Raw genomic sequence first — 112,663 nt, 5'->3', positions numbered from 1 at the left:
AGGATCTGAAAAACGCCATCATCTTCTGCAACCGCAAGACCGAGGTCGATATCGTCGCCAAGTCGCTGAAAGCGCATGGTTTTGATGCAGCCCCGATTCACGGCGATCTGGACCAGTCGCAGCGGATGCGCACGCTGGACGCCTTCCGCGATGGCTCGCTGCGCTTCCTGGTCGCTTCGGACGTGGCGGCGCGCGGTCTGGACATTCCGGCCGTCAGCCATGTCTTCAACTTCGACCTGCCCAGCCATGCCGAGGATTACGTGCACCGCATCGGCCGCACCGGCCGCGCCGGTCGTCAGGGTACGGCCTATTCCATCGCCACCCCAGCGGATGAGAAATACCTGACCGCCATCGAACATCTGGTGAAACACGCCCTGCCCCGCGCTCAGGCCCCCGAGGGCTTCGCCCTGTCAGATGCCGCGACCCAGGCCCCGCGCCCGCGCCGTGACGAGGGCCGCAACGGCAAGGGCTCGCGCAGCCGTTCGCGCCGGGGCGAGCGCCGCGACGACACCCCCCGCAGCGCCGAGCCTCAGGAGGCCGTCGAGACCGTGCAAGAAGAGACCCGCGCCGAGGCACCGCGCCGTGATGACAGACGTGAGGATCGGCGAGATGGCCGCCGTGACGAACGCCGCGATGAACCGCGCGGCGACCGACGCGATGATCGGCGCTCCGAATCGCGCCAGGACGACCGCCGCGATCACGGCAATGACCGCCGCCGTTCCGACCGCCGCGATCACGGCAGCGCGGTCCGCGGGATGGGCGATCATGTGCCGGAATTCATGAAGCAAAGCTTCGCCGCCGCGCTCGCCGCCACCGAAGAAGCGATCGTGCGCGCCGAGGCAGAGCCGGCCGTTCAGGCAGCACCCGAGCCCGCCGCTGCTGCAGCAGAAGCCAAGCCTGCCCGTTCGCGTTCGCGCGGCCGCAGCCGCCGCAATGGCGCGGCCGATGCCAAAACCGATGCATCTGCGGAAGCAGTGACCGAAATCGCCATCGAGGTCGCAGCCGAACCCGCTCCGGCCGCAGAACCCGCAGAACCCGCGCCGGAAACCGAGGCAGAGGCGAAGCCGAAGCCGCGGGCACGGCGCAGCCGCAAATCCACCGCGGCGGCAGAAGCTCCCGCCAGCGAAGCGCCGTCGGAAGCAGCCGCCGACGCAGCAGCGGATGCCCCGGCCGAAGCCAAGCCTGCGCCGAAAAAGCGCAGCCCGCGCAGCCGCAAAGTCGCAGCGACACCGGAGGCCGAACCCGTCGCGGAACCGACCGAGGCCACGCCCGAAGCGTCTGCCGACGCTTCTGCTGATGCCCCGACCAAACCCGCCCCGCGCAAGCGCAGCCCCCGCAAGACAGCGGCCAAGGCCAAAGCTGCGGAAAGCCCCGCCGAAAGCGCGCAGGAAAGCGCCTCGGGCGCGGCCGAAGGCTGACGCGCCACCGATGACCGCCGCCGCCACTTCGCGCCCGCTGCGACGCCGCCGGGTGGCGCTTGGCCTGATCGGGGATGTTGCGGTTGGCGCGCTTGCAGCGCTTGGACAGGCCCCGTGGGGATTATGGCCGGTGACGGTCATCGCGCTCGCCGTGATCCTGTGGCGTATCGGTCGCGCCGCGAATGGTCGCGCCGGGTTCTGGCGTGCAGGCGCAGCCGGCACCGGCTATTTCGCCCTTGCGATGAGCTGGATCGTCGAGCCGTTTCTGGTCGAGCCAGAGATCTATGGCTGGATGGCCCCATTCGCCTTGATCCTGATGGCGGCGGGTGGCGGTGTCTTCTGGGCGCTGCCCGGCTGGATCGCCGGACGCTTCGCACCGGGATGGCAGGCCCGCGCTCTGGCCTTCGGTGCTGCTCTGGTCCTTTCAGACTGGCTGCGCGGCTGGATCTTTACCGGCCTGCCCTGGGCGCAGTTGGGGCATGTCTGGATTGACACGCCAGTCGCCCAATCCGCCGCCTATATCGGCGCCATCGGCCTTTCGGCAATCACAGTGGTGGCCGCAGCATTGCCGCTGACCTTCTGGCGCGGTTCACCCTTCCGTCCGCGTGGTGCCTACACCGGCGGGATCCTGTCGATTCTGCTGATTGCCGCGCTTTGGGCCGCCGGCCTCAGCCGGCTGGACCGGCCGGTCGTGCAGCGCGACATTACCCTGCGTCTCGTGCAGCCCAATGCCGATCAGGCCCTGAAATGGGATCCGGAATGGGCGCAGATCTTCTGGCAGCGCCTGCTGGAGGAAAGCGCTGCCCCCACCAGCGGGTCGCCCCCCGATGCGGTAATCTGGCCGGAGACCGCTGTCAGCTTCCTGCTGAACCAGGCCGACGAGGCGCTGCCCATCCTCAGCGAGGCGGCAGGCGCAACTGTCCTGATGGGCATTCAGCGCGCAGAGGGCCCGCGCTATTACAATTCTCTGGTCGAGGTCGCCCCGGGCGGTACCGTCGCCCAGATCTATGACAAATTCCACCTTGTCCCCTTTGGCGAATATGTGCCCTGGGGCAACGTGCTGGCGCGGTTCGGCATCGGCGCATTCGCCGCACAGCAGGGCTTTGGCTATTCCCCCGGCCCCGGCCCCATGGTGATGACCCCGGATGGCCTGCCGCCCATGCAGGCGCTGATCTGCTACGAGGCGATATTTCCCCAGCACCTGCGCAGCGTCCAGGGCGCAGAATGGCTGTTGCAGGTCACCAATGACGCTTGGTTCGGCACCATCTCAGGCCCATATCAGCATCTGGCGCAAGCGCGGCTGCGGGCAATTGAATCGGGCCTGCCGTTGATGCGCGCCGCAAATACTGGCGTCACCGCCGCCATCGACCCGCTGGGCAGGATCACCGCCGAACTGCCCCTTGGCGCGACCGGCCATATCGACACCGCACTGCCCGCGCCGCTGCCGGAAACCCTGTGGCTGCGGATCGGGAACTTGCCAGTTCTTCTGGCCGCGTTTGCGGCACTGTTGGCCGCGACCCTGCGCAAACGGTTCCGGGCATAGGCGCCGCCTGCCTCCGGCGGGGATATTTGGTCCAGAATGAAGGTTCACTCTGGTTCAAATATCCATTCGGCGATCCAGCAGGCACGCCGCCGCAGACATGAAAAAACCGCGCCGGGGCGCGGTTCATTCAGTCCGAAAGAGGGCGCGATCTTACTTGATCTTGCCTTCCTTGTATTCGACATGCTTGCGCACAACCGGGTCGTATTTGTTGACCGTCATTTTTTCGGTCATGGTGCGGGCGTTCTTCTTGGTGACATAGAAGTGCCCGGTCCCGGCCGTCGAGTTCAGACGGATCTTGATCGTCGTCGGCTTCGCCATTGTTCTTGCTCCTGCTGCGGCGGCGCCCGAGGGGCCACCGCGAAATGTCTTGGAAGCCGCCTTTTAGCGTTCCGGCCCGCCGTGTCAACTGGAAAACAACGCCTGAAACTGCCTTTCTCCATCCGGTGTAAAGCGGATCACCCGGCTGCCTTCGGCGCGCCGCGCCCAGCCAAGCGCGATCATCCGCGCCAGCATCGCCCGGCCCAATCGGCCAGCCAGATGAGAGCGCCGGTCGCTCCAATCCAGGCATTCGCGGCAAAGGGGCGCGCGGGACCGGGTTTGCGTCTCGGGGCCAAGGAAGTCGCGGGTGAAATCACTGCCGGGCTCGGTCAGCACGATCTCGTCTTCCCGACGGAACAGGTGGCCGCGCGCCAGCATGGTGTCGAACATCTGCGTTCCCATCTCTCCGGCCAGATGGTCATAGCAGACCCGCGCCCGCCGCAGCTGGGCATCGCGCGGGCCGGGGCGGCGGCGCAGATGGCCGCTGGTGGTGGCAAGGCCCATCAACGCCTCCAGCACGCCGGCAACCTCGGGCGAGGCCAGTTCGGCATAGCGGTGGCGGCCCTGCTTGCGTTGGCGGATCAGCCCGCCTTGGCCAAGCCGCGCCAGGTGTGCGCTTGCGGTCTGTGGGGTGACGCCGGCGATCTGGGAAAGTTCGGTCGCGGTCAACGCGCGCCCATCCATCAGCGCCGTCAGCATATTGGCGCGGGCGGGATCGCCGATAAGCGCGGCGATGCGGGCAATGTCGGGACCGTCTTTCATGCTTCGACGCTAACCGAAACATATCGAACACACAATCGGCGATGATGATGGCCGAAACGAAGGAGTTCTCATGCTGACCTGCATCATCCGCTATCACATCGACCCCACGAAACGCGCCGCCTTTGCCGAATATGCCCGCAACTGGGGACAGGCCATTCCGCGCTGCGGCGCCGATCTGGTCGGCTATTTCGCGCCGCATGAGGGGTCTTCGACGCTGGCCTATGGCATCTATCACATCGACAGCCTTGCGGGGTACGAGGCCTATCGCGCCCGTCTTGCCGAAGACCCACTGGGCCGGCAGAATTACGCCTTCGCGCAGCGCGAGAAATTCCTGCTGCGCGAGGACCGGACCTTCCTCAAGCTGGTCTCGACCCCGCACGGAGCGCGCCCATGATCGCCGTCATCTTCGAACTGACCCCTGCCCGGCCCGCGCGCTATTTCGACCTTGCTGCCGAACTGAAACCCGAACTGGAACGGATCCCCGGCTTCATCTCGGTCGAGCGGTTCGAGAGCCTGGCCACGCCTGGCAAATACCTCTCGCTGTCCTTCTGGAGGGATGAGGCCGCCGTTCAGGCCTGGCGCAACACGGCCGAGCATCGCGCCGCCCAGACCGAAGCCCGCGCCGGTGTTCTGGCCGATTACCGGCTGCGGGTTGCGGGCGTGATCCGCGATTATGGCATGGCCCCACGCAACGAAGCACCGCCCGACAGCCGCAGCCGCCACGGCTGAAGGTTGGAGCGGCGGGCGACTGATGCCGGGCATTGCGGTCGAATCGGCAAATCCCCGCTTCAGGTGTGAATTCACCATCACCGGAAAAGAGAAGTGCGCGGACGGCCTGTAAGCCGGATTTTGTCCAAGGGTTGCCCCTCTGGATGACCATTCCTCTGCGCAGGGCATTGCTGCCTGCGTCAAGCCGCCAACCCGGATCCCTGGCGCAAGGTGGCGCTGCCGCAGGCGGCGCGGGATCCCTATTCGGCGTTGCTCCCGGTGGGGCTTGCCATGCGGGCCGTGTTGCCATGGCCCCGGTGGGCTCTTACCCCACCGTTTCACCCTTACCTGTGCAGGCACAGGCGGTCTGTTCTCTGTGGCGCTTTCCCTGGGGTTGCCCCCGCCGGGCGTTACCCGGCACCGTCACCTTATGGAGTCCGGACTTTCCTCGACTTTCGCCGCGGTCATCCGGCCATCCGCACAAGGGGGGATATGCGGTCAAGCGGGCGCGCGGTCAAGAAGCGATCGCGGTCATTCGTTGCGCACCAGCAGCACCACACCCGCCGGGTCCGAGGTCCAGTGCCCGGTGACGCCGTCCAGCGGCTCCAATTCATCACGCTGGGGGCTGGCCAGATGGGCCATGGCGGCATCGGGATCGTCGCTGAAAAGTTCCAGCCAGACATCGACCTGACTTTGCCGTTCCACCCGATCGATCCACAGGGTCATGTCGCCGAAGACGAAGCCGGTGCTTTCCTTCAGCTCTTTCGCGATCGGCAGGCCGACCTTGTCGCGGTAATAGGCGACCGTTTCGGCCCATTTGTGCAGCGGCACCTTGATGGCGATGTTCTTGCCCGGTCTGATGTTCATGTCACTCCTCCCGTAATCGGGCGCAGGTTAGGGACCGTGCGGCCCAGCAGCAAGCGCGGCGCGCAGGGCGGCAAAATCCCCCCCAGATGTCTTTCCCCTTTACGCGGCGTCGCCCAGGGTGGACAAATCAGTCATTTGAGGATGGAGGGGATTATGTCAGAGAAATCGGGCTATCTGTATGACGGGATGAAGCTGCCCTTCATCCTGTTGGTCACCTGCTTCGCCGCCTGGGGGATCGCGGCGAACATGACGGATCCGCTGGTAAAGGTCTTTTCGAAGATCTTTTCGATGAGCACGCTTCAGGCGTCTTTCGTACAGTTTTCCTATTATGGGGCGTATTTCTGCCTGGCGCTGCCGGCGGCTTTCATCAACCGGCGCTTTTCCTACAAGACCGGAGTGCTGGTGGGGCTGGGCTGTGCGATTCTTGGTGCTTTCCTGTTTTACCCCGCGTCACAGGCCATGACGTTCGGCTTCTTCCTGCTGGCCCTGTTCATGCTGGCCGGTGGACTGTCGATTCTGGAAACCTCGGCCAATCCTTTCGTGATCGCCATGGGGCCGGAACATAATGCCACTCGGCGGCTGAATTTCGCCCAGGCCTTCAACCCGGTCGGCACGAATATCGGCGTGTTTCTGGCGGCGACCCTGATCCTGCCGCGCCTGAACCCCGCGACCGAGGCCGAACGTGCTGCCATGCCCGCCGACGCCCTGCGCGCGATTCAGATGGATGAACTCAGCGCGGTCATGGTCCCCTATGTCGGCTTTGCCTTCGTGCTGGTGGCGATCTGGATTGCCATTGCGGTGATCCCGATGCCCACCAAGCGCGAACTGACCACCGAGGGCCACGAGATCAACTTCGCCGCCACCCTGCGCCGGTTGCTACGGAATCGCCACTATCGCTTTGGCGTCATTGCGCAATTTTTCAACGTTGCCGCCCAGACCTGCGTCTGGACCTTCACCATCCAATACGTGATGGAGGCGATCGGCGGCACCGAAGCCGATGCCGGCTGGTATCTGCAAGCCAGCCTGCTGGTCTTCCTCGTCTCGCGTTTCGTGATGGTCTGGCTGATGGGCTATCTGCGCCCGGCCATGCTGCTGACGCTGATGGCGGTGGCCGGAACGGCGCTGTGCTTCTTCGCCATGAGCAGCCCGAACGCTGCCGGAGTCTGGGCAGTGGTGCTGATTTCCACCTGCCTTTCGCTGATGTTCCCGACCATCTACGGGATCGCGCTGCACGGGCTGGGTGACGATACCAAGTTCGGCGCGGCCGGGCTGGTCATGGCCATCCTTGGCGGCGCGCTGATGCCGCTGGTGCATGGTGCGGTGATGGACGCGCGGGGGGCGGCGTTTTCATACATCGTGCCGGGCCTGTGCTTTCTGGTCGTCGCCGCCTATGGTCTGTTCGACTTGAGAACCGGGACAAAACGCCTTGCGCATAGTGCATAGGCAGGCTGATCAAACCATACGCTGCATTGCAGCATATGCAATGCGGCTTTGACCACTTGGCGGTTGTGACATTCCCGCCGATGCCCATATCCTTTCTGCAACAGCTGGCAGAAAGGAGACCGCGATGCTTGGCTATTTTGCAATCTATGGCGGCCAGTATTCCGATCTGGTCCGCAGTCAGAAAAGAACCCGCCGCTGGTGGCAGGTCTGGCTGCCGCATCAGATCGATGCGCTGAACTGATCGCCGAAAGGCTGAAACGTGAAAGCCGGGCCCCTGCCCGGCTTTGATGTTTTCGGGACGCCTACAACTCGTCCCGCCAGCGGTTGACCAGCGGATAGCGCCGGTCCAGCCAGAAGGCCTTGGTCGAGATGCGCGGCCCGGGTGCTGCCTGATAACGCTTCCATTCGCTGTTCAGCAGAAGCTGTTCGACCTTCTTCACCGTGGCCGCGTCGAAGCCGCGCGCCACCAGATCCTTCAGCGACAGGTCTTCTTCCACCAGTCCGAACAGGATCTGGTCCAGCACGTCATAGGGCGGCAGCGAATCGCTGTCCTTCTGATCGGGGCGCAGCTCGGCGCTTGGCGGCTTGGTGATGATCTGGGGTGGGACCACCTCGCCCTTCTTGCCCATCATCCAGCCGCGATGATTGGCATTGCGCCAGCGGCAGGTTTCAAACACGCGGGTCTTGTACAGGTCCTTGATCGGGTTATAGCCGCCCGCCATGTCGCCGTAGATGGTGGCGTAACCCACCGCGACCTCGGACTTGTTGCCGGTGGTCAGCAGCATCTCGCCATGCTTGTTCGACAGCGCCATCAGCATCAGCCCACGCAGGCGGGACTGGATGTTTTCCTCGGTCACGTCGGGCTTCGTGCCCTCCATCAGATGCGCCAGCGCGTCTGACACCGCATCGCGCGCGCCGTCGATCTTGACCGTGTCCAGCCGCACGCCCAGACGCCCCGCCGCGTCGGCGGCATCGTCCAGCGATGCCTGCGAGGTATATTCCGAGGGCAGCATGACGCAGCGCACATTCTCCGGCCCGATCGCATCGGCCGCAATGGTCGCCACCAGCGCCGAATCGATGCCGCCCGACATGCCCAGAACGACCTTTCTGAAACCCGACTTGTGCAGATAGTCGCGCAGGCCCGTCATCATCGCCCGGTAATCCTGTTCCCATTCGTCGGGCTGGTCGTCCATCCGGCCGGGCTTGGCACGCCAGCCCTTGTCGGTGCGGATGAAATCGACATGCTCGACCACCTCGTCGAAGGGCGGGAACTGCACGACCTTTTCCGCGCCGCCATGCGCCCCCGGATTCAGCACAAAGCTGGCCCCGTCATAGATCTGGTCATCCTGCCCACCGACAGAGTTCAGATAGGCCAGCGGCAGCCGGTTCTCGACCACGCGGGCGACCATATGGCCCATGCGCAGATCCAGCTTGTTCCGGTGATAGGGGCTGCCATTCGGAACGATGAGGATCTCGGCACCCGATTCCTCCAGCGTTTCGGCGACCTCGGGCCACCATGCATCCTCGCAGATCGGGCTGCCGATGCGCACGCCGTTGATGCTGTAAGGGCCGGAAATCGGCCCCTCGTCGAACAGCCGCATCTCGTCGAACAGTTGTTTATGGGGCAAATCATGCTTCAGGACGCGAGCGATGATCTTGCCGCCCTGACAGACGAAAAAGGCGTTATACAGCTTGCCCTCGAATCGCCAGGGCGTGCCGATGCCAAGCGCCGGGCCATCGGCGCATTCGCGCGCCAATGCCTCGACCTGGCTGACGGCGTGGTCGACAAAACCCTTTTTCAGCACCAGATCCTGCGTCTGATAGCCGGTGATGAACATTTCCGGCAGCACGACGAAATCGGCCCCTGCAGCCTTGCCCTTTTCCCAGGCGGATCGCGCCTTCGAGGCATTGCCTTCCAGATCCCCCAGCGTTGGGTTCAGCTGGGCCAGGGTGATGCGGATGCTGTCGGTCATGTTCGGTCCCTCGTTATCCTGCCGCAAGCCATAGCGCAGGCCGCAGCGAAGTGGAACGGCAGGCTTTGCGCTGCGGTTCCTTCTCGGCTAAACGGGGTGGCAAAGAACGGAGGCGGGCATGAAGGCAGCACTCGCGGCAGCCATCCTGGCGATGGCAGCGCCGGCACTGGCGCAGGACAACAGCGCCCCGACCGGGGCGGCACCGGGCAATGTCGTGACCAAGCCCTATGACGATGGCGGGGTCTATACAGGCACATTCCGCGGCGGTTTGCAGCACGGGCGCGGCAAATACACCCTGCCCTCGGGCTATGAATACGAAGGCGACTGGGTCGAGGGCGAGATCCTCGGGCAAGGTCGGGCGAAATTCCCCAATGGCTCGGTCTATGAGGGTACGTTCGCAAAAGGCAAGCCGAACGGGCGAGGCAAGATCACCTATGCCGATGGCGGCACCTATGAAGGCGATTGGGTCGAGGGCCAGATCACCGGACAGGGCGTGGCCCAATACGCCAATGGCGCCAGCTATGAGGGCGGTTTCCAGAACGCCATGCATCACGGCAAGGGCGTGCTGACCCAGCCCAACGGCTACCGCTATGATGGCGATTGGATCAACGGCGCCAAGGAAGGCCAGGGCCGCATCACCTATCCCGACGGCGCGGTTTACGAAGGCCAGATGCTGGCCGGGCAGCGCGCCGGGCGCGGCAAGCTGACCATGCCCGACGGCCTGATATATGATGGCGTGTGGGAGGCCGGGCAGATGTCGGGCCGGGGCGAGCTGGTCCAGCAGTCGGGCGACCGCTACGAAGGCGAGATGCGCGCCGGCAAGCGTCAGGGCGAAGGCCGCGCCACCTATGCCAATGGCGATGTCTATGCGGGCCAGTTTCAGGACGACAAGCGCCACGGCACCGGCACCTTCACCGGCACTGACGGCTATATCTATACCGGCGCCTGGGTTGCCGGACAGATGCAGGGCGCGGGCAAGATCACCTATCCCGATGGTTCGGTCTATGAGGGCCAGATGGCCGCCGATCAGCCCGACGGTCAGGGCAAGATCACCTATCCCGATGGTGCCACCTATGAAGGCGACTGGATCGCCGGGGTGATTCAGGGCCAGGGCCGCGCGGCCTATGCCAATGGTATGGTCTATGAAGGCGGCTTCAAGGATGCCCGGATCGAGGGCCAGGGCCGGATGACCTATCCCGACGGCTATGTCTATAACGGCGAATGGAAGGCCGGACAGCGCGATGGCGGCGGTCAGGCGACCTATCCCGATGGCACCGTCTATACCGGTCAATTCGTCGCCGGCCTGCGCGAGGGTCAGGGCAAGCTGACCACCACCGACGGTTTCATCTATGAAGGCGGCTGGAAAGGTGGCGAGATCGACGGCGAAGGCGTCGCCACCTATGCGACCGGCGACACCTATACCGGCAATTTCGTCGCCGGAAAGCGGCAGGGCCAGGGCGTCATGCGCTATGCCACCGGGCAGATCGCATCCGGCGAATGGGACCAGAACCGGCTAAGCCAGCCCGGCCCGGTCGCCACCGAAGGCCCCGGCCCGGCCGACGGATCCACCGCCCCCGCAGCCGCGCCACAAGCAGATGATGCGGCGACCGAGACCCCGGACCTGCCCGCCGAAAGCGGCGCCACCACTGCCCCGGCCGCCGACCCGGCCCTGCCTGCTGATACCGAAACGGAGCCCGCCCAATGATCGTTCTCGCCTGCATGATTCTGGGCTTCGTGCTTGGCTGGTTCCGCGCCGGGCGCGTGGGCGGCAACACCAAGGACCGGCTGCAATGGGCGCTTGCGCATATGCTGGCGCTGATGCTGGCGGGGCTGATCGTGACGCTGATCCTCGCCCGTTCCGCCGTGGCCTGATGTTTCGCCCCTTCCTCGACAGCCTGCGCCGTCAGGGCGTGCCGGTCAGCCTCCGGGAATATCTGGATCTGCTGGGCGGGCTGTCGGCCGGGGTGACGGGCGAAAACGTCGACGATTTTTATCACTTCGCCCGCACCGCGCTGGTGAAGGACGAACGCCATATTGACCGCTTTGACCGCGCCTTCGCCGAAAGCTTCGCCGGCGTCGAACAGATCCCGGTCGAGGCGCTTGTCGACCAGATCGACCTGCCCCGTGAATGGCTGGAAAGACTGGCCGAAAAGCTGCTGACCGATGCCGAAAAGGCCGAGATCGAGGCCACCGGCAGCTTCGAGGCGCTGATGGACAAGCTGCGCCAGCGACTTGCCGAACAGCAGGGACGCCATCAGGGCGGCAGCAAATGGGTGGGCACGGCCGGCACCTCGCCCTTCGGGGCTTACGGCTTTAACCCCGAAGGCGTGCGGATCGGGCAGGATGCCAGCCGCCACCGCAAGGCCACGAAAGTCTGGGACAAGCGCGAGTTCCGCGATTTCGACGACAGTGTCGAGCTGGGCACCCGCAACATCAAGGTGGCACTGAAACGCCTGCGCCAATGGGCACGCCACGGCGCGGCCGAAGAGCTGGACCTGCCCGCCACCATTCGCGCCAGTGCCGATCACGGCTATATCGACGTCCAGACCCGGCCCGAGCGGCGCAACGCCGTCAAGGTGCTGCTGTTTCTGGACGTGGGCGGCTCGATGGACGACCATATCCGCGTCGTGGACGAACTGTTTTCGGCCGCCCGCGCCGAGTTCAAGCATATGGAGCACTTCTTCTTCCACAACTGCCTGTATGAGGCCGTCTGGAAGGATTCGCACCGCCGCTGGACCGAAACGACACCCACCTGGGACATCCTGAACCGCTATGGCCGCGACTATAAATGCATCTTCGTCGGCGATGCCTCGATGTCACCCTATGAAATCGCCGTGCCGGGCGGCGCCAACGAACATTGGAACGCCGAACCGGGCGAGCTGTGGCTGAAGCGTGCGCTGGAAACCTGGCCCGATCACGTCTGGCTGAACCCGGTCCCGCAGAAACACTGGCGCTATACCCAGTCGATCCGCATGATCGACGAAATCACCGGCCATCGGATGATGCCGCTGACGCTGGAGGGGCTGACACGGGCGATGCGCGTCTTGGGCTGACCGCCCGCGCCTTTCCCCTTGATCCGCGCCCGCCGCTGGCCCACATCTGGCAGATGCTCAGGTTCCTGCCGCTTCTGCTGATCCTCGCCTACGCGCTTGCCATGTGGTTCTTTTCCGTCTGGCGGTTGAAGCGCGAGTTGAACGAGCGTTCGACACCGCTGAACGATCCCCAACTGAACCCGCTGCTGGACCGGCTGGGCGCAGCGATGGACCTGCCGCGCATCCGCGCACATGTCTATGAAATCCCCGCTATCAACGGGCTTGCCGCCCCGGACGGGCGCATCTTCATCACCCGCGGTTTTCTTGACCGGATGCACAAGGGCGAGGTCACACCCGAGGAAATCTCGGGCGTGATCGCGCATGAGCTGGGCCATGTCGCCCATGGCCACAGCAAGCGGCGGATGATCGACTTTGCCGGCCAGAACGTCATCCGCTCGGTTCTGTTGATGACCATTGGCCGCTTCCTGCCCTTCATCGGGCCATGGCTGATCGGACTGGCGCTGCGCGCCGTCGCCGCACGTCTGTCGCAGGAAGACGAATTCGAGGCTGACCGCTTTGCCACCGCCTTGCTGGTCAAATCCGGGATCGGGGCCGAGCCGCAGGTGTCACTGTTTCGCAAGCTGGAACGGCTGACAGGCGGTCGACGCAGCGCCGCGCCCGCATGGCTGCTGTCCCATCCCCATCTGGAAAAACGCATCGCCGCGATCGAGGTTAACCGGCAGCGCTGGCAATAGATCAGTTGATCAGCCCGCCATCCTCATCGTCGCCGCTTTCGGCCAGCAGCAGCTCGTAATCGACCAGCACCACACCACGCTTGCCACGCAATTCTATCAGATTGTCGCGCTTCAGCGCCGACATCTGCCTGCTGACCGTTTCCAGCGTCAGCCCCAGGTAATCGGCCATCGCCTCGCGTGTCAGCGGCAGGGTCAGGTCGATCGCACCACCGGGACGCTGCCGCTTCAGCGCCGCCTCTCGCCGGGCGAGAATGGCCAGGAACGAGGCGATCTTTTCGCGCGCGGATTTTCGGCCCAGTAGCATCAGCCATTCGCGGGCTGCGTCCAACTCGTCCAGGGTCATTTCCAGCAGCCGTGCCGGAATGCGCGGATTATGCGCCATCATCGCCTCGAAGGGCTTGCGGCGAAAGCAGCACAAGGTCACGTCGGTGACTGCGGTAACTGTATAGCTGGCCCTATCGCGACCGGGGCGGCCCAGAAAATCGCTGGGCAGCAACAGGCCGACCATCTGCGTACGCCCATCTTCCAGCGTCTGCGTCAGGCTGGCGACGCCGCCGATCAGCGAGGCCACGAAGTCCATCCGCTCACCCGCCCAGGCGATCACCTGCCCAGCCTGATAGCTACGGTCATATTTCGCCGCTTCGAGCCGCTCGAGATCGCCGGCTTCGCAATTCGCGCAGACCGCCCGGTAACGGATCGGGCAATCATCGCAACTGACCAGTGCCTGGCTTGGGGGCCTTTCGGCCGTGTTCAGCTTGACTTGCATCAATGAATTATCCTGTGCGCAAGTTATTGCTACGCCCATGACACATGAATCGCAACTCTCGCGGCTGGGACTGTTTGACGCACGCGTGCCGCGCTATACCTCTTATCCGCCGGCCACGCAGTTCAAACCTGCGATCGGGCCGGCCGATGCCGCCGCCTGGCAGGCCGCCATTCCGGCAGGCTCGGCGATCTCGCTGTACATGCATGTGCCGTTCTGTCGCCGGCTGTGCTGGTTCTGCGCCTGCCGCACGCAGGGCACGCAATCGGACGACCCGGTGCGCGCCTATGCCGATGTGCTGCTCGCAGAGCTGGAACTGCTGAAGGCCAATCTCGCCCCCGGCATCCGGCTGTCGCGGCTGCATTGGGGCGGCGGGACGCCCACGCTGATGCCGCCCGACATGATGCGCCGTGTGGCTGGTGCAGTGTTTGATGCCTTCCCGCTGGCCGACGGCGCCGAATTCTCGGTCGAGATCGACCCGAACGAGATCGACGACGCCCGCATGGATGCGCTGGCAGAGGCCGGGCTGACCCGCGCCAGCATCGGCGTGCAGGATTTCGACCCCGAGATCCAGAAAACCATCGGCCGCGACCAGAGTTTCGAGATCACCGCCGAGGCGGTCGAGATTATTCGCGCCCGCGGCATCGCCAGCGTCAACGCCGATATCCTGTATGGTCTGCCGCATCAGGACCGTCGCCGGGTCGCAGATTCGGTGCAAAAGCTGCTGGCGCTGTCGCCCGACCGGGTGGCGCTGTATGGATATGCCCATGTGCCCTGGATGGCCAAGCGGCAGGTGATGATCCCCTCCGACGCCCTGCCCTCGCCCGAGGCACGGCTGGATCTGTTCAACACCGCGCAGGAGCTTTTCCTGGCCGACGGCTATGTCCAGATCGGCATCGACCATTTCGCCCGCCCCGATGACGGGCTGGCGACGGCGCAGAAGGCTGGCAAGCTGAGGCGGAATTTTCAGGGCTACACCGACGATCAGGCAGAGGCGCTGGTGGGGCTCGGGGCGTCGTCCATCTCGCATTATCCGCAGGGTTTCGCGCAGAACGCCCCGGCGACCGCCGCGCATACCAAGGCGATCCGCGCGGGCCGGCTGTCCGTCTCGCGCGGGCATGCCTTCACGGCCGAAGACAAATGGCGCGCCCGTATGATCGAGGCGCTGATGTGCGATTTCCGCATCGACGCGGCAGAGATGGGCGCGCAGTTCGGGCTGGACCGGACGGCGCTGGCGCAGCTTTTCGCACCGATTGCCGCCCATTTCGGCAACATGGTCCAGATTGAACCTGATGGCAGCCTGAACATCCCCCCCGAAGGCCGTCCCCTGACCCGGATGATCGCGCGCCGGCTGGACGCCTATGACATGGCCGCCAGCGGGCATTCGACGGCGATCTGATCCGTTACCAAGCAGAAAGGCTCGCGCCACCGACGCGAGCCTTTTGCATCCGCATCAATTGATTGCGGCCTATTGCTGACCTAAAGAAACCGGCTGGGCGTCGGCGGCATCGCCCTGAATCAGGTCCGGATCGGCAGAGGCCATGGCGACCATTTTCTTCAGATCCTCGTCCTTCGACAGGTCGGCAAAGACATATTTCGCGGTCAGACTGGCAGGCGACAGCTCGACATTCTTGACCACCTGCGCGCCTGGTGCGGCGGGGCCATAGGTGCGGCCATTCACCGCGAAATAGATCGCGCCCGAATTGCCGGCCCGCAGAACGGGCGGCGATTCCAGTTTGGGCAGGGCAAAGCGTTCACCGGCATCCATGGTCTTTTCCAGCAGCACCGTGCCGTCGGCCGAGGTGACGCGCACCCATGCCGGACGCACCGCCAGCAGCTCCAATTCCGGCGCATCCATCGCAACCGTGCGCACCGCCATTTCGTCGGCGGGCAATTGTGGGCCGTAATCGGTGGCCCTGGCCAGCACTCGGCCAGCCGCTTCGACCGCAACCGCAGGAACCGTGCCGACCTGAGCATCCTGCGCCGCGGCAGCTGATGCAAGCTCGGTCGGGCTCGGCAGTTCGGGGTCGATCGAGGCGATCGGGCCGTCGCGCGCGGTCAGCACCGGCACCTCAAGCACCTGCGGGCGATAGATGCGGTCGATACCTTCAGGCTGAGGCAGGTTGACGGCCAGGTCTTCGCCGTCTTCCAACACCGGCTGGGTCGTGGTTTCGGCCGGATCCAGCGCGGCGGTCACGCCCGGCACCTGATCGCCCGGCGTCAGGTTCACCTTCTGCAGTTCCTGCAAGACCGACCAGCCACCATAACCAAGCCCGGTTACCAGCGCGATCAGCACCACCAGCGAACCGATGGCGCGCGGCTCGACCGAGGACCAGAAGGATTCGGGCTGGGGGATGAACAGCGCACGCGGATTCGCCAGCGCCTCTGCCGGGTCGGAGGGACGGCGCTGCGGCTTCGGGCCCGACGCCGCGGGGGCCATGCCATGGGTGGGCGAGAAGCCCGATTCGGCACAAAAGCGGCGGAACACCCAATCGGGGTCCATCTTCAGATAGCGCGCATAAGACCGCACATAGCCAGAGATGAAGCTGGGCGCGTCAAAGGCCTTGATGTCGCAATTCTCGATCGCGGCAATATAGCTGGCCCGGATTCGCAGCTCTCGCTGCACATCCAGCAGCGACTTGCCCAGCGTCGCCCGTTCCCCCCGCATGATATCGCCCAGAGGCGAATCCATGCCTTCATCCTGAGCTTCGGTGTCGAAGCCCTGCTGTGACGACGATTTTGCCGGCAGCCCGATCATTAACGCCTGTCCTATACTCTCTGCCCCATGCATGTCGCGCGAATCGCAACTTTGCACAACTTAGTTAAGACAAGGTTATCACAGACGCGAGAGGGGTTCACCCCGTCAGCGTGGTCACGCCACGGCAGCCGAGCGATTCAGTTTGCACTGTGCCCAGAGCGCATCCATCCCCCGCACCAGCGTATCGATCTGATCGGGGGTGTGGACCGGCGAGGGCGTGAAGCGCAGCCGTTCTGTACCGCGCGGCACGGTCGGGAAGTTGATCGGCTGCACATAGATGCCAAAATCGTTCAACAGCATGTCGGACAGCGCCTTGCAATGCACCGGATGGCCGACATGGACCGGCACGATATGGCTGCCATGATCGATGATCGGCATGCCAAGGCTTTTCAGGCGCATTTTCAGGATGCGGGCGTGCAATTGCTGGGCATCGCGCAGCTTCTGCCCCGCTTCCGTCTTCAGGAAAGCAATCGAGGCGGCGGCACCTGCGGCCACGGCCGGCGGCAGCGAAGTGGTAAAGATGAAGCCCGGAGCATAAGAGCGGATGGCGTCGACCATCTTGGCCGAAGCGGCGATATAGCCGCCGAAAACGCCGAAAGCCTTGCCCAGCGTGCCGTTGAAAATGTCGATGCGCCCCGTCAGCCCGTCGCGTTCGGCGACGCCGCCACCGCGGGGGCCATACATGCCGACGGCGTGAACCTCGTCCAGATAGGTCAGCGCGTTGAATTCATCGGCGAGGTCGCAAATCGCCTCGATCGGGCCGAAATCGCCATCCATCGAATAGATCGATTCGAAGGCGATCAGTTTCGGCGCCTCGGGATCGTCTGCCTCCAGCAACTCGCGCAGATGGGCCACGTCATTGTGGCGGAAGATCCGCTTGGCGCCGTCGAAACGCTTGATCCCCTCGATCATCGAGGCGTGGTTCAGCGCGTCGGAATAGATGATCAGACCGGGAAACAGCTTGCGCAGCGTCGAAAGCGTCGCGTCATTGGCGATATAGGCGCTGGAAAAGACAAGCGCGGCTTCCTTGCTGTGCAGGTCGGCCAGTTCGGCTTCCAGCTTCTTGTGATAGACCGTCGTCCCCGAGATGTTGCGCGTCCCGCCAGAGCCTGCACCGGTGGCATCCAGCGCCTCGTGCATGGCCGCCAGAACCGCCGGGTGTTGACCCATGCCCAGATAATCATTGCCGCACCAGACCGTGATCTGCTGTTCGGTCCCATCGGGGCGGGTCCAGATCGCATGCGGAAAAGCACCCTTGCGACGTTCGATATCGATAAAGGTACGGTAGCGGCCTTCATCATGCAGCTTGCCAATAGCCTGGTCGAGAGCGGCGTTATAATCCATCGCGGGGTCCCTTGCCTTGCTTGCTGGGGGCGATCATGTCAAATCGTGCGGACCCCACATTGATAAGTGTCAAATGCCGCAAGGAACAGGGCAAATTTCTGAATATTCGCCAATCGTTTCCACGCGTTTATCCACAGCAAAACAGTCAGGAATACCATGGCAGACCAAAAGCTCGACGAAGTTCTGAACCGGCTGGACGCCGATCTGCCCCAGGCAATCGAGCGGCTGATGGGCTTTCTGCGCATCCCCTCGATCTCGACCGACCCCGCCCATGACAGCGATGTTTTCGACGCTGCGACCTGGCTGGTGAACGAGCTGCGCGTTCTCGGCTTCGCTGCCGAAATCCGCGAGACAGAGGGCCATCCCATGGTTGTCGCATCCACCCCGCAAGGCACTGAAAGAACTATTCTTTTCTATGGCCACTACGATGTGCAGCCGGTCGATCCGCTGAACCTTTGGAACCGCCCGCCCTTCGACCCCGCCATCGAGGAAACCGACGAGGGTCCGGTCATCCGGGGGCGCGGCGCATCTGACGACAAGGGCCAGCTGATGACCTTCGTCGAGGCCTGCCGGGCATGGAAGGATGTGCATGGCGCGCTGCCCTCGGGGCTGACCTTGTTGTTCGAGGGCGAGGAGGAATCCGGCTCGCCATCCTTGATCCCGTTTCTTGAAGCCAACCGTGACGAGTTGTCGCAGTCGCTGGCGCTGATCTGCGATACCGCACGGGCCGCAGATGGCCGCCCGGCGATTTCCAGCCAGTTGCGCGGCTTGGTGGGCGAGGAGATCATCGTCCACGCCGCCAATCAGGATCTGCATTCGGGCAGCTTCGGCGGACTGGCCGCGAACCCGATTCAGATCCTGTGCAACGCGCTGGCGGCACTCAAGGACGAAAACGGCCGCGTCACCCTGCCCGGCTTCTATGACGGCGTCGAGGAACTGTCGGACGATCTTCGCCGCGACTGGGAGGCGCTGAATTTCGACGCCGAGGAATTCCTGTCCCGTGTCGGACTGAAACACCCCGTGGGCGAAAAGGGCCGGATGCCGCTGGAAATGGTCTGGAACCAGCCGACGGCGGAAATCAACGGCATCACTGGCGGTTATACCGGCGACGGCTTCAAGACCGTGTTGCCAGCCGAAGCCCGCGCCAAGGTCAGCTTCCGCCTGACCGGTACCCAAGACCCCGACAAGATCCGCAGCGCCTTCCGCGCCCATGTCGAAAGCTATATCCCCGCCGATTGCCGCGTTGAATTCCACGAACATGGCGGATCGCCCGCAGCGGTGATGGACCTGTCGGACCCGGCTTTTGAAACGGCAAAACAGGCACTGAGCGAGGAATGGGGCCGCGAGGCAGTCTTTATCGGCATGGGCGGGTCGATCCCCATCGCCGGCGACTTCAAGCGCATCCTGAACATGGACACGATGCTGATCGGCTTTGCCAAGGAATCCGACCGCATCCATTCCCCGAATGAAAAATACGACGTCGAAAGCTTTGCCAAGGGCGCGCGCAGCTGGGCGCGCATCCTTGCAGCACTTCGCTGATGGAAAGGGGCGCAACGGCGCCCCTTTTCGTTACCGGCAGTATGATTGCTTGCTGGTCCAGCCGGCGATCGCTGCCCGCTTGGAATTGTTGCGCAGCGGCATCCAGTCGCGCGCAACCCCGCGCCAGCCACCATTGCCCCGCGCAATGGCGTTGTCCCGCCCGACCTGGTTCGCTGCGATCCTGACCGCACAGGCCATGTTCGCCCTGCCGTCCAGCATCGAGCCACCGCAGCCGAAATTCCGCGCCGTCGCGGTCGAGATCTGCATCAGCCCCTGATAGCGGCCACTGCCGCCCTTGGCGCGCGGATTGTGGCTGCTTTCGTATTTCGCCACGGCCGACAACAGGCCGGCCCAGAAAGCCTTGCGGTTCTCTGGGCTTTGGCTGGCATAGGCGGGGCAGAACTCCATCACGTCCGACGGCACCCGCGACATCAGCACCGCGCCTTCGGCATCCAGCGCCGCAAGCGTCGCATCGGTCCATTCGGCGCTGCTGTCGCGCCCGTCCCAGTTCATCGAGGGCAACGGCTCTGCCCCCGGCAGCTTCGACAGCGCCCGCCGGGTCAGGCCGGGTTGGCCCGCATTCAGCGTCGGCGCATCCACGGCCGATTTGCCGATACTGGCACTGTCGCAGCCTGCGACGGCAATGCCTGTGGCCAGAATGGCCAGTTTAACGAGTTTACGCATTATCCACGCTTGCGGTTATTGGTTCTCTGCCGCCGGCTAGACGATCATGCGGCGCGTGAATAGCCGTCGCTGGTAAAGAATCCGGGAAGATCGCCATTTTGGTGATCCACGGTGTCATTCGTGCCATAGGCCCCTGACAGGACGCGGCCAGCCTCTGCGGCCCTCGGCCCTTGCCCGCGCGGGCTGCCCGGCATAGAAACCGGGGCGACAAGACAGGATAGACGCCATGCTCGACCATCTCGAATTCACCACGCCTGAACCCAAGCGCATTGCCGGTGCCAAATCGGACTGGGAGCTGGTGATCGGGCTGGAGGTGCATGCGCAGGTCAGCAGCAATGCCAAGCTGTTTTCCGGTGCCTCGACCACCTTCGGGGCCGAGCCCAACAGCAACGTCGCCTTCGTTGACGCGGCCATGCCGGGCATGCTGCCGGTCATCAACGAATTCTGCGTCGAACAGGCGGTCAAGACAGGGCTGGGGCTGAACGCCGCGATCAACCTGACCTCGGCCTTCGATCGCAAGAACTATTTCTATCCCGACCTGCCGCAGGGTTATCAGATCAGCCAGCTTTACCACCCCATCGTGGGCGAGGGCGAAATCATCGTCGATATGGGCCCCGGTGTCGCGCGCCGCGTCCGTGTCGAACGCATCCACCTGGAACAGGATGCGGGCAAGTCGATCCATGACATGGACCCGAACATGTCCTTCGTCGATTTCAACCGCACGGGCGTGGCGCTGATGGAAATCGTCAGCCGTCCCGACATCCGCGGGCCGGAAGAAGCCGCCGCCTATGTCAGCAAGCTGCGCCAGATCATGCGCTATCTGGGCACCTGCGACGGCAATATGCAGAACGGCAACCTGCGCGCCGACGTGAATGTCAGCGTCTGCAAGCCCGGCGATTACGAACGCTTCATGGAAACCGGCGATTTCGGCGTGCTGGGCACGCGCTGCGAAATCAAGAACATGAACTCGCTGCGCTTCATTCAGGCCGCCATCGAATACGAAGCCCGCCGCCAGATCGCCATCATCGAAGACGGCGGCAAGATCGTTCAGGAAACCCGCCTGTATGACCCGGACAAGGGCGAAACCCGGTCGATGCGATCGAAGGAGGAAGCGCACGATTATCGCTATTTCCCCGATCCCGACCTTCTGCCGCTGGAAATCGAACAGGCCTGGGTCGACGACATCAAGGCCGCGCTGCCCGAACTGCCGGGCGCCAAGATGGCGCGCTTCGTCACAGTGCTGGGGCTTTCGGAATATGACGCAAGCGTCCTGACCGCCGAGGTCGAGAATGCCGATTATTTCGAGGCCGTGGCCGCAGGCCGCGATGGCAAGATGGCCGCGAACTGGGTCATCAACGAGCTGTTTGGCCGCCTGAACAAGGAAGGCCTGACGGTCGAAACCTCTCCCGTCAGCTCCGCTCAGCTTGGCGGGATCATCGACCTGATCAGCAAGGGCGACATTTCAGGCAAGATCGCCAAGGACCTGTTCGAGATCGTCTGGACCGAAGGCGGCGACCCGGCCGAGATCGTGGAATCGCGCGGCATGAAGCAGGTCACCGATCTGGGCGCAATCGAGGCAGCAGTCGATGCGATCATCGCCGAGAACCCGGCACAGGTCGAAAAAGCCAAGGCCAACCCCAAGCTGGCAGGCTGGTTCGTCGGTCAGGTGCTGAAAGCCACCGGCGGCAAGGCCAACCCGGCCGCCGTCAATGAACTGGTGGCGCAGAAGCTGGGCCTGTGACCACCGCGACCGGACAAGCGGGCAAGTGGCGTCTGGCGGGCCTGTTCCTGCTGATCGCCCTGCCCGGCCTGCTTCTGGTCTGGTGGTTCGCGATCTTCAACGCCGCACTTCCGCAGACGGCCGGCGGTATCGTCTTCACCGCCGTGCCGGTGCTGGCCGCCGCCATTGTCGGCGCCTTGTGGCGCGGCACCCTGCCCGCGCAGCCCGACTGGGCCACGCGCCGCCCCTATAGCCGGCTTATGGCCTATCTTCTGTTTGCCGCCGCCACCTTCGTACTGCCCTTTGCAATGGCCGCAATCGCGCTGAAGGCCGAAGGCCACGCACTGATTGATGCCTGGCCCGCCATCCTTGGCCTTGCCGGCGCAACACTGCCCCGCGCCCTGCCAGCGCTGTTTCTGTCGATCACCTTCAACTTCCTGATCTGCCTGATCCAGACCGAGATCGGCCTGTCGCTGGGGGTCTGGATCCGCAGCTGGGCAATGCGCGCATCCGCCAATCGGGCATGACGGGACTGGCCAAGGCCTGCGCTTCTGCCCTATGAAATCGGCAACCACACAGGGAAAAGCAGCATGAGCTCGTTCGAATATACCGCCATTCCCGCGCCGATCCGCAGCGAGAAGGCCAAGGCCGCGAAAACGCCGGCCGAGCGTTACGCCCTGACGCTGACCGATGAAATCAACCGCATGGCCAGCGAGGGCTGGGAATATCTGCGCGCCGAAACGCTGCCTTCGGAAGAACGCAGCGGGCTGACCGGGCGCACGACGCTGTTTCACAACCTGCTGATCTTTCGCCGCCCGAAAGCAGCCGCGACAATGCCGCGTGCGTTGACCGCAGCCGAGGTGAAGCCTGCCGCACCAGCCAACCCGCCCGCGCCGCCCGCCGCGCCCGCGCCCGCGCCGGCTGCCACCGCCAAACCGGCCGAGCAGCCGCGCCCCGAACCCGTCGTAACACCCGCCGCAGAACCTGCTGTCGGGGCCGAGACGACAACCGGCGTCAGCACCACTGCCTCGCCGATCTTCTCGGAACCGATGCGGGTGACGGAAAAGCCCTTGGGCGACAATCCGAAGGGCTAGGACGCGGTCCGGCTTTGCACGGGCTGCTGCTCAGTGCGGGCCAGAACCGGAAAACAGGTTGATGACAACCACGCCGGACGCGATCAGCGCGATCCCGGCGACCGCCGCGCGGTCCAGATGCTGGCCCAGAAAGATCGCGCCGATCAGTGAAATCAGCGCAATGCCGACACCGGACCAGATCGCATAGACCGCGCCCATCGGCATGCTTTGAACCACCACCGACAGCGCATAGAAGGCCAGCCCGTAACAGGCCGCCATGACGATGGTGGGCAGCGGTCGGGTGAATTGCGCGGATTGCTGCAGTGCGGTGGTCCCGACCACCTCCAGGATGATCGCCCCGCTCAGCCAGACCCAGCCTGGCATCAAAGCAGCTTTCCTGCCAGCGAATTGGCGGCCGAATGGGTGATCTCGACCTCGATCAGATCGCCGATGCGGGCGTCAGGGGCCTCGACAAAGACCGAATGCAGATAGTCGGACTTGCCGACCATCTGGCCCTCGATCCGGCCGGTTTTTTCGAACAGCACACCAACGCGGCGACCAACCATGGATTCCTGCGCGGCCTTCTGCTGGCGGGTCAGCAGCGCCTGCATTTCCTGCAAGCGCGCATCCGCCACATCGTCCGGCACGCATTCGCGCCCGGCAGCGGGCGTGCCCGGACGCGGCGAGTATTTAAAGCTGAAGGCGGTGCCATAGCCGACATCCTCGATCAGTTTCAGCGTGTCGCGGTGGTCCTGATCGGTCTCGCCCGGGAAGCCCGCAATGAAATCCGAGGTCAGCATGATATCGGGGCGCGCGGCACGGATACGCTCGATCAGGCGCAGATATTCGGCCGCTGTATGCTTGCGGTTCATTGCCTTCAGAACCCTGTCCGAACCCGACTGCACCGGCAGATGCAGATAGGGCATCAGCTTGGGCTCATCCCCATGCGCCTCGATCAGGTCGTCGGTCATGTCGTTGGGGTGGCTGGTGGTATAGCGGATCCGGTCCAGCCCGTCGATTTCGGCAATGGCCCGGATCAGCCGCCCGAAATGCCATTCGTGCCCGTCCGCCCCCGCCCCGTGCCAGCCATTGACGTTCTGGCCCAGCAGGGTGATTTCGCGGACCCCGCGTTCGACCAGATCGCGCGCCTCGGCCAGAATACGTTCAACCGGGCGGCTGACCTCGGCCCCGCGGGTATAGGGGACGACGCAGAAGGCACAGAACTTGTCGCAGCCTTCCTGCACGGTCAGGAAGGCTGTGGGTGCGCGGCGGGTCGCACGCTTTGGCAGGTGATCGAACTTGTCCTCGGCCGGGAATTCGGTCAGCACACGCGGGCCTTCGCCACGCGCCATCGCCGGCAGCTTGTGATAGCTTTGCGGGCCGACGACCAGATCGACCAGAGGCATCCGGTTCACGATCTCTTCGCCCTCGGCCTGGGCGACGCAGCCGGCCACGGCGATCTTCAGATCGGGCTTTTCAGCCTTCATCGGCTTGAGCCGGCCAAGGTCAGAATACAGCTTTTCCGCCGCCTTTTCGCGAATATGGCAGGTGTTCAGCAGAACCATATCGGCCTCGGCCTGATCCTCGGTCAGGACATAGCCATCCGCGCTCATGGCTTCCGCCATGCGCGAGCTGTCATAGACGTTCATCTGACAGCCATAGGTCTTGATGAAAAGCTTCTTGGGTTCGGCCATGTCGCGTTCCTTTGCAAGCGCGCCTCATACCCGAAAGCAGCAGCAAAGCAAAGCCGCGCTTACAGATAGCCGCGCCAGACCAGCACCCAGATGATCGCGATACCCAGCATCAGCAGCCCGAACACCACCGAGGCGGCGAAGTTGGCCGCCCTCTGCTGCACCCGCGTGATACGCCCGAAAGGCTTCAGATAGGCGACCAGATCGGCATGGGCCTGCGCGGCGGCGCTGAAATCGGTCTGGCGCGCGATCTTGGGGGCATTGGTGATCTGTTCGGCATCCCGCAATATCCGGGCCTTTTTCAGCAGGTTGCGCGGCAGCGCCCCACCCCGGCGCCGGATCATGCCATCCAGCGTCACCATCTCGCCCCGGCGGGCGCCGCCAAGGCGGGTTGCCATCAGCACGGCGACCTCCTCGGCCCAGCTTCGCACGTTCAGCGGTGTCATCGCGTCCCCTTCTGTTGCCCCGCATCATAGACAGGCTGGCGGGGGCGTGCCAGTGCGGCTAAGCTGCGGCCATGATGCTGAATACGATCACATCCGGCCCCACGGTCGAGGATTCGGGCCTGCCGCCGTTGCTGCTGGTCCATGGGCTTTTCGGGTCGGCCAAGAACCTTGGCGGGCTGGCGCGCAGGCTGGACCCTGTGCGCAAGGTCATCTCGGTCGATATGCGCAACCATGGCGATTCCCCGCACGACGCTGATCATTCCTATCCCGCGCTTGCGGACGATCTGGCAAAGGTGATTGCGGATCATGGCGGGTTGGTCGATATCGTTGGCCATTCCATGGGCGGCAAGACGGCAATGACACTGGCGCTGACACGGCCGGAGCTGCTGCGCCGGATGGTGGTGCTGGACATCGCCCCCATCGCCTACGGTCACAGCCAGCAGCGCTATGTCGACGCGATGCAGGGCCTGGATCTGGCAGGCGTCAAGCTGCGGTCTGAGGCCGACCGCAGGCTGGCCGAGACGGTGGAGGAGCCGGGCGTGCGCGCCTTTCTGCTGCAAAGCCTTGATCTGAAGGCAGACCCGCCGCAGTGGAAGCTGAACCTGCCCGTTCTGTCCGATCAGATGCAGGTGCTGACCGGCTGGCCCGAGGGGCTGCCCAAGGCCAGCTTCACCGGCCCGGCGCTGTTTCTGGCTGGCGGCGCGTCGGATTATGCGGCCCCCGGCGCGGCGGCGGATGAGATCCTTGAATATTTCCCGCAGGCCGACCTGCGCTATCTGCCCAATTCCGGCCATTGGCTGCATGCCGAGGAGCCAAAGGCCGTCGCCGAAGCGGTGGCGGATTTTCTGAGCTGACCGCGCTATTTTGCCACTTGGACAGTTCAGATAGGTTACTATCTTGATGCTCTGGGCAAGCAGCCCGACCATAGCGATGGGAGTGACTTTGATGAAGAACCCCTGGATGAGCGCGTGGCTTTCGGCGATGAACAGCGTTGCGGGCGCCTCTCGTGGACGGATGCTGGCCGAAATGCACAAGGCCCAAAGCGAGATGATGCAGGAATGGCAGCGCGTCTGGGTCGAGGCGTGGCTGGCGATGTGGTTTCCCGACATGTCCGGCAGCCGCAAGCGGCGGAAATAGCGGCCGCTGCACGCTTTGTTAACCGGTGCCGGCACATGATGTGCCATGCCGCGCTATCTTCGCCCACGCCTGCCCGGCGTTCCGGTCTTTTTCACCGTCGCCCTCGCGCGGCGGGGCGGTCGATTGCTTGTCGATCATATCGGCCTTCTGCGCGAGGCGGTGCGACTGACCCGTGCCGAGCGTCCTTTCCATATCGACGCATGGGTGGTGCTGCCGGATCACCTGCATTGCATCTGGCGCTTGCCCGAAGGGGATTGCGATTATTCGACGCGCTGGCGTTTGATAAAATCACGCTTTTCGCGCGGTCTACCAATCGGCCCCCTGCGTTACAGCCATATCGCGCGGCAAGAACGCGGCATCTGGCAGCGACGATTTTGGGAGCATCATATCCGCGATGACGCGGATTTCGCGGCGCATATGCATTATTGCTGGTGGAACCCGGTGAAGCATGGCTTTGTCACGCAGCCCGAGGATTGGCCGTATTCGTCCCATCACCGAGACAAAGCCGCCGGAAAGGCGTACGGTGCGTGTTTACACGCACCGTTTGGCGGGACTTGGGCGGGAATGGTGCGTGCGAGCACGCACCCTACGCTTACTGTGCAATTCAAGTATTTGCTTGGTAAAAGTTATTTGCAGTTAACGGCAGGGCACTAACTCGCACACGATTTGAGTCTAAGCGCGCCCAAAGAGATTTGCTCAGAACTTCACAGCCTTCAAGTTAAGAGCGCCGCCAGAATAGACGCTGAAACTCCCACCGTAAGTCCCCACAGCGTTGCTACGACGAATGCTGCGACAGGGTGACGCTCGGCGAAATCAACTGCGCTCCAATACAAGCTTTTTCTGATATTGTAATAGATTTCCGACGATGCAATTTCTAGTGTACGCTGCTGAACTCCTCTACTGCGCAATCTGGCTTGACACTCGTCGCAGATTATTGGTCTATCGCATGACACCGCAATATCGTCCTTGTGCGGCGTCATGTCAAATAGACAGCCGCGTGTATCGGCGTGCGCGTACCGCGTCCAGTCGCCATCTGGTGACAGCAGGCTCTCACCTTTACAAAGGTACATTAAAGAGACAGAGTAACAATATCGAGCCACTAAATTAGAAAACCTGATGCGGTCTCTTTTAAGAATTGAGTTAACCTCAAATGACGTTAAAATTATTCGGGAATCGCCAACCCTCTTAAGTATATAATTCTCCTCTATCGGAAATCCCGCAACTAAGATCAGAATATCCTCATCGTCGCGACCCGGCGCAAAGTGAGAAATGGCTCGTGCAGAATATCCCCATTCTTCATCGGGAAGACAGCTAAATTGATGAGTTTCGATGGTCGGCCAAAAATCGATAATACTACTTTTTATCTTTATGACTTCGTCAAGACCGTCAAAGTGCTTCTTATCCCCGAGAGTTGCAATCTTGATGCTGACTTTCTTCATCACCCATCCATCTTCAACGCCTGAATAAACGCCGTCTGCGGGATCTCGACTTTCCCGAACTGGCGCATCTTCTTTTTACCGGCCTTCTGCTTCTCCAGCAGCTTTTTCTTCCGCGTCGCGTCGCCACCGTAACACTTGGCGGTCACGTCCTTGCGCATGGCGCTCAGCGTTTCGCGGGCGATCACGCGGGCGCCGATGGCGGCCTGGATCGGGATCTTGAACATGTGGCGGGGGATCAGCTCTTTCAGCTTTTCGACCATGACGCGGCCGCGGGCCTCTGCCCGGTCGCGGTGGACCATGATGGACAGCGCATCGACGGGTTCATCGTTCACCAGGATCGACATTTTCACAAGGAAATCCTCGCGATAGCCGCTGATCTGATAGTCGAAGCTGGCATAGCCCTTGGTCACGGATTTCAGGCGGTCATAGAAGTCAAAGACCACCTCGGCCAGTGGCAGGTCATACACCACCATGGCGCGGCTGCCGGCATAGGTCAGGTCAAGCTGGATGCCGCGACGGTCCTGGCACAGCTTCAGCACATCGCCCAGATATTCGTCGGGGACCATGATCGTGGCCTTGATGCGCGGCTCTTCGATATGGTCAACATAGGTCAGGTCGGGCATGTCGGCGGGGTTGTGCAGGTCGCGGACCTCGCCGTCCTTCATGTGCAGCTTGAACACGACCGAGGGCGCGGTGGTGATCAGGTCCAGATCGTATTCGCGTTCCAGACGGTCGCGGATGACCTCCAGATGCAGCAGCCCGAGGAAGCCGCAGCGGAAGCCGAAGCCGAGCGCGGCCGAGGTTTCCATCTCATAACTGAAGCTGGCATCGTTCAGGGCAAGTTTTTCGATGGCATCGCGCAGCGCCTCGAAATCATTGGCATCGACCGGGAACAACCCGCAGAACACCACCGGCTGCGCGGGTTTGAAGCCCGGAAGCGGCGTGGCAGTTGGCTTTTTCTCATGCGTGATGGTGTCGCCGACGCGGGTGTCGCGCACCTGCTTGATGGAGGCGGTGAAGACGCCGATCTCGCCCGGACCAAGTTCCGCAATATCCTTCATCGCCGGGGTCAGCACGGCCAGCTTATCCAGACGATAGGTGGCGCCGGTCTGCATCATCTTGACCTGATCGCCCTTCTTGATGACCCCGTCCATGACGCGGATCATCACCACGACGCCCAGATAGGCGTCATACCAGCTGTCGACCAGCATCGCCTTCAGGGGCGCGTCGCGGTCGCCATTGGGTGCGGGCAGACGGGTGACGATGGCCTCCAACACATCGGGGATACCAAGGCCGGTCTTGGCCGAAATCGGCACGGCGTCGGATGCGTCGATGCCGATCACATCCTCGATGTTTTCCTTGACCCGGTCGGGCTCGGCCGCGGGCAGGTCGATCTTGTTCAGGACCGGGACGATCTCATGATTTGCGTCGATGGCCTGATAGACATTGGCCAGCGTCTGCGCCTCGACCCCCTGACTGGCATCCACCACCAGCAGGCTGCCTTCGACGGCGCGCATCGACCGGCTGACCTCATAGGCGAAGTCGACATGGCCGGGGGTGTCGATCAGGTTCAGGACATAGGTCTTGCCGTCCTTCGCCGGATAGGAAATCCGCACCGTGTTAGCCTTGATGGTGATGCCGCGCTCGCGCTCGATATCCATGCTGTCGAGCAGTTGCTCTTTCATGTCGCGCTCTGCCACCGTCCCGGTCATCTCGATGAGCCGGTCGGCAAGCGTGGATTTGCCGTGGTCGATATGGGCCACGATCGAGAAATTGCGGATGAGATCAAGGTCGGTCATGCGCCGCATATACAGGGCCAGAGGGGACGCTGGAAGAGGGCGCGTGCGACCGCCGCGGATGATTTTTCCGCACAGGCGCAAGGCCCGGCCGAAGGTGCCGGCAGGTTTGGCACCGGCAGGCACGGGTCTGGCCGCACCTGCCCACGGTCACGGGGACAGCTGGTTGTATTCCAGCAGCATGTAACGGGCCGGTTCGTTCTTCTTCGGGTTCCCCTCATCCGACATGATCAGCAGGCGCGGCTCGCCGTGAATGGTGATCGAATCGATGGATTCGACATTGTTGAGGTTGATGATCTCGGGCAGGGCCACCGGTTCCGGCAGGGCGCCGCGCTGACCCGACCAACGCCAAAGCTGTGACATCGGATCGCCGGTATGGGAATCGATCTCGTTCACGATGAGGAAGCTGGACAGAACCGGATCATAGCTGAGCGCACGGATCCCGCCGCCCTGCAGATCCAGAAGGGTCGGTTCGCCGAATTTCGGGCTGGCGCCGTCAAACATCTGATCCGGATTTTCGATGGGCACGATCAGCGACAACCCGGCAACGCGCGGTTCGCGCAGGCCCAGCATCAACTGCCCGCCACTGCGATAGAAGGCCAGGCCCTCGATATTGAGCTTGCTGAAATCGGCAGGTTCACCGGCGGCATCGGCAACAGCCTTCTGCAAGCCTTCATCACGCAGGAGTGCGTCCCGAAGAATGGTGACGCTGGCGATATCGCCGATCTGGCTGCCCCGGACGCGGAACCGAACCAGTTGTTCGCGATCCGGCTGGCGCTTTCCCTTACCGGTCAGCGAATGCGACGTGATGGCATAGACATTCTCGCGTGTATCGATTGACAGCCCCTCCAGATCGTTCAGCTGCCGACCGAAAGCGCGGGTATATTTCTGGTCTGCCGCCGCGTTTTCGATCAATCGACCGTCATCGCCCATGCGCATGACCGAGATCGCCCGCGACGCCTCATCCTCGACCACGATGATCCGGCCATCGGGCAACTGCTGCACGGCGGATGGCTCATAAATATCTTCGAACTCATTGATGCCCAGATTGGTCAGCCGCACCACGCCCTGCCCCGACAGCGCCGGGAACAGGCCGAACAGAGATTTCATTCCGAAGAAGCTGATGACCGAGGCCACCAATCCCCAGCGGAAGATACGGTAAGAGATATCCAGCATGCGGAACTTGCGGCTGGCCATCTGGCCCAGCCAATACAGCTGATCGGCCATTTTGAAATAGACTTGATCGCGGTCCCGCAAAAGCTCTTGCATGCGGATCCAGTACTCGGCCGGGTCCAGCCTGACGCGATCCTCATAGATCAGCAGGTTCAGCCCTTCATACCCGGTCGTTTCCTGTCGCGACGCGTCGATGTAATGGCGCAGTTCATTCCACCGCGCCTTCCGACGGACGAAATCGCGCAACCAGCGTGAAAGTCCGGCAATCGCATCGGCGCGTTCCGGCGAGGCCGCGAGCAAGGCGAAAAAGATGGATCCGGCGGCGGTCAGCATGAAGACCATGGCAGGCAGGATGAAGACCTGCGTCGAGGCGAAAATAAACGCCCCCGAAATCATCAGCGCCGAGATGATAAGGCCGTTCAGCGAGATCATGATATTGGCCTTCATCGCGGCCAGGTTGATGATGTCCAGCTCGGCCCGGATGGCATTGCGAAACAGCGTGTCGACGGCCTTGCCGGAACCCAGCTGTTCGGGCCGGTCACTTTCGACCTTTCCCGATTTCTTCGCCTTCTTCTTGGACTTCGCTTTTTTTCCGACCGCCCCGTCTGAAGACGCAGCCACATCGGCATTCGCCCCGTCGGGGTCCTTACCCGAAATTTCCTCTGACATTACCCCCCCGACACTCTGAAAAATGATCTTACCCCGTTCTGACAGACATTCGCTGCATTAAAGCGCCGCGGCTCGCTTGTTTTGGCGGTCAGGCAACTATTCGCCGCTTGAAACGCGGCAACGACCACTCTACCCGGCCGAGTTCCCGCGGGTCACAGCAGCAAGGGGGGGCTTTACGTCGCCCCAACCCTGCCCGATCATCGCTGCAAAAAAGGAGCGGCATATGTCCATCGAAGACCGCATCGCCCAAGGGCGGGGCGAGCAGCCGGCAGATCTGGTGCTGAAGGGGGGGACCGTCTGGTGCATGGTGACGGGCGCGCGGATCACCGGCGACGTTGCCATCTGCGGCGACAGGATCGTGGGCATCGGGGCAGAGTATCACGGTCGGGCAGAGATCGACGTAACCGGTGAAACGCTTGTTCCCGGCTTTATCGACACGCACCTGCATGTGGAAAGTTCCTGCGTGACGCCGTCCGAATTCGACCGCTGCGTGACACCGCGCGGCGTGACCACCGCGATCTGCGATCCACATGAAATCGCCAATGTGATCGGCGCCGACGGCATCCGCTATTTCCTCGACGCGTCGCGCCACACCCTGATGGATCTGCGGGTGAACCTGTCGTCCTGCGTGCCGTCTTCGCCGATGGAGACATCTGGCGCGGCACTGGATACGGCGGCGCTGCTGACGCTCGCCGATGATCCAGCGGTGATCGGGCTTGCGGAATTCATGAACTACCCCGGCGTCCTGGCCCGCGATCCGGTCTGCATGGACAAGCTGCACGCCTTTGAGGACGGCCATATCGATGGCCACGCGCCGCTTTTGTCGGGACGTGACCTGAACGGCTATATCGCCGCCGGGATCCGTACCGAACACGAGGCAACGACCGCCGCCGAGGCCATCGAGAAGCTGCAAAAGGGCATGCGCATCCTGATCCGCGAGGGCTCGGTTTCAAAGGATCTGGATGCACTTGCACCGGTTCTGACGCCACTGACAGCGCCCTACATGTGTCTTTGCACCGATGACCGGAACCCGTTGGACATTGCCGAAGAAGGGCATCTTGACGCAATGATCCGCCGGCTGATCGGGCATGGCTGCGATCCGCTGGCGGTCTATCGCGCGGCATCGCTGTCGGCGGCAGAGGCGTTCGGCCTGAAAGATCGCGGCCAGATCGCACCGGGCAAACGCGCCGATATCGTGATGCTGTCGAATGTGGAAAATTGTACCGTCAGCCGCGTGATCTGCGGCGGAATCGAGGCGGATGCGGCAGCCTTCGCCGGCCGCGGCCGGCGCGAACCCGTCGGGCTGAACTCGGTCCACCTGCCGCCGCTTGACGCTGACAGCTTTCGCATGCCCGGCACCGGCCCGACGCCCGTTATCGGCATTCAACCCGGCCGCATCCTGACAGATCACCTGATCGAAGACATAAGCCGGATCGACGGCGACCAACGCCCCGACGCCGCCCGCGACCTCGCCCGGATTTCAGTGATTGAACGACATGGCAAGAATGGCAATATCGCCAATGGCTTCGTGCGCGGTTTCGGGATGAAGACCGGTGCCATCGGCTCGACTGTCTGTCACGATCATCACAATATCGCACTGGTCGGGATGGATTACGGGGACATGGCCCTTGCCGCCCGGCGCCTTGCCGAAATCGGCGGCGGCTTCGTCGTGGCGCGGGATGGCGACATCAAGGCCGAGCTGGCCCTGCCCATCGGCGGCTTGATGAGCGAGTGGGGTTTTGAGCAGGTCCACGAGGCCCTTGTTGCCTTGCGCGCCGCCGCCCGAGATCTGGGCGTGGTCCTGCACGAGCCCTTCCTGCAACTGGCCTTTCTGGCCCTGCCGGTCATCCCGCATCTGAAGATCACAGATCGTGGCATGGTCGACGTGGATCGTTTCGCGCTGATCTGAAAACCTTGCCGAACGCGCGGCTGTGGATCATCCTTCATCCGCAATCAGGGAGACAGGGATGAAACTCAGCGTACCGGACATGAGCTGCGCCCATTGCAAGGCCGCCATCGAGAAAGCTGTAAGCGATGCAGGCGGCTCAGCCACCGTCGATCTGGAGCGGCACGAGGTGATCGTCGATGGCCTGGACCCTGCGGATGCCCAGAACGTGATTCGCCAGGCGGGCTATGACCCGCGCCTGGCCTGACACCACATATGGCAGGTTCCCGCCGATGGTGCGCGATCTCTGCGCCCAGCGAAAGATTGAGCGAAACCGGATTTCTTGCTAGATTTTCTGGACAGGGTGCCGGTCGAGGCCGCCCCCAACAAGCCGACAAGGCATCAGGCAGACCCGAGGAGACAGAGATGAATCGTATGCTCATTGCCGCGGCCGCGGTAATCCTGACCACGCCGCTGGCCGTGGCTGGCCCGATCGACAGCGCCTGCGTCCGATCCGACCGCGGCGCACGCCAGCCGACGCTGTGCAAATGCGTCCAGCAGGTGGCCAACCAGACGCTGTCGCGCTCGGATCAGCGCATGGCAGCGTCCTTCTTTCGCGACCCGCATAAGGCGCAGGTTGTTCGTATGTCCAAACGCGACGCAGACAACGCCTTCTGGGCCCGCTACAAGGCTTTCGCCGGCGCGGCCGAGGCCTATTGCCGCTGAATGCGCATCGTCGTCCTGACCGGGGCAGGTATCTCTGCGGAAAGCGGGTTACGCACCTTTCGTGCCGCTGACGGGCTATGGGAAGATCACCGCATCGAGGATGTGGCCACACCCGAAGCCTTTGCCCGTGACCCTGCCCTCGTCCACCGTTTCTACAATGCCCGCAGGTCGGCAGCTGCACAGGCAAAGCCCAACCTCGCGCATCACGCGCTAGCGGATCTCGCAAAGCGGCATGATCTGACGCTGGTCACGCAAAACGTCGATGATCTGCATGAGCGCGGCGGCTCAACGAATGTCATTCATATGCATGGGGAACTGGCAAGCGCGCTTTGCGCGGCCTGCGGGCATCGCTGGCCCAGCCCGGCAGAGACCGATGTGAAAACCCCCTGCCCCGCATGCAGTGCCGCAGCCGCGCGCCCGGACATCGTCTGGTTCGGCGAGATGCCCTATCACATGGAACGGATCTGGCAAGCGATCGAACGGGCCGAAATCTTCGCCGCTGTCGGCACCTCGGGGCAGGTCTATCCGGCTGCGGGATTCGGACAGCATGCGCGCCGCACCGGCGCGCATTGCGTGGAATTGAACCTGGATCAGTCCGCCGTCAGCCGGGATTTTCACGAACAGCTGATTGGCCCGGCGACGCACATCGTGCCGAAATGGGTGGCGGGCCTGGGTTAGGCGCCGCCCTCCTCCATTTCGGTGACTTCGATCAGGTGATCCATCGCAAAGGCGGGATCGGTGCAACCGGCATCGCCGACGATATGGGCGGGAACCCCGGCGACCGTCTTGCAGGGCGGAACATCGCTGAGCACCACGGACCCCGCTGCGATGCGACTGCAACGCCCGACGGTGATATTGCCCAACACCTTGGCGCCAGCACCGATCAACACGCCGTTGCCTATTTTCGGGTGCCGATCGCCATCTGCCTTGCCCGTTCCGCCGAGCGTGACCGAATGCAGCATCGACACGTTATCGCCGACCACCGCCGTCTCGCCGATGACGATGGAATGGGCGTGATCCATCATGATTCCCCGACCGACACGCGCGGCGGGGTGAATGTCGACGCCAAACGCTTCGGAACAGCGCATCTGCACGAAATACGCCATGTCACGCCGCCCCTCGGTCCACAGCCAATGACCGATCCGATAGGCCTGAAGCGCCTGAAAGCCCTTGAAAAAAAGCAACGGCTGCAACAGGCGATGCGTCGCCGGATCACGCTCATAAACCGCCCGCAAATCGGCCTCGGCGGCGGCGATCAGCTCCGGTCGCGCGGCATAGGCTGCATCCGCGATCTCGCGCAGCAGCTGCCCCGACATCTCGCCCGACGACAGTTTCATCGCAAAGCGATAGGCAAGGGCGGATTGCAGGTTCTCGTGATGCAGCAGGCCAGCATGAATCAAGGCCCCCAGCAGGGGTTCGGTCTTGATCGCGTCGCGTGCCTCGGCACAGATCTGCTGCCAAAGCGCTGCGCCGCCCAGGGGCGCCGCAGCGGTGACAATTGGTGTCGCGGGGCTGTTCATGGCCACCTCCTTTCCGCAGAAACTAGCGCAAAGGCGTGGCGCAGGAAACCCATCAGCGCGGCATGGTCAGCTCCATCCAATGCGCGGCGATCCGCAGTCTGCCCGAAGCAAACTGCCCGCCCGTGGCCGAAAGGATGATGGGCGTCGGGCTCCAATAGGTGAAGGGCTGCGACAACATGCCCCGCGCCCAGGAGCCCTGCTGGATTCCCAACCCCGAACCAAAGCGATCGAAGGCACCGTCCGTTCCCATCCGCCAACTGGTCAGCGTGCCGTCGATGGTCTCGGTAACGCGCGCCGTGGCACCGATCACCATTGCCGAATTCGGGATATAAAGATCGGTCGTGAAACTGTCGCCGGCTGTCAGCGTCACCTCGACTTCAGCCGTACGCGCGACCAGTGCAGAGCCAAAGCTGCCCAAAGTCAAAGCGCCCTCGACCCAGATATCACCGTCAAACACGGCACTGACGCCAATGTCGGTAACAAAGGCTTTCATCCCGATCTGCGCTTCGGCAAAGACCCAACCGCCATTGCTGGCAATGGCGATATGCCCATCCTTTCCAGCCCAGGCATCTGTGGCACCGGGCGGAACCGCGAAGCAGGCCCCATCGACAACCGTCGCCGGAGGCGTGCTGCGATAGAGGCTACCCAACACCAGATTCACCAGCCCATCCAGCCTTGCGAGCGATTCGTTGACTGTCACGTGTTTTTGGGCCTGCGCCGCCTGAACCAGAGGCAACGCCAGGCGAGAGGTGGTTTGATCGGTCATCAGAAGCTCCTGGTAATTGAAGGACCCGGACCATATTCGTCCGAGATTTGGGCGACAGAGATGGTCAGCCCGCCCTGTCCGGCATGGACCAGAAGGTCCTGCGGCAGGGTCAGTTCGGGTCGCACCGTTTCAAATTCACGCGTGACATCGGCCGCCGTGGCGCGCACCAGATAACCCTCACGCGTCTCGGCCAACGGAACCTCGCGCAGATCCCAGCGGTCGCCCGACAAACGTGTGCGCCGTATCCAGCTCAACCTGCTACCGGACAGCCTGAGATGACAGGGCGACAACGGCCGCAGGCCGGCGCCTTTGGTCAAGGAAGTCCGCAACCGATAGCTGGGATCATCCACGGCCCGCAACGCCGGTCCGATGCGCCAATAACGCTGCTGACCCAGCATCACAGGGTCCAAGGCCAGTTGCTTCAGCGCGTCGTCCAGCACCACCACCTTGGATCCTGCCGGCCACTCCTCTGGGATGACCGCGTCGGTGCCGAACTGACCTCGCAAGCGGTCATGCAGCACCCAAATGCGGGAAGACAACTGCTCGGCCCGGGCGAACTGAAAAATCTCCCAGTTTGTCGCCGAACCGTCGCCAATGGCCACCAGGTTCGCCCCTTGCAACAACCGATGCATCGAGGCGCTCGCCAGGGCCCCCGTACCGAACTTGACCCGCAGTCCCGGGCCCCGGTCGATCAACCCCGCCCGCGCCGGCGCAAGCACGGTTTCCGTCACCCCGATCATCGCGCCACGCGGCACCGTCGTATTCAGCGTGAAGCCGCTGTCCTCGCTGCCCGAACCGTAAACTGCGACCGAGCCCGGCCAGGGATTGGCCGCAGCCGCAAGATGCGGGGCGTGTGGGATCTCGTTGCCACGTATCAGCGGCAAGTCCATGATCAGCGACCAGACCGGCATCGGTGGCCGATAACGTGGCACACTGATCCCTCCCTCCAGGAAATCGGCGGGACGATAAATGCCGGGTTCGGTCATCACGGCGTCAACGGTCACGGCCCCTGCCCGCTCGACCCGTTCGATGCGCCAACGCTTGGGCGCACTGTCGCCGCGTCGAGTCAGTGCCACGACGTCTCCCGGCCCAAGCCTGCCCAGAGAGGGCGGCAAGCGGAAGCGGATCGTATCGCGTGCCAGCCGCGATTCGGCCAACCAACGCTCGGCTGTCGCACGCGCCTCGGGAACGGTCATCAGCAATGGCATCTCGCTGTCCGATACAGCCGCCGAGGGATCATTCGGCAAAGCCGCCTCGACCGTCGAGGTTGTATAGGCATCACCGATTGCGACATGGGTCAGGCGCAGACGCCCGGTCATCTCAGCCTCGGCCAGGCGCACGGTCTCATGCGCGCCTGTCTCCTGCTCTGCCAATTCCGGCTCGTCTATGGTGGCGCTGATGCGACCGTCCCGCATGGTGAAGCGCAGTTTGCCGTCGCGTTCCACAGCATCGAAGCCGTATGCAAGCATCAGCGGCTGCAGCGTCTGGCGCGGCGTCTCGCCGGCACTGGCGACATAGCCGCGCACCACGCCCGACAGCCCCGACACATCGAACGAGGTCACGCCCGCGGCCGCGCAGATATCTGCCACGACCGATGCAAGCGGTGCCGCCCCTGCCCGCCCGTTCAGCCAATGCCCACGATCCCAGGCCGGGCCGTCCGACCACAGATCCGTGCGCCCCGGAAAGGCCGGGAAAGGCCGAGCGTCCCAGCACCAGACATGGGCGCGCGACATGTCAATCATACGCCCGCCATAGCGACCGATCGGGTTATTCTCCGCGTCGCCCCAATAACGCGTCATTGCACGGATATAGGCAGCCTGCATGGCATCGTCCCGTCGCCCGGACGAGTAATGCGGCAACTGCGATTCCGAGCTTAGCGCATCAAGGAACTTGTTGGGCTGATTGGTCCCTTTGTCCAAGGCCGCGCAGCCCATTTCGGTGAACCAGATCGGCTTTGATCGCGGAACCCAGGGCGATGGATCTTCCGCACGCACCCCACCCGGACGATCATGATGCGGCTTACCCCACCAGTTGGCCAGATCCTTATAGCGCCAGATCCATGGCTCGTCATAAGCGCCGTCAGTGATCGGCGTTCGGATCTGCGCTTCACGATGGGCTGGATCTGCATAATACCAATCATACCCCTCCCCACCCGCAACCTGCGATTCCAGATAGCCATGGGCATCGATCCGGCGCCACTCCGCGTCCAGATGGGTCTCTCCGTCGCGCCAATCCGACAGGGGCATGTAGTTGTCGATGCCGATGAAGTCGATATTGGGATCGGCCCAAAGCGGGTCGAGATGGAAGAAAGCCTCGCCTCCGCCGGGATGATAGCCAAAATACTCTGACCAGTCCGCGGCATAGCTGAGCTTCACTTCTGGGCCGAGGATCGCCCGCACATCGGCCGCCAGACGCCGCAGTTCCTCAACCGCCGGAAAGCTGTTCTGCGGACCGCGCAGCTGCGTCAGCCCGACCATCTCGGATCCGATCAGAAACGTGTCGATCCCACCCGCGACACCGCAGAGATGTGCGTAGTGCAGGATAAAGCGGCGATACCCCCATTCGTCGGGACCACGATAGACGACCTTGCCGTCTTCAACGGCGAAATCGCTGCGGGTGGCATTGCCAAAGAACTTCTTTACGTCCTGAACATTCGCCGCCGAGCCGTCCGGGCTGCCGTCACGACCGGGCGCGATTTCGGCGGTAATCCGGCCACGCCAGGGCATGACGGGCTGATGTGCGGCCCCGGACCAGGGATCGCTGCGACCGTTGTCGCCAAGCTGCTCCATCAGAATAAAGGGATAGAACACGGCCTTGCGGCCCGATTGGGCGATGCCGCGCAATGCCTCGATAACCGAATCGTCTGCCGGTGTACCGCCATAGATCGGACGGTCATCCTTGCGGGCAACCTGCTGCGCGGCCGAACGGTCTATCCCACCCGCGCGCCACGCCATCTGCGCGCCGTCGCGACTTGCATCCTCGACCTTCGGGCGCAGCGTGCAGCGCCCCACCCGCAGATCGTCGCCAAACCACGAAACCACCAGCGAGACCGAACCGACGCGCGGCAACTCGCGCCCCAGAATGTCCATGGAGGCGGAAAAGTCGGTCGGCGCCATCACAGTCGCGCTATTGGCCGGTACGGCCTCGCCAAAGCCAAGATCATAGCTGACCGCCGTCGTGGCCAACGAGTATTCGCCGGTGCCCGGAATCATCGCCACCGCGCGCACCTGATCGCACAGAGCCTCGCCCGAACGCGCCGCGCGGGTAACCTCAAAGCTCAGCTGCGGCATCCGGTTGCCCCAGGGCTCCAGGTTCAATTCCTCCATCACCACATAGGCCGTGCCCCGATAGGCCGGTGCGTCATCGCCTTCATGCGCGGCGATGCAAGGGTCGGGCAACTGATCGCCTGCGCCGGTATAGACACGCATGTTCAGATCCGCAGGCGACACTTCCTCGCCATCGGCCCAGACCCGACCCACACCCAGGATCGGCCCTTCGCAAAGCGCCATCGCAAAACTCAGGCGATAGGAAATATTGGTGACCTTCGGGCCGGTGCCTTTCCCGCCACCGCCACGGCGCGAGGTGACCTCGGTCAATGGCGCTGCCCAGATCACATGACCGGGCATGCGCATTTGCCCCCAAAGGCGCGGGATCGAAACCCCCTCGCCCGTGGTCTGCAGTCGCAACCTGTCAATGCGGCCGGTTTCCACCGCCTGCGCGCCCGCGCCCAACAGGCGCTGATCGATCACCCGGCCAACAGTGGCACCGATTGCACGGCCGATGACGGCGCCGCCAAGGCCCATGACGGTTCCGCCGAAACCGGCGCCGATCGATGCGCCAACGGCTGACAAGACGATGGTGGCCATGAAATACTCCTCTCAATCAGGGGAAGCGGAAACGCGCGGCAATCCGCTGTCGCCAGGGCATCGAAAGCGGGCTCTCGATGACGCCGTGATGGTCATAGGCATGGATGAAGGCGGCCGCGTCACCGATCGCCGAAACGACCCCCAAGTGTTTCGCGACCGCACCCGAGCGCATGCGAAACAGCAGCACCTGCCCGATACGCTCGACGCCATCGTCGGGAATCAAGTGCCGCTGCGCGCCAGCCAGCAGAAGCTCGTCGCGGCCATATTCGCCCCAATCGGGCGTATAAGCTGGGGCTTCCTCGGGCTCGGCACCGTACAGCTCGCGCCAGATCCCCCGGATCAGGCCCAGGCAATCCGTGCCGACCTTGGCTGAGGCGCCTTGGTGGAAATAGGGCGTCCCGATCCAACGGCGCGCGATGCCCAGAACCTCGGGTCCGCGATCAGTCATTGTTGCCTTGCCCGCCCGACGGTTTGAAATCGCCAGAGCGTGGGTTGTCCTTCCCGGGCGCCATCAGCCAATCCTCCTGCGGAAGATGCGGAAATCCGCGAAAATTCAGGAAATTCCCGAACTTCGCCCGACAACATCCCGCCGACTTGTCACAACCCGCATAAAGCCGCACGCGGTCACCCACCGCCGGCATGATCCCGGTCTGGGTCCACAGATCGACCTCGCGCCCGCCATTGGGCGTCGCGCGATCATTCTTGATGTGCCCGCCGACATCCTTGGCTTCGCCAGAAATGACCACCAGCCGCCCGCGTTCGAACCAGCGGTCATCAAACCCGGCGAACCCTGCCAGCTGGAAGCTGCCACCGGTGATCGAAACGATCTTACCCTCGCCCGACAGCCCAGGTTGCGACATATCAACGCCGCAGGCCGCATCGCCAAGGACAGCACTGCAACGCGGATGGAAGACGCGACCGACTGGCTGATTCAGCGGCTCGGAAAGACCGCGAAGTTCGGCCTTGAACGCGCCACCCGCGCGGGTCACCTCGCCAAGATGGCCGCGAAAGACCAGACGGTGCTCGGCAGGGTTAGTCCAGTCGACTTCCCATTGGCGCAGCTCCGCGCCGTCCCAACGGCCGGCAATGATGTCGCGTTCTTCGATGGCCCCATTCGACAAGGCGCCGATCGCCTCGGTATTATCGACGGACAGGCCAGCTCCTTGTACGACCGCCTGCGCGGTCAGCCCGGCATCAGGATGAAACCGGATACCGGCAAAACTCAGCTCTCCGTCATGGTCGGTAAAGCCCAGTTCCAACCCATCCCGCCGGGTGATCGCCCAGGCGCGTGCAATCTGCGTAGTTGTCATTCCCGCACCTCGATCACTGGAATTTGCGGCATTTCGCCGGCGTTGAACGATGCCACCGAAACCGCGATCCGGTCTGTGGCAAAGCGCACTGGCACGTCGAACTCAAAACCCGCCGTAATCTCGGCTCCGTGTCCGGGGGCAGAGGCGAAGGTGATGATCCCGGTGGTGTAATCGACCGCGAACTCCTGGCCCTCGCGCTGTTCTTCGCCACCCAAGCCCACAAGCACCGATCCTCGCACCGGCTTGCGGATTGGCCGCAAATAGCGTGCCGCACCCGATGCATAGGCCTTGACCAGCTGAAAACTCGTCGCCTCACCATCGGCTTGAGCCAGCAACTGGTCGCGATATTCCGGCGCGCGACTTGGGACGCAACTCTTGTGGTCAGCCCAGTCCTTCCAGCGAAAGCCATGAAGCTGTCCGCCACGCGCTTCAAAAAACGCGACCAGGGCCTCGATATCATCAAGCCCCGTCAGGCCGAGTCCGGCATCATAGTGACGCCGCGAATGCGCCCAGGGCGCGTTGCGCTCTTCATGACCATTGGTCAAGGTGACGATCTCAGTCCGGCGTTCGGGGCCGCCGACCGAGCCAAACGAAAGGTTTGCGGGAAATCGGATCTCGTGGAACATGCCGCCTCACAGGTTGCGTTGGCCGCGGGCCAGGATACGGCCCATCTGGGCGGCGATCTGGCTCTGGCTGCGGGCGAAACCCGCAACATCCGGCGTATTGACGGTGATATTGACGCTGACCGGGCGCCCGCCCGATCCCGATGCTGCGACGCCCAGGCGTCCATCAGCGCCTCGGGTCAGCGGCATGATCGCCTCGGGGCCCGCCTCGCCCATCAGGCCGGTGCCGCCGCGCATGGGAAAATGCGTGGGCTGGCTGACAACGCCGCCCTTGGCAAAGGCGGTCACACGACCTTGCGAAAGCGCACCGCCCTTGGCGAACGGGATCGGTTCGCCCCCGCCGATGCTTTGCGCGATGACGTTCGACACCGCATCCTTGATCGGCTTCATCGCAATCGAATAGGCCGTGTCGGTCATGCCGCGGGCGATCCCCTTCAACGCCTCATTCAGCTTCATCCCGTCGAAGATCAGCCCGTCGAAGGCTCTTTTCAGGCCGTTGCCGACACCATTGGCAAAGGTGTCGGCCTCGCGGCTGGTCAGCAGCATGGATTGCTGCATCCGGCCCAGTTCGGCCGAAAAGGAAGCCGTCATCTGCGCCGATTTGTCGAATTGCCGTTCCAACTCGTCGCCGTCGCGATCAAGTCCGTTCTTGTCCGCCATCTTCCATCTCCTTTACCGGGGGGCGATCCGGCCAGGCACGCGACATCGCGGCCAGCCGGGATCGCGTCATTGGGGCGGCTGCGGGATCTACGCCCAGCATCAGCGCCAACTCGGCCGGGGTCAGCGACCAGAACTGATCGGGCGTCAGGCGCAGCCCGGTCATCCCCGCCCGCATCAGGCCCGGCCAATCCAGGCCGTTCATGCCGCCACGACACCGAAGGCACGGGCCAGAAGCTGTGCGGCCGCCTGCGCCGCCGCCACCGGCCCGCCTTCGATATCGGCCGACAGCAGATCATCTCTGCCCCCGCGCCAGCCGCCGCCGCGCAATCCCGCCACGACGACCGCCACCACGTCCGAGGCCGAGAAGCGCCCCTCCTCAAACCTCGCCGCCATTTCGACCATCGAGCCGGTCTGCAAGGCCGCCTCCAGTTCTGCCAGCGCGCCCAGGGTCAGGCGCGCGGCGTGGGGGATGCCGTCCAGCGTGATCTCGACCTCACCGCGCAACGGGTTCACCATCACAGCGCCACGAAGTTCAGCGCGCCGGCACTGGCCATCGCGATCTCATAGGTCGCCTCGCCGTTATGGCTGCCCGAATATTCCAGCGAGGTGATCTGGAACGGGCCCTCGACGATGCCGAAATCGGGGATGATGATCTGGCATCGCGGCACCTCGCCGTCGAAGAAGACCTGCCGTGCACGGCCATCGGTCGCAGCGTCACGAAACACCCCGGAACCGGAAATCGATGCCGAACGCACACCAGCGCCGCCCAGCAGCTCGCGCCAGCGGCCTTCGCTTTCCAGGCTGGTCACATCGACCGTTTCGGCGTTGAACCCGATGCGCGTGGCGCGAAGCCCGGCCACCGTCTCGAATTCGCCCGCCCCGGTCATGTCCATCTTGATCAGCAGATCACGTCCGTTTTGAACCGCCATCCTGTCGTCTCCTCAAGCCAGATCCATCAGCGCCCGAAAGGTCAGATCGACCCGCCGCTCGGCGCCGTTCACCACCCGCTTGGCGCGGGCACGCAGAAACCACAGCCCGGCAATCCGGCCTGCGTCGGTAACTAGGTCGGCGCCTTCCAGCGCCGCGCTGACGGCAACCGCCGCCTCTTTGACGGCACGAAAGCCGGCGGCTTCATCCGTCCCGGCCAGAACCGAAACAACGAAGTCGTGCCGTGCCGCCGCCCCGCCGCTGTCGGACAGATCGACCACCTCCTCGGGGCCGAGCGAGACATATACCCCGCTGGGGGCCGCAATCGGCATTGCGTCATAAACCGCATCGCCGATCAGCGCGGACAGCGCCGGATCGGTGCGCAGCGCCAGATAGACCGCGCCCTGCAGCGCGGCCGATGCCTGATAGCTCATGCGGATTCCTCCTGTGCGAAGATGCGCAGATGGCGGCCCAGCGGGTCCGCTTCGGCGACTGCGTCGATGCGGAAGACCCGCGCCCCCATCCGCAGCCGTTGCCCTGCCACCGGGCGGCGCGGATCGCCGGGGGGGAAGCCCCGCACCGTGATGGTCCAGCCGACGACGCTTTCCGGGCCGGTCTCGGCGCCGCGCTGGCGGCCGCTGCCGCTGTCCATATGCGCATGGACCACCCCCAGCGCCCGCCAGTTCGTGCGATGGCCACCCATGCCGTCGGCCTGACGCTCGCGCGTCTCCAGCACCAGCGGTACGGTCAGTCTGGGCGCCGCCATCAGCGCGCCCCCCGACCGGCCAGGACCCGGACCGCACGCCAGCGCTCGATCAGCGCACTGACCCCCATCGGCAGGGCGTGGCGGGCGCCGTCATCGCTGCGGTCCTCATAGTAGCGGGCCGCCAGCATCAGCACCGCCTGTGCCAGATCCGCCGGAACGCCCGGCCAGCTTTTGGCGAAACCTGCGTCGAACCGTACCACCGCACTGCCCCCTTCCGGCACCGCCGGCAATGCGCCGCCGCGCGGACGGATCAGCGGCCGCATGCTGTCTGCCATCAGCACCCAACGCCCTGCCGGAACCGCGCGAATGGTGCCATCGGCGGCCTCGATCTCGACTGCGGTGACGGCGCTGACCGGCGCCATGGGCAGGGCCTGGCCCTGATCGTCGCGCCAATCCTCCAGCACCATGCGATAGCTGCGGCGCAGCAGCACCTTTCCGGTGCGCCCCTCGATCGTGGCCATGGCGGCACGCAGAAAGCCCGACAAGGCGCGGTCTTCCTCGACGCTGGCAGGCAGTTCAAACCCAGAGCCGAGCCGCAGATGCGCCCGCAATTCAGCCACCGGCAGCGCCGCTTCCGCCGGTGTCGTCTCCTCGACAAGTATCATCCCGAACCTCCCGTCCGAGCCGGGCCAATCTGGCCGGATGTTCACAGGGAAAGCCGCGCCGGCACGCGCCATGGGCATGCGCGGACAGTTGCTGAGCCGGCATGACACGGCCGGCGCGGCCCTCGAACGCCTGAAATCAGGCGCCGAACTTTAGGGCCTTCAGCGCGCGGCCATCTACCAGCCCACCGCCGACGCGCTTGGTCGCATAGAACAGCACATGCGGCTTGGCCGAGAACGGATCGCGCAGTACGCGCAGCTCGGGACGCTCGACAATCGTGTAGGCGGCCTTGAAATCGCCAAACAGGATCGCCCGCGCATCGGTGGCAATTTCCGGCATCTCCTCGGCCAGCATCACCGGATAGCCCAGCAGACGCGCAGGCTCGCCGGCAGCCAGGCTGTCAGCCCAGATAAAGCGGCCATCCGCATCCTTCAGCTTGCGCACGGTCGCCGCGGTCTTCGACGACATGACGAACGCCGCGTTCGCGCGATGCGCGGCCGGCAGCGCGTAGACCAGATCAATCAGCTTGTCGGCCGCGTTGCTCGCCCCGAACGCGCCCGCGACCCCGGTCTTCAACTCGCCAATGGTCGAGATCGACCCCTTGCCGGTCACATCGAACTCGCTGTTCAACACGCCCGAGGGCTTGTCGACGCCGTCGCCCCGCAGGAAAGCGTGGGCCTCGGCGCGGGTGAACTTGTCCGCAACGCGCTCGGCCAGCCAGGTTTCGACATCGAAGGCGGCATCGTCCAGCAGACGCTGGCTGGCCTTCGGCATGGCGGACAGCTCGTGCAGCGCGATCGAAATTCGCTCAACGCCCGAGGTGGTCGATACCGTCGCATCGGTTTCGTTGGCCCAGCCGGTGGTCATCTCGTCGCGGTCGACCAGCACGTCATAGGCACCCGCCTCGACCTGGACCACATTTGCCAGCGCCCGCAGCGAAACTGCGTTCGACAGCGAATTCTGCACCGTCTGTGCCACCTGCGGCGCGGCGAGGAAACCGCCATCACTGGCCGAGGTCATGCCCTTTTCCTCGATTGCCAGCCCGCGCAGGCCGGAATCGTCGCCATTACGCAGATAGGCGTTGAACGCCTTCTGATGGGGCACCTCGGGGGCGGCCTCCGTCGACAGCGGGCTGCGGGTGCGGAAGGCGTTCTTGCGTTCGAACATGCTCATGCGTTCATCCTGTGCATCGAGTTTCTTCTGGATATCCTGGCGGTAGCTCTTGAGTTCTTCGACGAACCCAAGCAGCGCACCCTTCAGCTCGCCTGGGGCATTGGCTGCCCCGGCCTTGACCTCGCTCATCAGCGTCTCCTCATCGGTGATCGGGGTCGTCCCCCTGTTGTACGGGCAGGCATATCGGCCCGCCCGAACCCTTAGGCGCCGCGGGGATCAGTCCCGCAGCGCCTTCGTCGCGGCGATCAAGGCCGCGGCGAAATCTCTTGTGTCGTCGGCATTCTTCTGCCCCAGCTTGGCTTCGGGCAGCATCGGAAAGGTGACCAGCGACACCTCCCACAGCTCGACCTCGCTCAGCACCCGGCGGCCCTTCTGATCCTTTTCGGCGCGGATCGTACGGTAGCCGATCGACAGACCGTCAATCGCTCCGGCCTCGATCAGCGTCGCAGCCTCGCGCGCCAGCGTCACGTCGGGCAGCAATCGGCCCTTCACCCACAGCCCGGTCTCGTCCTCACGGATCTCGTCCCAGACGCCGATGGGCTTGGTGGGATCGTGCTGCCACAGCATCCGCACCTTGTCCCCCTTGGCGGCAAGCCGGCCCAGCGAGGCCGCAAACGCGCCCCTCGCCACGATGTCCCCGCCCTGATCGGGCAGGCCAAAGCGGCTTGCATAGCCTTCAATGACCGACGCTTCGGTCATCACCGGCTTGCCGCCGGCGAATTTCAACTCCAGACCGCTCTCCATCGGTCAGCCTCCTTTTGGTGCGAATTCCAGGATCGACTGCACGGCCTGTGTCAGGATCACCCCGACGACGCCGTAAACGGTCATCCACAGCCGTTTCTCTAGCCCCTCGATCAACGCTTCGATCCGTTCCAGCCGCTTGTCGACGGCCCCGAATTGCAGGGCCATGACCCGCTCCTGTGCTTCAAAACGGTGGTGATGCGGATCGAAGCTTTCGGTAAAGCGCGACCCCTCCATGTCATTCCTCCGGCGCGGGCAACGGCGGCAGACCCAGCGCCGCGCGTTTTTCGGCGTCAGTGAGGAAACTCGCTGCGCCGACCCGCGTCCAATGCTGGTCGCGCTCTTCGGCAAGCGCCGGGATCTGGTCGAGGTCGGGTTTCAGATCGACCTCGGCGCCCAGATGCTCCGACAGGAACCACGCGACCGAGGCCGCGACCCGCGTCACCAGCGGCAATACCGTCAGCCGATAGAACGCCCGATGCGCCTCGGCGTAATTGGCATAGGTCGCATCGCCCGGAATACCGATCAGCATCGGTGGCACCCCAAAGGCCTGCGCAATCTCGCGCGCAGCACCCTGCTTGGTCTCGTGGAACTCCATGTCCGAAGGCGAGAACCCCATCGGCTTCCAGTCAAGCCCGCCTTCCAGCAGCATCGGCCGCCCGGCATTGCGCGCGCCTTGGTGATGGGTCTCCATCTCGATCAGCAGGCGGTCATACTGCTCCGCCGACAGGTTCCCATGCCCGTCTGGCCCCCTGTAGACAATCGCACCCGAGGGCCGCGCCGCATTGTCCAGCAGCGCCTTGGACCAGGCCGAGGCGCTGTTATGGACATCCACCGCCACCGCCGCCGCCTGCAAGGGCGACAGGCCGTAATGGTCATCGCTGGGATGGAAACTCTTGATATGACAAATCGGATCGGGGCTGCCGGTCATGTCGAAACGATGCTTGCGGCCCCCCACCGCATATTCAAACGCCACCGGCCAACCATCTTGCCCCGGCACCACATTCATCCGGTCAGACCGCAATACATGCAGCTCAGCCGGCAGGCCCGCCTCGACCACACCGACGGCTTCCAGATAGCCGTTCCCGCTCAGCAGCAACTGCCCGAACAGCGCCTCGAACAGCTCGGCCCGTCCCTGCCCCGGATTGGGCCGGCGCAGCAGTTCCACCACCGGATGGGTGTCATAACGCCGCTCGTGATCCTGACAGATCAGCGGCACGGCCGCCGCCGCCTCGGCGATCAGCCGGACCGCACGGAAGCCGACCGGATTGCCGATGAACCCGCCGCGTGTCAGCGTGCCGGCGTCACGTGCCGACCAGACCACCCGCCCCGCCCCTGCCGCCAGGGCCGCAACCCGCCCGGTGGCGCTCGCCTTCCTCTCGATCACCGCTGCCGTATCCTGCGGCCGCGAAAACAAACGAAACGCCATGCCTCGCCTCCTTGTCTGTGGATGCAAAAAGGGCCGCCCCCTTGGGCAGCCCTTTCATTCTGGTTCAAGTATCCCGGGGGTTCCGGGGGCTGGCCCCCGGCCGGCCTCACAATGTCCGCATCATTGGCTGCCGGAACCCCGCCGCGGGCTCGATCATCAACTCGTGGATCGCCCAGACCAAGGCGTCCAGCCGGTCAGGCGAGCCCTTCCCCTCATAGCCCCGCAAGGTCATGCGGCACATCTGATCTTCCAGCGCCCCCAGCGAAGGCCCACGCAGATGCTTGACGCGGCCCTGTTCATACAGCGCCGCCACCGGCTCTGCCCGGATTGCCTTGCCGCGCGCCGCGCGCAAACCCCGGAACGGGACCAGCGGGTCGATCTGGCGCACGACACTTTCGATCAGGTCGCCGCCCTGATTGACCTCTGCGACCAACCGCTCGGCCTTGTGCCGGTCCATCGCCGCGATCGCCGCCCGCGCCCATTCGGTCGGGCCGCCCCGGACGCTGGCATCTTCCAGCACATAGGCGCGCCAATCCTTCGGCGCGCCCTGGGCAACCACACCCGCAACCACGATCCCGCATTCGTCCGAGGCCGCGCCTCCGGTCACTGCCGGATCGACGGCCACCACCACCCGGTCCAGCTGCGGCATGCGGTCGACACGGGCCGCCTCGACCATGGCCGTGCTCCACAACGCGCCCTCGACATCATCCAGCAGCACGCCCTCCAGCTCCTGCCGACCCATTCGGGTTCCGCCGTAGCGGGTCTCGACCTCGGCCAGGAAGCTTTCCGCCAGATAGGCGCGGTTCGCATCCGTCGGCGCATGCGTCGTCACGGTCGAGGCGCTTTGCAGGATCCGCTTCAGCACCTCGACATTGCGCGGCGTTGTCGTCACCACCTGCTGGGGATGACTGCCCAGCCGCAGCGCGAATTGCAGCATGTCCCAAGTGTCTTCCGCCTTCTTCCACTTCGCCAGTTCGTCCACCCATGCCGCGTCGAATTGCGGCCCGCGCAGCGCCTCGGGTTCATGGGCCGAATATACCGTGGCCGTCGCCCCGTTGGGCCAGACCAACCGCCGGCGCGACGCCTCCCATTGCGGGCGGCGATCGGGTGGCGAACAGGCCAGGATCCCGCTATCGCCAAAGACCATCACCTCGCGGGTCTGGTCGAAGGTCTCGCCGATCAGCGCCACACGGGAACATTCCCCCGGTGCCTCCGGCGTCGCACCCTCGACCTTGCGGCGCACCCATTCCGACCCGGCGCGGGTCTTCCCCGCACCGCGCCCGCCCATGATGACCCAACTTTTCCAGTCGCCGCGGGGCGGCAACTGGTGCGGCAGCGCCCAGAACTCGAATATCCACGGCAGGCTCGCCAGCGCATTGTCGCTGAGACCTGACAGGAATTCGTCAACCTCCTCCGGCGCGGCGGAGGCAAGCCAGGCGGCGCCCGATTTCATCTCTGGCCGCGTCGAGGTCGAAACAGCCGTCCCCGACGCTCCCGGCAATTTCCTTGCGAAGCTTGTCAACCTTGTTCCTTTCCTCGAGCATCTGCTGCGTCGCATTGCGCAGGCTGCGCGCCATGGCGGCCGCGTCCTTCAGCTCGCCCATATCGCCGGCCCGCAGCTTGCGCCGCAGTCGTTCCATGTCCTCAGCGGCATCCCGAAAGACGCCGCTGGCGATGTCGATGGTTTCCAATGCGGTCTGGGGCAGAAACGGCCCCTCCGCCTGTTCCGACCCCGGATCGAAAGTTAGTGTCATCCAGCCATGCCCCGCCCTCGTGGTCTGTCCGCACGAGCCGAGAAACAAAAAAGCCGCCCAAGGTCAGTGACCCGGCGGCTTGCCCATTTCTCCCAGCATGTAAAATTTCTACTTTAGAGCGTTCGGTAAGTCAATACCTAAACCTCAGGATGCAAATGAACCGAAATTTTAATAAGCGATAACAAAGGATTAGAGTACGCAACGCCCGTTGCGAACGCTGACGCAACAGGGCAACAAAAGGCCGCAATTCGCTGTGCCAAAAACAGAATCGCGCGCCCAAAGGCGCGCGACCAGGTCGTCACGTTGCGGCGCGTCAGGCCGTTTTCGAAGCCTCGGCCTTGGCGCGTGCCTCATTGGCAGAGGCCACGGCCTTCGCGGCCTCGTCCTGTACCTGCTGCGCATATGCGACCATATTCGCGGCATAGGCCTCGTACCAGTCGGCTGTATCCTCGGTGGCCATGGTCTCCGCCTTCTTGCGGACCTCCTCGCCCTTGGCCTTCAGCTTGGCGACCTCACCATCCCATTCGGTCTTGGCCGTCGCCCATTGCGCTTTGACCTGTTCACTGGCGTCGTTGAAGTAATCCTTCACCTGCGCCTTCAGATCATCATCGCGTTTTTGCGCATCCGCGATCCAGGCCTTTGCGCTCTGCACCATTTCCTCGCTGCGATTTCCAAGGTCTTCCTGCCATTTGGCCGCGCGCTTTTCGAATTCCTGCGCGTTGCGGGAAAGGCTGGCAAACATATCGGAAAGTTTCATTTCAAGTCTCCTCGGTGACGATCGACAACGTCGGAATCTGTTGAGGCATAACAGAAAACCCCGCGCGGAAGTTCCGCGCGGGGTCATAATTCCTGGCCTTTGGCCCGTGGCGTTCAGCCGCCGCTGCCGGCGCCCTGTTGCTGCTGGGCCTCGATCTCGCGCCAGCGGGCGACGGCGGCGTTATGTTCCTCCAGCGTGCGCGAGAACTGGTGCCCGCCGGTGCCGTCCGCCACGAAGAAGATGAAATCGGTCTCGGCGGGGTTCAGCGCCGCCTCGATCGCTGCCCTGCCTGGGTTGGCGATGGGCGTCTTCGGCAGACCGTCGATCTGATAGGTGTTCCAGTCGGTCCTGCGCTGCAATTCCGACCGCCGCAGCCCTCGGTTCAGCACGCCGCGGCCCTCGGTCACGCCGTAAATGACCGTCGGGTCGGTTTCCAGCCGCATCCCTGATTCCAATCGGTTGACGAAGACGCTGGCAACCTGCCCGCGCTCGTCCGGCACGCCGGTTTCCTTTTCAACGATCGAGGCCATGATCAGCGCCTCCTCGGGCGACTGATAGGGCAGACCGAAGGGGCGGGCGTCCCATGCCGCCTGAAGGATCGCCGCCTGACGCGTCTCCATCTCGGCCAGCAGCGTGGCGCGGTCGGCACCCTTGGCGACCTCATAGCTGTCGGGCGCCAGCGTGCCTTCGGCGGGGACATCGTTGACATCGCCCGCCAGGAAATCGGCGCGTTTCAGCGCCTCGACCACCTGCCAGCTGGTCACGCCTTCCGCCACGGCCACGCGCAAACGCGCATCGGGCTGTTCCTCTGCCTGGGCGATGGCATCGGGCCGGTCCTCGGTGGCGGGGTCGTATTTCACCCGCTCCTCATAGGCGCCGGTCTCGGGATTGATGTCACGCAGCACCACCGAATCGGCGCGCACGCCGACGCGGTAAATCACCTCGGTCCCGCAGGTGGACGGGCCGCCCGCGGTGATGACGCCGACAATGTCCGACATGCTGGCCCCCGGCGGCACCAGATAGGACCCGAATTTCAGGTCCCGCGACTTGCCCGCCGCATCGGCCCCGGCGCGGAAGATATAGGCGCTGGAAATCGCGCCCTGTTCTTCCAGCGTCTTGCTGACGGCAGACAGGCTGGCCCCACGCGCGACCTGCACGCATTGTGCCACCTGCGCCGGCCCCGCACTGTTATATTGTGACTTGCCCCAGGCCACGACGACGGCCACGGCGATCAGCAGAAAGATCGCCAGGGTCAGGAAGGTCGAGGCAATATTCTTCCACATCAGTCGCGCACCTTGCCGACGATCAGGCTGGCATTGGTGCCGCCAAAGCCGAAGCTGTTGGACAGCGCCACGTCAATCTTGCGGCGCACGGCCGCATTCGCCGCCAGATCCAGCTTCGGCTGGACCGCCGGATTGTCGAGGTTGATCGTCGGCGGCGCAATCTGGTCACGCAGCGCGAGGATGCAGAAAATCGCCTCGACCGCGCCGGCCGCGCCCAACAAATGCCCGATACTGGATTTCGTCGAAGACATGGTCACATCCTTGGCATGATCGCCCATCAGGCGCTCTACCGCGCCCAGCTCGATCGTATCTGCCATGGTCGAGGTGCCATGTGCGTTCACATAGTCGATATCGGCGGGTTCCAGCCCGGCATTCCGCAGCGCATTCTGCATGGCGCGGAAACCGCCATCGCCGTCTTCGGACGGTGCGGTGATGTGATACGCATCGCCCGACAGCCCGTAACCCAGCACCTCGGCATAGATCTTTGCGCCGCGCGCCTTGGCGTGTTCGTATTCCTCCAGCACGACGACGCCCGCGCCCTCGCCCATCACGAAACCGTCGCGGTCGTCGTCATAGGGGCGGCTTGCGGCCTTGGGATCATCGCCGCGTTTGGTCGAAAGCGCCTTGCAGGCGTTGAAACCGGCAATGCCGATCTCGCTGATCGGGCTTTCGGCCCCGCCGGCCACCATGATATCGGCATCCCCCAGCATGATCAGCCGCGCGGCATCGCCGATGGCATGCGCACCCGTCGAACAGGCCGTCACCACCGCATGGTTCGGCCCCTTGAAGCCGAACCGGATCGACACCTGACCCGAGATCAGGTTGATAAGCGAGCCGGGAATGAAGAAGGGCGAAACCCGCTTCGGCCCCTTTTCCTTGATCAGAACCGCGGTTTCCGCGATCGTGGTCAGCCCCCCGATGCCCGAACCGATCATCACGCCGGCGCGCAGCTTTTCGTCGTCAGACAAATCTTCGACGCCCGCATCGCGCACGGCCTGCACGGCGGCGGCCATGCCGTAAAGGATGAAGTCATCGACCTTGCGGCGGTCCTTCGGCTCCATCCAGTCATCGGGGTTGAAGCTGCCATCGCTGCCATCGCCAAACGGGATCTCGCAGGCATATTTCGTCACCACGTCCGAGGCATCGAACCGCGTGATCGGCCCCGCGCCGGACTGACCGGCCAACAGCCGTTCCCAGGTCTCATTGACCCCCGAGGCCAGCGGTGTAACCATCCCCAGACCAGTGACGACAACTCTGCGCATCGGCATTTCCCTCGCTCTGCACGAAATTTCAGCCCTGATACACGCGGGGTGCGCTGCGCGCAACGCCACGATGCCAGCCCCCAACGGTCGCCCGAATTTCGACCACCTGCAACAGCCGAACGCGAAACCAGGGCAATCACCGGCCGGGGTTAAATTCGCCCTGCCCCAGCCCGCGCGCCGCGATCAGCCCGCCACCAACCTCGGCGGGCGGCTATTGCTGCCAGCGCGGTTTGCGCTTTTCAAAGAAGGCCGCGATGCCTTCGGGGGCCTCGTCACCTTCCCACATGGCAATCAGCCGGTCGATGCTGTGTTCGATGACACTGGCGTCGATGCGGGGACCAAGCGCGCGGGCCAGCCGCTTCGCCTCGGCCACGGCACCCGGCGCGCACAGAAGATATGGCGCGACTTCCTCCTCGACATAGGCGTCCAGATCGTCGGGATCGGCCAGCCGCGCGACGAGGTTCAGCACCACCGCCTCCTCGGCATCGAACAGGCGCGCGGACATGAAGACGCGACGCGCCTTGTCCTCACCCATCCGCGCCAGCACATAGGGGCCGATGGTCGCGGGGATCAGCCCCAGCTTTGTTTCTGTCAGCCCAAAGCGCGCCGGCCGCGCCGCCACAACCACGTCACAGACCGCCATCATGCCCACGCCACCGCCAAAGGCATTGCCGTGAACGCGCCCGATCAGCGGTTTCGACAGCGTGTTCATCGTCATCAGCATATTGGCCAGTTGGCGCGCACCGGCGCGGCGGGTCTCGGCATCGGCGGTGATCTGTTCGCGCATCCAGGCCAGATCGCCGCCTGCGCAGAAGGTCGGCCCTTCGGCCGCGAGGATCACCACCCGGACAGTGTCATCATGGCTCAGCAGGTTCGCGGCCTCTGTCAGCTCGTCCAGCATCTGCGCCGACAGCGCGTTGTGCTTGTCGGCGCGGGCCAGCCACAGCGTGGCCACGCCGCGCGCGTCGCGTTCGATCCGAATGGTCTGGAAATCCGTGCTCATGCCGCTGCCCCCGTGCTGCGCAACGTGCGGGCAAAAGCCGCCGCGCGTTCGATCTGTTCCATATCAAGCCCAGTGTTGAAGCCCTGCGCCGCCAGATGCGCCGCGACCCTTTCCGTGGCCACATTCCCCTTTGCACCCGGCGCATAGGGGCATCCGCCAAGCCCGCCGACGGCGGCATCGAACACCCGCAATCCACGCGCCAGCGATGCGTCGATATTCAGCAGCGCCCGGCCCGCCGTGTCATGGTAATGCCCGGCCAGCCGATTGGCCGGCATCTCGTCCAGAACCACGGCCAGCATCGCGTCGATCTTTTCCGGCGTCGCCTGCCCGATCGTGTCGCCAAGGCTGACTTCATAACAGCCCATGTCGCGCAGGGCCGCCACCACGCGGGCCACATCGCCGGGCGGCACGTCGCCTTCGAACGGGCTGTCGGTCACCATGCTGACATAGCCGCGCACCGGCACGCCATCCTCCGCCGCGGCCTGCGCCACCGGCCGGAAGCGTTCCAGCGATTCCGCAATCGTCGCATTCAGATTGGCCTTGCTGAACCCTTCCGAGGCCGAGCCGAAGATCGCCACCTCGCTGGCTTTCGCGGCCCGCGCGCCCTCATAACCCTTCATGTTCGGGGTCAGCACCGCATAGCTGATGCCCGGGCGGCGCTGAATGCCGGCCATCACCTGCGCGGCATCGGCCAGTTGCGGCACCCATTTGGGGCTGACAAAACTGGTCACCTCGATCCGCCGAAAGCCTGCACCCGACAGCATGTCAACCAGTGCAATCTTGTCTTCCGTCGCGATCATCGCCTTTTCGTTCTGAAGCCCGTCTCGTGGGCCCATCTCGAAGATCTCGACACGGCCGGTCATGCCGCCTCCTCCTGCTCTTCCAGACGGATCAGCGGGGCGCCGGCCTCGACCTGATCGCCGCCGGCCGCCAGCACTTCGGCCACGATGCCATCGCGCGCGGCGGTCAGGGTATGTTCCATCTTCATCGCTTCCAGCACCGCCAGCCGGTCGCCCGCGGCCACGGCGTCCCCCGGTTTCACGAATACCGCCTTCACCAGCCCAGGCATCGGCGACAGCGTCAGCCCGCCGCCGGCTTCCTCGCCTGCGCGGTCAAGGGGATCCTGCGGCTTCAGCGTGACCGTGCGGCCGCCAAATACGCTGGTCCCGGCGGCATGGTTGACGATGCGATTGCGACGCAGATCGCCATCGACCCACCAGCGATCACCCTGCCAGCGGACCTCGTGCGCGGTGCCGTCAATGGTGACGCGGGCAGCGCCTGGCCCCTCGACCTCCAGCACCGCGTCGCCGCCATCCCAGGCGATGGTGCGGCGCAAGGGCTGCCACAGGGTCATGCCGCCCCGGACCTGCGGATCGGCCAGCCCCGACAGACCGACCACACCCAGCGCAATCGCGCGCGGGTCGGGTTCAGCGGCAGAGATCAGCGCGTCAAGATCGCGTTCGATAAGGCCGGTATCGACCTCGCCCTTGCGAAAGCCGGCATGCCGGGTCAGCGCGATCAGGAAGTCGACATTGGTGACCGACCCCGCGACCTCGGTATCGACAAGCGCGCGTTCCAGCGCCCGCAGCGCAATGGCGCGGGTCGGGCCCCAGGTCACCACCTTGGCGATCATCGGGTCATACCACGGGCTGATCTGGTCGCCGGGGCGTACGCCGGTTTCGATGCGCGCCTGATCGGGGAATTGCAGATGCGCCAGCGTACCGGTCGCGGGCAGAAAGCCTGCAGGGACATCCTCGGCGTAAAGGCGCGCTTCGAAGGCGTGGCCCTGGATGTGCAGATCCTCCTGCTTCGCGGGCAGCGGTTCGCCACTGGCGACGCGCAGCTGCCATTCGACCAGATCGACCCCGGTGATCAACTCGGTCACGGGGTGTTCGACCTGAAGGCGAGTGTTCATTTCCATGAACCAGAACCCGTCCTCGCGCAGCCCGTCCGAGCCGTCGACGATAAATTCGATCGTGCCGGCACCCTTGTAATTGATCGCCTCGGCGGCGCGGGTGGCGGCGGCGCCCATGATCTTGCGGACCTCGGGCGGCATGTCGGGGGCCGGCGCTTCCTCGATCACCTTCTGGTGGCGGCGTTGCAGCGAGCAGTCGCGTTCGAACAGGTGGACGGCGCGGACGCCGTCGCCAAAGACCTGCACCTCGATATGGCGGGGGCGGAGGATGTATTTCTCGATCAGCACATCGGGGTTGCCGAAGGCGTTCTGCGCCTCGGACCGGGCGGAGGCGAGGGCGGCGTCGAAATCCTTCGGATCGTCAACCCGGCGCATCCCCTTTCCGCCGCCACCCGCGACCGCCTTGATGAGTACAGGATAACCGATATTGCCAGCCTGTTCGGCCAGATGGGCGGGGTCCTGATTGGCGCCGTGATAACCCGGCACGACCGGCACGCCCGCCTTTTCCATCAGCGCCTTGGCCGCGTCCTTCAGCCCCATCGCCCGGATCGCCTTGGCCGAGGGGCCGATGAAGACCAAACCCGCCGCTTCCACCGCATCGACGAAATCGGGGTTTTCGCTGAGGAAGCCATAGCCCGGATGGATGGCCTCTGCGCCGGTATCGCGCGCGGCCTGAATGATCGCATCGCCGCGCAGATAGCTATCGGCGGGGGCCGGACCGCCGAGGTAAACCGCCTCATCGGCCATGGCGACATGGCGCGCACCGCGGTCGGCGTCGGAATAGACCGCAACCGTTGCCACGCCCAGCTTTCGGCAAGTGTCGATGACGCGGCAGGCGATTTCGCCGCGATTGGCGATCAGGATTTTATGGAACATGTCGGCTCCTTGCTGCTGGCGGGGCCGACCGGGGGCTGCGCGCCCCCGGACCCCGGCGGGATATTTGGGCCAGAATGAAATCTCACGACAGCACCTCGACCAGCCGGAAGCGTTCGCAGACGAGTTCCATATCGGGGTCGAAGCCGCCGTTGCGGGCGAAGTAGCCGGTATGGCCGCGCGTCCATTCCTCGAAGCTGCCTTCGCCTTCGGCGAGCGCGAAGTCCTCGGGGACGTCGCGGAAGCGGTGGATGGAGACCTCGGTGGTTTCGATCAGCAGCACGGGATTGCCGTCCCAGTCCAGGACGGTGTCGCGCCGGCCCAAGACCGGCATCGCTTCGCCCGCGTCGAAATCGCGCAGCGCGCCGCAGCTGGCCGTCTTGACGCCCGCGCGGACGAGCGCCGTCAGGCGATCGGACAATTCGCGGCTGTCGCCGAAGGTGAAGCTGACCGGCGTCATGTCACATCCGGAAGACGCCGAAGCGCGTGGGTTCGATCGGCGCGTTCAGGCTGGCACGCAGGGAAAGCGACAGGACCTCGCGGGTCTTGCGCGGGTCGACGATCCCGTCATCCCACAGCCGCGCCGAGGCGTAGAGGGGATGCGACTGGCGGTCGAACATCTCGATTGTGGGGCGCTTGAATTCGGTTTCTTCTTCGGCCGACCAGGTGCCGCCCTTGCGCTCGATCCCGTCGCGCCGAACGGTTGCCAGAACGCCTGCAGCCTGTTCGCCGCCCATGACGCTGATGCGGCTGTTGGGCCATGTCCACAGGAATCGCGGCGAATAGGCGCGGCCGGCCATGCCGTAATTCCCGGCGCCGAAGCTGCCGCCGACCAGCATGGTGATTTTCGGCACGTTGGTCGTTGCGACCGCCGTCACCATCTTGGCGCCGTGGCGCGCAATGCCTTCGTTTTCGTATTTCCGCCCGACCATGAATCCGGTGATATTCTGCAGGAAGATCAGCGGGATGTTGCGCTGGCTGCACAGCTCGATGAAATGCGCGCCCTTGATGGCGGATTCGCTGAACAGCACGCCGTTATTGGCGACGATGCCGACCGGGCAGCCCTCGATATGGGCGAAACCGGTGACCAGAGTTTCACCGTAACGCGCCTTGAATTCGTCGAAGCGGCTGCCATCGACCACGCGGGCGATGACCTCGCGGATATCGTAAGGTGTCTTCAGATCGCCGGGGACGACGCCGAGGATGTCCTCGGGGTCATAGGCGGGTGCTTCGGGCGATTGCCAGACCACCGATTGCGGCACCCGGCGGTTCAACTGCTGGACCGCGCGGCGCGCCAGCGCCAGCGCATGGGCGTCATCCTCGGCCAGATAATCTGCCACGCCCGAAAGCCGGGTATGTACATCGCCACCGCCGAGGTCTTCGGCGCTGACGACCTCGCCCGTCGCGGCGCGCACCAAAGGCGGACCGGCAAGGAAGATCGTGCCCTGATTGCGCACGATGATGGACACATCCGACATGGCCGGCACATAAGCCCCGCCCGCGGTCGAGGAACCCATGACCACCGCAATCTGCGGAATGCCCTTGGCCGACATATTGGCCTGATTATAGAAGATGCGCCCGAAATGTTCGCGGTCGGGGAAAACCTCGTCCTGATTGGGAAGGTTCGCGCCGCCCGAATCCACCAGATAGATGCAGGGCAGATTGCACTGTTCGGCGATTTCCTGTGCCCGCAGGTGCTTCTTCACCGTCATCGGGTAATAGGTGCCGCCCTTGACCGTCGCATCATTGGCCACGACCATCACGTCCAGCCCGTGAACGCGACCCACACCGGCGATCACGCCCGCGCCGGGTGCCGCGCCATCATACATGCCATGCGCCGCGGTTGCCCCGATTTCCAGAAACGGGCTGCCCGGATCCAGCAGGTTTGCCACCCTTTCGCGCGGCGGCATCTTCCCGCGCGAGGTGTGGCGTTCCATCGCCCTTTCACCGCCTCCCGCCAGCACGGCATCGGCAGCCGCCTGTGCGGTGGCCAGCAGATCCAGATGCGCCGCGCGATTGGCGCGGAAAGCGTCAGAGGACGGGATGGCAGCAGATTTCAGTTTCATTCCTTGTCCCTTTCAACTTGGCGAGGCAGCAGACCCTGCGCATCAGCAACGCAGCGAGATTGGATAGGCGCAGCACTGGCAGCCGGGCCCGTCGCCGCCCCGGCCCGCGCAAGGCTGCGCCATGTTGACGCAGAAGGCCGCAACCCCTGCCCCGGTTGATGCAGATCAATGCCCATCACCCCCGAAACGCGTGAGTGCTGTGCAAATGTAACGAAGAAAGGATAGCTATGACACGCCATCTGCTGATTGCCTGCGCGATGATCGCTTCGGGGCTGGGCTTTGCTTCGCCCGCGCTGGCGCAGTCGCAAGGCGACTGGACGCTGGGCTTCGGGATTGCCAACGTGAACCCCAAATCGGATAACGGCGACCTTGCCGGCGGCACGGTGCCGACCGATATCGACGACAGCACCCGCCCCACCCTCACCTTCGAATATTTCATCCGCGACAATCTCGGGATCGAGGTGCTTGCCGCGCTGCCCTTCAAGCATTCCATCGAATCCAACGGGGCCGAGATCGGCACCGTCAAGCAGCTGCCGCCGGTCATCTCGTTGCAATACCACTTTGACGCCACGCCGCAGCTGAAGCCTTTCATCGGCGTCGGCGTGAACTTCGCCGGTTTCTGGGATGCCGACGCCAAGGGACCGCTGGACGGCAATGAGCTGCGCGTGAAGAACAGCTGGGGTCTGGCTGCGCATCTGGGCGCCGACTACTGGATCAACGACAATTCGGCCATCCGCGCCGACCTGCGCTGGATCGACATCAATTCCGATGTCGAACTGAACGGCGTCGATATTGGCGAGGTCGATGTCGACCCGACCGTTATTGGGGTTTCCTATATCCGCAGGTTCTAAGCGGTTCGACCTGACCAAAGGCCGGGCGCCAAGGCGGCCGGCCAGCCCCCCGGCGCAGACCTGACGGCTGGCCGAAACGGGCATCGCCTGCGATCCCTCGCCGGTCTTTTTCATATCGCGGCCACGGACAGGACAATCGGACCGGGCATCCTGCCATCCCCGGATACCGGGCTGAAACGGCGAAGGTGATGCATTGTCCACCTGCACCTCCGCCTTAATACTTCTGATCGGCATAAGCCTTCAGCCGCAGCGCTTGCCGGGCCGTCAGCTCCATCGCGCAGGCGGTTGCAGCAGGGCCTGCGCCGCTGCCGCCGCCCCAGCGAGAGGCCTCATAGACGCAGGCCGCGTCGCGAAAGGCAATCCAGGCCCGCTGCATCTCTCGCAGCGCGGGGGTCTGGGGATCGGCTGCGCTGCCCAGCTTTTTCATCTCGGCATCGCCCTGCTCGGCATCCGCCAACACCGCCTCATAGGCCTGATTGAGGATCGAGTCCCATTGCGCGTTTTCGCCCGCAAGACAGGAAACAGTTCCCACGGTCGTGCTGCCGCCCTCTCCTTCCATGCAGGCCCTGGCTGCCGTGCCGATGCAGCGGTCTGGCTTGTCGGCATTCGCCTGCAGGCAATTGGTCAGCAACGCCGGGTCATAGCTGAAATCCTGAGCTGCGGCAGGTGCCGCAACCAGAAGAAGAAGGGCAAGCGCGCGCATCACGCCCCGGCCATCAATTCACGCCCGATCAGCATCCGGCGAATCTCGCTGGTGCCGGCGCCGATCTCCATCAGCTTGGCATCGCGGAACAAGCGGCTGACGACGCTGTCATTCAGGAAGCCCGCGCCGCCAAGCGCCTGCACCGCCTGATGGGCCTGAACCATCGCCTGCTCGGATGCATAAAGCACCGCACCCGCCGCATCCTGCCGCGTGACCTTGCCCGCGTCGCAGGCCTTTGCGACCTCGTAGACATAGGCCTTGGCGGTGTTCATCGCGACATACATATCGGCGATCTTGGCCTGCATAAGCTGGAAATCCCCGATGGGCTTGCCGAATTGCTTGCGTTCCTTGCTGTAGGGCACGACCTCATCCAGACAAGCGGCCATGATGCCCGTCCCGATCCCCGATAGCACGAGGCGTTCGTAATCGAGGCCCGACATCAGAACGCGCACGCCCTTGCCTTCCTGACCCAGCACATTCTCGAACGGGACTTCGCAATTGTCGAAGATCAGCTCGCCCGTGTTCGAACCGCGCATCCCGACCTTGTCGAAATGCGGGCCTTGGGTGAATCCGGTCATGCCCTTTTCAACGATGAAAGCGGTGATGCCCTTCGATCCCGCCTCGGGATCGGTCTTGGCATAGACAACCAGCGTATCGGCATCCGGCCCGTTGGTGATCCAGTATTTCGCACCGTTCAACACATAATAGCCGTTGCGTTTTTCCGCCTTCAGCTTCATGCCGACAACGTCGGAACCGGCGCCTTCCTCGGACATGGCCAAAGCGCCGATATGTTCGCCCGAGCACAGTTTCGGCAGGTATTTCTGCTTCTGCTCCTCCGTGGCGTTCAGCTTCAGCTGGTTCACGCACAGGTTCGAATGTGCGCCATAGGACAAGCTGATCGAGGCCGACGCCCGCGCGATTTCCTCGGTCGCGATGGTGTGGGCCAGATAGCCCATGCCAGAGCCGCCATATTCCTCGGATACGGTGATCCCGAGCAGGCCCAATTCGCCAAATTCCTGCCAAAGCTCATTCGGGAAGGCGTTCTTGCTGTCCGTCTCAGCCGCGAGAGGCTTGATGCGTTCCTGCGCAAAGCGATGCACCATCTCGCGCAACGCGCCGATATCCTCGCCCAGATCAAATTCCATCGCCTGCGTGAACATTGTCCCTCCCCGTATTTGAACAAGCGTTCAGATACGGCATATATGCGCCACACCCACCGCCTGCGTCAAGAAAAGACTGCGCCGGGATGCGGAATGCGTCAATGACGCTTTGCCGAAGGATCAGGACCAAACAGCACAAGACTGAATCATGGACGGGAACGGCGATTGAATGCCTGAACGATTTCGGCAAGCATGGCCTGCCCGAAATAACTGCGAGCTTTGCCATGCCCGACCGTAAACATCCCAGCGGAGCGTTGCTTGCCGAATTCCTCGTCGCCTTCGCCGCCGGTTGTATTATCAGCTATGGGATCGCTGCACTTGCCTTTATCTCGCTTTTCGACATGGATGGCGCGCTATTCCTGCCCGCCACGATTGTCGCCGCAGCGCCACTTGCAGGCTTGACGATGTTCCGGCTGATATTTGGCAGAACCGGTTACTGGAACGGGCCGGGCTTTTGGCTGATAGGAATACCTGCAGCCTATGCCACGCTGATCTTCACATTCTGGCTGATAACAGCAAACGGGCGGCTGGCGTTGCCTTCTGTCCTCATCTCAGCGACCGGGCTTCTGATCTTCTCGTTATGTGCGATCTGGAAGACGACGAAAGAAGACTGATGCAAACCCGCTGAACGCGACTGCATCAGTGAATCGCGGCGCGGTTCGCAGCACCCGGCGCGCAGAGCCCAGGTTACTATGCTGTCAGGCGGCATGGTGGGCGGTGAGGGACTCGAACCCCCGACATCTTCGGTGTAAACGAAGCGCTCTACCAACTGAGCTAACCGCCCGCCAAGGCCACCGCGCCGGATTAGCCCGGCGCGGCGTCATCGGCAAGTGGATTTACGCTTATTTGACGCCCGGCGTGCCGTCGAATTTTTTGTCCAGGCTGTCCCAGCAATCCACGTAGTCATCCTGAAGCGGTGCTTCGTTCGCGGCGAACTCTGTCAGTTGCTGCGGGAATCTCGTCTCGAACATAAATTGCATGGTGTTGTCCTGCTTGGCAGGCACCATCGGCTCGGTCGAGCCGTGTTCGAAGGCGTCGCGGTCGGGGCCATGGGGCAGCATCATGTTGTGCAGGCTGGTGCCGCCGGGCACAAAGCCCTGCGGCTTTGCGTCGTAGATGCCATAAATATTGCCCATCATCTCTGACATGATGTTCTTGTGGTACCAAGGCGGGCGGAAGCTGTGCTCGGCCACCAGCCAGCGTTCACGGAACAGGACGAAGTCGATATTCGCCGTCCCTTCCTGGCCCGAAGGGGCCGTCAGAACCGTGAAGATCGACGGATCCGGGTGATCGAACAGAATCGCCCCGACCGGCGAATATGTCCGCAAATCATACTTGTAGGCGCAATAGTTCCCGTGCCACGCAACCACATCCAGAGGGCTGTGGTCGATGAAGCTTTCGTGGAACTGGCCACACCACTTGATGACCACGCGCGACCGCGCCTCGCGGTCCTCGAAGGCGGCGACGGGGCATTTGAAATCGCGCGGATTGGCCAGACAGTTCGCCCCGATCGGGCCGCGACCGGGCAGATCGAATTTCTGGCCGTAATTCTCGCAGACAAAGCCGCGCGCCGGTCCTTCCAGCACTTCGACGCGGTAGACGAGGCCGCGCGGGATGATGGCGATCTCTTTCGGTTCAAGGTCGATCACACCCAACTCGGTGCAGAAGCGCAGACGCCCTTCCTGAGGAACCACAAGCAATTCACTGTCGGCACTGAAGAAATATTCATCCTTCATCGATTCGGTGACCAGATAGATATGGGCGGCCATGCCGACCTGCGTGTTGACGTCGCCGGCCGTGGTCATGGTGCGCATGCCGGTCAGCCAGGTCAGCGCCTCGCCTTCCTTATGCGGCACCGGGTCCCAGCGATACTGGCCAAGGCTGATGACATCGGGCAGCACATTCGGCGCCGACTTCCAATATGGCAGGTCGATCTTCTGGAAACGGCCGACATGCTTGACGCTGGGACGGATGCGATAACACCAGGTCCGCTCATTCTGGCCGCGGGGGGCGGTGAAGGCGGTGCCAGAAAGCTGCTCGGCATACAGACCATAGGCGCATTTCTGCGGGCTGTTCTGGCCCTGCGGCAGCGCGCCCGGCAGCGCTTCGGTTTCGAAGTCATTGCCGAAGCCGGGCATATAGCCTTCATGCACGGCGGTGCCGTTCACGGTCGCGGCGCGGATCATGCCCTGCGGCAGCGCGTCGATTGTCATCTTCTCCCCCTCTCTAGGTCGAGGGAGAGAATAAGTTGCAATTGCAACCAAGTCAATCGCCGTGCGTGGCCTCAGGTATTATCGCCGTCGCCGTCACCATCCGTGTCCGAGGGCAGTTCGCCGGTCGAATAGACGCTGGGCAACGGCTTGTCCTTGGGCTTGGCCTCGACCTGCTTGGGGGCTTCATCGCCCTTTTCCTCAAGCTTTTCAGGCGCATTGGACGGTGCGGCAAACAGCGTCTCGGGGTTGCGCAGCCACAGGTCGCGTTGCGCGAACGGTATCTCGATCCCCTCGGCGGAAAAGCGCGCGGCGATCTGGTGCCGGATTTCCGAACTCACCCCCATGCCGCCATTGATGTCGGACAGCATTGCGCGAATCTCGAAATCCAGGCTGTCGGCCCCGAAATTGACCAGCAGCACGGCAGGCGGCGGATCGATCAGGATGGTGGGCTGATCCTCGGCAATTTCGCGCAGGATGCGCTCGACCTTGCGGGTGTCGCTGCCATAGGCCACGCCGACCTGCACGATGATCCGCCCGGTCAGATTCGCGCGCGTCCAGTTCGTCACCTGCTGGGTGATGAGGTCAGAGTTGGGGACGATCACCTCGGTGCGGTCGAAGGTCTGGATCTGGGTCGCGCGCACGGCCATCTTCTTGACGATGCCCTGCTTGCCGCCGACTTCGATCCAGTCGCCGACAGCCACGGGACGCTCGATCAGCAGGATGATGCCGGAGACAAAGTTCGACACCACCTGTTGCAGGCCGAAACCGATCCCGACCGACAGCGCACCGGCCACAACCGCCAGCGACGTCAGGTCGATCCCCGAGGCCGTGATCGCCAGCATCGCCGCCAGCCCGATCCCGATATAGCCGATGATAGAGATCACCGCGCTTTGACCGCCCGCGTCCATCTTCGTCTTGGGCAGGATCGAGGTCCGGAACGCCCCCTGGACAAAACGGGTCAGCATGTACCCGAGGCCAAGGACCACCAGGAACCCCAGGATGCCCATCGGCGACAGGGTAATCCCGCCGAATGTGAAGCCGCGCTGGATCCTGACCCAGGCCTCGGCAAGGTCAGCGCCCCGCGCGCCCCAGATCATGGCGAAGAACGGAAGCGAAAGCAGCACGAGGACAAAGCCGACAACGCCGGGGACAAGTGCTTCGCGGGCAGAATCGCCACCGCCAACGGCAAAACCGTACAGATCGCCGATGAAGTCCTGCAATACGACCAGAAGGCCAACCAGCGCGAGGGTCAGCACCATCGACCACATCACGGCATTGGCCGCAGTAACATAACCAAGCACCGCAGCGATGGGTGCGCCGATCGCCACCAGCCTGCCAACCCGGGCCAGCAGCGACATGATTGATACACGGTAAGGCGTATGCGAGCCTTCAAGCCCCTTCATGCGCCGCAGGATGTTGCACAGGCCGAACAGGTAGAAGGCGCCGAACAGCATGATCGCCAGATGCCAGACCCCGGCCGAGGCGTCCGTCAGCCGCTCCGGCACCGTCCCGACATCGATATCGCCCTCGGGGTGAAAACCCGACAATGGCAGAACCGTGCGTCCGAACAGCTGATGACAAGCCAGGGCGGTCGCCAACATCACCGCCCGGAACCGCGCCTGCGCGCGCTTCTTTTCGGTCAGTGGCAGCGGCGGGGTGACAATCGACCCATCTGCGGGAAACAGGCGCCGCGCCAGCCAGACCCAGGAAAAAAACGACAGGCTTGCGGCCGGTATCGAAAACAGCAGCGGCTTGGTCCACGGGCCGGCCACCCCGATAGAGAAAAGCGCCGCCGTACCCAGCAGCACGCCGATAAAAGGAATCGCGATCTGCCCCAGCGACACCGCGAAAAGCAGCGCCGCCCGCGACCTGTCGCTGACCCTGTGCGATAATCTTTCGGGCAGCGAATCCACCCAACGCCGCCCCCGCGTCAGCAGCAAAAGCGCGATCAGCAGAAAGGCGACGACAAAGGGCAGGCCGTTCCCGGCAAGACCGCGCACCCCGCCAAGATCCAACCATCGGGTCTTGACCTCGCTAAGGACATTGCGGGCCAAGCTGGCGGCCTCGGCCATCGCGGGCGCCCAGTTCGTCGGGTTCAGCGGCGACGATGTCCGTTGAATCAGCGTATAGGTCTGCTGTGTCCGGATCGCCTGCCCGATCTCGCTGATGATCCCATCCGCGCGACCGTAAGCCTCGACGGCCTGCAGACCCGGCGCTTGTAGTTCGGTCAGTTGGTCATTCAGTGCCTGACGACGAGCCGCAAGATCGTCCGCCTCGGTCTCGCCTTCCGCAGGCGCCGGCCCAAGGGCCGCGATCTGGTCCTTCAGCGTCGCGATCCGGGTCGAGTTGACGCCCTCCATCGACTTGAACTGATCGCGCCATTTGACGATCTCTTCGCGGATCGACTGCAAACGCGCTTCGTTCGCCTGGCCGCTTTCCAGGATCTGCTCGGCCTGATCGGCGACCTTGTTCCAGGCGTCATAGTTCGGGGCCTGCTGTTCCTGCGCAAGTGCAGGCAACGTCAGGGCGATGAAGATCGCAACGATCAGCGCATAAAGGCGGGTCATGGGTCGATCAGCCCTCGAATACTTCGGGCAGGATCGCGGGTTCGCGGTCCAGCCAGGCGGGGACGGGCAGGCCCTTCTCGCGCAGGAAGGCCGGGTTATACAGCTTGGTCTGATAGCGGTTACCGGCGTCGCACAGGATCGTCACGATGCGGTGCCCCGGCCCCAGGTCGCGGGCCATGCGCACGGCCCCCGCGACGTTGATCCCGCTGGAGCCGCCCAGCACCAGGCCCTCGTTTTCGGCCAGATCGAACAGCACCTCCAGCGCCTCGGCATCGGGGATGCGATAGCTGAAATCGGGGGTAAAGCCTTCCAGGTTGGCGGTGATGCGCCCCTGCCCGATGCCTTCCGTGATCGAACTGCCGGGGCTGTCGAACTCACCGGTCGTATAAAAGCTGTGCAGCGCCGCCCCTTCCGGGTCCGCAAGGCCGATCTTCACGCCCTTTGGCTGCAACGCCATCGCCACCCCGGCCAGCGTACCGCCGGAACCCACCGCGCAGATGAAGCCGTCGACGCGGCCATTGGTCTGGTCCCAGATCTCGGGGCCGGTGGTTTCCAGATGCGCCTTCCGGTTGGCGACATTGTCGAACTGGTTGGCCCAGACGGCGCCATTGGGTTCGGTCCGGGCCAGCTCCTTCGCCAGCCGCTCGGAATAGCGGACATAGTTGTTGGGGTTCTTGTAGGGCGCGGCAGGCACCTGCACCAGTTCCGCCCCGGCCAGCCGGATCATGTCCTTCTTTTCCTGGCTTTGGGTTTCCGGCATCACGATGACCGACCGGAACCCCATCGAGGCCCCCACCAGCGCCAGCCCGATCCCGGTATTGCCGGCCGTGCCTTCGACGATGGTGCCGCCGGGCTTCAGATCGCCCCGTGCGACGGCATCGCAGATGATATACAGCGCCGCCCGGTCCTTGACCGACTGGCCCGGGTTCATGAATTCGGCCTTGCCCAGGATCTCGCATCCCGTTGCCTCTGATGCACCTTTAAGGCGGATCAGAGGGGTGTTGCCGATCGCATCGGCAAGATCTTGGCGGATGTCCATGTCGCGGCCTTTCCTGTCATTCAGCCCCGATCAATAGCAGCGCAGGCAATGGCGGCAAGGCTTCTCGGCGCGGAATCACCCCGCCTTTTTCACGATCCTGCCAGATCCGCGCCCCTGTCCGCACCGGCATGCTCGGCCCGGATCAGCCCTGCCTGACGGTCCAGCCACAGCGCCATGGTCACCAGCGGCCCGCATTGCAGCTGGCCTTCCAGCGCCAGCCGGATCAGCTCGGCGCGGGGAATGATATGGGTGGCGATATCCTCGCCCTCCTCCTCCAGCCCAAAGCCCTGACCCGAGGCGCGCCCCGACAGATCGACCGTGGCCACGAAGGGATAGAAGAACTCGCTGTTCGCGCCCGGCGTCGGGTAATGGCCGGGCAGCGGATAAAGCTTGCCCACCTGCAGCCCGGCTTCCTCGACCGCCTCGCGACGGGCGGCATCGGCGGGGCTTTCGCCCGCATCGACCCGGCCCGCCACCGGTTCCAGCATCCAGGCCTGCGCCTGTCCACGCGCCAGCGGACCCATGCGGAACTGGCTGATCAGCAACACGCTGTCCAGCACCGGATCATAGGGCAGCAGCAGCGCCGCATCGGCCGAGACGAACACCTCGCGTTCCAGCACCGGCGACCAACCGCCGGAATAGAGCCGGTGCCGCAAGGCGATTTCCTCGACCGCGAAATAGCGGCCATAGCGTTCATGGCGCGAGATCACCTCGACCCGGCCCCGGTCGGGCTCGGGCAGCAACGCCGCAGGCTGGACCTCGTCGCGGGCGCGCAGGGTGCCGGCGACGATCTCGGCAATGCGGCGCAGGCGGGCGTGAAGCTGCGCGGGCGTGCGATGATCCAGCCGCGCCAGCAGGCTGCGCGCCACCCGCGCCATCAGCCCGGCGCTTGCAGCCGTCCACTCGGCCCCCTCGCCCGCGCCAAAACCCCATGCGGCCATGCCGTCGATCTCGACCGGCGACAGCTGCATCACCTCGATATAGCTGTCCAGTTCCGGCACCGGCGCCACCCGGACGGCGGCGATGCGCCCGGCGCCCGGCAGATAGGCGGGCCAGTCACCGCCCAGCCCCGCATCCGCGCCCCCGGAAAGGCTGCCCGGCAGGGTCATCGCCTCTCCTCGCAGCCCAAGCGCTTCCAGCAGCGCAGGCGTGGCCAGCGGCCCGGCAAGGATCATCGAACGGTCGGTCATAGCGGGCTTCCTTCATGTCGTCTGGCGGCGGCACGGCCGCTTTCCGCCGCAAGCTGGTCAAGAACATCGCCCTCGGCAAGGGCCAGGATCGCCGCCAGCGCACGGGCGCGCGGCATCGCCCGCGCCGCCGCAATGCGGTCGATGGCGGCAGCACCCAGCGGCGCGAAGGCCGCATACAGCGCAAGCTCGCTGCGGGCGGTGATTTCCGCCGTAAGCTCGGGTTCCTGCAACCACAGATCGGCGGCGACATCTTCGGAAGCGGTCGGAAAATCAAAGCCGCCCCCTTGGGCATAGCCGCGCGCGAAGGCGATTTCGCGGTTCATCCGCGCCGCCAGCCGATCGGTGACCGGATCGCCCTGCCCGATCATCCGGGTGATCGCCGACAGCTCCGCCGTGCCGCGCCCGAAATCCGCGCTCAGCCGCCTTGCTGTGGCGGCCAGCCTTTCGGGCTTGGTCAACTGCATGCGCGCCGCCAGTTGCAGCCCCTGCCCGTCGGTGCCCGCCGCAACCCCGGTTGCGCCCAGCAACGCCCGCAGCCGCTGCGCCGCCACCGGGTTTTCGGCCAGCCGCACCTGCAAGGCGGCTTGCAGCAACCCCGAGACCCGCGCCGCATTGTGGATCTGCGCCACCTCGGCCCGCCAATCCGGCCCGCTGCCCGCACTCAGATACAGTGCCGCCATCCGATCCGCGAACTCCGCCGATTCGGCCGTGATCACCGCCGCCAGCCTGTCGGCCAGCGTCGCCTCGAACACCTGTTCGGCAAGCGCCTGAATTTCTGTCGTAGACATGGCTGGTCGGGCCTGTTCCGGTGCAGAGGGCTGGCCAAGCGCAGCCCCCCCAAGCAGGGCAAGAACCACGGCCAGCACCGCCGTGAGATGGCCATTCGGCCGCATGCCGGATCCTTTGCAGACCATTCCCGCGTTTTTCGCCACAAACCCTCTTGCGCTTCAACCCCCCGCCCGCTAAATGCGCCGGACCACACCGAAATAAGCGCGGAGAGGTGCCGGAGTGGTCGAACGGGGCGGTCTCGAAAACCGTTGAGCCTGCAAGGGTTCCGTGGGTTCGAATCCCACCCTCTCCGCCATTATCTGCCTCGTTTCTCATTGGCATTGTTCGATATTCGCGAACAAGGCAGCGACCGGGGCCGTGAATTGCCTCAGACAGCCATCCTAGCGGTCACACCGGTTCAATAGACACGCACAGGTTTCATTCGTCGAAAGCAAATCGGTGTAGAAAGCCCGCAGATCGTCGGTCTTGTTCATAAGCATCTTGGACACAAGATGCGGTTGACGGGCATTGTGGCGGCTTGGACGAACCGAGAACCGCGCATTAGATTCCTGATCGCCCCGACCGGATTCGGCCTTCTCTACGCTTGGGAACTCGCGAAACTGCAGAAGTTCTCGAACAACAATTCGCCTCCCATCTGGCCGCCCTTCAGCATAAGGGCCATCCGGTCCATTGCCTCGCTCTCATGGCATCCGATGCAAACGCTCACACCCGGCGAAATCTGATGATCAAATTCAAGCGAATGGAACCCCAGGCCGGCACAGATTCGGCTTGAAGTGTCTCCGCCCGCAATCCCAAGATAGCCAACCTCTGCCCTCGCAAGGATTTTCGAAAGGATTTCGACCGACCGATCAGCGAGTGCAGACGAGGAAAGCGGGTAGCTGGCCTCGGGGTCCAGCGAGACAAGCACCGGGCGACCATGAGCAAGTTCGCTTGCACATGAAGCGACCAGAGCCGTCGGGTCGCTTATTTCGGCCGGCCCGGCCCGCAAGATGGGTCCGCGACTGAAGGCCTCGACCTGCGCGCGGGTGATCGATGACCGGCTGCCGGCAAACAGAAGAATGCCGCGATGCATGGGCGGGGCCGCGCGCGGCCCTTCTGCGGGCACAGAATTTCCTGTCAGCATCTCGGCGACAGAACTGGCGCCGATCAGCAATTGTCGGCCGCCCACCGCTTTCAGGATGCTTGCGATGCGGGCGAGGTCGTCCTGACGACCGACATCGAAGATCACCGGCCCCGCGCGTAATGTGGCGGCAACCGCCTGAGGCTCGGCCAGATCTGCGGTTGTAATAAGACCGAGCGGCGCAAAACCTTGTGCCGCCAGGTGCAGACGCATGTCGGATTCACTCATCGGCGTCACAGGATGGGCCGCCATCACCGGATGGCGGTCGATGCGATGCACCTGCCCGTCCGGGCCGCGTGCGAAAAGATGGCCGAAATGCAGATAGCGGCCAAGGCTCGGCTGCCCGCCGATGACCGCCGTGACATCGGGCCGGAAGCGCGCAGCAAGTGCCGCGACCATCGCCCCCACCGAACCGATGGCCGGGGAGGAATCGAAGGTCGAGCAGATCTTCAGATGCAACCTCTCAGGATCCGCCGCCGCGATCAGCGGCCATATGCGCCCGATACCTGCGGCGATCCCTTCGGGCGTTTCCGCCCGCAGGTCCGTCGCAATGCCAAGCACGTCCAGCGGTTCCTCGACCCGCACATCTGCCCGGACCAGCAGGCGCGTGCGCCAGCCAGCCTTGGCATAGCACGCGAGGCTGTCCGAAGCTCCGGTGAAATCATCGCCAACGAAGACGAGTTTCGCCATCAGCGCCCGCCGAAGAAGCGCTGCGCGGCGGCCAGGTTGGGATGCGCCTGCATCCCCTGATCCAGCGTCTGGCCCGATTGCAGCACGTCATAAGCCTCGCGCAGCGATGCGACCCCTGCCTCGGGTCCGTCGGGATGGGCCAGGATCCCGCCGCCGCACATGAACATCAAATCCGGCCCCTGCGCGGCTTCCAGCGTCGCGGGCAGCGTTCCCGCCCATTGGCCCGATGAAAATGCCGGCATTACCCGATCATCCGGCCCGCCTTCCGACAGCGGCGCCAGACAGGCGCGGGTGGCGACGGTAACCTCTTCGGCGGTATCGACGAACTTGCCACCGATGCCATGCACATGCATGTGGTCGATCCCCGCCAGACGATAGAGCGCATGATAGGGCTGAAATCCGATGCCAAGCGCGGGATGGCGGCTCATTGCGCCGAAGCCGTTGCGATGGGCATGGACCGCCAGCGGCGTATGCGCGCGAAGGGCCTCCATCCCGGACAAGCCGCACCAGTTGAGGCTGGCCATGACACAGGACCCGCCCTCAGCCGCGACAAGGTCGGCATGGCGACGCATGGCGTCGACCTCGTCAGTGATATTGAAGGCCATCATCACCTGCCGGCCCGTGCGATCCCGCCATTTGCGGATCACCGCCATCACTGCGGGCACGCGTTCGGCCAGCGGTGCAATGTCGGGATTGGCGCAAACCTCGTCATCCTTGATGAAGTCGACCCCGGCCGCGCAAAGCCGGTCAACCAGAGACGCAATATCGTCGCTGCGCATTCCGACATTCGGCTTGATGATGGTGCCGAAAATGGGCCGGCCGTGAACGCCGCAGCTGTCGCGGGTGCCTGCGATCCCCTTTGCGGGCAGGGCGTATCGGCTGCGGTAATCCGCAGGGATCGCCAGCGCTTCCAGCTTCAGCCCGGTGATCTCGCCGATATCGTACAGGTTGCCGGACACCGTCGCCGCCAGCGTCGGCAGATTCTTTCCGATATTACCGGGCGGAAAGGCGATCCGGACCCGCGCCCGGCGATAGGGGCCGCCGATCCCCTTGCGTTCCAGATAGGCCGAATGAAGCGAGGGCTGCGACTGCGGCTCCTGCTCCTCGACCGACAGCACCTCGGCGGCGGCGCGGGCACGCAATTCGTCGGTCTCGCCGGCCACGCGGATAAAGGTGCCGCTGGATTGTTCGCCCGCCATCATGGCGGCGACCTCCTCGGGTGGTGCCGGGGTTTCCAGCAGATATTCAGCGACGATGCGCGACATGGCTACTCCCCGGACAGGTCGGGAAAGGGTCGGACCGGGTCGCTGCCATCCCAGCCTTTCGCCGCGTCGCGGATCAGGTCGAACATGCGGCCCTTGGGCCCCATGACCTCTGACAGCTCGATACAGGTGCCCGGATGGTGTTCTTCGGCGAAATAGATGAAGCGGCCATTCTTGCCGACAAAGCCGCTCATCTTCGGGGTAAAGCCGCGATCCAGCATCATCTGCAGGTCGCGGTCGTAATCGCGCGTCCAGAAGGCCACGTGCTGCAACCCGCGCAGGCCCCGATCCTTGAAATCGCGATACATGGAGGGCGTGTCGCTGCGGGTCTGGATCAGTTCGACCTGCATCTCGCCGGAATTCGCCAATGCGACGGAATTGGTCACATCATGGCGCTGCCCGTCATAGGTGTAGTCCTGAATCGGCACGGCAGGATTATAGTACCACGGACCCACGCCCATGGTTTCGGACCAGTATTTCATGCCCGCCTCGATATCATCGACGACATAGCCAAGCTGGCGGATCGGGCCAAGGAAGGTGCTCATCGCGGCGCCTCACTTCATCAGGGTTTCGGGAAGCCAGGTCGACAGCGCGGGAACCAGCGTCACGACCAGCAGGGACAGGATAAGCGGTATGAAAAAGGGCATGACCCCCGCGATCACCTGCCCGATGGGCATGCGCGCGACGATAGAGATCATGTAAAGGCTCATGCCCACCGGCGGCGTCAGCAGCCCGATCATCAGGTTCAGCACGAAGACGATGCCAAGCTGCAAGGGATCGACACCGGCCTGCGCCAGTGCGGGGGCCACGATGGGGGCGATGATCAGGATGGCGGCGATGCTTTCCAGCACCATGCCGACGATCAGCAGAAGCACATTGACCAGCAGCAGCAGGACCAGGGGGTTTTCCGACACGCCCAAAAGCAGCGCCGAAACCTTCATCGGCACCTGATCCAGCGTCAGGACCCATGCAAACAGCGCGGCTGTGGCGACCACGAAAAGGATGTTGGCCGTGGCTTCCGTGGTCTCGCGCAAAGCACCGAGGATCTTACGCGGCCCAAGGCTGCGATAGACGAAAATCCCGATCAACATTGCATAGGCCACGGTGACGCCAGCAACCTCGGTCGGGCCGAAATAGCCGCTCAGAAGCCCGCCGATCAGCAGCACGGGCGCGAACAGCGCCGGCAGCGAGATCATGAATTTCCGCATCACATCGCCCGCGCCGGGACGGATATCGTCGCGCGGCAGGCTGCGCATCCGCGCGATCACCGCGACCTGTATCATCAGAAACGCGGTCAGCAGCAGCGCAGGCACGATCCCCGCGATCAGCAGCTTGACGGCCGAGACATTGGCGACCGAGGCATAGATGATGATCGGGATCGAGGGCGGAAAGATCGGCCCGATCGTCGCCGCGGCAACGGTCAGCCCGGCGGCGAAATCCTTGCGGTATCCCTGCCGCGTCATCTCATCGACCTGGATCTTGCCAAGCGCACCGATATCGGCAAGCGCCGCGCCAGAGACGCCGGAAAAGATCAGCGACACGAAGATCGAGACCTGCGCCACCGCACCCCGGATGCGCCCGAAGATCATGCGGACGAGGTCGAACATATGCGTGGTGACACCGGTCGCATTCAGCAGGCTTGCGGCAAAGATGAACAGCGGCACCGCCAGCAGCGGAGAGCTGTCGAGCGAATTCAGGCTGCGCTGCGCCAGTACCGACACCGGCAGGCCCTGAATGACGATCACCACCGCAGAGGACAGTCCCAGACAGACGGCAACCGGCGCGCCGAGCACAAGCAGCACGGCGAAGATGGCAAGAAGCAGAAGGCTCATGGCTGGGGCACCTGTGGGGGATCGGCTTCGGTTCGGAAGCCGTCGGACGAGTCATGGCCGCGCAGACAGGCGATGACGCGCTGCAGGGCGACGGCGGCCAGCATCAGGCTGCCGGCCAGTGCCAGCGAGTAATAGACCCAGTTCGGAACCCGCATCGCCGGGGTCAGGAACTTGCCGGCGCGCGGCAGGAATTCGGCAAAGCTCCACAGCAGCAGCACCGCGAAGGCCAGCGTGGCCAGATCCGCGACCAGCACCATCCAGCGCCGCAGGGCGGGCGCTACGGCATCGGGCAGCATCGTGACCGAGACCAGAACCTGCCGCCCCGCCAGCGCCGGCACGCCCAGGAATACCAGCCCGATCCCACAGAAGCGTGCAAGTTCGTCCGCCCATGGCAGACCCGTCGCGGCAAAATTGCGCGCCAGCACCTGCAGCACAACCAGCCCGGCCATCAGTGCCAGCAGCAGCATTCCGGCAGCGATGCCGAGATGCGTCAACCGGGGCAGAAGGCCCGGCCTGTCTGCCCCGGCAACCATCAGGAAATCGCGTCGATCTTGGCGTAGAGATCGCCATATTGCGAACCGAAACGCTCCTCGACGACCTTGCTGACCGCCTCGCGGAAAGCGTCGATCTGCAGGCCTTCGTCCGGGCCGATCACGGTCATTCCGGCATCGCGCAGCGCCTGCGTTTCGGCCTCTTCATTGTCCTGAATCGCCTTGGTGGCCTTTTCGCGTGTCTGCAAGGCAGCCTCGCGCACGGCATCCTTCTGGGCGTCTGGCAGGCCCTGCCAGACATCCTCGTTCATCACCACGACTTCGGCATTCGACATATGCCCGGTCAGCATCAGATGCGATTGCACTTCGTACAGCTTGACGTTCAGGACCACGTTGACCGGATTTTCCTGCCCCTGCACGACCCCGGTCGCCAATGCGGTCGGCACCTCGGACCAGTCGACGGGAACGGCGACGGCGCCCATGCCCTCGACAGCAGCGGTATAGATCGGGAAGGGCACGGCGCGGATCTTCACACCGTCCAGATCGGCGGGCGACATGACCGCCTTGTTGCAGGTCAGATTCCGCTTGCCGAAGTAATGGGCATAGATCACGCGGACATTGGCAGCGGCGATCAGGCCCTCGTTCAATTCCTGCATGACCGGGCTGTCGACATCGGTGACCTTCATCAGGTGGTCGATATCGCGGTACAGATAGGGCGTATCCAGCGCCGCAAAAGGTTCATAAAGCGAACCGAGCGCGCCTGCCGTATTGTGCGAAAATGCGATGGTGCCAAGCGAAACGGCCTCGGCCAGTTCCTGCAGCTTGCCAAGCTGGCTGGCCGGGAAGACCTGCACCTCGATATCGCCGCCAGAGGTCTGGCCAAGCGCCTCGGCAAACCAGTCGGCCTGCGCACCCGCGACCGACGCGGGTTCGTTGTTATGGCCGTATCGCAGGCTGGTCTGCGCAAACCCGCGACGCGGCAGCATGGTCATGGCGGCGGCACCGGCGCCAAGCGCCATGAAGCCGCGACGGCCGAATTGAAGACGACGGTTGGTCATGGGTCTCCTCCCCTTCCCTATTTGACGCGATTTGATGTGCGGATGGCCCTTCTCCCGTGGCCATATGAGTCGCAGCACAAACGATATTGACCAAGGGTATGGATCGGGGGATCATTCGTCAAAATGAATGAAATGAGTTGTTTTGATGTGTTCTGATGTCCCCACCCCACCCGATGGCACATCGAAGCGGCCGACCTTGCCCGATCTGGCGCGTGCTGCGGGCGTGTCGCTGGCGACCGTCGACCGGATCATCAATCAGCGCCGCGGCGTGAAGGAACGGACGCGGCTGCGGGTGTTGGAACTGGCGCGTCAGATGGGTGTGCTCAGCGCCGGCGAAGCGGCTGCCTATACGACCCGGCCGCCACCGAATATCGTCTTCCTGCTGCCCTCGGGCGGCAATCCCTATCTGAGGCTGCTTGGCGACAGGTTGCGCGCCCGGATGGACGGCGGCGGGCCCGGCGCGCCCAATCTACGCTGCTTTTTCATCAATGGCTTCAATGCAGAGGCCCTGGCCGAGGCGCTGCGCCGCAATGCCGGCTGGGCCGACGGCATCGCCTTTTTCGCCATCGAACATCCCGCCGTCAGACAGGCGGCCGCCGAAGTCACCGGGCGTGGCACCCGGCTTGTGACCATCGTGTCGGATCTTGGCCTGTCCTCGGGGATAGATCACGTCGGGCTGGACAATCATGCTGTCGGCAGGACCGCCGGCCTTCTGATCGGGCGTTTTTCGGGCGGGACCGGATCGGTCGCGCTTGTCGCCGGATCGCGGCATTACCGCGCCCATTCCGAACGCGAGGCAGGCGTGCTGAGCATCATGGAAGAGATGTTTCCGGGCCTTCGCGTGATGCCCATGCGAGAGGGCCATGACGATCCGGGCGAGAATTACCGCCTGACCCTTGACCTTCTGGACCGCCACCCCGACCTGACCGGCATCTATAATGTCGGCGGCGCGTCAGGTGGCATCTGCCGCGCCCTGCGCGAACGGGGCCGCCGCGACGTGGTGATGATCGGGCACGGGCTGACCACCGACACCCGCAAGGCATTGATTGATTGCAGCATGGACGCGGTTTTCGAACTGGCGCCGGAAACCCTGATCGACGGCGCCATAGCCCGCCTGACCCGGCCCGATGGCAATGCAGCGCGCCCACGATTGGATATCTTCTTTCGTGAGAACCTTGATTAGGTGGCGTCATCAATTAACCCACGGCCCGACGAATGGACGACGTCGGCAAGTTTGTCGATTGTGCGCGCCCTGCCCGACCAGGATCGACCTTGCACAGCGATTGGGTTAGCTGATGAACCATGGATAAGTTCTCGGTCATGAATGCTTATTGCCGGATCGTCGAGCGTGGAAGCTTCGCGCGCGCGGCAGAGGATCTGGGCGTTTCGGGAACCCTGCTGAGCCGAGAGATCAAGCTGCTTGAGAAGAGCCTCGGCTGCACCTTGCTGACACGGACCACACGAAACATGTCGCTGACCGAACAGGGGCAAGCCTATTACGACACGGCCAAGGACATCCTGTCGCGCATCGACCAGCTGGACGAGCAAATCCGGGCCAGCACCGGCGAGATAAGAGGGCATTTGCGCGTCAACGCGCCAAGTTCATTTGGCCAGCTCGTCATCGCACCAATTCTGCCCGACTTCATGGATCGCTATCCCGACCTGTCTGTCACCCTATCTTTTGACGACCATCTCATTGATATGGTTGAGCAAGGCTTTGACCTTTCGATCCGCGTAAGGGCGGCTTTACCCGATTCCACATTATTCGCGCGTCCGATCGCCCGTATAAAACAGCGCCTCTTTGCGTCGCCCGCCTATCTCGACAAAGCGGGAATTCCGCAATCAGCCGAAGCACTTGAGGATCACGCGATCCTGGGGTTCGCGCTGGCAGAGCATAACAGGAAATGGACCCTCAGACACACCGGCACCGGGAAAGTTGCCGATGTCGCAGTCGCGCCCCGCGTAAGCGTCGGCAACTCTCTGGCGCTGCGCGATCTGCTGATTGCAGGAAAGGGCATCGGCACGTTACCTGACTTCGTGTCAGCCGAACCTGTGGCGGCGGGAAGGCTTCTGCCAGTTCTTTCGGATTATGAACTGCCCGACCGCCAGATATTCGCCGTCTCGGGCGCACGGCTGGAAACGAATGCGGCGGCAACAGCCTTTGTCAGCCATTTGAAATCCGCAACCTCGAATGCGGATTAAGAACCTGACGTACAGAATGTTCTTCCAGACAGCGACTTAATACGCACCCTGATCAACGCCATCCTCCGAGCATCGACGCGGATGAAAGAGGAAAGCGATGACAAAGGTTCTGGTTCTTTATTATTCAAGCTATTGCCACGTGAAGGCATTGGCGCAGGCCGTGGCCGAGGGCGCCCGATCAGTCGACGGATGTCAGGTTGATGTCGCACGCGTGCCCGAAACCGTACCTGCAAACATTCGCAGATCGGCGGGATTTGTCGATGACGACACCCCGACTGTCGACCCCGCTGCTCTGGCGGATTATGACGGGATTATCTTTGGCACGCCCACACGCTTCGGCCTGATGGCCGCGCAGATGAAACAGTTCTTCGACACGCTGGGCGGCCTGTGGGCCGAAAATGCACTGGTTGGCAAGGTCGGTGCGGTCTTCGCCTCGACTGGCTCGCAACACGGCGGGCATGAGGCGACATTGCTGTCGAGCCACATTCCTCTGATGCATTTCGGAATGGTTGTGGCCGGCATGCCCTATACCTTCAGCGGCCAGACTGAAAAGGACAGCATTATTGGCGGCGCTCCTTACGGCGCGGGCACGATTGCCGGAGGTGACGGCTCTCTGAAGCCAACCGAGACCGACCTGGCCGGCGCACGCTTTCAGGGTGCGCATGTCGCCCGCTTGGCAAAAGCGCTGACAACGGCTGAAATTCTGGCAGAGGCAGCATGATGACCCTTCACCTCGACTTTTTTCACGATGTCGTCTGCTGCTGGTGTTACAATATTTCGTCGCGCCTGCGGCGACTTTCCAGCGAATTTGATCTCGACATCCGCCATCGCACGTTCGTTTTACAAGATGGCCCCCTCGACGACCTGCGCGCGCAACTACGCACCGCTGCGCGGTTGGCCGCATAAGGGAGGCAAGCCCATGTCACGCCACACCGATTACCTTCTTGCGGCCGCCGCCCCTGCGGTCTGGGGCAGCACCTATCTGGTCACGACCGAGTTTCTGCCCGAAGGCTATCCGCTGACGGCAGCAATGCTGCGCGCACTTCCTGCCGGGCTACTTCTGCTGGCGCTGACGCGGGCGCTTCCCCAAGGCATCTGGCTGGGGCGGGTCATGATCCTTGGCGCACTTAACTTCTCGCTGTTCTGGTGGCTGCTTTTCGTCGCGGCTTATGCATTGCCCGGCGGCATCGCGGCGACGGTCGGCGCGGCACAACCACTGATCGTCCTTGGCCTGTCGAGGCTCGTTCTTGGCCAACCCGTCAAACCGCTGGCCGTTGTCGCCGGTATCGGAGGCCTGATCGGGGTCGGGCTGCTGGTGCTCAGCCCTGCGGCCATCGCCCTTGATACGACCGGCCTGATCGCTGCATTGGGCGGTGCGATGTCCATGGCTGCGGGTACGGTGCTGACGCGCAAATGGCAGCCCCCGGTTCCGGCCCTGACCTTCACCGCCTGGCAATTGACGGCGGGCGGCCTTCTGTTGTTGCCTGCTGCAATGCTGTTGGAACCGGCCCTGCCCGCGATGACCATGGGCAACATCCTGGGATTTGCCTGGCTGACCCTTATCGGCGGAGCGGTCAGCTATTTCTTCTGGTTCAGGGGCATTGCCCGACTGGGGCCGAACGCTGTCGCACCGCTGGGATTGTTAAGCCCGGTCACGGCTGTCTCGCTCGGTGCAATCGTCCTTGGACAAGTACCTGGCGCAGCACAGGCCGCTGGGATTGCCTTGGTTCTGTTGAGCGTATGGCTCAGTGGGCAATCCAATCGGCTGATCCACAAAAGGCCGGTCATGCACTGACAATCAAGCTGGGCCGCTCAGGTAGGGCTGATCATCGGCAAGCGGGCGTCCCAGCTGCACCCGGACGACGAACGGGTCACCAGTAATGTCGCAGAACTGCGGATCATCGACGAGGATTTCTGCGAAGCGTTGCGAGTCCTCGTCGGCAAGATCGCTCTGGCGCCGAACCCCGGCGGAGAGGTGCTTGAAAGCGCCCCAGGAACGCATCGCATCACGCGACCCCGACCGCCGAACAGCGGAAAGCCGCCCCATGCCGTCGGGACGGAACATCGCAGGGGAATGCAGTTGCCAACTAGGTTTTATCGATAGTATGTGAGACCCCTAGGTGGCACATGTCGAAATAATAGATAAAATTGCAAATCAACCGATCGCTGGAGATGTAAGGCTGCCCAGAGGCAGTTGCCAACATGGCTGCCATCCGCTCGCCCGGCTCGGCCGTGAGGCCAGAAACGCGACCGGGCAACTCTGTAGGAAAGCAGTGGAATGACCGCATTGAAGCGTTTGGATGCCATGCTGGGCGTACTGGATGCACGACACCGTCGCAGGTCGCTTTTGCCCCGGCGCGGGCTGGATTTTGCCTCGAACGATTATCTGGGGCTGACCGGCTCGCCCGAACTGGCGCAGGCTGCCCGGCAGGCACTGGATCGTGGCGTGCCACTGGGGTCGGGCGGGTCAAGGCTTTTGCGTGGCAACCATGCAGAGCACGAAGCGCTGGAGGCCGAGGCGGCCATATTTTTTGGCAGCGAAACCGCGCTTTACATGGGCGGCGGATTTCAGGCCAATCAGGCGATTTTTTCAACCCTTCCCGCCGCTGGCGACCTTGTGCTTCATGATGCGCTGATCCACGCCAGCGCACATGAGGGGCTGCGCCTCGGCCGCGCCCAGACGCTCGCTTTTGCACATAATGACCCGGCAAATGCAGAGCGCATCATCCAAGACTGGCGGGCCACAAATGCGGATGGTCAGATCTGGATCGCGTTCGAAAGCATCTATTCGATGGAAGGCGACGCGGCCCCGATCAGGGACTTGTCCGATCTTGCTGTGAAATATGATGCCATACTTGTCGTGGACGAGGCCCATGCCACGGGGGTCTTCGGCCCCCAGGGGCGCGGAATGGCCCATGACCTCGCCGCCGAGGTTCTGACCCTGCACACTTGCGGCAAGGGGCTGGGCGTGTCTGGGGGGCTGATCTGCGGGTCAAAAGTTCTGATTGAGACGCTGGTAAACCGTGCGCGCCCCTTTATTTTCGCCACCGCACCGGCCCCTTTCAGCGCATCCATGGTGCGCGCGTCCTTGCGGCTGCTGCAGGAAAATGACGCCCGCCTTGTCGCCACCCGCGACCGGATCAGCCACGCACATCGTCAGGCGCGCCGCATCGGTATCCCGGCAGCGGCCCTTAACAGCCAGATCATCCCGGTCGTTCTGGCAGATGATGCAAAGACCATGCGCGCCGCTTCGGAATTGCAAGATGCGGGGTTTGACGTGCGCGGCATTCGCCCGCCCACCGTTCCACGCGGCACGTCGCGTCTTCGGATATCGATCACGGGCAATGTGTCGAACGACGATATATCGCAGCTTTTTCAAACTCTGGCAGAAATCATATGAAACCCGTCATTGTCGTCGGCACCGATACCGGCGTCGGCAAAACCGTGTTTTCCGCAGGCCTGTCCGCGGCTTTGGGCGCCAGCTACTGGAAGCCCGTGCAATCGGGATTGGAAGAGGCCACCGACAGCGAGGTCGTGGCGGATCTTGCCGGCGTGCCTGTTCTGCCCGAAGCCTATCGGCTTCGGATGCCCGCCTCTCCGCATCTATCTGCCGAGGATATGGGGATAGAGATTGATCCGGCCCGGCTGGCCCTGCCCAAAATCCAAGGGCCGCTGGTGGTCGAGGGTGCCGGCGGGCTTATGGTTCCATTGACCCGGCAGCTGTACTTTCTGGACGTTATCGCAGGTTGGGATTGTCCGGTCGTGCTGGTTGCGCGCACGCAGCTGGGCACGATCAATCACACCACCCTTTCCCTGATGGCGCTGCGGCGGGCGGGGTGCGAGGTGGTGGGCGTCGTTTTCAGCGGCTCACCCGAACCTGCCGTCGAAGACACGATCACGCAGATGAGCCAGATACCGCATCTTGGGCGGTTGGACGTGATCAGGGATCTGAACCGCGCGACCCTCGCCCGCGCTATGCAAGCCATTGATGTGGACCGGATCAGAGGTGCCCTGTGACCCCGAAAGAATTCGACGCAAAACATCTGTGGCACCCCTACTCCAACATCGTCAAACCCGGCCCGATGCACGTCATTGCCGGGGCCGAAGGCGTCTGGCTGACGCGCGATGATGGCGTCAGGATGATCGACGCGATGTCATCGTGGTGGTGCGCCCTGCATGGACATCGTCACCCTTTTATTACGCGCGCGATGCATGAACAGCTTGAGGTCATGCCCCACGTCATGTTTGGCGGGTTGACCCATGAACCGGCCACAAGGCTGGGCCAACGGATGCTGGACCTGCTCCCGGATCAGCTTGACCGCATTTTCTATTGCGATAGCGGATCCGTCGCGGTCGAGATCGCGATGAAGATGGCCGTGCAGTATCAGATGGCGATGGGGCGACGCGACAAGGTGCAGTTTGCCACCATTCGCGGCGGTTATCATGGCGACACATGGAAAGCGATGAGCGTCTGCGACCCGGTGACAGGCATGCACGGGCTGTTTCGCGGGGCTTTGTCGATCCAGCACTTCCTGCCGCGTCCTGCCATTGCCTTGGGACAGGAATGGCCCGACGACCCCGTGCAGAACGGGCTGGGATCGATGGCACGCTTGCTGGAGGAGAAGGGCGACCGGATCGCGGGGATGATCCTTGAGCCCACGGTTCAGGGCGCGGGCGGGATGTATTTCTATCACCCTGAATACCTGCGTGCCGCGCGCCGGTTGTGCGACCAGTACGGCGTCATTCTGATCTTCGACGAAATTGCCACCGGCTTTGGCCGGACAGGCAAGCTTTTCGGCATGGATCACGCCGGGGTCGCGCCGGATATCATCTGCCTTGGAAAGGCCCTGACAGGCGGGCATATCTCTTTCGCGGCAACCGTCACGACCAGCGAGGTGGCGCGCGGCATTGGTGAAAGCGAAGCCGGGGTGTTCATGCATGGCCCGACTTATATGGCCAATCCGCTGGCCTGTGCCGCGGGCGCGGCCAGCCTTGATCTGGTCATCAAAGGCGACTGGACGGATCAGGTTGCCGCCATCGAAACCCAATTGCGCACTGAACTTGCGCCAGCCCGCAACCTGCCGGGCGTCAGGGATGTGCGCGTTCTGGGCGCTATCGGCGTGATCGAAATGCATGGCGAGGTCGACGCCGAAGACGCCCATCGCTTGGCCGGCGAACTCGGCGTCTGGCTCCGCCCCTTTGCGCGCAAGATTTACACCATGCCGCCTTATATTATCACGGCTGACGAACTCAGCCGGGTTACGGCGGCGATGATCCGTCTGGCCAAGAGGGCCGCATGAAGGCGCGGTGGCTGCACCGAAGGGGACATGGGGCAATGATCCTGGTCTTTGGCGGTTGGGCGCTTGGCCCGGCCCCGTTCCTGAGGCTGTCCGGCGGGCAGGATGTGCTGTTTGTCGACGACTATCGACAGCTGGACGACCCGCTGACCGAGCTGCGCGCATTCGACCACATTACACTCGTTGCGTTTTCCTTTGGCGTCGCCGCCGCTGCACATTGGATGTCGATGACTGGAACACGACCCGCCCGCAGCGTCGCCATAAGCGGCACCCTGTTTCCCGCCGACCCGGAAAGGGGTATCGCCCCGGACATCATCCGCGCGACCGCAGAGGGCTTAAGTGCCGCCAGCTTTGCCAAATTTTGCCTGCGCGCGGGATTGGGCAGCCCTGCCCCCGACCTTGATATCGAGAGCGCCCGGACCGAGCTTCTTTCTGTGCTCGACCGCGGCCCCGCCCCGGAAACGGCTTTTGATCGCATCTGGATCCCGCAAAAGGACCGGATCATCCCCACTGCCGCGCAAGAACTCGCATGGACAAGGCAGCGCGAGGCCGTCTGCCATATCCCCGGCCCACATGTGCCGTTTCGCGTCGGCCAAAGCTGGGCGGAGTGGATCGAATGAGCCGGGATCTCGCCCCCCGCGTTCAACGCAGCTTCAGCCGCAGCTATTCAAGCTATGACGATGCAGCCAGCCAACAGGCCTGGATCGCGAACCGGCTTGTGCAGGATTTGCGTGACAGCGGCGCGCCAGAGCGTTTCGACGTGGCGTTCGAGATGGGCTGCGGCACCGGCCACCTGACGCGGCGCTTATGTTCAAATTTCGAAATGCGGGCATTAACGGTCAACGACCTTTCGCCCGAGGCCGCGCGCGCAGCAAAGGCAGCAGGAGCAACATTTCTGTGTGGCGATGCGCTGCAAATGGATTGGCCGGAAAAACCCCAACTGATCGCATCGGCATCAATGATCCAATGGCTGCCCGACCCGGCGCGACTTCTGCAACGGGCGGCCAGAGCGCTTGCGCCGGGCGGTTGGCTGGCCATTTCCGGCTTTGGCCCGGAACAGTACCGTGAACTGGCACATCTGGGGTCACATGCCGGTGCGCCTGGTCTTCAATCCCTCGCGGATATGGCGGCCGCGCTGAAGGACGAACTGGATGTCTTCGTCACCGGCGAGCGCATTCGGGAAATGCACTTTCCCACGCCACGGTGCGTTCTTGATCACCTGCGGAAGACCGGCGTGAACGGAAAGGCGCAAGGGGTGTGGAGCAAATCTCGCCTTGCGCAGTTCTCGGCGGATTATTCGCAGCGCTTTGGTGGCCCCGCAGGTGTGACGCTGACCTATCACCCGGTCTGGATCATCGGCCAAAAACGTAACTGAGTTCCTGCCGCCCCCCTTTTCCTGTCCGCGACGGTATCCAAACCGTCTCCGGATCAAGCCAGATTGAACGCGAACCGCGTTGCTTCCGCCCTGCATTCTGCGAAGGTCAGTTCTGTGTCGGGGACCAACTTGTCACGACCAACAGCTACCACACACGATTCACGAGATAATTCACCAGTTGGATTTGTACAGCAAAGCCATTTCGGGCCTGAAGGCTGGACCTTTCTGCCAGTTTTTTGCAATCCGGCCCCGCAAGGCCGCAAAACAGAGGACAGGTGGAATGATGCAGACGGCGAACCGGGTCGCGATAGTTACGGGCGGGTTAAGCGGGATCGGGCGCGCGGTCGCAGCGCGGCTGGCGCGTGATGGGGCGACGGTGGCCATCGGCGCACGGCGCGGCGCGGTGCCCGAGTTGACGCGCAACATCACCGCAGAATTCGGGGATCGCATCAGCGTTGACCAGTTGGACGTGCGCCAGACCGAAAGTTGCCATGCCTTTGTCGCAGGGGTCATCAAGGCCCATGGCCGGGTGGATATTCTGGTGAATGCGGCGGGCGTCTATGAAGAAGCGGCCATTGCGGGCCACGCTGATCAGATCTGGAATGATACCATCGACACCAACCTGACCGGCTCTTTCAAGATGATCCGCGAGGTCATGCCCGGCATGATGGCGCAGAAATGGGGGCGGATCGTCAATATCGCCTCGGTCGCCGCGCATCACGGCATGGCGCTGAACGGGGCCTATTGTGCGTCAAAGGCGGGGCTGTTGGGTCTGGGGCGTTGCGTCGCACTGGAAGGCGCGGCCGCAGGCGTCACCTGCAACAGCGTCAGCCCGACCTGGGTCGAGACCGAGATGCTGAAGACCTTTATCGACGCCGAGGTCGCTGCGGGCGCGCCGCTGGCCGAGGTGCGCGCCAAATACGAATCCTCGAATCCGCAGGGCAAGCTGGTCCAGCCCGAGGAGGTCGCCGGGCTGGTCGCCTATCTGGTCAGCGATGCCGCGCGTGCGGTCACCATGACCGATCATCAGATCAACGCCGGCTCTCTTTGGTAAAGCCTGCGCGCGATCAGCGCAGGCGCGTTGCACAGCGCGGCGAAACACGCCGGCAAAGCGGCGGCGGCGGCGGCGGTGTCAAACTGCGCATCCGCCGCCAGAATCAGCGGATCGGCGGCAATAAGTCGTCGCACCGCATCTGTCAGGGGTGCCCGCACCAGCCAGTCGGCGGGTGGAATACTTTGCAGCCCGTGACCATCGGGGGCGATACGGTCGTCGGCGACCAGATTGTACCACGAAACCCCGCGCGCCTTGGGCAAGCCAACCAGAAACGCCGCCGCCGCGCGTACATCCGTCATCGGGAAGGTCAGCCCATGCGGAATGCTTGCGATGTCGCGACAGGCCGCCAGCACGATTTCGCAGATATCGCGCGGGTTCGGCGCGTCCAGATCATACATCGAGGGCAGCCGCACCAATGCCGCCGGCACACCCGAGGCCGCAATTTCGGCCTCGGCCGCGATCTTGGCCGCGCCGTAACCCGAACAGCCGGGAAACAGCTGTGCAGGCGCTTCCGGGAACGGCCCGCCGGTTTCGGGAAACACCGCGGTCGAGGATGAAAAGCGCAGGTCCGCCCCCGCGTCGTGGCAGAATTGCAGAACGTTCCGTATCCCGGCGCGCGACCATTCCTCCATCTGCGCGCGATCAACGGCCAGATTGACCGTCGCGGCGCAATGGATGACCTGATGCACCTGCTGCGCAAGCTGGGCATGGGTCGCGGGATCGCAGCCAAAATGCGGATCGTCGATCTGACCCGCGATGACGACCACCCGTTCCCTTTCCGCAGCCGACAGCATGCCGTCCAGTCGCCGATGAGGATCACGATTTCCGGGCCGGATCAGGCAGTAAACGACCTGATCAGATGGCAGGTGATCCAATGCCGCGCGCAAGACATGCCCGCCCAGAAACCCTGTCGCGCCGGTCAGCAGGATGCCGGGGCGGTCGATGCGGACCGCATTTGCGGTACCTTGCTGGGTCAGCAGCTGATGCAGCCGCGCCAGAGGCAGGTTCAGCGCCCAGTCGAAATCGACGCGGCGCTCATATGCTTTTTCCAGCGCCAGCACCAGATCGACACACATCAGGGAATCGCCGCCCGAATTGTGGAATGACTGCGCCGGGTCCAGTGCAGCCGCATCGCAGCGCATGATCCGCGCGACCTCTGCCAGCACTGGCGGCACACCATCGACCGCAGGCCCGGCGGCATGGGCGGCAATTTCGGGCAAGGCCTTGTAGTCGCATTTCCCGGACACCCCATGGATCGGGATCTCATCGAGATGCACCAGATATGAAGGGATGCAATAGCTCGGCAGCAGCTGGCGCAAAGCATGGATCAGCGGCTCGGGCAAGCGCGTTCCCGAAATCTGCCAGCGTTCGGCGTTCCGCGCCATCTGATCCGCATCCGCGGTGTAATAAAGCACCAGCGCCTGATCGCCGCCGCCCATATCGCGCACCCAAGGGATTGCCTGCCCGAACTCCATCAGCCCGGCCATGGTCTGCGTCAGCTCCGCCGTCTGGATGCTGTGGCCGCGCAGCTTCAGCATATGGGCAACCCGGCCCAGCACGGTGATCTGGCCGTCATCATCGACGATGCCCTGATCGCCGGTATCGTAAAGCCGTACCGCCTTGCCCTCGATGACCAGTTCGCGAAAGCGGCGGGCCGTTTCCTCGGGGCGGTCCACATAGCCCGGCCCAAGCATGCGCGGGCCTTCGAAATGCAACAGGCCGGCAGTGCCGGGCGGACAGGGCTGATCGTCATGATCCAGCACCACCGCGCGCAAATGCGGCATCGCCTTGCCGACGGTGATGCCCGGTTGCCCGTCCGACTGCCCCGTTACAAGGGACATGCAGATGTCATGGGTTTCGCAGATGCTGTAAAGGTTCCACAAGGTGACCTGTGGCAGCTTGGCCTGCACCTGCGCGATCAGGCGGTCGTGAACCACCTCTCCGTTCAGGATGATCCGGCGCAGGGGCAGCAAGGCCCCTGTGGCGGCTTCGACCGGGCCGAGGATTTTTTCCAGAAAGGACGGAGTAAACAGCATCTCGTGGATCTCGTGATCCGACAGAAACGCCACGAACCCCTGCGGCGATAAAAGCTCCTCTGCGCGCGGAAAGCAGATTTCGGCACCAAAGCGCAGCGGGCGGAGCATTTCCCATATGGCAAAGATATAGACGCCAACCTTCATGCCTGGGGCATAGGGGGCGTATTCCTCGCGCCAGTGATAAGACAGCAGGGCCGCATCATGCGTGACCGGAATACATTTGGGACGCCCCGTCGTGCCGGATGTGGCGACCAGATAGATGGAATCGGTGGGCTGAACCTGCGCGGCCTTGATCTCTGCCGGTGCGCTTTCCAGAAATGCTGACGCATCCACCACCCGGCAATCGGGCGGAAGCTGGCCGGGCTTTGGCGGCTGCGAGGCCAGGATCAGTGAAATACCCAGCTCGGCCAGGATATTGGCCAGCACAGCCTTGGGAATTGCGGGATCCAGATGGACGAATGGCCGTCCGTCAACCACGCAGGCAGTGACGGCCGCGCCGAAAAGAACGCCGGGCACACCGTAAACCCCCACCGCCCGATGCCCCGCAAGGGTCGGTCTTGCGGCAGCAATAAAGCCCCCCAGCTCGGCATAGGTCAGGCTTCGCTGCCGATCACGCAACGCCGTCAGCCCGGCAAAGCGGCTCAGCGCATCGGCAATTTCATCGGCAATCGAGTGGTAGGGTCGGGACATCGGCGCGCCACAGTTAATAGAATGCGCGTTGGTCGCCAGAAACTGCCCTCAGGTCAAGTAACGTTGGGGTATGAAATCGGGATCGCGTAACGCCATGGCGGGCGATCAATCTGTTCGCCCGGTCGATATCGCGAAATCTGCAACAGTCCGAATGTTGCCAAAGCCTGAACAGGGCCACCCTCAGACGCGGACCCGTTGGGGCGCGGGTGCCTGCTGAAACAGCGCCAGCGCGGCCAATGCGATCACCAGCGGCGGAAAGGTCAGCCAGCAGACGACGTACCAGCCATAAGTCGTCAGAACGCCCCCCGACAGGAAAGAGCCGATCATGACCGTGCCAAACACGATGAAGTCATTGGCCGACTGCGCGCGCGCCCGTTCTTCCGGGCGATGCGTGTCGAGGATCATTGACGACGATCCTGCAAAACCGAAGTTCCAGCCGATCCCCAACACGATGAGGCACAGAAGAAAGTGCATATGCGTCTCGCCCGCCAGACCGATGATTGCGGCAAGACCGGTAATGACCAGCCCGCTTGCCGTGATCCAGCGCGCACCGAAACGGGAAATCAGCCAACCGACAACGAAGCTGGGCGCGAACATGGCAACAACATGCCATTGCACGGCGGTGTTGGCATGATGCTGCGCCAGCCCGTGCATCCTCATGGCAAGCGGGGCCGACGTCATCAGGAAATTCATCAGCAAATAGATGATCGCGCCCGTCGTGACGGCGACGAGGAAAAGCGGCTGGCCCATGATTTGCGTGATGGTGCGACCTTGGCCGCGCTCGGTTGAGGCAGCGCCTTTTCCACCAACGCCCAGAAGCATCACCCCTGCCGCGAGTGCCGTTGCGCTGGCAGCCAAATAGGATCCGGCAAACTGGTGAGCGGGAACGGCATTCATGGTTGCAGTGGCAAGTTCCCCGCCCAGCAGGCCAGAGGCGACGCCCCCGGCAAGCACGGTGGCAAGCGCGCGGGGTTTTGCGTTCGCGGGAACGCATTCCGCGGCCACGAAGCGAAAGGTCATGCCGATGGCCGCAAAGGCCCCGGCCAGCAAGGTCGCCATGCAGAACAGCGCGAAAGACTGCACCATGATCGCATAGGCGCCAAGCAGGCCGCTGAGAATCCCAAGCATGGCACCGACCATGAAGGCAGCCCGGCGGCCAAAGCGCTCGGCCAGCACGCCGGCGGGCAATGTGCTGCCTGCCATTCCCGCCATCATCACCGAAACCGGAAGGGTCGCCAGCGCGGGTTGGGGCGCCAGCTTTGCCCCAAGAACGGCGCCGGTGGCAAAGATCGTTGTCGAATGCGCGCCAACCAGGGCTTGTGCGACTGTCAGCCGCCAGATCACTGTGCGGCCATCGCCAAATATGCTCATCATCTTGTCTTTCACTGCAATCGGCCGGTGCGCACATGCGTCAACGAACGCCGCCAAACTCTGTCCTGGCCTAGATATTTCTCTGCCATCACCCTAAAAAGTGGCGCGGACGACATATTGCGGGGTGATATTGCCATGTCTGATGATGCGTTGCGGGAGATCGGTTTGCTGATCTATCCGGGGGTCCAGATGGCGGCAGTTCTGGGGATGACCGACCTGTTCGAAACGGCCAATTTCGTCAGCGGCGCGGGAGCAGCGCGATCCATCAGGATCAGCCATTGGCAGTTGGCCGCAGACGAGGATCAACCGACGCGCATTTTTGACACCGTGCCATCAGCGGCGAACAAGCCTGCGGTGGTGATCGTGCCGCCAGCCTTGGGCACGCCGATCTCGCCCAAGGTCGCACAGCGCTATGTTCCCTGGCTGAAGCATCATCATGCAGCGGGCGCGGCGCTGGGTTCGATCTGCACCGGATCATTCGTTCTGGGCGAGACCGGGCTGCTCGACAATCGGCGCATTACGACGCACTGGACCTTCGACGAACAGATGCGGGCGCGGTTTCCGAAGGTCTCGCTCGATCTCGACCAGCTCACGGTCGATGATGGCGACATCATCACCGGCGGCGGCGCGATGTCGTGGATTGATGTCAGCCTGCGCCTTGTGGACCGGCTTCTTGGCACAGCGATCATGATTAAGACGGCCAAAGCGCTTTTGGTGGACCCTCCCCACCGAGAGCAGCGCTATTACAGCACCTTTGCGCCGCGCCTGAACCATGGCGATGCGGCAATCTTGAAGGTTCAGCATTGGCTGCAAAAGACTGGCGCCAAGGAAGCCGACTTAAAACGACTGGCCGAGGTCGCAGGGCTGGAGGGCCGAACCTTTCTGCGGCGCTTCAAAAAGGCCACGGGGCTTACGACGACCGAGTATTTCCAGCGCATCCGTGTCAGCCGGGCGCAGGATCTGTTGCAGACCGGCACCCAGTCGCTCGACCAGATCGCCTGGCAGGTGGGCTATGGTGACCCCGGCGCTTTTCGCAAAGTGTTCACGCGCATCATCGGGTTGTCTCCGGGAGACTATCGAAAGCGCTTTCGCGTCTAAGGCAAGACCGTCATGGCGATATCGACCCGCAATTTGTCGGTTGCGCCACCTGTCTGGGCCGCCGCGGTCCCTTAAGTCATGTGACGCTTCTGCATGAGAAGCTTGCAAATGAAAGCATGACCCAGATGGATAATGAAAAACGCACAAGCCTGTCGCGGCGACAGCTTCTGGCGACCAGCGGCGGCGCAATCGTGGCCGCTTCCGTAATGACCACCTCCTCCCTGATGGCGAATACGATGACGAAAAAACCGGCAAAGATCACCCAGGTCCGCAATGCCACGCTTGTGGTTGAATATGCCGGGACGAAATTCCTGATCGACCCGCTTTTTGCTGACCAAGGGGCGATCCCGGGATTTGCCGGCTCTGCAAGCAGCCAGTTTGCAAACCCGCTCGTGCCGCTTCCGCTTTCGGTGGAGCAGCTTGTGGCGGTGGATGCGGTGATTGTCACGCATTTGCATATCGATCACTGGGACGACGCGGCCAAGGCCGCGCTGCCAAAGGACAAACCGCTTTTCGCGCAGAACCAGGAAGACGCGGACAAGATTCGCGCTGACGGCTTTACCGATGTCCGCGTGCTGACCGAAGAAACCGCGTTCAACGGCATTCGCCTGTCCAAGACCGGCGGTCAGCACGGAACCGACGAAACGCTGGCCGATATTCCGCTGGGCGATGTCTGCGGCGTCGTCTTCAGCCACCCGGAATATTCGACCCTTTACATCGCGGGCGACACGATCTGGAACGACCACGTTCAAACCGCAATCGACCGGCACCATCCCGACGCCATCGTCCTGAACATCGGCCATGCGGTATTCATGGGCTATGATCCGATCATCATGGGCGTGGACGATGCCATTGCCGTCCATCGCGCTGCGCCGAATGCCATGCTGATCGCAAGCCATATGGAGGCGATCAATCACTGCATCCTCAGCCGGCAGACCTTGCGCGACCAAGCCAAGGCGAACGGATTCGAGAATAACCTTCTGGTGCCCGCCGATGGTGAAACCGTCAGCGTCTGATGGCAGAAAATGGTGGGCCGCTTTCTAACGGCGGCTCATCATCCCTGACCTGCCGGGATGTTTGCGCCGCAAGCCGGGCGCGCGCCAATGGCAGCAAACAGCGTTGGCGGAGAACGCCGTATCATCCCCGTCACAAGCCGACCCGGCTTCAGACCTCGCCCCCCCTTCCCCAAAGCTGAACGTGCGGGGGCGAGCCAACTATTTCAGATACTCGCCCGACCATGGCGAAGTTTCCTGCCGGCCATATGCAGATGCCCCCGCGTTCGGCAGGGGCATCCGGCGGTCTCATGCAGCCGTTTTCAGGATTCGGGGCGATGCCTCACCGCCCTAGAAACGCCGGGACAGCGAGATCTTGAAATTCCGCCCCGGCGCCGGACCGGTCAGATAGGTGGCGGGCGTATAGTCGCGATTGGCGACGTTATCGACGCCCATATTGACCGAAACGCCCTGCAACGCGCCCTGCTGCGGCGTCCAGATCGCATAGATATCATGCACGCCGTAGCCGCCACGGTGGCTGTCATCGGGCTTTTCACGACCCTTGGCCAGAATGCTGCGCGCGCCCAGTTTCCAGCTGTCGCTGGCCTGCCAGCTGGCCGAAAGCACGACGCGGTCATTGGGCAGCGTATCCAGCACCTCGCCGTCCTGATCCTCGCCGTCGACAACCGAGACCGCCGCGCCGAATTGCCAACCGCCGGTCAGATAGCTGGCCTCCAGCTCGCCGCCGCGCAGATAGGCGCGGTCGATATTGACATAGGACGGCTCTGGCGCGGGCATGTTGGTGCGCATGATCATGTCGTCGATATGGTTGCGGAACAGGGTCAGCTTCATCGCTGCCTCGTCGCCGGCCATGAAGATATCATCGCTGCGATAGCTCAGGCCGACCTCGATATTCTTGCCCTTCTCGTCCTTCAAATCGGGCGAAGCCGCGCCGCCACCGAATCCGTCATACAGTTCGTCCACGGTCGGCATCCGCTTGACGAAGGCGATCGAGCCGAAGACCGACCAGTCGTCGTTCAGCCGATACATCACCCCGACCTGTGGTTCGACCGATTCCGCGTCGACCCGTTCGTCACTGACGGTCACGCTGTCCTTGGGTTCGGTCCGCTGCTTCTGATAGCGCAGACCGCTGTTGACGGTCAGCCGGTTCCATTCCAGTTCCGACCAGGCAAAGACCGCAGCCGAGCGGGTATAGCCTTCGGGGTGTGACGAAGAGGTCGTGGTGCTGGTCCGGTCCTGCCTGAAGGTCTCTGCCCCGACAGTCAGGAAATGGCTGTATCCCGCGCCTGACAGATCGGCGGTGTTCTGCCCCCGCAACCGCCACAGCGCATATTCGCGCCGACCCAGCAGGCTGCCCATGATCGGTTCGTCGGCATTGTCGCCCTGTTTCACATCCTTGATGGTGTTCGTGTAGGACAGCGTCACCTTGGCATCGATGTAGCGGTTATCGGCCGGGTTCCAACCCCATTCCAACCGCGCGACCTGATCGCGGGTGGTGATGTCGCCGACGCCCCAGCCCGGGAAGAACGGCCCGAAGGCACCGATCTGCGCGCCTTCCAACTGGTTGAAGTCCTGGTCTTCGCCCTTGGCCTCCAGGTGCTGATAGGACAGCTCGACATAATGTTCGCCGAAGGTCTTGCGCGCCTTCAGCAACAGGTTCGGCGTGTCGGAATTCGACCGTACGATGGTATCGCCGTCGCTATCCTCGCTTTCGCCGAGGCTGCGATAAGCGAAGGCAGCCAGCAGTTCCAGATCCTCAACCGGACGCCAGCCCCATGCGATGCTGCCCAGTGCCGTATCCGGGTTCGAGGCATAGCCCAGCTTGACCCTCCCGCCGCTGGTTTCGCCTTCCGGGATCAGGTCTGCGGCGTCGATCGTCTCCATCGAGATGATGCCCCCCAGCGCCCCCGATCCATACAGCGTCGAGGCCCCCGGCCCGCGCAGCACCTCGACCCGCTTCAGGAAATCCGGCTCGACGAACAGCGATCCCTGACGATAGCTTTCGTAATATTTTTCTTCACCATCAATCATCTGGATGATGCCGGCTTCCGAGGCGGCACTGCCCGACGATCCGAAACCACGGATATTGAAGCCCTGCCCGAAGAAGCTGGACGAACCGACGCCGGCCACACCGGGCACGGTTGCCAGCACGTCGCCGATGCTGCCGGGGGCCAGTTCCTCCAAGCCTTCCGCGTCCACGACGCTGACCGATTGCGGCACCGACGAGGCAACCTTTTCCACCCCCGCGCTCAGGAAAATCGGGTCCAGCACATAAGTGTCGGCCGCGTCCTGCGCTGCGGCCGCACTGGCGAGAATTGTGGTTCCCAGAAGGATTGGGTAGGTGGCGGACTTCCTGAGCATTGATGGTTCCTGCGTTGGCGCGGTTGATTAGGGGCGCCGGCGCAGGTGCTGGCATCTTGCACCCTTTACGAATCCTGATAGAAAACGTCAAGAATAATGCGGATCTCCACCCGGCGATTCCAACAGTGACTGAGGCACCCTATGAATGACCTGACCCCGGCCAGACTGCGCGCGTTGAAACGTGACGCGACGATCCGGCCCTATGATCTTGCAGCACAGCTTGGCCTGCCCGAGGCGGCCTTGGTCGAGGCCGATCTGGGGTATGGCGCCGTACGTATCGACCCGACGCTCGGGCGGCTGATCCCGGCGGTCGCAACGCTGGGCGAGGTGATGGCGCTGACCCGCAACCGGTCCTGCGTGATCGAGAAGGTCGGCACCTATACCGATTTCCACGATGGCGAACATGCGGCGATGACGCTGGGCGCGGATATCGACATGCGCATGTTCCCGCGCCATTGGGCCCATGCCTATGCTTTGGAAACCGAGGTCAAGGACGGGCTGCGCCGGTCGATCCAGGTGTTCGATGCGGCGGGTGACGCCGTCCACAAGGTGTTTCTGCGCGAAACGTCGGACCTGGCGGCGTGGCAGGCGCTGCGCAGCGATCTGGCGCTGCCCGATCAGCAGGGGCTTTCGGCCTTCCAGCCGCGCGCCGAACCGGAAGGCGCGAAACTCGCCGAGGACCGGGCCGAGACCCTGCGCGAGGAATGGGTCAGGATGACCGACACCCACCAGTTCAACGCGCTGGTGCGGCGTCTGAAGATGAACCGGCTGGGCGCTTACCGCCTGGCCGGCGCGCCGCTGGCCCGTCCGCTGGCGGTCTCGGCCGTGCAGGTCATGCTGGAGCGTATTCTGGCCGAGGGCCACAAGGTCATGCTGTTTGTCGGCAATATGGGCTGCATCGAGATCCATTCCGGCACCATCCACAGCCTGAAGCCGATGGGGCCATGGCAAAACGTGCTGGACCCGCGCTTCAACCTGCATCTGCGTGCCGATCACATCGCCGAGGTGTGGCGGGTCGACAAGCCGACCAAGCGCGGCCCGGCCCTGTCGGTCGAGGCGTTCGACGCCGAGGGCAATCTGATCTTCCAATGCTTCGGTATGCGCCCGGACAAGGGCGGCAATGCCGAAAGCTGGGCCGCGCTGCTGGACGATCTTTCCCTGCTGGAGGGCGTGTGATGCAAACTGCCAGCAAGCGCCTTCCCCTCGATCTGCGCCCGGCGTTTCTGCTGCCGGCGGTTGCCGCGCTGACCGCGCTGCTTGTCGCCGGTCCCGCCCGCCCGGATCCGCATCCCGACGCCCGGCGCATCGTCGCCATTGGCGGCTCGGTCACCGAAATCGTCTATGCGCTTGGCCAGCAGGAACGGCTGATCGCGCGCGACACCACCTCCAGCTATCCGGCCGAGGCGATGGAGCTGCCGGATGTGGGCTATATGCGGGCGCTCTCGCCCGAGGGCGTGCTGTCGGTCGGGCCAGACCTGATCCTGGCGCAGGAAGGCGCCGGCCCGCCCGAGGTCATAGCCCTGCTGCGCGATGCCGGCATCCCCTTTGAAACCATCGGCAGCGGCACCGATGGCGAAGCGCTGATTGCCAAGATTCAGGCCGTGGCCGACACGCTTGGCGTGCCCGAGACAGCAGAAGCCCCGGTTGCTGCCCTTCAGGCCGATCTGGAGCGGCTGGCGGATGAACCTGAAGAGGCCGCGCGCAAGCGCGTCCTGTTCGTGTTGACCCTGCAGGGCGGCCGGGTCATGGCCGGGGGCGAGGGAACCGAGGCCGACGCGATCATCCGCATGGCCGGGGCCGAAAACGCCATTCAGGGCATCAACGGCTACAAGCCTCTGACGGACGAGGCGATCACCGCGGCAGCGCCCGACGTGATCCTGACCATGGAACGCGGCGGCGGCAGCGAAAGCCTGAATGTCGCGAATGAGGAACTGCTGTCCCTGCCTGCGCTGGCGACGGCACCCGCCGCCCGGAACGGCGCGGTAATCCGCATGGACGGGTTGTATCTGCTGGGGTTCGGGCCGCGCACCGGCAAAGCGGCGCTGGAACTGCATGACGCCATTTACGGGGACGGCTGATGGTGGCGCTGGAGTACCGGCCCGGCGAAAGGCTGGCGGGGGACCGCCGCCATCTGGGGCGCGGTCTGGCGCTTTGGCTGATCCTGCTGCTGGCCGTTATGTCGCTGATCTCACTGGGCAGCGGAGCCTCGGGCGTATCGGCGCCGGCGGTGCTGATGAACTGGTTTTCGGGACAGGAGATCGCCGCGACCGACCGGGTGGTCATGTTCGACATCCGCCTACCCCGCCTGCTGACCGGTATTCTGGTCGGTGCGGCGCTGGCGGTTTCGGGCGCGATCATGCAGGGGCTGTTTCGCAACCCGCTGGCCGATCCGGGGCTGTTGGGCGTCAGCGCGGGTGCCTCGCTGGGTGCGATTTCGGCCATCGTGCTGGGCGGCTGGCTGCCGGTCGCGATGCTGGCGGTCGTCGGCTGGTATCTGGTGCCGCTGGCGGCATTTTCGGGCAGTTGGATCGCGATGCTGGTGCTGTATGGCATCGCCACACGGCGGGGGCGTACCTCGGTCGTGACCATGCTGCTGGCAGGGATTGCCATGGCGGCGATGATTTCGGCCCTGTCGGGGCTGATCATCTATGCCGCGGATGACACCCAGCTGCGCGATCTGACCTTCTGGGGCATGGGCTCGCTGGCCGGGTCCAGCTGGACCAAGCTGGCAGCCGCCGGGCCGGTCATGCTGCTGGCCCTGATCGCGGCACCCGGCCTTGCCCATGGTCTGAACGGGTTGGCATTGGGCGAGGCCGCCGCCGCCCATGTCGGCATCCGCGTCCAGCGGGTCAAGACCGGCGCGGTTCTGGTCACCGCCGCCGCCACCGGTGCAGCGGTGGCGATTTCCGGCGGCATCGGCTTTGTCGGCATCATCGTTCCGCATCTGCTGCGCATGGTGGCGGGACCGGATCATCGCTGGCTGCTGGTGAATTCCGCGCTGCTGAGCGCCTCGATGCTGCTGATCGCCGACATGATCAGCCGCAGCATCGTCGCCCCGGCCGAACTGCCCATCGGCATCATCACCGCGGTCATCGGCGGCCCCTTCTTCATGTGGGTGCTGCTGTCCAATCGCAGCGTGGTCGACAGATGAGCCTGATTGCCGATCAAGTGACCGTCCGCCTGGGCCGGGTCGAGGTGCTGCACGCGGTCCAGATGGCCGCGCAGCCGGGACAATTCACCGCCATCATCGGCCCCAACGGCTCGGGCAAGACGACGCTTCTGCGGGCGCTGACGGGCGAGCTGTCGCCCGCCGCCGGGCGCGTCACCCTGAACGGGGCCGATATCGCCACGCTGCCACCGCCGGAACTGGCCACCCGCCGCGCGGTGCTGGCGCAGCAGACGGTGCTGAGCTTTCCCTTCACCGCGACCGAAATCGTCCGCATCGGTCTGACCGCGCATCCCGGCCCCGAAGCCGCGCGCGACGGGCTGATCCGCGACGCGCTGGCGGCGGTCGATCTGCCCGGCCATGCCGGGCGGCTGTATCAGGAAATGTCGGGGGGTGAGCAGCAGCGCGTCCAGCTGGCTCGCGCGCTGGCGCAGGTCTGGCGGCCGCGGGCGGCGGATGGCCCGCGCTGGCTGCTGTTGGACGAACCGGTCAGCAGCCTCGACATCGCGCATCAGCTGACGGTCATGCGGCTGGCGGCGGATTACGCGCGTCGGGGCGGCGGGGTGATCGCGGTCATGCATGACCTGAACCTGACCGCGATGTTCGCCCATCGCGTGCTGCTGATGCAGGGCGGCCGGGTGCTGGGCGAAGGAACCCCCGCCGAGGTCATGACCGACGCGCTGCTGTCTCGGGCCTATGGCTGCCAGCTGACCGTCAGCCAGACCCCGGCCGAGGGCATCTGGCTGCTGCCCCAGCTTGCCCGAGCCTGACGGCGCAACCCACAACGGTCGCGCCGGGTTACCAGCGAACCCAACCCGCACCCAGCCGCGCCGCACGCTTCGCGGTGCGGCTGTCCATCTCCTCGGGGTCAGATGGCATTTGCAGCGGGTCGAGGCCCTCGGTCAGCGCCCGCCCTTTTGCGACATTATCGGCCATCCAACGGGTCGCGCAGGCCGCCGCGGCACTGGTGCCCTGCAACCGCACGCCTGACCCGCTGAGGATACCGATGGATGGCAGGCCCGGCCGGAACTGCCCCTGATCGGCGGGCGCGGCAAAGGCTGGCCCAACGCCCCAAGGCTGCAAGCGATCAGCCACTTGCCGAAGCCCCCCCGCCCCGCTGTATCGGCTGGGCAGCCGGGTGCTCAGGTCATAGCCGGCAACGCGGGTAACTGCGGCGGATGAGGATATGCCGTTGAATGTCCCAAAGCCCCGCACCATGCCCAGCCGACCGCGACCGCCCTGCCCGTCCTCTGTTTGCTCAGCGCCGCCATTGGCATCGGGTTCAAGCGCGACAAGATGGCTTTGCCGCCCGCCGCTGCGCAGCACGCCGGGATCGTCATCGCGTTGCAGCCAGACATGAACCGCCTCGGCCTGGCGCAGACCGGGCAGCTTCAGCCCAAGCCGCCATTCGCCCGCCGGCGCGCGCCGCATCGCGCCTTGCGCGTATCCCGTCGGGATCAGCGCCAGCAGAACCCGCCATCTCTCGTTGAAATGCTTGTCCGCCGACAGCTGCCCGATGACGTCGCCGCCCATTCTGACATCGGCAAAGCGGCGAGGATCGCCGCCGCCGCTTTCGCCAGCATCCCGGCGCAGCGTGATCGTGGCGGCCTCGTCCAACGCACATCCCAATGGCGGCTGAACGGTAATGCGGCTTCCGCGCGGATCAAACCCCTTTGGAAACCAGATCTCCAGATAGCTTGAGGTCATGTCGTCGGGGGACAGCCACCAGCCAAGGCTCTGCCGGTCATTGTCCAGATCGGCGCGGGTGATCTGGGCATGCATACGCTTTTCGAAATTGTTGCCCATCGGCATGTTCAGCGCCGTCGCGGGCTGAATGGCCTTGCGCCGGGTCAGCAATTGCTGAAAGGCGCGTTCCATCGTGGCACCGCCATCATGGCGGTTCGCGCTCCACCCATAGCTGAAATTGACGATCAGCGGCAGCTCTGCCGGGCCGTCGGGATACTGCGCCGCAATCTGCCGGGCGCGGTTCAGAATGTAATGCAGCGCGCTGAGCATATACGTTTCCTTGCCGAAGCCCGAGGTGTCCCAGGCAACGGTATTGGGCAGCTGTACGGCGATGATCTGGATATCGTCGCCGCTGACCGGCCCGGAAACGCGCGGATCGTTGCCTGCGCAAATCCCCGCGATATGCGCGCCATGGCTGGCCCGGCCGCGCAGGTGCAGCCCCAGATCCGGCAGGCCTGCGTCGATACCGCCCGCTTCGCGATAAAGCTGCGTTTCATCAGGATACTGCGCCCTGAGACTGTCGATCTCGGCATTGGTGAATTCACGACCGAAGGGAACGGCGGCCCTTCGGTTCGGCGCGGCGGCCGATTGCAGCCAGCAATGGCTGATGCGGCTGCGCCCGGCGCCATCAAGGAAGGCGCGATGGGCAAAGGGAATGCCGTCGTCGATGATGCCGACGATCACCTTTGGCGGCGTCGCGGGCGCAACCCAGCCCTCCGGCGGGTGATGCAGATCGTAATCGGCAACCCAGCTTTGATCCGCAACGGGATAGCTGACCCGATAACGCGGCCGCATTCCCTCGGTCGTTGCGGAAGGCCCCGACAGGGTCAGCTCAATCCCCGGCGCGGGGCCTTCGCCGTCGACTTCGGGCAGCGTTGCGCCATTGCGATGAACCGCGAAAGGCACAGCCGCCAACGCCTCGTCCTGCGGATTCCACAGTGGCGGCAGCCGCAGGGCGTTCGGAGGTGCCGCGCCCATGCGCGCAGGCACCAACGCGCCCTCGGTCAGGGCCCCATAATAGCGGTCCGGCCCGTCGGAAATGGCGGGGAATGCGAAGGGGCGGCCAAGTGCAGCGGAAAATATCCAGCGCTCGTAAGGGCCGGTGTAATGCGGCAGGCGTCTGGCGCGCGCCTCGGGGGGGGGCATATCCATGGCCCGGCCCTCAGCTTGCCGGGGCCTGACGCTCGGCCAGGGCCTTGGACCATAGCCAGCCGAAACCCGTGCCCGGATCGGCGGTTTGTCCATCCGGCGCATAGGTCAGGCCGCGCGCCGCTGCGCGCGCCTCGTCGCTGAAATCGACATGGAAGAAATCGTGATCCGCCGCGACATAAGTGGCCGCCCGGATCGGCTGCGGCTGGCCGCAGCGGTTCAGCACCGCCTTGCCGACCGCGGTGCCAAGCGCCGCCCCGCACCAGCTGTCGATGGGGTAATGAACGCCCGCAACGGTACGGTTCACCGCCACCCGTTCCGCCAGACCAAAGATCAGCGCCCGCCGCGCCTGCAGATCGGCCAGCGTGCCCCAGCTTTGCACCAGATGATCCAGCACTGTCGCCACGGCATAGGCCTCTGTCGCATGGGCCGAGGGGAAGGCCGGATGCCCGGGCGTGGGCAGCATCGGCATGACCCGGCCGTCGATCTGGTCGGGCCGCCGGACCGCAAGCGCGGCCTTGGCCACCATCGCCACATGCGCGGCCATGACCTGCGTGGCGGTAATCAGTTCGAATGTATGCTTGTGCTGGCCCGCGTGCAGGCCCAGCAGCATCGAGAAATAGGGCGTCGGAAAACCAAGCTGCGACACGATCTCGGTCCCGCGTTCGTCGCGCAGCGCGGCATAGTCGCGTACGCGGCTGCACTGATCCTGCAAGACCTGCGGCGCGGGGCGATGCAGCGTGGCCATCGGCACCCCATCAAAGGAAAGGCTGACATGGCCCGGATCGGTTGCGTCAATCTGCCACTGAAGCCCGTGCATGAATTCCGACACGTAAAGCGAGCCGCGCACCCAGACCGCCCAGCCGGCCATATTGGCGGGGTCGTTCATGTTCAGCTCGCTACTGTCGGGTGGCAATCCCGTTCCGGCCAATTGGCCAAGCGCCTCTGACGTTGTCAGCAGGCCCATCGTGGTGGCGGGATCATAGGAACCGGTATCGCCGGCACCCAGAAATCCGCCAAGCCCGGTAAAATTGCCAAAGCCCCCAAACCCGCCGAATCCGCCAAATCCCCCGAACCCGCCGAAGCCACCAAACCCACCAGATGCAGACATGGCCTCCTCCTTTCCTGTTGACTAGGTAACACCGGCAGCCTTCAGCGCCTCGACCAGCCTCAGACCGGTTTCAGAGGCTGCCGCCGGATGGTCGCGCTGGTAATTCTCCAGCCGGAATGCCGGGAAACGCCGCATCAGGTCGGTCGCTGCCTGCCGGCTGCCGTCAACGTCTCCGGTAAAGTACAGCGCCGCAGTTCTGATGCGCAGCGTCGACATGTGGCGCTCATTGGTCATCAGCGACCTGTCGGCCAGTTCCAGCGCGCCTGCATAATCGCCCGCCGCGAAATGCGCCGAGGCCGACAGGCTGTCATAGTAATAGCCGAACGGGTCGATCGGAGACAGCCGCCGCGCCATGTCCGTCGCCCGGATCGCCGCGCTGCCGTCGTCCTGAAACGCCATCAGCGTCCCCCGAAGCAGCCAGGACAGGCTTTCATTCGGATTGATCTCCAGCGCCGCGTTATAGCGCGCCTCGCCCCGGCTGAGGTCACGCAGAAGATTGACATGCACAAAGCCGTTGATCGTCAGCCCAAAGCTGGAATTCGGATCCAGATCCAACGCGCGCCGGGTGCTGTTCAGCGCAAGCTGCGTATCGCGCGCGACATCGGTCGTGTAGTTCTTGAAGACGTTCAGAACATGCCATTTACCCAGCCATGCATGGGTCTCTGGCATCTGCGGCATCCGCGACACCGCCTCGGTCAGCACCTCGTGAGAGCGCAGGAAATCGCGCATCGGCGAACGGTGCATCAGCGATACCCCGGCCAGAAGCAGTTGATGATCGGCAATGTCGCCAACGCGCCGCGTGCCGGCATGGGCAACGGCCGCATCGGCGATGCTGCGCCCGGCCGAGACGATGACATTCACCAGCCGCTCGGGCAATTCGTCCACGAAGCTGTCGGCCGGGCTGGCAAGGTGGCGGTTCCACAGGATTGCCCCGCTGCGGGTATCGACAAAATCGAAATCCATCACCAGGTCGCCCTTGAATTGGCGCAGGGTGCCCGTGATCATGTAATCCACATCCAGCGTCTCGCGGACATCGGCGATGTCGATCATCCGCCGCGCCATTGCCCGCGCCGAAAGATGCGAGATGACGGTGTAAAGCGACGACCGCGACAATGACCGGCAGATCTCCTCGGCCACCCAGTCGCCCAGGACCGGCAGCATCGGGTCACCGCCCAGAACCGTCATCGGAAGCGCGGTGATCCGGGGGCGTGGCAGCATCTGCCCGACCGCGCCCTGACCGGGTGCCGATATTCTGGCGGGATTGGCCGCCTGAGCCTGCCGCCACGCCTTGAAGCCCGGCGTATGGACGTTCAGGTCGTCCAGGAACGGGCCGCTGCGCATGTCGCCATTGATGCGGATGAGTTCCAGCGCGATCTCCACCTCGGTATTGGTGGCATGAAAGATGCGGTCAAAATCCTCGCCCAGCAGCTTGCGCAGGTCCGACAGCGCCCGGCGCAGATTCTGGTGCCCGCTGTCATATCCCGCATCACCCCAGAGAGTATTCTGAAGGAAACTGCGCGATCGACGCCCAAGCGGCGCGGTGGCAAGCAGAACGATCAAAGCGCGATGCTTGGCACCGCGGATTTCGATGTCTTCTGCACCCGTCAGTTTGACGGCGCAGGTCCCGAACAGCGATATTTCCAGTAGAGTACGCATGAACGACCGCTCTGAAACGATAACAAACCCTACGTCAGGCATTTCGTTACGAAAAGCTGCTCACAGCTTATTCACACCCCAACTCGGACCGATTTGCAGAAAACTACTCTTGTCGCTCAAGAAAGAAGGACCACGAGGATGTGTGGCCCACAGCCAAAGCTGGAGATCCGTTCCATAAACGAATTTTATGAACGCTGGCCAAGCCTGCGCAAGTTTCCCATGGAGCTTACGCAAAAAGATACGCTGACGCCAAATCAGCGCATCGTTCTTGACTGGATGATGCTTGTCATCGACCGTGTCGGACCGGCAGACCTTCCCGAAACGACGGTCGACCTTCCGCGCACGGGATCGAAAGACCGTAACGGCTGACCCTTTACCCTTTCATCCGCGCGGCGCGAGACAGGTTTTCGTCTGAGGGGTGTTCTGGTGTGTCGAGATGACCCCAGGCGAAGGCTGCGGTCCCCATTGACCCGGTCAATCAGTCTCTGAAATTCGCGCGACGGCTCTCTGCCTTGAACCGCTGCCAAAAGCGGTCGCCGTCGCGCGAATCCCAGGAGAAACGCCTGACACTTGGAACAGGGACCACTTCTAATCGATCCCTTACCTTCACTTTAGGCCGGTCTTCGGCGAAGCGTGCGTGAAACTGGCGTGAATGTTCCGTTCGCCCGCACCCAGATCAGCCCTGCGGCGGACTGGCTGCCTGCCCGGCCTTTTCTCAGCCTGCAAACGCCGAAACAGCCGGCCCCGACATATCGATGCGGCCATCGACGATCAGCTGCGGGTGCCCTTTCGTGCAGGGCTCGATCCGGGCCGTGACTTCGAAAACCTCGCGCAGCAGATCGGGCGTGATGACCTCGGCGGTCGGCCCGCAGGCGATCAGGCTGCCCCGATGCAGCACCATGGCCGCATCGGCGAAGCGCAAGGCATGGCCCAGATCGTGCAATGCCACGATGACCAGCAATCCCTGTTCGTCTGCCAGCCTGCGCAGCAGCGACAGAAGGTCGATCTGATGGCTGAGATCAAGCGCCGAGGTCGGCTCGTCCAGTAGCAGGATCTGCGGATCCTGCGCCAGCGCCTGCGCGGCGCCCACCATCTGCCGCTGCCCGCCGCTGAGATCGCCCAGATTGCGGCCGCGCAGATGGGTGACGCCCAGCAGGGAAAGGATCTCCTCGACCTTGGCGTGATCCTCGTCAAAGACCTTCAGCCGACGCCCCTGCATCCGCGCCAGCAGGACCGATTCGTAAACGGACAGAACCGGGCGGGCGCCATTGTCCTGCGGCATATAGGCGACCGGTCGGGCAGAGGCGGCACCGTCGATGCGAACCTGCCCCCCACCCGACAAAAGGCCGAAGATACGCCGGAACAGCGTCGATTTGCCGGCCGCGTTCGCACCCAGAAGCGCGACCACCTGGCCGCCGCGCAGCTCGGGCGTCGAGACACCCGCAATCACGGGCCTACTCGCGTAGCCGGCAGAAATGTCGTCAAGTCGCAGGCTTACCATGTCGCCACCCGCCGGTTGAGGATCAGGTAAAGGAAGAAAGGGATGCCCACGATGGATGTCACGATCCCGATCGGAATCACCGTGCCGGGAATGATCATCTTCGACAGGACCGAGCCCACCGACAGGATCAGCGCCCCCGAAATCGCGGCACCCGGCAGCAGGAACCGCTGATCCTCGCCCAGAAGCATCCGCGCGATATGCGGCCCGACCAGCCCGATGAAACCGATCGTGCCGACAAAGGACACCGAGATCGAGGCGAGCAGGCTGACAATCATCAGCGCCTCCAGCCGCAGCCCGCGCAGGTTGACCCCCATGCTTTCCGCCTTGGCATCACCCAGCCGCATTGCCGTCAGCGACCAGCCGCGCCGCGCCAGCAGCGGCATGGCCACGACCAGCACCGCCAGCGATACCCACAGCTTCGGCCATGTCGCCTTGGTCAGGCTGCCCATGGTCCAGAACACCACCGCGGCCACCGCCTGCTGGCTGGCGAAGAACTGGATCAGCGACATCAACGCGTTGAAGATGAAAACCAGTGCGATCCCCAGCAGCACGATGGTTTCGCTGGTCACGCCGCGCCGCAGGCTGAGACCATAAATCGCCAGCGAGGTCAGCATCGCCATCAGGAAAGCATTGACCGGGATGACGTAATCGACGGCCAGCGGAAACAGTGCCACCCCGAAGGCAAGCGCCAGCGCCGCGCCAAAACCCGCCCCCGCCGAAATGCCAAGCGTAAAGGGGCTGGCCAGCGGGTTATTCAGGATCGTCTGCATCTGCATGCCGGCCACCGACAGGCTGGCACCAACCACCAGCGCCATCAGCGCCACCGGCATACGGATTTCCCACAGGATGACGCGCAGCTGGTCATCGACGCTGCCGGGCAGAAACAATGCACGTATAACCTGCCCCAGCCGATAATTCGCCGGCCCCAGCGCCAGATCCACGCACAGGCTCAACACCAGCGCCGCAGACAGGCCCAGCAGGATCAGTTGCCTGCGACGAACAAGGGCGCGATAGAAATCGCGCCCCTCGGCAGACTGGGTTACAGCCGGTTGACTATTGTTCATTCAAAGAGACCCAATAGCCGGGCTTGTAGGGCACCGGCAGGAATCGCTCATGCAGTTCCTGAAGGGTGGCTTCGGGATCGAGATCGGCGAAAAGCTCGGGGTGGAGCCATTTCGCCAACTGCTGCACGGCAACGAAATAATAGGGATTGTCATAGAACTGGTGCCAGATCGCGTGAACCTGCCCGGTCTTGACGGCCTCGATCCCGGTCATGGCTGTGCGTTCTGTCAGTGCCTGCAGCTTGTCGCGCGCCTGCGACAGGTCAGAACCGGGGCCGACACCCACCCATGCGCCGCCGGGCACATATGCCTCCCATTGACCGCCGGTTACGATCACCTGCTGGGGGTTGGCGGCGATGATCTGTTCGGGGTTCAGCGTGCCGAAAGTGGTGGGCAGAATGTCCTTGGCGATATTCGTGCCGCCCGCGATTTCGACATATTCCCCGAAATTGCCGTTGCCGAAGGTCATGCAGCAATCGTCCGAATAGCCGCCCGCGCGATCCACAAAGACCCTTGGCCGCTCGAACTCTGCACCGGCCAGCACATCGGTCACGCGTGCCATCTGGGCATCGACGAAGCTGACATATTCCTCGGCCCGTTCTTCCTGCCCGGTCACCTGCCCCATGATCCGCATCGATTCGATGCTATGCGCCACCGGGTCTTCGCGGAAATCGACATAGACGATCGGAATGCCGAGTTCGGCCAGCTTGTCGTCATAGCCGGCATCTTCGGTTGCCTGTTTCGCTTCGAGGTTCATCAGCACCAGATCGGGGTTCAGCGATGCCGCCTGTTCAACATCGAAGGTGCCATCCTTGAAGCCGCCAAAGGTCGGCAGGTCCTTGAGCGCGGGAAACTTCTCTGCATAGAGCGCGTAAGTATCAGGATCGGCTTGCAAAAGATCCTCGCGCCAGCCGACGACGCGCTTGAAGGGGTCCTCGCGTTCCAGCGCGCCAAGAAGATAGATCTGACGCCCCTCGCCAAGTATGATCCGTTCTGCCGGGGCCTCCAGCGTGACCTCGCGGCCGGTCACATCGACCACCGTGACGGGATCGGCCATCACTGCGGATGCCTGCATTGCGGCCACAGCAGCAGCAATGGTGGAAAAGCGGATGAACATGTGGGGCGCGCTCCAACTGGGTTGTCAGTCGGGGCTATATTCCCCTAGTTAATTTGTCAATTATTCATCCGCGCGGACAGCAGCATGCAGGCCGGGCCATGCCACGTCCGCTTCTGGCCGAGGGGGCGGCCAATCGGGATCGCCCCCACGCCCCAGCCTTAACCAAGCGCGTCTGCAACCGCCTTGCCGCAGTCCTCGGTATCTGCCGTGCCGCCAAGGTCACGGGTGCGCAAGGCCGGCTCTGCCAACACGCGTTCGATTGCGGCCATGATGTCGGCGGCGGCATCCGCGTGGCCCAGATGATCCAGCATCATCGCCCCCGCCCAGATCTGCCCGACCGGATTGGCAACCCCCTGCCCGGCAATATCCGGGGCGGATCCGTGAACCGGTTCGAACAGCGACGGAAACTCACCTTCCGGGTTGATATTGCCCGAAGGCGCAATGCCGATGGTGCCGGTGCAGGCCGGGCCCAGATCCGAAAGGATGTCGCCGAACAGGTTCGAGGCCACGACCACATCGAAGCGATCCGGGTTCAGCACGAAATGCGCAGTCAGGATGTCGATGTGATACTTGTCGACGTCAACGCCGGGATAGTCCTTCGCCATCTCCTCGACCCGCTTGTCCCAATAGGGCATGGTGATCGAAATGCCGTTCGATTTCGTGGCCGAGGTCAGCCGCCTGCGCGGCCGTTTTGCCGCCAGATCGAACGCGTATTTCAGCACCCGGTCGACGCCGTGCCGGGTCATCACCGTTTCCTGCATCACGATTTCGCGCGGGGTATCGGGGAACATGATCCCCCCGACCGAGGAATATTCGCCCTCGGTATTCTCACGCACGATCCACATGTCGATATCGCCGGGGCCGCGCCCGGCCAGCGGGCTGGGAACGCCGGGCATCAGCCGCGCGGGCCGCAGGCTGATATACTGGTCGAACTGGCGGCGGAACTGGATCAGCGATCCCCAAAGCGAGATGTGGTCAGGCACCGTCGCCGGCCAGCCGACGGCGCCAAAGAACAGCGCGTCATGCCCGCCGATCTGCGCCTTCCAGTCCTCGGGCATCATCTCGCCATGCTTCTGGTAATAGTCGCAAGAGGCGAATTCGTATTCGTCGAAACGCATGTCGATCCCGTGGCGCGAGGCCACGGCTTCAAGCACGCGCAGGCCTTCGGGGACGACTTCCTTGCCGATGCCGTCGCCCGGAATGACGGCGATTTTCAGATGATTGGGTGCCATGTCGAACCTTTCAGGAATTGCGGCCGCGCAGATGGTCGATGACGGCATCGGTCACCATGCGCGTCGTCGCCTTGCCGCCCAGATCAGGGGTGTGAAGATCGGTGTTGGCCGTCACCGCCTCGACCGCTTGCATCAGCCGGTCGGCGGCGGGTTTTTCGTTCAGGTGGTCCAGCATCATCGCCGCTGTCCAGAAGGTCGCGATGGGATTGGCCACGCCCTTGCCGGTAATATCGAAGGCCGAGCCATGGATCGGTTCGAACATCGAGGGCGTCTCGCGTTCGGGGTTCAGGTTCGCGGTCGGCGCAACCCCGATGGAGCCGGACAGCGCGGCGGCCAGATCCGACAGGATATCGGCATGCAGGTTGGTCGCGACGATGGTGTCCAGCGAGGCCGGGTCCATCACCATGCGCACGGTCATCGCATCGACCAGCATCTTGTCCCAGGTGACATCGGGAAACTCCGCCGCGACCTCTGCCGCGATCTGATCCCACAGGACCATGCCATGGCGCTGCGCGTTGGATTTCGTCACCACCGTCAGCAGCTTGCGCGGCCGCGACTGCGCCAACCGAAAGGCAAAGCGCATGATCCGCTCGATCCCGGCGCGGGTGAAGATCGACACATCGGTCGCTACCTCCAGCGGCAGGCCGGGGTGCGAACGGCCGCCCTGCCCGGCATATTCGCCTTCCGAGTTCTCGCGCACGATCACCCAGTCCAGTTCATCGCCATTCACGCCGCGCAGCGGCGACTGGATGCCCGGCAGAACCCGCGTCGGGCGGACGTTGGCATATTGGTCAAGCGGCTGGCAGATCGCCAGACGCAGGCCCCAAAGCGTCAGGTGATCGGCCACGTCGGGCGCGCCCACCGCGCCGAACAGGATGGCGTCAAAGGCGCGCAACTGCTCGGCCCCGTCTTCGGGCATGAAGGCGCCCGTGCGCTTGAACCGGTCGGTGCCCCAATCGAAGCTCTCGACATCGAAGGCGAAGCCGCCATCGCGTTCGGCAAGCGCGTCCAGCACTTCCAGACAGGCATCGACGACCTCAATCCCGATCCCGTCGCCGCCAATGGCAGCGATCTTGTGTATACGTTTGCTCATATCACTGTTCCTGTTCAGAAAAGAATTCCGGCGGGCATGCGCAGCATCAGCACATTGGCCATCAGCCACCAGAAGCCGGTGCAGATGACCACGCCCGCCGCCATCCACACCGCCCATGTCCGGGCCGGCACGCTGTCGTAATTGGCAATGACCATGATCAGCGCAAAGGCAATCAGGCTGGTCGACAGAAATCCGAGCTCTGGCATCAGCATGACCCAGCCCAGCATCACCGCGCCAAGTGCGATCCGGCGTTTGGTGCCTTCGTCCCAGACGAAGGACGCGCGCGGCGGGCCGGGCGGGCGGCGCAATTGCTGCACGATCACCAGCACCGACAGCGCGATCAGGGCGACGGCGATGGTGGCCGGAAAGACCGCGCCCAGCATCGACATGTTGCGCGCGCCAATGACGATCCCGATGCCAAGCAGCACCAGCCCCGCCGCGATGACGATCGAGGGCAGATCGCGGGTCTTGACCTCGGGCGCGATCTCGGTGCCGGCATCGCTGACGGCTTCGCCCGCGGCCTCCAGCTGGGCGCGGCGGCGCGCCTTCCATTCGGCCCAGATCGGGAAGATCAGCGTGATCAGCGCCGCAACGATGATGCCGATGCTGATCGGGCGGTTGAAGAACATCTCGGGCAGTCTGCCAGAGGCATTGCCGATCAGCCATGTCTGCACAAAACCCTGTTCGGCGATGGATCCCAGCACCAGCCCCAACACGATGGGCGACGGCTGGAAGCCATAGCGGTTCAGGATCCAGGCAAGGATCCCAAGCCCCACCATCAGCTGCGCGTCATCGACATTCGAATGGATAGCAAATGCGCCGATGATGGTCAGCAGCGCCACGGTGGGCGCCAGCACAGCCTTTGGCACCTTGATGATCGAGGCATAGGCATAGCGCCCGATCAGCAGCCCGATGGGCAGCATCAGCAGCGTCGCGATCAGCAGGCCCCAGATGAAGGTATAGACGATATTGCCATCAGTGGTGAACAGCGTCGGGCCGATCTTGATGCCCTGCACCAGCAGCGCGCCAAGGATGATCGCGTCGGGCGGCGTGCCGGGAATGCCCAGCACCAGCGTCGGGATGAAGCCGCCGCCGACGGTGGCGTTATTGGCCGCCTCGGTCGCGATGACGCCATCGGGGTTGCCCTTGCCGAAGCTGTCAGGATCGCGCGATGACCGCCGCGCCTCGGAATAAGACACCAGCCCGGCGATGGACCCGCCCGCCCCGGGCAGGATGCCGATCACGGTGCCGATGACCGAAGACCGCAGCACATTCACCTTGCGGGCCAGCGACATGCGGAACCCCTCGGCCACGCGCAGGCCCCCGGTGACGGATGGCTGCAAATGCGGATCACGCGTAGCGACCAGATCGAGGATGACCGGAATACAGTACAGCCCGATAATCGCCGAGGTCAGGTCGATCCCGGACAGAAAGCGCTGCATTCCCATCGTATAGCGCACATCGCCGCCGACTACCGCCACGCCAATCATCGACAGAAACAGCCCGATGCAGGCCCCGACCAGCCCCTTCAACGTGTTGCCGACCGACAGCGCCGCGATCAGCGTCAGGCCGAACATGGCCAGCCAGAAATACTCGGTCGGACCGAAAGCCAGCGCCACCTTGGCCAGCGGTGGCGCCAGAACCAGCAGCGCCACCGCGCCGATCACGCCGCCCGCGACCGAGGCAATGGTCGCCAGCGAAATCGCCAATCCGCCATCGCCCCGCTTGGCCATGGGAAAGCCGTCAAAGGTGGTGGCGATGGCGGATGGCGTGCCGGGGGTGTTGACCAGAATGGCGGCGTAAGCCCCGCCATAGATCGCCCCCGTATAGATCGCGCCGAGGGCGATCAGCCCCGCGGCGGGATCCATGGTGAAGGTAAAGGGGACCAGCACGGCCACCGCCATCGTCGCCGACAGCCCCGGAAGCGCGCCGATCACCGTGCCCAGAACGACGCCAACCAGCGCCAGCAGCAGATTGAACGGCGTCAGCGCGTCCAGCAGATAACCGAGAACCTCCATCCCCCTGGCCCTTACTCGATGATGCCCAGGGCTTTCGCGCCGGCGGTGTATTCCTCGATCCGCGCGGCCACGAATTCATCCATCTGGTCATAGCCGATATCGGTCAGCACGAAGCCAGCTTCTTCCATCTTCTGGACGAAGGACGGGGTCGCGTTGATCTGGGACACGATGTCGGAAATGCGCTGGCGCAGTTCTTCAGGGGTCGAGGACGGCACGGCCACCCCGCGATAGGCGCCGCCCACGATGTCATAGCCCAGTTCCTTGAAGGTCGGCACATCAGGGAAGGCCGGCAAGCGTTCGTCCGAGGCAACCGCCAGCATCCGCAGCGCGTCGCCCTGGCTGACGCCCGAAGTGGCATAGTTGAAGCCCGCCATGGTCGAGCCGCCCAGAACGGCGGTAATCGACGGCCCGGTGCCCGAGAACGGCACATAGGTCGTCTGCACCCCAGCCAGTTCGTTGAACCGGATCGCGGCCAGATTGTTCGAAGAATTCGACCCCGACCCGGCCATGGTCACCAGACCGGGATTTTCCTTTGCGTAATTGACCAGATCTTCCAGCGTGGCGAACTGGCTGTCCTGCTTCACGAAGATCGCATCGGGGGTGTAGTGGAAGTAATGCACCGGGGTCAGATCCTCGGTTGCATAGCCCACCGAACCTGCCAGTGGCTGCAGCACGGTATGGGGCATGTTGATCCCCATGATCGTATAACCGTCGCCGGGCAGCGAATTCAGCTGCGACCAGGCCTGTGCGCCGCCAGCGCCCGGCTGATACTGGATGACGACCTGCTGGCCCGCCACGCCTTCCCAATCGGCCTGCTGGAAGCGCGCCGAGATATCGGATTCGCCGCCCGCGTCGAAGGGGATGATATAGGTGATGGGCTTCGTCGGAAATTCCTCGGCCGTCTGGGCGGCCAGCGGTGCGGCGGCGACAAGCGCGGCGAAAAGGGTCGCAATAGCGGTTTTCATGGTTTCCTCCTCCTGTTGCGTCATCGGGCGGCGCGATTGTGGCAAAGCTGCCATCGACCCTTGACCCGACCCGGCCCCTCCGGGGTGCCTTGCGGCGCGATGGGCGATCCGCGAAGGCTTCTGACTGGAAAAGACTATACTGCTTCCAGAATTTTATTAATGTCGCACTTGGAACAACATTATTGCGGTAGATTCAGCAATGAGCGAGGGCGATCTGGGTTTCTTCGTGCTGTTGGCGCAGCGCGGCAGCTTCGTGGCGACGGCGCGGGACATGGGCGTCACCGCCTCGGCCGTGTCGCGGCGGCTGGCCCGGTTGGAGGACCGGCTTGGCGTGCGGCTGATGAACCGTACGACCCGCCGGGTCAGCCTGACCGGCGAAGGAGAGGCCTATTTCGACAAGGCCCTGCGCCTGCTGGGCGAGATCGAA

109 protein-coding genes, 2 tRNA genes, 1 other RNA gene and 1 pseudogene (2 of these 113 cut by a window edge) are annotated in these 112,663 nt (G+C 63.8%); 43 read left to right on the top strand and 70 right to left on the bottom strand.

Features of this window, described 5'->3' with window-relative positions:
• Positions 1-881, top strand: a pseudogene (locus G7044_RS03080) (DEAD/DEAH box helicase); its annotated part reaches 748 nt to the left of the window's first position; the annotation flags it as partial.
• A 547-nt stretch (positions 882-1,428) separates the two neighbouring features.
• Positions 1,429-2,961 carry an apolipoprotein N-acyltransferase gene (lnt, locus tag G7044_RS03075; RefSeq protein WP_166325768.1) on the top strand — a complete coding sequence of 511 codons (1,533 nt, stop codon included), beginning with the start codon at positions 1,429-1,431 and terminating at the stop codon, positions 2,959-2,961.
• Positions 2,962-3,111: 150 nt separating this feature from the next.
• On the opposite strand, the gene rpmG is transcribed toward lnt, so the two are convergent.
• Positions 3,112-3,279, bottom strand: coding sequence for a 50S ribosomal protein L33 (rpmG, locus tag G7044_RS03070; protein WP_011750518.1), 168 nt, complete (start codon positions 3,277-3,279; stop codon positions 3,112-3,114).
• An 84-nt stretch (positions 3,280-3,363) separates the two neighbouring features.
• A complete protein-coding gene (locus G7044_RS03065; RefSeq protein ID WP_166325765.1) occupies positions 3,364-4,041 on the bottom strand; it encodes an ArsR/SmtB family transcription factor in 678 nt (225 codons plus the stop codon).
• A 70-nt stretch (positions 4,042-4,111) separates the two neighbouring features.
• On the opposite strand from G7044_RS03065, the gene G7044_RS03060 reads away from it, so the two are divergent.
• Both G7044_RS03060 and G7044_RS03055 read left to right on the top strand, forming a co-directional pair.
• Entirely contained in the window at positions 4,112-4,435 is a 324-nt protein-coding gene (locus tag G7044_RS03060; protein ID WP_166325762.1) for an NIPSNAP family protein, read from the top strand.
• Positions 4,432-4,770, top strand: a complete 339-nt coding sequence (locus G7044_RS03055) for an antibiotic biosynthesis monooxygenase family protein (protein WP_166325759.1) — start codon at positions 4,432-4,434, stop codon at positions 4,768-4,770. The genes G7044_RS03060 and G7044_RS03055 overlap by 4 nt, the downstream gene beginning before the upstream one ends.
• Positions 4,771-4,863: 93 nt before the next feature.
• Here the strand turns inward: G7044_RS03055 and rnpB are convergent.
• Both rnpB and G7044_RS03045 read right to left on the bottom strand, forming a co-directional pair.
• Positions 4,864-5,229, bottom strand: an RNA gene (gene rnpB / locus G7044_RS03050) — RNase P RNA component class A.
• A gap of 51 nt (positions 5,230-5,280) precedes the next feature.
• Positions 5,281-5,616: a hypothetical protein gene (locus G7044_RS03045; protein ID WP_166325756.1), complete on the bottom strand. Its 336-nt coding sequence runs from the start codon at positions 5,614-5,616 to the stop codon at positions 5,281-5,283.
• 153 nt (positions 5,617-5,769) lie between these two features.
• Between G7044_RS03045 and fucP the strand changes: the two genes are divergently transcribed.
• Positions 5,770-7,059 (top strand): L-fucose:H+ symporter permease, encoded by a 1,290-nt coding sequence (fucP, locus tag G7044_RS03040; protein ID WP_166325753.1) that lies wholly within the window; start codon positions 5,770-5,772, stop codon positions 7,057-7,059.
• Positions 7,060-7,361: 302 nt separating this feature from the next.
• Here fucP and G7044_RS03035 read toward each other — a convergent pair whose 3' ends face one another.
• Positions 7,362-9,032 carry an NAD+ synthase gene (locus tag G7044_RS03035; protein WP_166325750.1) on the bottom strand — a complete coding sequence of 557 codons (1,671 nt, stop codon included), beginning with the start codon at positions 9,030-9,032 and terminating at the stop codon, positions 7,362-7,364.
• A 118-nt stretch (positions 9,033-9,150) separates the two neighbouring features.
• Between G7044_RS03035 and G7044_RS03030 the strand changes: the two genes are divergently transcribed.
• From G7044_RS03030 to G7044_RS03015, 4 genes are read left to right on the top strand one after another with little or no spacing between them, the layout of a single operon-like run.
• Complete coding sequence (locus G7044_RS03030) at positions 9,151-10,737, top strand: MORN repeat-containing protein (protein WP_166325747.1); 1,587 nt, start codon at positions 9,151-9,153, stop codon at positions 10,735-10,737.
• On the top strand, positions 10,734-10,904 hold the full coding sequence (locus G7044_RS03025; RefSeq protein WP_166325744.1) for a hypothetical protein: 171 nt from the start codon (positions 10,734-10,736) through the stop codon (positions 10,902-10,904). The genes G7044_RS03030 and G7044_RS03025 overlap by 4 nt, the downstream gene beginning before the upstream one ends.
• The gene (locus tag G7044_RS03020) at positions 10,904-12,085 is read left to right on the top strand and encodes a vWA domain-containing protein (protein WP_166325741.1); all 1,182 of its coding nucleotides are present in this window, start codon (positions 10,904-10,906) and stop codon (positions 12,083-12,085) included. The genes G7044_RS03025 and G7044_RS03020 overlap by 1 nt, the downstream gene beginning before the upstream one ends.
• 53 nt (positions 12,086-12,138) lie before the next feature.
• On the top strand, positions 12,139-12,819 hold the full coding sequence (locus tag G7044_RS03015; RefSeq protein ID WP_166325738.1) for a M48 family metallopeptidase: 681 nt from the start codon (positions 12,139-12,141) through the stop codon (positions 12,817-12,819).
• 1 nt (position 12,820) lies between these two features.
• Here the strand turns inward: G7044_RS03015 and fnrL are convergent, their stop codons facing one another.
• Positions 12,821-13,585, bottom strand: coding sequence for a transcriptional regulator FnrL (fnrL, locus tag G7044_RS03010; RefSeq protein WP_166325735.1), 765 nt, complete (start codon positions 13,583-13,585; stop codon positions 12,821-12,823).
• 37 nt (positions 13,586-13,622) lie between these two features.
• On the opposite strand from fnrL, the gene hemN reads away from it, so the two are divergent.
• Positions 13,623-14,981 carry an oxygen-independent coproporphyrinogen III oxidase gene (gene hemN / locus G7044_RS03005; protein WP_166325732.1) on the top strand — a complete coding sequence of 453 codons (1,359 nt, stop codon included), beginning with the start codon at positions 13,623-13,625 and terminating at the stop codon, positions 14,979-14,981.
• A gap of 69 nt (positions 14,982-15,050) precedes the next feature.
• Here hemN and G7044_RS03000 read toward each other — a convergent pair whose 3' ends face one another.
• Complete coding sequence (locus tag G7044_RS03000) at positions 15,051-16,340, bottom strand: helix-turn-helix domain-containing protein (protein ID WP_407947369.1); 1,290 nt, start codon at positions 16,338-16,340, stop codon at positions 15,051-15,053.
• A gap of 114 nt (positions 16,341-16,454) precedes the next feature.
• Complete coding sequence (gene hemA / locus G7044_RS02995) at positions 16,455-17,684, bottom strand: 5-aminolevulinate synthase (RefSeq protein ID WP_166325729.1); 1,230 nt, start codon at positions 17,682-17,684, stop codon at positions 16,455-16,457.
• A gap of 156 nt (positions 17,685-17,840) precedes the next feature.
• On the opposite strand from hemA, the gene G7044_RS02990 reads away from it, so the two are divergent.
• Positions 17,841-19,223: a dipeptidase gene (locus tag G7044_RS02990; RefSeq protein WP_166325726.1), complete on the top strand. Its 1,383-nt coding sequence runs from the start codon at positions 17,841-17,843 to the stop codon at positions 19,221-19,223.
• 30 nt (positions 19,224-19,253) lie between these two features.
• Here G7044_RS02990 and G7044_RS02985 read toward each other — a convergent pair whose 3' ends face one another.
• Positions 19,254-19,907: a transglycosylase SLT domain-containing protein gene (locus G7044_RS02985; protein ID WP_166325723.1), complete on the bottom strand. Its 654-nt coding sequence runs from the start codon at positions 19,905-19,907 to the stop codon at positions 19,254-19,256.
• Between the two features lie 226 nt (positions 19,908-20,133).
• On the opposite strand from G7044_RS02985, the gene gatB reads away from it, so the two are divergent.
• From gatB to G7044_RS02970, 3 genes are all read left to right on the top strand, one after another.
• Entirely contained in the window at positions 20,134-21,648 is a 1,515-nt protein-coding gene (gene gatB, locus G7044_RS02980; protein ID WP_166325718.1) for an Asp-tRNA(Asn)/Glu-tRNA(Gln) amidotransferase subunit GatB, read from the top strand.
• Positions 21,645-22,154 carry a hypothetical protein gene (locus G7044_RS02975; protein ID WP_166325715.1) on the top strand — a complete coding sequence of 170 codons (510 nt, stop codon included), beginning with the start codon at positions 21,645-21,647 and terminating at the stop codon, positions 22,152-22,154. Before gatB ends, G7044_RS02975 begins: the two co-directional genes overlap by 4 nt.
• Positions 22,155-22,217: 63 nt before the next feature.
• Positions 22,218-22,721, top strand: coding sequence for a DUF4177 domain-containing protein (locus tag G7044_RS02970; RefSeq protein WP_166325712.1), 504 nt, complete (start codon positions 22,218-22,220; stop codon positions 22,719-22,721).
• A 30-nt stretch (positions 22,722-22,751) separates the two neighbouring features.
• Here the strand turns inward: G7044_RS02970 and G7044_RS02965 are convergent, their stop codons facing one another.
• The 3 genes from G7044_RS02965 to G7044_RS02955 are packed head-to-tail and all read right to left on the bottom strand — an operon-like array spanning position 22,752 to position 24,837.
• Positions 22,752-23,084: a DMT family transporter gene (locus G7044_RS02965; RefSeq protein ID WP_166325709.1), complete on the bottom strand. Its 333-nt coding sequence runs from the start codon at positions 23,082-23,084 to the stop codon at positions 22,752-22,754.
• Positions 23,084-24,394, bottom strand: a complete 1,311-nt coding sequence (miaB, locus tag G7044_RS02960; RefSeq protein ID WP_166325706.1) for a tRNA (N6-isopentenyl adenosine(37)-C2)-methylthiotransferase MiaB — start codon at positions 24,392-24,394, stop codon at positions 23,084-23,086. The genes G7044_RS02965 and miaB overlap by 1 nt, the downstream gene beginning before the upstream one ends.
• Positions 24,395-24,453: 59 nt before the next feature.
• Positions 24,454-24,837, bottom strand: a complete 384-nt coding sequence (locus tag G7044_RS02955) for a hypothetical protein (RefSeq protein ID WP_166325703.1) — start codon at positions 24,835-24,837, stop codon at positions 24,454-24,456.
• Between the two features lie 74 nt (positions 24,838-24,911).
• Here G7044_RS02955 and G7044_RS02950 point away from each other — a divergent pair, with 74 nt between their 5' ends.
• The 3 genes from G7044_RS02950 (at position 24,912) to G7044_RS02940 (ending at position 26,628) form a co-directional block, all read left to right on the top strand.
• Positions 24,912-25,691, top strand: a complete 780-nt coding sequence (locus tag G7044_RS02950) for an alpha/beta fold hydrolase (protein ID WP_166327272.1) — start codon at positions 24,912-24,914, stop codon at positions 25,689-25,691.
• Between the two features lie 106 nt (positions 25,692-25,797).
• A complete protein-coding gene (locus tag G7044_RS02945) occupies positions 25,798-25,974 on the top strand; it encodes a hypothetical protein (protein ID WP_166325700.1) in 177 nt (58 codons plus the stop codon).
• 45 nt (positions 25,975-26,019) lie between these two features.
• Positions 26,020-26,628: an REP-associated tyrosine transposase gene (locus G7044_RS02940; protein ID WP_235931112.1), complete on the top strand. Its 609-nt coding sequence runs from the start codon at positions 26,020-26,022 to the stop codon at positions 26,626-26,628.
• 59 nt (positions 26,629-26,687) lie between these two features.
• Here the strand turns inward: G7044_RS02940 and G7044_RS02935 are convergent, their stop codons facing one another.
• From G7044_RS02935 to G7044_RS02925, 3 genes are all read right to left on the bottom strand, one after another.
• Positions 26,688-27,413: a hypothetical protein gene (locus tag G7044_RS02935; RefSeq protein WP_166325697.1), complete on the bottom strand. Its 726-nt coding sequence runs from the start codon at positions 27,411-27,413 to the stop codon at positions 26,688-26,690.
• Positions 27,413-29,212 (bottom strand): translation elongation factor 4, encoded by a 1,800-nt coding sequence (gene lepA / locus G7044_RS02930; protein ID WP_166325694.1) that lies wholly within the window; start codon positions 29,210-29,212, stop codon positions 27,413-27,415. Before lepA ends, G7044_RS02935 begins: the two co-directional genes overlap by 1 nt.
• Before the next feature lie 147 nt (positions 29,213-29,359).
• Positions 29,360-31,051 carry a DUF3616 domain-containing protein gene (locus G7044_RS02925; protein WP_166325691.1) on the bottom strand — a complete coding sequence of 564 codons (1,692 nt, stop codon included), beginning with the start codon at positions 31,049-31,051 and terminating at the stop codon, positions 29,360-29,362.
• Between the two features lie 223 nt (positions 31,052-31,274).
• Here G7044_RS02925 and ade point away from each other — a divergent pair, with 223 nt between their 5' ends.
• The 4 genes from ade to G7044_RS02905 all read left to right on the top strand — a co-directional run bounded on the left by ade (position 31,275) and on the right by G7044_RS02905 (position 34,340).
• Complete coding sequence (gene ade, locus G7044_RS02920; protein WP_166325688.1) at positions 31,275-32,960, top strand: adenine deaminase; 1,686 nt, start codon at positions 31,275-31,277, stop codon at positions 32,958-32,960.
• 58 nt (positions 32,961-33,018) lie between these two features.
• Positions 33,019-33,204: a heavy-metal-associated domain-containing protein gene (locus G7044_RS02915; RefSeq protein ID WP_166325685.1), complete on the top strand. Its 186-nt coding sequence runs from the start codon at positions 33,019-33,021 to the stop codon at positions 33,202-33,204.
• Positions 33,205-33,362: 158 nt separating this feature from the next.
• Positions 33,363-33,662: a hypothetical protein gene (locus G7044_RS02910; protein ID WP_166325682.1), complete on the top strand. Its 300-nt coding sequence runs from the start codon at positions 33,363-33,365 to the stop codon at positions 33,660-33,662.
• Positions 33,663-34,340 carry an NAD-dependent deacylase gene (locus tag G7044_RS02905; protein ID WP_166325679.1) on the top strand — a complete coding sequence of 226 codons (678 nt, stop codon included), beginning with the start codon at positions 33,663-33,665 and terminating at the stop codon, positions 34,338-34,340.
• Here G7044_RS02905 and cysE read toward each other — a convergent pair.
• The 27 genes from cysE to G7044_RS02770 all read right to left on the bottom strand — a co-directional run bounded on the left by cysE (position 34,337) and on the right by G7044_RS02770 (position 58,959).
• Complete coding sequence (gene cysE, locus G7044_RS02900; RefSeq protein WP_166325676.1) at positions 34,337-35,182, bottom strand: serine O-acetyltransferase; 846 nt, start codon at positions 35,180-35,182, stop codon at positions 34,337-34,339. The two genes, G7044_RS02905 and cysE, sit on opposite strands and share 4 nt — an antisense overlap.
• A 52-nt stretch (positions 35,183-35,234) precedes the next feature.
• On the bottom strand, positions 35,235-35,948 hold the full coding sequence (locus G7044_RS02895; RefSeq protein WP_166325673.1) for a DUF2793 domain-containing protein: 714 nt from the start codon (positions 35,946-35,948) through the stop codon (positions 35,235-35,237).
• Positions 35,948-39,814 carry a baseplate multidomain protein megatron gene (locus tag G7044_RS02890; RefSeq protein ID WP_166325670.1) on the bottom strand — a complete coding sequence of 1,289 codons (3,867 nt, stop codon included), beginning with the start codon at positions 39,812-39,814 and terminating at the stop codon, positions 35,948-35,950. Before G7044_RS02890 ends, G7044_RS02895 begins: the two co-directional genes overlap by 1 nt.
• Positions 39,815-39,830: 16 nt before the next feature.
• On the bottom strand, positions 39,831-40,262 hold the full coding sequence (locus G7044_RS02885; protein ID WP_166325667.1) for a C40 family peptidase: 432 nt from the start codon (positions 40,260-40,262) through the stop codon (positions 39,831-39,833).
• Entirely contained in the window at positions 40,255-41,124 is an 870-nt protein-coding gene (locus G7044_RS02880; RefSeq protein WP_166325664.1) for a DUF2163 domain-containing protein, read from the bottom strand. The genes G7044_RS02885 and G7044_RS02880 overlap by 8 nt, the downstream gene beginning before the upstream one ends.
• On the bottom strand, positions 41,121-41,750 hold the full coding sequence (locus tag G7044_RS02875; protein WP_166325661.1) for a DUF2460 domain-containing protein: 630 nt from the start codon (positions 41,748-41,750) through the stop codon (positions 41,121-41,123). The genes G7044_RS02880 and G7044_RS02875 overlap by 4 nt, the downstream gene beginning before the upstream one ends.
• Before the next feature lie 6 nt (positions 41,751-41,756).
• The gene (locus tag G7044_RS02870; RefSeq protein ID WP_166325658.1) at positions 41,757-42,407 is read right to left on the bottom strand and encodes a phage tail tape measure protein; all 651 of its coding nucleotides are present in this window, start codon (positions 42,405-42,407) and stop codon (positions 41,757-41,759) included.
• Positions 42,385-42,609, bottom strand: a complete 225-nt coding sequence (locus G7044_RS02865) for a rcc01693 family protein (protein ID WP_166325655.1) — start codon at positions 42,607-42,609, stop codon at positions 42,385-42,387. The genes G7044_RS02870 and G7044_RS02865 overlap by 23 nt, the downstream gene beginning before the upstream one ends.
• The gene (locus tag G7044_RS02860) at positions 42,606-42,923 is read right to left on the bottom strand and encodes a gene transfer agent family protein (protein WP_166325652.1); all 318 of its coding nucleotides are present in this window, start codon (positions 42,921-42,923) and stop codon (positions 42,606-42,608) included. The genes G7044_RS02865 and G7044_RS02860 overlap by 4 nt, the downstream gene beginning before the upstream one ends.
• Positions 42,923-43,336: a phage major tail protein, TP901-1 family gene (locus G7044_RS02855; protein ID WP_166325649.1), complete on the bottom strand. Its 414-nt coding sequence runs from the start codon at positions 43,334-43,336 to the stop codon at positions 42,923-42,925. Before G7044_RS02855 ends, G7044_RS02860 begins: the two co-directional genes overlap by 1 nt.
• Before the next feature lie 12 nt (positions 43,337-43,348).
• The gene (locus G7044_RS02850; protein WP_166325646.1) at positions 43,349-43,768 is read right to left on the bottom strand and encodes a DUF3168 domain-containing protein; all 420 of its coding nucleotides are present in this window, start codon (positions 43,766-43,768) and stop codon (positions 43,349-43,351) included.
• Positions 43,765-44,100, bottom strand: coding sequence for a head-tail adaptor protein (locus tag G7044_RS02845; RefSeq protein WP_166325643.1), 336 nt, complete (start codon positions 44,098-44,100; stop codon positions 43,765-43,767). The genes G7044_RS02850 and G7044_RS02845 overlap by 4 nt, the downstream gene beginning before the upstream one ends.
• A complete protein-coding gene (locus tag G7044_RS02840) occupies positions 44,100-44,705 on the bottom strand; it encodes a head-tail connector protein (RefSeq protein WP_166325640.1) in 606 nt (201 codons plus the stop codon). Before G7044_RS02840 ends, G7044_RS02845 begins: the two co-directional genes overlap by 1 nt.
• 136 nt (positions 44,706-44,841) lie before the next feature.
• Positions 44,842-46,005, bottom strand: coding sequence for a phage major capsid protein (locus tag G7044_RS02835; protein WP_166325637.1), 1,164 nt, complete (start codon positions 46,003-46,005; stop codon positions 44,842-44,844).
• 87 nt (positions 46,006-46,092) lie between these two features.
• Positions 46,093-46,620, bottom strand: a complete 528-nt coding sequence (locus G7044_RS02830) for an HK97 family phage prohead protease (RefSeq protein WP_166325634.1) — start codon at positions 46,618-46,620, stop codon at positions 46,093-46,095.
• Between the two features lie 3 nt (positions 46,621-46,623).
• Positions 46,624-46,854 (bottom strand): GTA head formation protein, RCAP_rcc01685 family, encoded by a 231-nt coding sequence (locus tag G7044_RS02825; protein ID WP_166325631.1) that lies wholly within the window; start codon positions 46,852-46,854, stop codon positions 46,624-46,626.
• Between the two features lies 1 nt (position 46,855).
• On the bottom strand, positions 46,856-48,046 hold the full coding sequence (locus G7044_RS02820; RefSeq protein WP_166325628.1) for a phage portal protein: 1,191 nt from the start codon (positions 48,044-48,046) through the stop codon (positions 46,856-46,858).
• Between the two features lie 106 nt (positions 48,047-48,152).
• Complete coding sequence (locus G7044_RS02815) at positions 48,153-49,499, bottom strand: DNA-packaging protein (RefSeq protein WP_166325625.1); 1,347 nt, start codon at positions 49,497-49,499, stop codon at positions 48,153-48,155.
• Positions 49,450-49,800: a permease gene (locus G7044_RS02810; RefSeq protein WP_207630142.1), complete on the bottom strand. Its 351-nt coding sequence runs from the start codon at positions 49,798-49,800 to the stop codon at positions 49,450-49,452. Before G7044_RS02810 ends, G7044_RS02815 begins: the two co-directional genes overlap by 50 nt.
• Before the next feature lie 313 nt (positions 49,801-50,113).
• Positions 50,114-50,557 (bottom strand): hypothetical protein, encoded by a 444-nt coding sequence (locus tag G7044_RS02805; RefSeq protein ID WP_166325622.1) that lies wholly within the window; start codon positions 50,555-50,557, stop codon positions 50,114-50,116.
• A gap of 113 nt (positions 50,558-50,670) precedes the next feature.
• Positions 50,671-51,840: an endolytic transglycosylase MltG gene (gene mltG / locus G7044_RS02800; protein ID WP_166325619.1), complete on the bottom strand. Its 1,170-nt coding sequence runs from the start codon at positions 51,838-51,840 to the stop codon at positions 50,671-50,673.
• Complete coding sequence (fabF, locus tag G7044_RS02795; protein ID WP_166325616.1) at positions 51,840-53,102, bottom strand: beta-ketoacyl-ACP synthase II; 1,263 nt, start codon at positions 53,100-53,102, stop codon at positions 51,840-51,842. The genes mltG and fabF overlap by 1 nt, the downstream gene beginning before the upstream one ends.
• Before the next feature lie 211 nt (positions 53,103-53,313).
• On the bottom strand, positions 53,314-54,105 hold the full coding sequence (locus G7044_RS02790) for a crotonase/enoyl-CoA hydratase family protein (RefSeq protein ID WP_166325613.1): 792 nt from the start codon (positions 54,103-54,105) through the stop codon (positions 53,314-53,316).
• Positions 54,102-54,968, bottom strand: coding sequence for a hydroxymethylglutaryl-CoA lyase (locus G7044_RS02785; RefSeq protein WP_166325610.1), 867 nt, complete (start codon positions 54,966-54,968; stop codon positions 54,102-54,104). The genes G7044_RS02790 and G7044_RS02785 overlap by 4 nt, the downstream gene beginning before the upstream one ends.
• A complete protein-coding gene (locus G7044_RS02780) occupies positions 54,965-56,896 on the bottom strand; it encodes an acetyl-CoA carboxylase biotin carboxylase subunit (protein WP_166325607.1) in 1,932 nt (643 codons plus the stop codon). Before G7044_RS02780 ends, G7044_RS02785 begins: the two co-directional genes overlap by 4 nt.
• Before the next feature lie 82 nt (positions 56,897-56,978).
• Entirely contained in the window at positions 56,979-57,353 is a 375-nt protein-coding gene (locus G7044_RS02775) for an ASCH domain-containing protein (RefSeq protein WP_166325604.1), read from the bottom strand.
• A 1-nt stretch (position 57,354) separates the two neighbouring features.
• Positions 57,355-58,959: a carboxyl transferase domain-containing protein gene (locus tag G7044_RS02770; RefSeq protein ID WP_166325601.1), complete on the bottom strand. Its 1,605-nt coding sequence runs from the start codon at positions 58,957-58,959 to the stop codon at positions 57,355-57,357.
• Positions 58,960-59,186: 227 nt separating this feature from the next.
• Here G7044_RS02770 and G7044_RS02765 point away from each other — a divergent pair, with 227 nt between their 5' ends.
• Positions 59,187-59,810 (top strand): OmpW/AlkL family protein, encoded by a 624-nt coding sequence (locus tag G7044_RS02765; RefSeq protein ID WP_166325598.1) that lies wholly within the window; start codon positions 59,187-59,189, stop codon positions 59,808-59,810.
• Positions 59,811-60,024: 214 nt separating this feature from the next.
• Here the strand turns inward: G7044_RS02765 and G7044_RS02760 are convergent, their stop codons facing one another.
• Positions 60,025-60,513 (bottom strand): lysozyme inhibitor LprI family protein, encoded by a 489-nt coding sequence (locus tag G7044_RS02760; protein WP_166325595.1) that lies wholly within the window; start codon positions 60,511-60,513, stop codon positions 60,025-60,027.
• A complete protein-coding gene (locus tag G7044_RS02755; RefSeq protein WP_166325592.1) occupies positions 60,513-61,673 on the bottom strand; it encodes an isovaleryl-CoA dehydrogenase in 1,161 nt (386 codons plus the stop codon). Before G7044_RS02755 ends, G7044_RS02760 begins: the two co-directional genes overlap by 1 nt.
• A 101-nt stretch (positions 61,674-61,774) precedes the next feature.
• On the opposite strand from G7044_RS02755, the gene G7044_RS02750 reads away from it, so the two are divergent.
• Positions 61,775-62,287: a hypothetical protein gene (locus tag G7044_RS02750; protein ID WP_166325589.1), complete on the top strand. Its 513-nt coding sequence runs from the start codon at positions 61,775-61,777 to the stop codon at positions 62,285-62,287.
• A 94-nt stretch (positions 62,288-62,381) separates the two neighbouring features.
• On the opposite strand, the gene G7044_RS02745 is transcribed toward G7044_RS02750, so the two are convergent.
• From G7044_RS02745 to G7044_RS02720, 6 genes are all read right to left on the bottom strand, one after another.
• Positions 62,382-62,457, bottom strand: a tRNA-Val gene (locus G7044_RS02745).
• Between the two features lie 58 nt (positions 62,458-62,515).
• Positions 62,516-63,886, bottom strand: a complete 1,371-nt coding sequence (gene hmgA / locus G7044_RS02740; protein WP_166325586.1) for a homogentisate 1,2-dioxygenase — start codon at positions 63,884-63,886, stop codon at positions 62,516-62,518.
• A gap of 71 nt (positions 63,887-63,957) precedes the next feature.
• Positions 63,958-66,453 carry a DUF3772 domain-containing protein gene (locus G7044_RS02735; RefSeq protein ID WP_166325583.1) on the bottom strand — a complete coding sequence of 832 codons (2,496 nt, stop codon included), beginning with the start codon at positions 66,451-66,453 and terminating at the stop codon, positions 63,958-63,960.
• 7 nt (positions 66,454-66,460) lie between these two features.
• Positions 66,461-67,492: a cysteine synthase A gene (locus tag G7044_RS02730; RefSeq protein WP_166325580.1), complete on the bottom strand. Its 1,032-nt coding sequence runs from the start codon at positions 67,490-67,492 to the stop codon at positions 66,461-66,463.
• 89 nt (positions 67,493-67,581) lie between these two features.
• Positions 67,582-68,682 carry an NUDIX domain-containing protein gene (locus tag G7044_RS02725; protein ID WP_166325577.1) on the bottom strand — a complete coding sequence of 367 codons (1,101 nt, stop codon included), beginning with the start codon at positions 68,680-68,682 and terminating at the stop codon, positions 67,582-67,584.
• Positions 68,679-69,575, bottom strand: a complete 897-nt coding sequence (locus G7044_RS02720; RefSeq protein ID WP_166325574.1) for a hypothetical protein — start codon at positions 69,573-69,575, stop codon at positions 68,679-68,681. The genes G7044_RS02725 and G7044_RS02720 overlap by 4 nt, the downstream gene beginning before the upstream one ends.
• 101 nt (positions 69,576-69,676) lie before the next feature.
• On the opposite strand from G7044_RS02720, the gene G7044_RS02715 reads away from it, so the two are divergent.
• Positions 69,677-69,766: transfer RNA gene (locus G7044_RS02715), tRNA-Ser, on the top strand.
• 282 nt (positions 69,767-70,048) lie between these two features.
• On the opposite strand, the gene G7044_RS02710 is transcribed toward G7044_RS02715, so the two are convergent.
• Genes G7044_RS02710 through G7044_RS02685 form a run of 6 tightly spaced genes read right to left on the bottom strand, consistent with a single transcriptional unit; the run spans position 70,049 to position 75,924 of the window.
• Entirely contained in the window at positions 70,049-71,281 is a 1,233-nt protein-coding gene (locus G7044_RS02710; protein WP_235931111.1) for a four-carbon acid sugar kinase family protein, read from the bottom strand.
• Complete coding sequence (locus G7044_RS02705; RefSeq protein ID WP_166325571.1) at positions 71,281-72,546, bottom strand: RuBisCO large subunit C-terminal-like domain-containing protein; 1,266 nt, start codon at positions 72,544-72,546, stop codon at positions 71,281-71,283. Before G7044_RS02705 ends, G7044_RS02710 begins: the two co-directional genes overlap by 1 nt.
• A 2-nt stretch (positions 72,547-72,548) precedes the next feature.
• A complete protein-coding gene (locus tag G7044_RS02700; RefSeq protein WP_166325568.1) occupies positions 72,549-73,088 on the bottom strand; it encodes a VOC family protein in 540 nt (179 codons plus the stop codon).
• A gap of 9 nt (positions 73,089-73,097) precedes the next feature.
• A complete protein-coding gene (locus G7044_RS02695) occupies positions 73,098-74,375 on the bottom strand; it encodes a TRAP transporter large permease (RefSeq protein ID WP_166325565.1) in 1,278 nt (425 codons plus the stop codon).
• On the bottom strand, positions 74,372-74,908 hold the full coding sequence (locus G7044_RS02690) for a TRAP transporter small permease (RefSeq protein ID WP_166325562.1): 537 nt from the start codon (positions 74,906-74,908) through the stop codon (positions 74,372-74,374). The genes G7044_RS02695 and G7044_RS02690 overlap by 4 nt, the downstream gene beginning before the upstream one ends.
• Positions 74,908-75,924 carry a TRAP transporter substrate-binding protein gene (locus G7044_RS02685; protein ID WP_166325559.1) on the bottom strand — a complete coding sequence of 339 codons (1,017 nt, stop codon included), beginning with the start codon at positions 75,922-75,924 and terminating at the stop codon, positions 74,908-74,910. Before G7044_RS02685 ends, G7044_RS02690 begins: the two co-directional genes overlap by 1 nt.
• Positions 75,925-76,069: 145 nt before the next feature.
• On the opposite strand from G7044_RS02685, the gene G7044_RS02680 reads away from it, so the two are divergent.
• The 5 genes from G7044_RS02680 to G7044_RS02660 all read left to right on the top strand — a co-directional run bounded on the left by G7044_RS02680 (position 76,070) and on the right by G7044_RS02660 (position 79,921).
• Positions 76,070-77,107 (top strand): LacI family DNA-binding transcriptional regulator, encoded by a 1,038-nt coding sequence (locus G7044_RS02680; protein ID WP_166325556.1) that lies wholly within the window; start codon positions 76,070-76,072, stop codon positions 77,105-77,107.
• Positions 77,108-77,226: 119 nt separating this feature from the next.
• Positions 77,227-78,126 (top strand): LysR family transcriptional regulator, encoded by a 900-nt coding sequence (locus G7044_RS02675; RefSeq protein ID WP_166325553.1) that lies wholly within the window; start codon positions 77,227-77,229, stop codon positions 78,124-78,126.
• 97 nt (positions 78,127-78,223) lie between these two features.
• Complete coding sequence (gene wrbA / locus G7044_RS02670; RefSeq protein ID WP_166325550.1) at positions 78,224-78,847, top strand: NAD(P)H:quinone oxidoreductase; 624 nt, start codon at positions 78,224-78,226, stop codon at positions 78,845-78,847.
• On the top strand, positions 78,844-79,032 hold the full coding sequence (locus G7044_RS02665) for a DsbA family protein (protein WP_166325547.1): 189 nt from the start codon (positions 78,844-78,846) through the stop codon (positions 79,030-79,032). The genes wrbA and G7044_RS02665 overlap by 4 nt, the downstream gene beginning before the upstream one ends.
• Before the next feature lie 13 nt (positions 79,033-79,045).
• On the top strand, positions 79,046-79,921 hold the full coding sequence (locus G7044_RS02660) for an EamA family transporter (protein WP_166325544.1): 876 nt from the start codon (positions 79,046-79,048) through the stop codon (positions 79,919-79,921).
• 3 nt (positions 79,922-79,924) lie between these two features.
• On the opposite strand, the gene G7044_RS02655 is transcribed toward G7044_RS02660, so the two are convergent.
• Positions 79,925-80,191 (bottom strand): hypothetical protein, encoded by a 267-nt coding sequence (locus G7044_RS02655; RefSeq protein WP_166325541.1) that lies wholly within the window; start codon positions 80,189-80,191, stop codon positions 79,925-79,927.
• Between the two features lie 213 nt (positions 80,192-80,404).
• On the opposite strand from G7044_RS02655, the gene G7044_RS02650 reads away from it, so the two are divergent.
• The 6 genes from G7044_RS02650 (at position 80,405) to G7044_RS02625 (ending at position 85,852) form a co-directional block, all read left to right on the top strand.
• Complete coding sequence (locus G7044_RS02650; RefSeq protein WP_166325538.1) at positions 80,405-81,526, top strand: 8-amino-7-oxononanoate synthase; 1,122 nt, start codon at positions 80,405-80,407, stop codon at positions 81,524-81,526.
• Positions 81,523-82,143, top strand: coding sequence for a dethiobiotin synthase (bioD, locus tag G7044_RS02645; RefSeq protein WP_166325535.1), 621 nt, complete (start codon positions 81,523-81,525; stop codon positions 82,141-82,143). Before G7044_RS02650 ends, bioD begins: the two co-directional genes overlap by 4 nt.
• Entirely contained in the window at positions 82,140-83,426 is a 1,287-nt protein-coding gene (gene bioA, locus G7044_RS02640; RefSeq protein ID WP_166325532.1) for an adenosylmethionine--8-amino-7-oxononanoate transaminase, read from the top strand. Before bioD ends, bioA begins: the two co-directional genes overlap by 4 nt.
• Positions 83,427-83,461: 35 nt before the next feature.
• Entirely contained in the window at positions 83,462-84,043 is a 582-nt protein-coding gene (locus G7044_RS02635; protein ID WP_166325529.1) for a pimeloyl-ACP methyl esterase BioG family protein, read from the top strand.
• Positions 84,044-84,150: 107 nt separating this feature from the next.
• Positions 84,151-84,798: a methyltransferase domain-containing protein gene (locus tag G7044_RS02630; protein WP_166325526.1), complete on the top strand. Its 648-nt coding sequence runs from the start codon at positions 84,151-84,153 to the stop codon at positions 84,796-84,798.
• Between the two features lie 280 nt (positions 84,799-85,078).
• On the top strand, positions 85,079-85,852 hold the full coding sequence (locus tag G7044_RS02625) for an SDR family NAD(P)-dependent oxidoreductase (RefSeq protein ID WP_166325523.1): 774 nt from the start codon (positions 85,079-85,081) through the stop codon (positions 85,850-85,852).
• Here the strand turns inward: G7044_RS02625 and G7044_RS02620 are convergent.
• Both G7044_RS02620 and G7044_RS02615 read right to left on the bottom strand, forming a co-directional pair.
• Positions 85,825-88,578 (bottom strand): AMP-binding protein, encoded by a 2,754-nt coding sequence (locus tag G7044_RS02620; RefSeq protein ID WP_166325520.1) that lies wholly within the window; start codon positions 88,576-88,578, stop codon positions 85,825-85,827. The genes G7044_RS02625 and G7044_RS02620 overlap by 28 nt on opposite strands.
• Positions 88,579-88,758: 180 nt before the next feature.
• The gene (locus G7044_RS02615) at positions 88,759-89,952 is read right to left on the bottom strand and encodes an MFS transporter (RefSeq protein WP_166325517.1); all 1,194 of its coding nucleotides are present in this window, start codon (positions 89,950-89,952) and stop codon (positions 88,759-88,761) included.
• A gap of 132 nt (positions 89,953-90,084) precedes the next feature.
• Here G7044_RS02615 and G7044_RS02610 point away from each other — a divergent pair, with 132 nt between their 5' ends.
• Both G7044_RS02610 and G7044_RS02605 read left to right on the top strand, forming a co-directional pair.
• Positions 90,085-91,047: a GlxA family transcriptional regulator gene (locus tag G7044_RS02610; protein WP_166325514.1), complete on the top strand. Its 963-nt coding sequence runs from the start codon at positions 90,085-90,087 to the stop codon at positions 91,045-91,047.
• Between the two features lie 125 nt (positions 91,048-91,172).
• Entirely contained in the window at positions 91,173-92,063 is an 891-nt protein-coding gene (locus G7044_RS02605; protein WP_235931110.1) for an MBL fold metallo-hydrolase, read from the top strand.
• A 327-nt stretch (positions 92,064-92,390) separates the two neighbouring features.
• Here G7044_RS02605 and G7044_RS02600 read toward each other — a convergent pair whose 3' ends face one another.
• A complete protein-coding gene (locus tag G7044_RS02600; RefSeq protein ID WP_166325511.1) occupies positions 92,391-94,421 on the bottom strand; it encodes a TonB-dependent receptor domain-containing protein in 2,031 nt (676 codons plus the stop codon).
• 141 nt (positions 94,422-94,562) lie between these two features.
• Here G7044_RS02600 and G7044_RS02595 point away from each other — a divergent pair, with 141 nt between their 5' ends.
• The 4 genes from G7044_RS02595 to G7044_RS02580 are packed head-to-tail and all read left to right on the top strand — an operon-like array spanning position 94,563 to position 98,357.
• Entirely contained in the window at positions 94,563-95,597 is a 1,035-nt protein-coding gene (locus G7044_RS02595) for a hemin-degrading factor (protein ID WP_166325508.1), read from the top strand.
• A complete protein-coding gene (locus G7044_RS02590; protein WP_166325505.1) occupies positions 95,597-96,499 on the top strand; it encodes a heme/hemin ABC transporter substrate-binding protein in 903 nt (300 codons plus the stop codon). The genes G7044_RS02595 and G7044_RS02590 overlap by 1 nt, the downstream gene beginning before the upstream one ends.
• Positions 96,499-97,572: a FecCD family ABC transporter permease gene (locus tag G7044_RS02585; RefSeq protein ID WP_166325502.1), complete on the top strand. Its 1,074-nt coding sequence runs from the start codon at positions 96,499-96,501 to the stop codon at positions 97,570-97,572. The genes G7044_RS02590 and G7044_RS02585 overlap by 1 nt, the downstream gene beginning before the upstream one ends.
• The gene (locus tag G7044_RS02580) at positions 97,569-98,357 is read left to right on the top strand and encodes a heme ABC transporter ATP-binding protein (protein ID WP_166325498.1); all 789 of its coding nucleotides are present in this window, start codon (positions 97,569-97,571) and stop codon (positions 98,355-98,357) included. Before G7044_RS02585 ends, G7044_RS02580 begins: the two co-directional genes overlap by 4 nt.
• Positions 98,358-98,385: 28 nt before the next feature.
• On the opposite strand, the gene G7044_RS02575 is transcribed toward G7044_RS02580, so the two are convergent.
• The 3 genes from G7044_RS02575 to G7044_RS02565 are packed head-to-tail and all read right to left on the bottom strand — an operon-like array spanning position 98,386 to position 103,249.
• Positions 98,386-100,485, bottom strand: coding sequence for a S8/S53 family peptidase (locus G7044_RS02575; protein ID WP_166325495.1), 2,100 nt, complete (start codon positions 100,483-100,485; stop codon positions 98,386-98,388).
• 10 nt (positions 100,486-100,495) lie between these two features.
• Positions 100,496-101,593, bottom strand: coding sequence for a phosphatase PAP2 family protein (locus G7044_RS02570; protein WP_166325492.1), 1,098 nt, complete (start codon positions 101,591-101,593; stop codon positions 100,496-100,498).
• Between the two features lie 21 nt (positions 101,594-101,614).
• Positions 101,615-103,249 carry a hypothetical protein gene (locus G7044_RS02565; protein WP_166325489.1) on the bottom strand — a complete coding sequence of 545 codons (1,635 nt, stop codon included), beginning with the start codon at positions 103,247-103,249 and terminating at the stop codon, positions 101,615-101,617.
• 138 nt (positions 103,250-103,387) lie between these two features.
• Here G7044_RS02565 and G7044_RS02560 point away from each other — a divergent pair, with 138 nt between their 5' ends.
• Positions 103,388-103,618: a hypothetical protein gene (locus G7044_RS02560; protein ID WP_166325486.1), complete on the top strand. Its 231-nt coding sequence runs from the start codon at positions 103,388-103,390 to the stop codon at positions 103,616-103,618.
• A 346-nt stretch (positions 103,619-103,964) separates the two neighbouring features.
• On the opposite strand, the gene G7044_RS02555 is transcribed toward G7044_RS02560, so the two are convergent.
• The 7 genes from G7044_RS02555 to G7044_RS02525 form a co-directional block, all read right to left on the bottom strand.
• Complete coding sequence (locus G7044_RS02555) at positions 103,965-104,750, bottom strand: ABC transporter ATP-binding protein (protein ID WP_166325483.1); 786 nt, start codon at positions 104,748-104,750, stop codon at positions 103,965-103,967.
• The gene (locus G7044_RS02550; protein WP_166325480.1) at positions 104,744-105,814 is read right to left on the bottom strand and encodes a FecCD family ABC transporter permease; all 1,071 of its coding nucleotides are present in this window, start codon (positions 105,812-105,814) and stop codon (positions 104,744-104,746) included. The genes G7044_RS02555 and G7044_RS02550 overlap by 7 nt, the downstream gene beginning before the upstream one ends.
• Positions 105,804-106,928, bottom strand: a complete 1,125-nt coding sequence (locus G7044_RS02545) for an ABC transporter substrate-binding protein (protein ID WP_207630141.1) — start codon at positions 106,926-106,928, stop codon at positions 105,804-105,806. The genes G7044_RS02550 and G7044_RS02545 overlap by 11 nt, the downstream gene beginning before the upstream one ends.
• A gap of 158 nt (positions 106,929-107,086) precedes the next feature.
• Positions 107,087-108,160 (bottom strand): tartrate dehydrogenase, encoded by a 1,074-nt coding sequence (locus tag G7044_RS02540; protein ID WP_166325477.1) that lies wholly within the window; start codon positions 108,158-108,160, stop codon positions 107,087-107,089.
• A 10-nt stretch (positions 108,161-108,170) separates the two neighbouring features.
• Positions 108,171-109,253, bottom strand: a complete 1,083-nt coding sequence (locus G7044_RS02535; RefSeq protein WP_166325474.1) for a tartrate dehydrogenase — start codon at positions 109,251-109,253, stop codon at positions 108,171-108,173.
• A gap of 14 nt (positions 109,254-109,267) precedes the next feature.
• On the bottom strand, positions 109,268-111,271 hold the full coding sequence (locus tag G7044_RS02530; protein ID WP_166325471.1) for a tripartite tricarboxylate transporter permease: 2,004 nt from the start codon (positions 111,269-111,271) through the stop codon (positions 109,268-109,270).
• A gap of 11 nt (positions 111,272-111,282) precedes the next feature.
• Positions 111,283-112,236: a tripartite tricarboxylate transporter substrate binding protein gene (locus G7044_RS02525; protein ID WP_166325468.1), complete on the bottom strand. Its 954-nt coding sequence runs from the start codon at positions 112,234-112,236 to the stop codon at positions 111,283-111,285.
• A gap of 199 nt (positions 112,237-112,435) precedes the next feature.
• Between G7044_RS02525 and G7044_RS02520 the strand changes: the two genes are divergently transcribed.
• Positions 112,436-112,663, top strand: the start of a protein-coding gene (locus G7044_RS02520) for a LysR substrate-binding domain-containing protein (protein WP_166325465.1). The gene runs 711 nt beyond the window's last position; the window shows 228 of its 939 coding nt (coding positions 1-228); its start codon is at positions 112,436-112,438; the stop codon falls past the right edge of the window.

Source organism: Paracoccus xiamenensis, assembly GCF_011308835.1.
Taxonomy (GTDB): domain Bacteria; phylum Pseudomonadota; class Alphaproteobacteria; order Rhodobacterales; family Rhodobacteraceae; genus Paracoccus; species Paracoccus xiamenensis.
Note: the sequence above shows the minus strand (reverse complement) of the source record. Positions and strands in the feature narration are given on the sequence as shown.

Excerpts from the sequence above, each read along its gene's own strand:
- lnt (WP_166325768.1), top strand. The coding sequence starts at position 1,429 with ATGACCGCCGCCGCCACTTCGCGCCCGCTGCGACGCCGCCGGGTGGCG.
- rpmG (WP_011750518.1), bottom strand. The coding sequence starts at position 3,279 with ATGGCGAAGCCGACGACGATCAAGATCCGTCTGAACTCGACGGCCGGG.
- G7044_RS03065 (WP_166325765.1), bottom strand. The coding sequence starts at position 4,041 with ATGAAAGACGGTCCCGACATTGCCCGCATCGCCGCGCTTATCGGCGAT.
- G7044_RS03060 (WP_166325762.1), top strand. The coding sequence starts at position 4,112 with ATGCTGACCTGCATCATCCGCTATCACATCGACCCCACGAAACGCGCC.
- G7044_RS03055 (WP_166325759.1), top strand. The coding sequence starts at position 4,432 with ATGATCGCCGTCATCTTCGAACTGACCCCTGCCCGGCCCGCGCGCTAT.
- G7044_RS03045 (WP_166325756.1), bottom strand. The coding sequence starts at position 5,616 with ATGAACATCAGACCGGGCAAGAACATCGCCATCAAGGTGCCGCTGCAC.
- fucP (WP_166325753.1), top strand. The coding sequence starts at position 5,770 with ATGTCAGAGAAATCGGGCTATCTGTATGACGGGATGAAGCTGCCCTTC.
- G7044_RS03035 (WP_166325750.1), bottom strand. The coding sequence starts at position 9,032 with ATGACCGACAGCATCCGCATCACCCTGGCCCAGCTGAACCCAACGCTG.
- G7044_RS03030 (WP_166325747.1), top strand. The coding sequence starts at position 9,151 with ATGAAGGCAGCACTCGCGGCAGCCATCCTGGCGATGGCAGCGCCGGCA.
- G7044_RS03025 (WP_166325744.1), top strand. The coding sequence starts at position 10,734 with ATGATCGTTCTCGCCTGCATGATTCTGGGCTTCGTGCTTGGCTGGTTC.
- G7044_RS03020 (WP_166325741.1), top strand. The coding sequence starts at position 10,904 with ATGTTTCGCCCCTTCCTCGACAGCCTGCGCCGTCAGGGCGTGCCGGTC.
- G7044_RS03015 (WP_166325738.1), top strand. The coding sequence starts at position 12,139 with ATGCTCAGGTTCCTGCCGCTTCTGCTGATCCTCGCCTACGCGCTTGCC.
- fnrL (WP_166325735.1), bottom strand. The coding sequence starts at position 13,585 with ATGCAAGTCAAGCTGAACACGGCCGAAAGGCCCCCAAGCCAGGCACTG.
- hemN (WP_166325732.1), top strand. The coding sequence starts at position 13,623 with ATGACACATGAATCGCAACTCTCGCGGCTGGGACTGTTTGACGCACGC.
- G7044_RS03000 (WP_407947369.1), bottom strand. The coding sequence starts at position 16,340 with ATGATCGGGCTGCCGGCAAAATCGTCGTCACAGCAGGGCTTCGACACC.
- hemA (WP_166325729.1), bottom strand. The coding sequence starts at position 17,684 with ATGGATTATAACGCCGCTCTCGACCAGGCTATTGGCAAGCTGCATGAT.
- G7044_RS02990 (WP_166325726.1), top strand. The coding sequence starts at position 17,841 with ATGGCAGACCAAAAGCTCGACGAAGTTCTGAACCGGCTGGACGCCGAT.
- G7044_RS02985 (WP_166325723.1), bottom strand. The coding sequence starts at position 19,907 with ATGCGTAAACTCGTTAAACTGGCCATTCTGGCCACAGGCATTGCCGTC.
- gatB (WP_166325718.1), top strand. The coding sequence starts at position 20,134 with ATGCTCGACCATCTCGAATTCACCACGCCTGAACCCAAGCGCATTGCC.
- G7044_RS02970 (WP_166325712.1), top strand. The coding sequence starts at position 22,218 with ATGAGCTCGTTCGAATATACCGCCATTCCCGCGCCGATCCGCAGCGAG.
- G7044_RS02965 (WP_166325709.1), bottom strand. The coding sequence starts at position 23,084 with ATGCCAGGCTGGGTCTGGCTGAGCGGGGCGATCATCCTGGAGGTGGTC.
- miaB (WP_166325706.1), bottom strand. The coding sequence starts at position 24,394 with ATGGCCGAACCCAAGAAGCTTTTCATCAAGACCTATGGCTGTCAGATG.
- G7044_RS02955 (WP_166325703.1), bottom strand. The coding sequence starts at position 24,837 with ATGACACCGCTGAACGTGCGAAGCTGGGCCGAGGAGGTCGCCGTGCTG.
- G7044_RS02950 (WP_166327272.1), top strand. The coding sequence starts at position 24,912 with ATGCTGAATACGATCACATCCGGCCCCACGGTCGAGGATTCGGGCCTG.
- G7044_RS02945 (WP_166325700.1), top strand. The coding sequence starts at position 25,798 with ATGAGCGCGTGGCTTTCGGCGATGAACAGCGTTGCGGGCGCCTCTCGT.
- G7044_RS02940 (WP_235931112.1), top strand. The coding sequence starts at position 26,020 with ATGCCGCGCTATCTTCGCCCACGCCTGCCCGGCGTTCCGGTCTTTTTC.
- G7044_RS02935 (WP_166325697.1), bottom strand. The coding sequence starts at position 27,413 with ATGAAGAAAGTCAGCATCAAGATTGCAACTCTCGGGGATAAGAAGCAC.
- lepA (WP_166325694.1), bottom strand. The coding sequence starts at position 29,212 with ATGACCGACCTTGATCTCATCCGCAATTTCTCGATCGTGGCCCATATC.
- G7044_RS02925 (WP_166325691.1), bottom strand. The coding sequence starts at position 31,051 with ATGTCAGAGGAAATTTCGGGTAAGGACCCCGACGGGGCGAATGCCGAT.
- ade (WP_166325688.1), top strand. The coding sequence starts at position 31,275 with ATGTCCATCGAAGACCGCATCGCCCAAGGGCGGGGCGAGCAGCCGGCA.
- G7044_RS02915 (WP_166325685.1), top strand. The coding sequence starts at position 33,019 with ATGAAACTCAGCGTACCGGACATGAGCTGCGCCCATTGCAAGGCCGCC.
- G7044_RS02910 (WP_166325682.1), top strand. The coding sequence starts at position 33,363 with ATGAATCGTATGCTCATTGCCGCGGCCGCGGTAATCCTGACCACGCCG.
- G7044_RS02905 (WP_166325679.1), top strand. The coding sequence starts at position 33,663 with ATGCGCATCGTCGTCCTGACCGGGGCAGGTATCTCTGCGGAAAGCGGG.
- cysE (WP_166325676.1), bottom strand. The coding sequence starts at position 35,182 with ATGAACAGCCCCGCGACACCAATTGTCACCGCTGCGGCGCCCCTGGGC.
- G7044_RS02895 (WP_166325673.1), bottom strand. The coding sequence starts at position 35,948 with ATGACCGATCAAACCACCTCTCGCCTGGCGTTGCCTCTGGTTCAGGCG.
- G7044_RS02890 (WP_166325670.1), bottom strand. The coding sequence starts at position 39,814 with ATGGCCACCATCGTCTTGTCAGCCGTTGGCGCATCGATCGGCGCCGGT.
- G7044_RS02885 (WP_166325667.1), bottom strand. The coding sequence starts at position 40,262 with ATGACTGATCGCGGACCCGAGGTTCTGGGCATCGCGCGCCGTTGGATC.
- G7044_RS02880 (WP_166325664.1), bottom strand. The coding sequence starts at position 41,124 with ATGACAACTACGCAGATTGCACGCGCCTGGGCGATCACCCGGCGGGAT.
- G7044_RS02875 (WP_166325661.1), bottom strand. The coding sequence starts at position 41,750 with ATGTTCCACGAGATCCGATTTCCCGCAAACCTTTCGTTTGGCTCGGTC.
- G7044_RS02870 (WP_166325658.1), bottom strand. The coding sequence starts at position 42,407 with ATGGCGGACAAGAACGGACTTGATCGCGACGGCGACGAGTTGGAACGG.
- G7044_RS02865 (WP_166325655.1), bottom strand. The coding sequence starts at position 42,609 with ATGAACGGCCTGGATTGGCCGGGCCTGATGCGGGCGGGGATGACCGGG.
- G7044_RS02860 (WP_166325652.1), bottom strand. The coding sequence starts at position 42,923 with ATGGTGAACCCGTTGCGCGGTGAGGTCGAGATCACGCTGGACGGCATC.
- G7044_RS02855 (WP_166325649.1), bottom strand. The coding sequence starts at position 43,336 with ATGGCGGTTCAAAACGGACGTGATCTGCTGATCAAGATGGACATGACC.
- G7044_RS02850 (WP_166325646.1), bottom strand. The coding sequence starts at position 43,768 with ATGAGCTATCAGGCATCGGCCGCGCTGCAGGGCGCGGTCTATCTGGCG.
- G7044_RS02845 (WP_166325643.1), bottom strand. The coding sequence starts at position 44,100 with ATGGCGGCGCCCAGACTGACCGTACCGCTGGTGCTGGAGACGCGCGAG.
- G7044_RS02840 (WP_166325640.1), bottom strand. The coding sequence starts at position 44,705 with ATGATACTTGTCGAGGAGACGACACCGGCGGAAGCGGCGCTGCCGGTG.
- G7044_RS02835 (WP_166325637.1), bottom strand. The coding sequence starts at position 46,005 with ATGAGCGAGGTCAAGGCCGGGGCAGCCAATGCCCCAGGCGAGCTGAAG.
- G7044_RS02830 (WP_166325634.1), bottom strand. The coding sequence starts at position 46,620 with ATGGAGAGCGGTCTGGAGTTGAAATTCGCCGGCGGCAAGCCGGTGATG.
- G7044_RS02825 (WP_166325631.1), bottom strand. The coding sequence starts at position 46,854 with ATGGAGGGGTCGCGCTTTACCGAAAGCTTCGATCCGCATCACCACCGT.
- G7044_RS02820 (WP_166325628.1), bottom strand. The coding sequence starts at position 48,046 with ATGGCGTTTCGTTTGTTTTCGCGGCCGCAGGATACGGCAGCGGTGATC.
- G7044_RS02815 (WP_166325625.1), bottom strand. The coding sequence starts at position 49,499 with ATGAAATCGGGCGCCGCCTGGCTTGCCTCCGCCGCGCCGGAGGAGGTT.
- G7044_RS02810 (WP_207630142.1), bottom strand. The coding sequence starts at position 49,800 with ATGACACTAACTTTCGATCCGGGGTCGGAACAGGCGGAGGGGCCGTTT.
- G7044_RS02805 (WP_166325622.1), bottom strand. The coding sequence starts at position 50,557 with ATGAAACTTTCCGATATGTTTGCCAGCCTTTCCCGCAACGCGCAGGAA.
- mltG (WP_166325619.1), bottom strand. The coding sequence starts at position 51,840 with ATGTGGAAGAATATTGCCTCGACCTTCCTGACCCTGGCGATCTTTCTG.
- fabF (WP_166325616.1), bottom strand. The coding sequence starts at position 53,102 with ATGCGCAGAGTTGTCGTCACTGGTCTGGGGATGGTTACACCGCTGGCC.
- G7044_RS02790 (WP_166325613.1), bottom strand. The coding sequence starts at position 54,105 with ATGAGCACGGATTTCCAGACCATTCGGATCGAACGCGACGCGCGCGGC.
- G7044_RS02785 (WP_166325610.1), bottom strand. The coding sequence starts at position 54,968 with ATGACCGGCCGTGTCGAGATCTTCGAGATGGGCCCACGAGACGGGCTT.
- G7044_RS02780 (WP_166325607.1), bottom strand. The coding sequence starts at position 56,896 with ATGTTCCATAAAATCCTGATCGCCAATCGCGGCGAAATCGCCTGCCGC.
- G7044_RS02775 (WP_166325604.1), bottom strand. The coding sequence starts at position 57,353 with ATGACGCCGGTCAGCTTCACCTTCGGCGACAGCCGCGAATTGTCCGAT.
- G7044_RS02770 (WP_166325601.1), bottom strand. The coding sequence starts at position 58,959 with ATGAAACTGAAATCTGCTGCCATCCCGTCCTCTGACGCTTTCCGCGCC.
- G7044_RS02765 (WP_166325598.1), top strand. The coding sequence starts at position 59,187 with ATGACACGCCATCTGCTGATTGCCTGCGCGATGATCGCTTCGGGGCTG.
- G7044_RS02760 (WP_166325595.1), bottom strand. The coding sequence starts at position 60,513 with ATGCGCGCGCTTGCCCTTCTTCTTCTGGTTGCGGCACCTGCCGCAGCT.
- G7044_RS02755 (WP_166325592.1), bottom strand. The coding sequence starts at position 61,673 with ATGTTCACGCAGGCGATGGAATTTGATCTGGGCGAGGATATCGGCGCG.
- G7044_RS02750 (WP_166325589.1), top strand. The coding sequence starts at position 61,775 with ATGACGCTTTGCCGAAGGATCAGGACCAAACAGCACAAGACTGAATCA.
- hmgA (WP_166325586.1), bottom strand. The coding sequence starts at position 63,886 with ATGACAATCGACGCGCTGCCGCAGGGCATGATCCGCGCCGCGACCGTG.
- G7044_RS02735 (WP_166325583.1), bottom strand. The coding sequence starts at position 66,453 with ATGACCCGCCTTTATGCGCTGATCGTTGCGATCTTCATCGCCCTGACG.
- G7044_RS02730 (WP_166325580.1), bottom strand. The coding sequence starts at position 67,492 with ATGGACATCCGCCAAGATCTTGCCGATGCGATCGGCAACACCCCTCTG.
- G7044_RS02725 (WP_166325577.1), bottom strand. The coding sequence starts at position 68,682 with ATGACCGACCGTTCGATGATCCTTGCCGGGCCGCTGGCCACGCCTGCG.
- G7044_RS02720 (WP_166325574.1), bottom strand. The coding sequence starts at position 69,575 with ATGCGGCCGAATGGCCATCTCACGGCGGTGCTGGCCGTGGTTCTTGCC.
- G7044_RS02710 (WP_235931111.1), bottom strand. The coding sequence starts at position 71,281 with ATGGCGAAACTCGTCTTCGTTGGCGATGATTTCACCGGAGCTTCGGAC.
- G7044_RS02705 (WP_166325571.1), bottom strand. The coding sequence starts at position 72,546 with ATGTCGCGCATCGTCGCTGAATATCTGCTGGAAACCCCGGCACCACCC.
- G7044_RS02700 (WP_166325568.1), bottom strand. The coding sequence starts at position 73,088 with ATGAGCACCTTCCTTGGCCCGATCCGCCAGCTTGGCTATGTCGTCGAT.
- G7044_RS02695 (WP_166325565.1), bottom strand. The coding sequence starts at position 74,375 with ATGAGCCTTCTGCTTCTTGCCATCTTCGCCGTGCTGCTTGTGCTCGGC.
- G7044_RS02690 (WP_166325562.1), bottom strand. The coding sequence starts at position 74,908 with ATGGTTGCCGGGGCAGACAGGCCGGGCCTTCTGCCCCGGTTGACGCAT.
- G7044_RS02685 (WP_166325559.1), bottom strand. The coding sequence starts at position 75,924 with ATGACCAACCGTCGTCTTCAATTCGGCCGTCGCGGCTTCATGGCGCTT.
- G7044_RS02680 (WP_166325556.1), top strand. The coding sequence starts at position 76,070 with ATGTGTTCTGATGTCCCCACCCCACCCGATGGCACATCGAAGCGGCCG.
- G7044_RS02675 (WP_166325553.1), top strand. The coding sequence starts at position 77,227 with ATGGATAAGTTCTCGGTCATGAATGCTTATTGCCGGATCGTCGAGCGT.
- wrbA (WP_166325550.1), top strand. The coding sequence starts at position 78,224 with ATGACAAAGGTTCTGGTTCTTTATTATTCAAGCTATTGCCACGTGAAG.
- G7044_RS02665 (WP_166325547.1), top strand. The coding sequence starts at position 78,844 with ATGATGACCCTTCACCTCGACTTTTTTCACGATGTCGTCTGCTGCTGG.
- G7044_RS02660 (WP_166325544.1), top strand. The coding sequence starts at position 79,046 with ATGTCACGCCACACCGATTACCTTCTTGCGGCCGCCGCCCCTGCGGTC.
- G7044_RS02655 (WP_166325541.1), bottom strand. The coding sequence starts at position 80,191 with ATGTTCCGTCCCGACGGCATGGGGCGGCTTTCCGCTGTTCGGCGGTCG.
- G7044_RS02650 (WP_166325538.1), top strand. The coding sequence starts at position 80,405 with ATGACCGCATTGAAGCGTTTGGATGCCATGCTGGGCGTACTGGATGCA.
- bioD (WP_166325535.1), top strand. The coding sequence starts at position 81,523 with ATGAAACCCGTCATTGTCGTCGGCACCGATACCGGCGTCGGCAAAACC.
- G7044_RS02635 (WP_166325529.1), top strand. The coding sequence starts at position 83,462 with ATGATCCTGGTCTTTGGCGGTTGGGCGCTTGGCCCGGCCCCGTTCCTG.
- G7044_RS02625 (WP_166325523.1), top strand. The coding sequence starts at position 85,079 with ATGATGCAGACGGCGAACCGGGTCGCGATAGTTACGGGCGGGTTAAGC.
- G7044_RS02620 (WP_166325520.1), bottom strand. The coding sequence starts at position 88,578 with ATGTCCCGACCCTACCACTCGATTGCCGATGAAATTGCCGATGCGCTG.
- G7044_RS02615 (WP_166325517.1), bottom strand. The coding sequence starts at position 89,952 with ATGATGAGCATATTTGGCGATGGCCGCACAGTGATCTGGCGGCTGACA.
- G7044_RS02610 (WP_166325514.1), top strand. The coding sequence starts at position 90,085 with ATGTCTGATGATGCGTTGCGGGAGATCGGTTTGCTGATCTATCCGGGG.
- G7044_RS02605 (WP_235931110.1), top strand. The coding sequence starts at position 91,173 with ATGGATAATGAAAAACGCACAAGCCTGTCGCGGCGACAGCTTCTGGCG.
- G7044_RS02600 (WP_166325511.1), bottom strand. The coding sequence starts at position 94,421 with ATGCTCAGGAAGTCCGCCACCTACCCAATCCTTCTGGGAACCACAATT.
- G7044_RS02595 (WP_166325508.1), top strand. The coding sequence starts at position 94,563 with ATGAATGACCTGACCCCGGCCAGACTGCGCGCGTTGAAACGTGACGCG.
- G7044_RS02590 (WP_166325505.1), top strand. The coding sequence starts at position 95,597 with ATGCAAACTGCCAGCAAGCGCCTTCCCCTCGATCTGCGCCCGGCGTTT.
- G7044_RS02585 (WP_166325502.1), top strand. The coding sequence starts at position 96,499 with ATGGTGGCGCTGGAGTACCGGCCCGGCGAAAGGCTGGCGGGGGACCGC.
- G7044_RS02580 (WP_166325498.1), top strand. The coding sequence starts at position 97,569 with ATGAGCCTGATTGCCGATCAAGTGACCGTCCGCCTGGGCCGGGTCGAG.
- G7044_RS02575 (WP_166325495.1), bottom strand. The coding sequence starts at position 100,485 with ATGGATATGCCCCCCCCCGAGGCGCGCGCCAGACGCCTGCCGCATTAC.
- G7044_RS02570 (WP_166325492.1), bottom strand. The coding sequence starts at position 101,593 with ATGTCTGCATCTGGTGGGTTTGGTGGCTTCGGCGGGTTCGGGGGATTT.
- G7044_RS02565 (WP_166325489.1), bottom strand. The coding sequence starts at position 103,249 with ATGCGTACTCTACTGGAAATATCGCTGTTCGGGACCTGCGCCGTCAAA.
- G7044_RS02560 (WP_166325486.1), top strand. The coding sequence starts at position 103,388 with ATGTGTGGCCCACAGCCAAAGCTGGAGATCCGTTCCATAAACGAATTT.
- G7044_RS02555 (WP_166325483.1), bottom strand. The coding sequence starts at position 104,750 with ATGGTAAGCCTGCGACTTGACGACATTTCTGCCGGCTACGCGAGTAGG.
- G7044_RS02550 (WP_166325480.1), bottom strand. The coding sequence starts at position 105,814 with ATGAACAATAGTCAACCGGCTGTAACCCAGTCTGCCGAGGGGCGCGAT.
- G7044_RS02545 (WP_207630141.1), bottom strand. The coding sequence starts at position 106,928 with ATGTTCATCCGCTTTTCCACCATTGCTGCTGCTGTGGCCGCAATGCAG.
- G7044_RS02540 (WP_166325477.1), bottom strand. The coding sequence starts at position 108,160 with ATGGCACCCAATCATCTGAAAATCGCCGTCATTCCGGGCGACGGCATC.
- G7044_RS02535 (WP_166325474.1), bottom strand. The coding sequence starts at position 109,253 with ATGAGCAAACGTATACACAAGATCGCTGCCATTGGCGGCGACGGGATC.
- G7044_RS02530 (WP_166325471.1), bottom strand. The coding sequence starts at position 111,271 with ATGGAGGTTCTCGGTTATCTGCTGGACGCGCTGACGCCGTTCAATCTG.
- G7044_RS02525 (WP_166325468.1), bottom strand. The coding sequence starts at position 112,236 with ATGAAAACCGCTATTGCGACCCTTTTCGCCGCGCTTGTCGCCGCCGCA.